Annotated in this window: 92 protein-coding genes and 1 pseudogene (1 of these 93 running past the window's edge); 40 read left to right on the top strand and 53 right to left on the bottom strand. The window is 35.7% G+C overall.

Annotated elements, in window-relative coordinates; genetic code table 11:
• Positions 1–537: 537 nt before the first annotated feature.
• The 3 genes from ACEN25_RS09825 to ACEN25_RS09835 form a co-directional block, all read right to left on the bottom strand.
• The gene (locus tag ACEN25_RS09825; RefSeq protein WP_441802760.1) at positions 538–2,502 is read right to left on the bottom strand and encodes a putative porin; all 1,965 of its coding nucleotides are present in this window, start codon (positions 2,500–2,502) and stop codon (positions 538–540) included.
• A gap of 95 nt (positions 2,503–2,597) precedes the next feature.
• Positions 2,598–3,983, bottom strand: a complete 1,386-nt coding sequence (locus ACEN25_RS09830; RefSeq protein WP_441802761.1) for a RagB/SusD family nutrient uptake outer membrane protein — start codon at positions 3,981–3,983, stop codon at positions 2,598–2,600.
• Between the two features lie 6 nt (positions 3,984–3,989).
• The gene (locus ACEN25_RS09835) at positions 3,990–7,055 is read right to left on the bottom strand and encodes a SusC/RagA family TonB-linked outer membrane protein (protein WP_441802762.1); all 3,066 of its coding nucleotides are present in this window, start codon (positions 7,053–7,055) and stop codon (positions 3,990–3,992) included.
• 258 nt (positions 7,056–7,313) lie between these two features.
• Here ACEN25_RS09835 and ACEN25_RS09840 point away from each other — a divergent pair, with 258 nt between their 5' ends.
• The 3 genes from ACEN25_RS09840 to ACEN25_RS09850 all read left to right on the top strand — a co-directional run bounded on the left by ACEN25_RS09840 (position 7,314) and on the right by ACEN25_RS09850 (position 11,429).
• Positions 7,314–7,907, top strand: coding sequence for a ribonuclease HII (locus ACEN25_RS09840; RefSeq protein ID WP_441802763.1), 594 nt, complete (start codon positions 7,314–7,316; stop codon positions 7,905–7,907).
• 89 nt (positions 7,908–7,996) lie between these two features.
• Complete coding sequence (locus tag ACEN25_RS09845; protein WP_441802764.1) at positions 7,997–10,477, top strand: hypothetical protein; 2,481 nt, start codon at positions 7,997–7,999, stop codon at positions 10,475–10,477.
• A gap of 256 nt (positions 10,478–10,733) precedes the next feature.
• Complete coding sequence (locus ACEN25_RS09850) at positions 10,734–11,429, top strand: TapB family protein (protein ID WP_441802765.1); 696 nt, start codon at positions 10,734–10,736, stop codon at positions 11,427–11,429.
• 7 nt (positions 11,430–11,436) lie between these two features.
• Here the strand turns inward: ACEN25_RS09850 and lipB are convergent, their stop codons facing one another.
• Together lipB and ACEN25_RS09860 are read right to left on the bottom strand one after the other, a co-directional pair.
• Positions 11,437–12,138 (bottom strand): lipoyl(octanoyl) transferase LipB, encoded by a 702-nt coding sequence (gene lipB / locus ACEN25_RS09855; protein ID WP_441802766.1) that lies wholly within the window; start codon positions 12,136–12,138, stop codon positions 11,437–11,439.
• Between the two features lie 31 nt (positions 12,139–12,169).
• Positions 12,170–12,325 (bottom strand): YqaE/Pmp3 family membrane protein, encoded by a 156-nt coding sequence (locus tag ACEN25_RS09860; protein WP_396509445.1) that lies wholly within the window; start codon positions 12,323–12,325, stop codon positions 12,170–12,172.
• 230 nt (positions 12,326–12,555) lie between these two features.
• On the opposite strand from ACEN25_RS09860, the gene lysS reads away from it, so the two are divergent.
• Both lysS and ACEN25_RS09870 read left to right on the top strand, forming a co-directional pair.
• Positions 12,556–14,247: a lysine--tRNA ligase gene (gene lysS / locus ACEN25_RS09865; RefSeq protein WP_441802767.1), complete on the top strand. Its 1,692-nt coding sequence runs from the start codon at positions 12,556–12,558 to the stop codon at positions 14,245–14,247.
• 158 nt (positions 14,248–14,405) lie between these two features.
• Complete coding sequence (locus ACEN25_RS09870) at positions 14,406–14,897, top strand: hypothetical protein (RefSeq protein WP_441802768.1); 492 nt, start codon at positions 14,406–14,408, stop codon at positions 14,895–14,897.
• Between the two features lie 74 nt (positions 14,898–14,971).
• Here the strand turns inward: ACEN25_RS09870 and hemL are convergent, their stop codons facing one another.
• From hemL to ACEN25_RS09885, 3 genes are read right to left on the bottom strand one after another with little or no spacing between them, the layout of a single operon-like run.
• Complete coding sequence (gene hemL / locus ACEN25_RS09875) at positions 14,972–16,261, bottom strand: glutamate-1-semialdehyde 2,1-aminomutase (RefSeq protein ID WP_441802988.1); 1,290 nt, start codon at positions 16,259–16,261, stop codon at positions 14,972–14,974.
• Positions 16,262–16,263: 2 nt separating this feature from the next.
• Positions 16,264–17,100 carry a glucosaminidase domain-containing protein gene (locus tag ACEN25_RS09880; protein WP_441802769.1) on the bottom strand — a complete coding sequence of 279 codons (837 nt, stop codon included), beginning with the start codon at positions 17,098–17,100 and terminating at the stop codon, positions 16,264–16,266.
• Between the two features lies 1 nt (position 17,101).
• Entirely contained in the window at positions 17,102–18,067 is a 966-nt protein-coding gene (locus ACEN25_RS09885; RefSeq protein ID WP_441802770.1) for a 1-aminocyclopropane-1-carboxylate deaminase/D-cysteine desulfhydrase, read from the bottom strand.
• Positions 18,068–18,307: 240 nt separating this feature from the next.
• On the opposite strand from ACEN25_RS09885, the gene ACEN25_RS09890 reads away from it, so the two are divergent.
• Entirely contained in the window at positions 18,308–20,101 is a 1,794-nt protein-coding gene (locus ACEN25_RS09890; RefSeq protein WP_441802771.1) for a hypothetical protein, read from the top strand.
• Here ACEN25_RS09890 and ACEN25_RS09895 read toward each other — a convergent pair.
• The gene (locus tag ACEN25_RS09895; RefSeq protein ID WP_441802772.1) at positions 20,098–20,427 is read right to left on the bottom strand and encodes a hypothetical protein; all 330 of its coding nucleotides are present in this window, start codon (positions 20,425–20,427) and stop codon (positions 20,098–20,100) included. The genes ACEN25_RS09890 and ACEN25_RS09895 overlap by 4 nt on opposite strands.
• Positions 20,428–20,515: 88 nt before the next feature.
• On the opposite strand from ACEN25_RS09895, the gene ACEN25_RS09900 reads away from it, so the two are divergent.
• Positions 20,516–20,677 carry a DUF5522 domain-containing protein gene (locus ACEN25_RS09900; RefSeq protein WP_441802773.1) on the top strand — a complete coding sequence of 54 codons (162 nt, stop codon included), beginning with the start codon at positions 20,516–20,518 and terminating at the stop codon, positions 20,675–20,677.
• Between the two features lie 77 nt (positions 20,678–20,754).
• On the top strand, positions 20,755–21,297 hold the full coding sequence (locus tag ACEN25_RS09905; RefSeq protein ID WP_441802774.1) for a DUF4136 domain-containing protein: 543 nt from the start codon (positions 20,755–20,757) through the stop codon (positions 21,295–21,297).
• A 39-nt stretch (positions 21,298–21,336) separates the two neighbouring features.
• On the opposite strand, the gene ACEN25_RS09910 is transcribed toward ACEN25_RS09905, so the two are convergent.
• Positions 21,337–22,089: an enoyl-CoA hydratase/isomerase family protein gene (locus ACEN25_RS09910; protein WP_441802775.1), complete on the bottom strand. Its 753-nt coding sequence runs from the start codon at positions 22,087–22,089 to the stop codon at positions 21,337–21,339.
• 117 nt (positions 22,090–22,206) lie between these two features.
• On the opposite strand from ACEN25_RS09910, the gene ACEN25_RS09915 reads away from it, so the two are divergent.
• The gene (locus ACEN25_RS09915; RefSeq protein ID WP_441802776.1) at positions 22,207–23,979 is read left to right on the top strand and encodes an aromatic amino acid hydroxylase; all 1,773 of its coding nucleotides are present in this window, start codon (positions 22,207–22,209) and stop codon (positions 23,977–23,979) included.
• A 2-nt stretch (positions 23,980–23,981) separates the two neighbouring features.
• Here ACEN25_RS09915 and ACEN25_RS09920 read toward each other — a convergent pair whose 3' ends face one another.
• From ACEN25_RS09920 to alaS, 10 genes are all read right to left on the bottom strand, one after another.
• Entirely contained in the window at positions 23,982–24,377 is a 396-nt protein-coding gene (locus tag ACEN25_RS09920; RefSeq protein ID WP_028376481.1) for a response regulator, read from the bottom strand.
• Positions 24,364–26,154, bottom strand: a complete 1,791-nt coding sequence (locus ACEN25_RS09925; protein WP_441802777.1) for a sensor histidine kinase — start codon at positions 26,152–26,154, stop codon at positions 24,364–24,366. The genes ACEN25_RS09920 and ACEN25_RS09925 overlap by 14 nt, the downstream gene beginning before the upstream one ends.
• Before the next feature lie 22 nt (positions 26,155–26,176).
• On the bottom strand, positions 26,177–26,791 hold the full coding sequence (locus ACEN25_RS09930; protein WP_441802778.1) for a DUF4230 domain-containing protein: 615 nt from the start codon (positions 26,789–26,791) through the stop codon (positions 26,177–26,179).
• Between the two features lie 96 nt (positions 26,792–26,887).
• Positions 26,888–27,538 (bottom strand): response regulator, encoded by a 651-nt coding sequence (locus ACEN25_RS09935; RefSeq protein ID WP_441802779.1) that lies wholly within the window; start codon positions 27,536–27,538, stop codon positions 26,888–26,890.
• Between the two features lie 152 nt (positions 27,539–27,690).
• Positions 27,691–28,416, bottom strand: a complete 726-nt coding sequence (locus ACEN25_RS09940; RefSeq protein WP_441802780.1) for an NUDIX hydrolase — start codon at positions 28,414–28,416, stop codon at positions 27,691–27,693.
• 112 nt (positions 28,417–28,528) lie between these two features.
• Positions 28,529–30,310 carry a tetratricopeptide repeat-containing sensor histidine kinase gene (locus tag ACEN25_RS09945; RefSeq protein ID WP_441802781.1) on the bottom strand — a complete coding sequence of 594 codons (1,782 nt, stop codon included), beginning with the start codon at positions 30,308–30,310 and terminating at the stop codon, positions 28,529–28,531.
• 524 nt (positions 30,311–30,834) lie between these two features.
• Positions 30,835–31,902, bottom strand: a complete 1,068-nt coding sequence (locus ACEN25_RS09950; protein WP_441802782.1) for a hypothetical protein — start codon at positions 31,900–31,902, stop codon at positions 30,835–30,837.
• A 205-nt stretch (positions 31,903–32,107) separates the two neighbouring features.
• Positions 32,108–32,617 carry a DUF6252 family protein gene (locus ACEN25_RS09955; protein ID WP_441802783.1) on the bottom strand — a complete coding sequence of 170 codons (510 nt, stop codon included), beginning with the start codon at positions 32,615–32,617 and terminating at the stop codon, positions 32,108–32,110.
• 70 nt (positions 32,618–32,687) lie between these two features.
• Positions 32,688–33,635, bottom strand: a complete 948-nt coding sequence (locus tag ACEN25_RS09960) for a GSCFA domain-containing protein (RefSeq protein ID WP_441802784.1) — start codon at positions 33,633–33,635, stop codon at positions 32,688–32,690.
• A gap of 9 nt (positions 33,636–33,644) precedes the next feature.
• Positions 33,645–36,257: an alanine--tRNA ligase gene (alaS, locus tag ACEN25_RS09965; protein ID WP_441802785.1), complete on the bottom strand. Its 2,613-nt coding sequence runs from the start codon at positions 36,255–36,257 to the stop codon at positions 33,645–33,647.
• Positions 36,258–36,388: 131 nt separating this feature from the next.
• Between alaS and ACEN25_RS09970 the strand changes: the two genes are divergently transcribed.
• The 6 genes from ACEN25_RS09970 to ACEN25_RS09995 are packed head-to-tail and all read left to right on the top strand — an operon-like array spanning position 36,389 to position 40,070.
• Positions 36,389–37,366, top strand: a complete 978-nt coding sequence (locus ACEN25_RS09970; protein WP_028376492.1) for a M23 family metallopeptidase — start codon at positions 36,389–36,391, stop codon at positions 37,364–37,366.
• Positions 37,366–37,695, top strand: coding sequence for a MerR family transcriptional regulator (locus tag ACEN25_RS09975; RefSeq protein WP_028376493.1), 330 nt, complete (start codon positions 37,366–37,368; stop codon positions 37,693–37,695). The genes ACEN25_RS09970 and ACEN25_RS09975 overlap by 1 nt, the downstream gene beginning before the upstream one ends.
• 10 nt (positions 37,696–37,705) lie before the next feature.
• Entirely contained in the window at positions 37,706–38,323 is a 618-nt protein-coding gene (locus ACEN25_RS09980; RefSeq protein ID WP_441802786.1) for a LemA family protein, read from the top strand.
• Positions 38,323–38,763, top strand: a complete 441-nt coding sequence (locus tag ACEN25_RS09985; protein ID WP_441802787.1) for a TPM domain-containing protein — start codon at positions 38,323–38,325, stop codon at positions 38,761–38,763. The genes ACEN25_RS09980 and ACEN25_RS09985 overlap by 1 nt, the downstream gene beginning before the upstream one ends.
• Positions 38,751–39,572: a TPM domain-containing protein gene (locus ACEN25_RS09990; protein ID WP_441802989.1), complete on the top strand. Its 822-nt coding sequence runs from the start codon at positions 38,751–38,753 to the stop codon at positions 39,570–39,572. Before ACEN25_RS09985 ends, ACEN25_RS09990 begins: the two co-directional genes overlap by 13 nt.
• Before the next feature lie 45 nt (positions 39,573–39,617).
• Positions 39,618–40,070 carry a DUF5063 domain-containing protein gene (locus ACEN25_RS09995; protein ID WP_441802788.1) on the top strand — a complete coding sequence of 151 codons (453 nt, stop codon included), beginning with the start codon at positions 39,618–39,620 and terminating at the stop codon, positions 40,068–40,070.
• A gap of 103 nt (positions 40,071–40,173) precedes the next feature.
• Here the strand turns inward: ACEN25_RS09995 and yiaA are convergent, their stop codons facing one another.
• Positions 40,174–40,638: an inner membrane protein YiaA gene (yiaA, locus tag ACEN25_RS10000; protein WP_441802789.1), complete on the bottom strand. Its 465-nt coding sequence runs from the start codon at positions 40,636–40,638 to the stop codon at positions 40,174–40,176.
• 151 nt (positions 40,639–40,789) lie between these two features.
• Between yiaA and ACEN25_RS10005 the strand changes: the two genes are divergently transcribed.
• Positions 40,790–42,277, top strand: coding sequence for a hypothetical protein (locus tag ACEN25_RS10005; protein WP_441802790.1), 1,488 nt, complete (start codon positions 40,790–40,792; stop codon positions 42,275–42,277).
• On the opposite strand, the gene ACEN25_RS10010 is transcribed toward ACEN25_RS10005, so the two are convergent.
• The 4 genes and pseudogenes from ACEN25_RS10010 to der all read right to left on the bottom strand — a co-directional run bounded on the left by ACEN25_RS10010 (position 42,225) and on the right by der (position 49,305).
• Positions 42,225–45,026, bottom strand: coding sequence for an outer membrane beta-barrel protein (locus tag ACEN25_RS10010; protein ID WP_441802791.1), 2,802 nt, complete (start codon positions 45,024–45,026; stop codon positions 42,225–42,227). The genes ACEN25_RS10005 and ACEN25_RS10010 overlap by 53 nt on opposite strands.
• A 119-nt stretch (positions 45,027–45,145) precedes the next feature.
• On the bottom strand, positions 45,146–46,618 hold the full coding sequence (locus ACEN25_RS10015; RefSeq protein ID WP_441802990.1) for an outer membrane beta-barrel protein: 1,473 nt from the start codon (positions 46,616–46,618) through the stop codon (positions 45,146–45,148).
• Between the two features lie 933 nt (positions 46,619–47,551).
• Positions 47,552–47,881: pseudogene (locus tag ACEN25_RS10020) on the bottom strand (carboxypeptidase-like regulatory domain-containing protein); the annotation flags it as partial.
• A gap of 119 nt (positions 47,882–48,000) precedes the next feature.
• Positions 48,001–49,305 (bottom strand): ribosome biogenesis GTPase Der, encoded by a 1,305-nt coding sequence (der, locus tag ACEN25_RS10025; protein ID WP_028376503.1) that lies wholly within the window; start codon positions 49,303–49,305, stop codon positions 48,001–48,003.
• Between the two features lie 231 nt (positions 49,306–49,536).
• Between der and ACEN25_RS10030 the strand changes: the two genes are divergently transcribed.
• Both ACEN25_RS10030 and ACEN25_RS10035 read left to right on the top strand, forming a co-directional pair.
• On the top strand, positions 49,537–50,328 hold the full coding sequence (locus tag ACEN25_RS10030; RefSeq protein ID WP_441802792.1) for a DUF547 domain-containing protein: 792 nt from the start codon (positions 49,537–49,539) through the stop codon (positions 50,326–50,328).
• 125 nt (positions 50,329–50,453) lie between these two features.
• Positions 50,454–51,158 (top strand): TIGR04283 family arsenosugar biosynthesis glycosyltransferase, encoded by a 705-nt coding sequence (locus tag ACEN25_RS10035; RefSeq protein ID WP_441802793.1) that lies wholly within the window; start codon positions 50,454–50,456, stop codon positions 51,156–51,158.
• A gap of 73 nt (positions 51,159–51,231) precedes the next feature.
• Here the strand turns inward: ACEN25_RS10035 and ACEN25_RS10040 are convergent, their stop codons facing one another.
• From ACEN25_RS10040 to ACEN25_RS10050, 3 genes are all read right to left on the bottom strand, one after another.
• Positions 51,232–51,753, bottom strand: a complete 522-nt coding sequence (locus ACEN25_RS10040; RefSeq protein WP_441802794.1) for a VOC family protein — start codon at positions 51,751–51,753, stop codon at positions 51,232–51,234.
• Positions 51,754–51,810: 57 nt separating this feature from the next.
• Complete coding sequence (locus ACEN25_RS10045) at positions 51,811–51,969, bottom strand: YqaE/Pmp3 family membrane protein (protein ID WP_081817369.1); 159 nt, start codon at positions 51,967–51,969, stop codon at positions 51,811–51,813.
• Between the two features lie 83 nt (positions 51,970–52,052).
• Positions 52,053–53,072 carry a glycoside hydrolase family 113 gene (locus ACEN25_RS10050; RefSeq protein WP_441802795.1) on the bottom strand — a complete coding sequence of 340 codons (1,020 nt, stop codon included), beginning with the start codon at positions 53,070–53,072 and terminating at the stop codon, positions 52,053–52,055.
• A 132-nt stretch (positions 53,073–53,204) separates the two neighbouring features.
• Here ACEN25_RS10050 and ACEN25_RS10055 point away from each other — a divergent pair, with 132 nt between their 5' ends.
• The 3 genes from ACEN25_RS10055 (at position 53,205) to ACEN25_RS10065 (ending at position 56,397) form a co-directional block, all read left to right on the top strand.
• Complete coding sequence (locus ACEN25_RS10055) at positions 53,205–54,509, top strand: NAD(P)/FAD-dependent oxidoreductase (protein ID WP_441802796.1); 1,305 nt, start codon at positions 53,205–53,207, stop codon at positions 54,507–54,509.
• A gap of 39 nt (positions 54,510–54,548) precedes the next feature.
• On the top strand, positions 54,549–56,138 hold the full coding sequence (locus ACEN25_RS10060) for a 4Fe-4S binding protein (protein ID WP_441802797.1): 1,590 nt from the start codon (positions 54,549–54,551) through the stop codon (positions 56,136–56,138).
• Positions 56,139–56,235: 97 nt separating this feature from the next.
• Complete coding sequence (locus tag ACEN25_RS10065) at positions 56,236–56,397, top strand: PLDc N-terminal domain-containing protein (RefSeq protein WP_441802991.1); 162 nt, start codon at positions 56,236–56,238, stop codon at positions 56,395–56,397.
• Between the two features lie 354 nt (positions 56,398–56,751).
• Here ACEN25_RS10065 and ACEN25_RS10070 read toward each other — a convergent pair whose 3' ends face one another.
• Complete coding sequence (locus tag ACEN25_RS10070; protein ID WP_441802798.1) at positions 56,752–57,750, bottom strand: fasciclin domain-containing protein; 999 nt, start codon at positions 57,748–57,750, stop codon at positions 56,752–56,754.
• 25 nt (positions 57,751–57,775) lie between these two features.
• The gene (locus ACEN25_RS10075; RefSeq protein WP_441802799.1) at positions 57,776–58,657 is read right to left on the bottom strand and encodes a hypothetical protein; all 882 of its coding nucleotides are present in this window, start codon (positions 58,655–58,657) and stop codon (positions 57,776–57,778) included.
• A 152-nt stretch (positions 58,658–58,809) separates the two neighbouring features.
• Here ACEN25_RS10075 and ACEN25_RS10080 point away from each other — a divergent pair, with 152 nt between their 5' ends.
• The 4 genes from ACEN25_RS10080 to ACEN25_RS10095 all read left to right on the top strand — a co-directional run bounded on the left by ACEN25_RS10080 (position 58,810) and on the right by ACEN25_RS10095 (position 63,011).
• Positions 58,810–59,280 (top strand): toxin-antitoxin system YwqK family antitoxin, encoded by a 471-nt coding sequence (locus tag ACEN25_RS10080; RefSeq protein WP_441802800.1) that lies wholly within the window; start codon positions 58,810–58,812, stop codon positions 59,278–59,280.
• A complete protein-coding gene (locus tag ACEN25_RS10085) occupies positions 59,280–59,972 on the top strand; it encodes a glycosyltransferase family 2 protein (RefSeq protein ID WP_441802801.1) in 693 nt (230 codons plus the stop codon). The genes ACEN25_RS10080 and ACEN25_RS10085 overlap by 1 nt, the downstream gene beginning before the upstream one ends.
• Entirely contained in the window at positions 59,972–61,444 is a 1,473-nt protein-coding gene (locus ACEN25_RS10090; protein ID WP_441802802.1) for a cellulose synthase family protein, read from the top strand. Before ACEN25_RS10085 ends, ACEN25_RS10090 begins: the two co-directional genes overlap by 1 nt.
• A gap of 169 nt (positions 61,445–61,613) precedes the next feature.
• Positions 61,614–63,011: a mannosyltransferase gene (locus ACEN25_RS10095; protein ID WP_441802803.1), complete on the top strand. Its 1,398-nt coding sequence runs from the start codon at positions 61,614–61,616 to the stop codon at positions 63,009–63,011.
• Here ACEN25_RS10095 and ACEN25_RS10100 read toward each other — a convergent pair.
• The 7 genes from ACEN25_RS10100 to ACEN25_RS10130 all read right to left on the bottom strand — a co-directional run bounded on the left by ACEN25_RS10100 (position 63,008) and on the right by ACEN25_RS10130 (position 70,493).
• Positions 63,008–64,648 (bottom strand): ArnT family glycosyltransferase, encoded by a 1,641-nt coding sequence (locus tag ACEN25_RS10100; RefSeq protein WP_441802804.1) that lies wholly within the window; start codon positions 64,646–64,648, stop codon positions 63,008–63,010. The two genes, ACEN25_RS10095 and ACEN25_RS10100, sit on opposite strands and share 4 nt — an antisense overlap.
• A complete protein-coding gene (locus ACEN25_RS10105; RefSeq protein ID WP_441802805.1) occupies positions 64,645–65,274 on the bottom strand; it encodes a lipid-A-disaccharide synthase N-terminal domain-containing protein in 630 nt (209 codons plus the stop codon). Before ACEN25_RS10105 ends, ACEN25_RS10100 begins: the two co-directional genes overlap by 4 nt.
• Positions 65,267–65,986: a glycosyltransferase gene (locus ACEN25_RS10110; RefSeq protein ID WP_441802806.1), complete on the bottom strand. Its 720-nt coding sequence runs from the start codon at positions 65,984–65,986 to the stop codon at positions 65,267–65,269. Before ACEN25_RS10110 ends, ACEN25_RS10105 begins: the two co-directional genes overlap by 8 nt.
• A 146-nt stretch (positions 65,987–66,132) precedes the next feature.
• Entirely contained in the window at positions 66,133–67,107 is a 975-nt protein-coding gene (locus tag ACEN25_RS10115) for a deoxyhypusine synthase family protein (protein WP_441802807.1), read from the bottom strand.
• Positions 67,097–68,041 (bottom strand): agmatinase, encoded by a 945-nt coding sequence (gene speB / locus ACEN25_RS10120; RefSeq protein WP_441802808.1) that lies wholly within the window; start codon positions 68,039–68,041, stop codon positions 67,097–67,099. The genes ACEN25_RS10115 and speB overlap by 11 nt, the downstream gene beginning before the upstream one ends.
• On the bottom strand, positions 68,028–69,428 hold the full coding sequence (locus tag ACEN25_RS10125) for an arginine decarboxylase (RefSeq protein ID WP_441802809.1): 1,401 nt from the start codon (positions 69,426–69,428) through the stop codon (positions 68,028–68,030). Before ACEN25_RS10125 ends, speB begins: the two co-directional genes overlap by 14 nt.
• A 168-nt stretch (positions 69,429–69,596) precedes the next feature.
• Complete coding sequence (locus ACEN25_RS10130) at positions 69,597–70,493, bottom strand: pseudouridine synthase (RefSeq protein WP_441802810.1); 897 nt, start codon at positions 70,491–70,493, stop codon at positions 69,597–69,599.
• 373 nt (positions 70,494–70,866) lie between these two features.
• Here ACEN25_RS10130 and ACEN25_RS10135 point away from each other — a divergent pair, with 373 nt between their 5' ends.
• Positions 70,867–71,202, top strand: coding sequence for a hypothetical protein (locus ACEN25_RS10135; protein WP_441802811.1), 336 nt, complete (start codon positions 70,867–70,869; stop codon positions 71,200–71,202).
• Between the two features lie 59 nt (positions 71,203–71,261).
• Here the strand turns inward: ACEN25_RS10135 and ACEN25_RS10140 are convergent, their stop codons facing one another.
• The 3 genes from ACEN25_RS10140 to ACEN25_RS10150 are packed head-to-tail and all read right to left on the bottom strand — an operon-like array spanning position 71,262 to position 74,248.
• The gene (locus ACEN25_RS10140; protein ID WP_441802812.1) at positions 71,262–72,173 is read right to left on the bottom strand and encodes a geranylgeranylglycerol-phosphate geranylgeranyltransferase; all 912 of its coding nucleotides are present in this window, start codon (positions 72,171–72,173) and stop codon (positions 71,262–71,264) included.
• A gap of 24 nt (positions 72,174–72,197) precedes the next feature.
• On the bottom strand, positions 72,198–73,136 hold the full coding sequence (locus tag ACEN25_RS10145) for a mevalonate kinase family protein (protein ID WP_441802813.1): 939 nt from the start codon (positions 73,134–73,136) through the stop codon (positions 72,198–72,200).
• A gap of 29 nt (positions 73,137–73,165) precedes the next feature.
• The gene (locus ACEN25_RS10150; protein WP_441802814.1) at positions 73,166–74,248 is read right to left on the bottom strand and encodes a diphosphomevalonate/mevalonate 3,5-bisphosphate decarboxylase family protein; all 1,083 of its coding nucleotides are present in this window, start codon (positions 74,246–74,248) and stop codon (positions 73,166–73,168) included.
• Positions 74,249–74,353: 105 nt separating this feature from the next.
• Here ACEN25_RS10150 and ACEN25_RS10155 point away from each other — a divergent pair, with 105 nt between their 5' ends.
• Complete coding sequence (locus ACEN25_RS10155; protein WP_441802815.1) at positions 74,354–74,830, top strand: TspO/MBR family protein; 477 nt, start codon at positions 74,354–74,356, stop codon at positions 74,828–74,830.
• On the opposite strand, the gene ACEN25_RS10160 is transcribed toward ACEN25_RS10155, so the two are convergent.
• Positions 74,827–76,083 carry an NAD(P)/FAD-dependent oxidoreductase gene (locus ACEN25_RS10160; RefSeq protein WP_441802816.1) on the bottom strand — a complete coding sequence of 419 codons (1,257 nt, stop codon included), beginning with the start codon at positions 76,081–76,083 and terminating at the stop codon, positions 74,827–74,829. The genes ACEN25_RS10155 and ACEN25_RS10160 overlap by 4 nt on opposite strands.
• Positions 76,084–76,558: 475 nt before the next feature.
• Between ACEN25_RS10160 and ACEN25_RS10165 the strand changes: the two genes are divergently transcribed.
• The 7 genes from ACEN25_RS10165 (at position 76,559) to ACEN25_RS10195 (ending at position 93,609) form a co-directional block, all read left to right on the top strand.
• On the top strand, positions 76,559–79,690 hold the full coding sequence (locus ACEN25_RS10165; protein ID WP_441802817.1) for a SusC/RagA family TonB-linked outer membrane protein: 3,132 nt from the start codon (positions 76,559–76,561) through the stop codon (positions 79,688–79,690).
• A gap of 11 nt (positions 79,691–79,701) precedes the next feature.
• Positions 79,702–81,348, top strand: a complete 1,647-nt coding sequence (locus ACEN25_RS10170; protein ID WP_441802818.1) for a RagB/SusD family nutrient uptake outer membrane protein — start codon at positions 79,702–79,704, stop codon at positions 81,346–81,348.
• A 101-nt stretch (positions 81,349–81,449) separates the two neighbouring features.
• Positions 81,450–84,749 (top strand): VCBS repeat-containing protein, encoded by a 3,300-nt coding sequence (locus tag ACEN25_RS10175; RefSeq protein ID WP_441802819.1) that lies wholly within the window; start codon positions 81,450–81,452, stop codon positions 84,747–84,749.
• The gene (locus ACEN25_RS10180) at positions 84,750–88,100 is read left to right on the top strand and encodes a VCBS repeat-containing protein (RefSeq protein WP_441802820.1); all 3,351 of its coding nucleotides are present in this window, start codon (positions 84,750–84,752) and stop codon (positions 88,098–88,100) included.
• Positions 88,093–91,344, top strand: coding sequence for a VCBS repeat-containing protein (locus tag ACEN25_RS10185; protein ID WP_441802821.1), 3,252 nt, complete (start codon positions 88,093–88,095; stop codon positions 91,342–91,344). The genes ACEN25_RS10180 and ACEN25_RS10185 overlap by 8 nt, the downstream gene beginning before the upstream one ends.
• A gap of 9 nt (positions 91,345–91,353) precedes the next feature.
• Positions 91,354–92,703, top strand: a complete 1,350-nt coding sequence (locus ACEN25_RS10190; RefSeq protein WP_441802822.1) for a vanadium-dependent haloperoxidase — start codon at positions 91,354–91,356, stop codon at positions 92,701–92,703.
• Between the two features lie 3 nt (positions 92,704–92,706).
• Complete coding sequence (locus ACEN25_RS10195) at positions 92,707–93,609, top strand: GyrI-like domain-containing protein (protein WP_441802823.1); 903 nt, start codon at positions 92,707–92,709, stop codon at positions 93,607–93,609.
• A gap of 28 nt (positions 93,610–93,637) precedes the next feature.
• Here the strand turns inward: ACEN25_RS10195 and ACEN25_RS10200 are convergent, their stop codons facing one another.
• The 5 genes from ACEN25_RS10200 to ACEN25_RS10220 form a co-directional block, all read right to left on the bottom strand.
• Positions 93,638–94,258 carry a MarC family protein gene (locus tag ACEN25_RS10200; protein ID WP_441802824.1) on the bottom strand — a complete coding sequence of 207 codons (621 nt, stop codon included), beginning with the start codon at positions 94,256–94,258 and terminating at the stop codon, positions 93,638–93,640.
• A 29-nt stretch (positions 94,259–94,287) separates the two neighbouring features.
• Positions 94,288–94,746, bottom strand: coding sequence for a hypothetical protein (locus tag ACEN25_RS10205; protein ID WP_441802825.1), 459 nt, complete (start codon positions 94,744–94,746; stop codon positions 94,288–94,290).
• An 82-nt stretch (positions 94,747–94,828) separates the two neighbouring features.
• Entirely contained in the window at positions 94,829–97,135 is a 2,307-nt protein-coding gene (locus ACEN25_RS10210) for a glycoside hydrolase family 65 protein (protein WP_441802826.1), read from the bottom strand.
• Positions 97,136–97,139: 4 nt separating this feature from the next.
• Positions 97,140–97,796, bottom strand: a complete 657-nt coding sequence (gene pgmB / locus ACEN25_RS10215; RefSeq protein ID WP_441802827.1) for a beta-phosphoglucomutase — start codon at positions 97,794–97,796, stop codon at positions 97,140–97,142.
• Between the two features lie 5 nt (positions 97,797–97,801).
• The gene (locus tag ACEN25_RS10220) at positions 97,802–98,845 is read right to left on the bottom strand and encodes a LacI family DNA-binding transcriptional regulator (protein WP_441802828.1); all 1,044 of its coding nucleotides are present in this window, start codon (positions 98,843–98,845) and stop codon (positions 97,802–97,804) included.
• Positions 98,846–99,002: 157 nt separating this feature from the next.
• On the opposite strand from ACEN25_RS10220, the gene ACEN25_RS10225 reads away from it, so the two are divergent.
• The 3 genes from ACEN25_RS10225 to ACEN25_RS10235 are packed head-to-tail and all read left to right on the top strand — an operon-like array spanning position 99,003 to position 102,806.
• Entirely contained in the window at positions 99,003–100,544 is a 1,542-nt protein-coding gene (locus ACEN25_RS10225; protein ID WP_441802829.1) for a glycoside hydrolase family 32 protein, read from the top strand.
• 29 nt (positions 100,545–100,573) lie between these two features.
• The gene (locus ACEN25_RS10230; protein WP_441802830.1) at positions 100,574–101,911 is read left to right on the top strand and encodes a sugar porter family MFS transporter; all 1,338 of its coding nucleotides are present in this window, start codon (positions 100,574–100,576) and stop codon (positions 101,909–101,911) included.
• 1 nt (position 101,912) lies between these two features.
• Positions 101,913–102,806, top strand: a complete 894-nt coding sequence (locus ACEN25_RS10235; RefSeq protein ID WP_441802831.1) for a carbohydrate kinase family protein — start codon at positions 101,913–101,915, stop codon at positions 102,804–102,806.
• Here the strand turns inward: ACEN25_RS10235 and ACEN25_RS10240 are convergent, their stop codons facing one another.
• Positions 102,807–104,231 carry a pyridoxal phosphate-dependent decarboxylase family protein gene (locus ACEN25_RS10240; RefSeq protein ID WP_441802992.1) on the bottom strand — a complete coding sequence of 475 codons (1,425 nt, stop codon included), beginning with the start codon at positions 104,229–104,231 and terminating at the stop codon, positions 102,807–102,809. It lies immediately after the preceding gene.
• A gap of 197 nt (positions 104,232–104,428) precedes the next feature.
• Here ACEN25_RS10240 and ACEN25_RS10245 point away from each other — a divergent pair, with 197 nt between their 5' ends.
• Entirely contained in the window at positions 104,429–106,198 is a 1,770-nt protein-coding gene (locus ACEN25_RS10245; RefSeq protein WP_441802832.1) for a TrkH family potassium uptake protein, read from the top strand.
• A gap of 13 nt (positions 106,199–106,211) precedes the next feature.
• Positions 106,212–106,898, top strand: coding sequence for a potassium channel family protein (locus tag ACEN25_RS10250; protein WP_441802833.1), 687 nt, complete (start codon positions 106,212–106,214; stop codon positions 106,896–106,898).
• Positions 106,899–106,980: 82 nt separating this feature from the next.
• Here ACEN25_RS10250 and ACEN25_RS10255 read toward each other — a convergent pair whose 3' ends face one another.
• The 3 genes from ACEN25_RS10255 to ACEN25_RS10265 all read right to left on the bottom strand — a co-directional run bounded on the left by ACEN25_RS10255 (position 106,981) and on the right by ACEN25_RS10265 (position 110,884).
• Positions 106,981–107,715 carry an MIP/aquaporin family protein gene (locus ACEN25_RS10255; protein WP_441802834.1) on the bottom strand — a complete coding sequence of 245 codons (735 nt, stop codon included), beginning with the start codon at positions 107,713–107,715 and terminating at the stop codon, positions 106,981–106,983.
• A 12-nt stretch (positions 107,716–107,727) separates the two neighbouring features.
• The gene (gene glpK / locus ACEN25_RS10260; protein ID WP_441802835.1) at positions 107,728–109,221 is read right to left on the bottom strand and encodes a glycerol kinase GlpK; all 1,494 of its coding nucleotides are present in this window, start codon (positions 109,219–109,221) and stop codon (positions 107,728–107,730) included.
• Between the two features lie 67 nt (positions 109,222–109,288).
• Complete coding sequence (locus tag ACEN25_RS10265) at positions 109,289–110,884, bottom strand: glycerol-3-phosphate dehydrogenase/oxidase (protein ID WP_441802836.1); 1,596 nt, start codon at positions 110,882–110,884, stop codon at positions 109,289–109,291.
• 202 nt (positions 110,885–111,086) lie between these two features.
• Here ACEN25_RS10265 and ACEN25_RS10270 point away from each other — a divergent pair, with 202 nt between their 5' ends.
• Positions 111,087–111,839: a DeoR/GlpR family DNA-binding transcription regulator gene (locus ACEN25_RS10270; RefSeq protein ID WP_028376553.1), complete on the top strand. Its 753-nt coding sequence runs from the start codon at positions 111,087–111,089 to the stop codon at positions 111,837–111,839.
• Here ACEN25_RS10270 and ACEN25_RS10275 read toward each other — a convergent pair.
• The 3 genes in view from ACEN25_RS10275 to ACEN25_RS10285 are tightly spaced (at most 19 nt apart) and all read right to left on the bottom strand, a layout consistent with a single transcriptional unit that may run on beyond the window.
• Positions 111,836–112,885, bottom strand: a complete 1,050-nt coding sequence (locus ACEN25_RS10275; protein ID WP_441802837.1) for a sialidase family protein — start codon at positions 112,883–112,885, stop codon at positions 111,836–111,838. The two genes, ACEN25_RS10270 and ACEN25_RS10275, sit on opposite strands and share 4 nt — an antisense overlap.
• 17 nt (positions 112,886–112,902) lie before the next feature.
• The gene (locus ACEN25_RS10280) at positions 112,903–113,538 is read right to left on the bottom strand and encodes a copper homeostasis protein CutC (protein ID WP_441802838.1); all 636 of its coding nucleotides are present in this window, start codon (positions 113,536–113,538) and stop codon (positions 112,903–112,905) included.
• A 19-nt stretch (positions 113,539–113,557) separates the two neighbouring features.
• Positions 113,558–115,343, bottom strand: the 3' portion of a protein-coding gene (locus tag ACEN25_RS10285; RefSeq protein ID WP_441802839.1) for a beta-N-acetylhexosaminidase. Its footprint extends 92 nt past the window's final position; only the last 1,786 of its 1,878 coding nucleotides appear in the window; the start codon falls outside the window, past its right edge; its stop codon occupies positions 113,558–113,560.

Consider the following 115,343-nt stretch of genomic DNA (forward strand, 5'->3'; position numbering starts at 1 on the left):
AAAAGATTCTTAAGAACTAATCCTACATTTCGTTGCCAAAATTCAGGAGGGCAAAGATACTACCCTTTTTTAATTCAACACGAATTAATCGTATCTTTTTTTAATCGCACTTTCTAAGAACGTAAAACCGATTTTTATACCCGATTTTGGAGGCGCAAATATAGAACGATTATCTAACCCTACAAGCGTTTTTTAAAAGTATTTACAAAGTAATTTTACAGCTCCTTAAAACCAATAACTTACACTCTAAATTAATTTTAAAACATTCTTAATTAAGAGCGTTTAAACTGAACTACCATTCTTAAATAAATATCAAAAAAGATCGATTCCCATAAATAAAAGCCATCTACTCGATCAAATGCACTCTTGGGAGTTTGTTTTATTGTAAAATGACTTTTGAATCTTCAGGAAAAATGAAGGGTTAGGGATAAAGCGGCCTGTTTGAGCTCTAATTTAAAGATCCAAGTCTTTAAATTAAGCGAGTAGCGATAGCCCGGTTGCTGCACAAAGCAGCAAAAACCACTAATAATGTTAATGCTACAGAAAGAAATTCCACACTAAACCGAATCGTAGTGTAAAATCTCTGTAAGGGTAACCCGGAGCACTGAAGTAATTATTATTAGATGCTAATGAATTGATGTGTTCTGCTATAAAGAATATACGGGTCTGACGAACTTTCATATTAAAGAATAAGTCTATCAACGGAAAGCTTCCTAATTCTTGATCATTCTGAACATAGAATTCTGCTAAAACAGGATCATAACCATTCATAGCATATTCAGTAAAATAATTAAGACTCACTCCAGTTTGAACAAATAGGGCTTTTTTAAACCAGTTATCTGTGTAATAAAGTGTGTTACGGGTTGTAATCTCCGGAACATTGAGAAAAGTATTACCTGAACTTACTGTTTGATATGCAACGGTATTATCTAAAGCAAATTTGCCAAGCCTAAATTCTTTACTTGCCTTTAACTTCAAATAAGTAATGTTATCATTTGTCTGAAATGAGTTTATAAGCGAGGTTGCAGGATCTATAGCAAAATATGCGTAATCTTTAATATTAACCAAACTGGCAGAAGCACTAAGCCATTTATTGGATTTTATACTAAAATCTAAAGAGTTCGTCTTTACGGTGTCATAGTTTTCGGCGTTGTACCAATTGTAATTTTCGTAACTACTTTGATATAATAAATGATTATAATTAGCTGCTGCGGCATTTAAATGTATACCTCCTGAAAAAAATGCATCATCATTAATTTGATAACTCGCTTCGGCTTTTAAATCATATCCATCAAATTCACCCGAAATATTTGCTTGCGCTTCTCCTTTTAGCTGAAAACCTCTGTATGCTTTTTTATAACTCGCTCCAGCAGCAATTAAATTGCCATTTAATACATTAGGGATTCTATTATTTTCTTGAATAAGTACCGAGTTATAACCATACTTATAATAGGTGTGATTAACCTGAAAAGTAATACTACCCAAAATATTATTAGTATACTTTACCCAGAGTTGATTATTTAAATCTGTAATATCTACCTTATCTCTAAGATTTGTGGTTACAAATGAATTACCAAACAATAACGAAGGAGCAGTCTGCCTATACTCATAATATTTATCGTCATAGTTAAATATATGCCCCACTTCAATTCTATTGTTAGAAATACTATCGCTTTGCGGAATTAAATCGTATTTATGGTTTATGTAAATACGCTGACCATCTAGAATACTTTCTGCATTTTCAAAGTTTACACTTAATCTAGACCTGTCTTGAAACTGGCTATCATTGCCTGCAAAATTAATTAAAGCCTGATCTGTAAGTCCGCCATTTTCTTGATTAAGTAAATCTTGAGCAACATAGTGAGCCTTTAATTCATACCTGTTATTTTTAGACTTATAGTTTGTTGTAAATCTAAAATTACCGGTGCTTGTTAATATATGCTGGTACTTACCCAAACTACGCAACCCTTTATAAGCAATTGAGAAATTAAATCTACGCGAGGTATTCATCGTAAAGAAAGCATCTAAGTTTTGCCCCTGTTCAAATACACTTTTATAATAGATCTCAGACAAGGGTGTTGGAACCTCATAATACAACATATCCTCTACCTCCATATAATTAAAGTGTCGCGCTCTAGCTCCAAATAATGGCCTTATGCGTTGAGAAGAAAAATCGTATAAAAGGGTGTTATAGGTTTGACCTTCGTTTGAAAAGGGTAATAAATCAAAATTATCTTTTCTTAGATAGTTGTATTTATAGAGTTTTTGAATGGTTAAGGAGGTATCAACGATTGTTGTATCGTTTTCTACCGTAAACATTTTATACAAATCTATTGGCGGCCGCTCTCGATCTTTTTGAGCCTTAGGCCTTATCGAGCCACTTTGTGATTCTCCATCAGACTGTAAACCTCTTGGTTCATCTACCTGAGCAAAAAGTGTACTCCCAAAAACTAAACCTATCAAAAAAAGTAAGCTATTACGCATCAAAAATGTTTGTGTCAAAAATATAGTTTTTAAACGTAAAGCTGTAAGGAAAATTATGGCATAAAAAAACCACCCGAGTAGGGTGGTTTAATTCTTTATAAGCAGAAATTGGATTAGTAACCAAAATTCTGTTCAACGTTTGCATTTACATCTGCCTCATTAGAAGGGATAGGCAATGCGAAATTATAGTCACCATAACTAGGACCGCCATGCAATTGTAATACTCCATCAGGATTAGGAATATCCTGTCCTGTTCTTGCTAAATCATGAAATCTAAAACCTTCAAAAGCTAATTCTTTTCTTCGTTCAAGTAAAATATTTGCTTTATTAGCTACCGTATATGGTGTAGCTGATCTATTAGATGGTATTTGATTTAAAGCTGTTAAAGCCGGTCCGGCACTACCAGTTTCAAGAAGTGCTTCAGCATATAGTAAAACTACTTCTTCATAACGAATAACTGAAACATTATCTTCGTAAGGCGCTATTGAAGGATATTTACCAGTATTACGGAATGTTCCATTAGCTTGTTGGGTAATAACACCTCCTACGCCACGAACATCATTAGCCTCATAAATAGCAGCCAAATTTGGTAAAGCAATTACATCACCATAATTAGTATTTTGATAAATATTTGCAAGACCATTAATTCCTGGATTATCGGTTGCAGTAAATGCAATTTCAAAAACAGAATTTGCTGCTTGATCAGTTGAAAAAGTACTTAAAAAACCAGCACTTGTAGCAACGCTAAATTGTTGGCTATTTACAACTATTTGTGCTGCAGCAAGAGACTTTGGAAAATCTCCAAAATAATTAGCAATACGTGCCTCAAGCGCTTTAACAGCAAAAGTTGATATATACTCTTTTGAATCATTTAACCCTGCATCCATAAGATTATAAGCAGTAGTCAAATCTTGATACGCTAAATCCCTAACCTCTTGAACAGTATTTCTAGGAGGGAAAAGAGCATTATTATCTCTAAAAGCTACCACATAAGGAACTCCTAAAGAAGACAACCCGCCTCCATTTACATTTTGTTGACCGTAATAAGTCAATAAGTCAAAATGTGCTAATGCACGAAGAGCATAAGCCTGACCTTTCAATTGATTTATAAGATCCTGATCACCCTCTATACCTTCTGCTGCAATAATTATGTTAGCCGAAGCAATAACACCATAAGCTTGACTCCAGAAACTACTAGGAAGACCAGATTGTGCTAACAAATCCATTTGGGCTTCTGCTACAAATCTGTTAGAATTAGAATTGGAAGATGCATTATCTGCAAAAACCTCTCCCAATATAATTTTATCTCTTCCATAATATGCTGAAGCAGATAATCGTTCATACGCACCATTAATGATTGCCTGTAAATCATTTACCGTGTTTATACTTGTCTCAATACTCTTTGATTGCTGAAGTGTAGGTTCTAAATCAGCATCAGAACATGAGGCTAACCCAATCAAAAGGGTTAGCATCCCTAAACTATATTTTTTTAAATTCATTTTTTTTTAAAATTTTACGTTAACACCAAATGTATAAGACTCTATTGGAGGAGTAGTAAGTGTAGTGAATCCATTAGCTCTTACTTCTGGATCTAAAGTCAATCCATCATCTTTAACCCAAGTTGCAACATTAGTTCCTCTTATTGTAAAAGTAAGATCATAAAGGCCTGTCTTTTTTAATAAAGAATTAGGAACTGTATAACCTACAGCTATATTCTTTAAACGAACATAATCTCCATCGAAAAGATGTCTTGAGGAAGTTGCATGAAAATTATTATTTGAAGCATAATCTAATTTTGGAACATCAGTAACATCCCCAGGTTGCTGCCATCTTTCTAATAATTCTGCAGCACCATTATATGTATTCAGTGTAAATGAGTTTGTTCTTAAATAAAATTGTGCGTATTGCTCATAAATTTTATGACCTCCAGCAAAATATGCATTTGCTTCAGCAAATAAACCTTTCCAACTTACTCGGGTGCCTAAGCCACCTGAATATGAAGGCAATGCACTACCTTGAAAAGATCTTCCAGCAGCATTATAATTTGAGGTTACCTCTCCGTCTTTACCATCTACATACCACGTTGGAGCTCCCGTTTCTGTATCTACACCGGCCCAGGTTCTCATAAACCATGAACTAACAGTTCTTCCAACTTCTGTACTAGTATATACACTACCTGCATTTGGATCAAGGTCATTACCATCTGCACCAACGGCTAACTTTGTAACCTCGTTTTCAACTGTAGCATAATTAGCATTTACACTCCAGGTAAAATTCTGATTACGAATTACATCAATTGCTAAAGTTGCTTCGATACCTTTATTTGTCATCGACCCAACGTTTCTATTTTGATTTGAAAAACCAGTAGTACGAGACAATGGAACACCTTGCAATAGGTCTGTAGTTTCACGACTGAAATATGCAAAAGATCCAGAGATTCTACTATCAAGAATGCCAAATACTACCCCTGCATCTAAAACGTTACCACTTTCCCAGCTTAAATCGCCATTACCAAACTGTGTTGGAGTAGCTCCACCATTGTTGGAGTAATCTGCACCATACCCTAATAGAGCTTGATAAGTGTTGGCACCAACTTGATTATTACCAGTAACACCATAAGAACCACGTAATCTTAATTCATTAAATATTGATCCTTGCATAAAGTCCTCTTTGTAGATATTCCAAGCTACACCAACTGATCCAAATGTTCCAAATCTTTTTTCACTTGGAAAGAAAGAAGAACCCTCTCTACGGATAGTAGCATCAACTACATAACGCCCATCATAATTATAATTTAAAAGACCCAAGTAAGAGACGTTATACCAATCTGTGAATGATGAAAATGCTTCGAAATTTGCACTTGCTGAAGCTATATTTGTTAAACCATCTGCAGGAAAGTTTTCTCCATAACCATATAAATAGCTATTTTGATTTTTTTGATATTCAAATAACGCTGTAACATCAAAATTATGCTTTGTACCAATTTTAAAGTTGTAATTAAATGATCCTTGATATACATAATTGTATATTTTCTCATCACTTGCTTCAGAAGAACCATTTACCGGAGCAGAATCCCCTTCTAAACGGTTTTGATAATTACGATACTCTGATAATTGATAATCTAGACTTAGTGTATTTGAAAAAGTGAAATTATCAAACCATTCCCAATCTAATTTAGAATTAGCTAATGCTCTGGTTAACATATTACGCGTAATATTATTATCAAGAACATATAATGTGTTAGGTAAGCTTCCAAATGGTAAATCTGTTGATTGACTCCCATCTTCATTAAACGGATTATTTAATGGGTTCATTAAATAACGAGTTATAAATGGATTTGAAAAGAAAGAACCTTGTTCTAAAATAGGGTTCTGCTTAGTATTTGACACATTTACAGAGCTAGAAAAATCGATGTTATCTCTAAGTTTTCTACTAACGCTTAATAAACCACTTACTCTTTCAAAATCACCTCCAATAACGGTTGCCTCGGTTTTATTATAACCCACTGATGCATAAAAAGTACTAATTTCATCTCCACCTGAAGCAGAAAACGAATAATTCTGAATTAAAGCATCCTCATTTTTCACTAAACCAGACCAATTATAGTTTTCTCCATTATAATCTGTGTAACCTGCAGGAAAAAGATTAAATCCAGCACCCGTAGTTATGGCATTATCTAAAGTAAACCCAAAATCCCCCTGAGATCCATTAGCTCCATATGAATTAACCAAAGCTTCTCTTAATAAGGTAACTTTTTGTGCTCCTGTTAAAACATCTCTTTTATTAAAAGCATCATTTTGAAAACCTGCATATGAGTTAAATGTAAAAGTTGTTTTACCTTCAGCTCCATTCTTTGTAGTTACCACAATAACTCCATTAGAACCCCGCGCACCATATTGGGCTGTAGCAGATGCATCTTTAAGGACAGTAATACTTGCGATATCCTGAGCGCTAATTGCTGCTAAGGGATTCAAACTACTTGCATTTCCACTACCAGATGTATTTGAATTATTAACCGGGACACCGTCAATTACATATAATGGCTCATTTGAAGATGCAAAAGAACTAATACCACGAATACGTATATCTTGTGTAGAACCAGGAGTTCCTGAAGATTGAGAAATCTGTAGACCTGCCACTTTACCTTGTAAAGCTTGATCTGCAGATACAAAAGGCACAGATTCTATATCTGCTGAGTTAACCTGCACTGAGGAACCAGTAACTTCATCTACACTTCTTGTAGTATACCCCAATACGATAACCTCCTGCAAAGATTCACCCTCTTCAAGAGTAATATTTAATTTATTTGAGGCTCCTACAACCATATCTTTAGCTGTAAAACCTACATAAGAGAATGTCAATGTCTCTCCTTGACTTGCTGAAATTGAATAATTTCCGTCAAAATCTGTTTGTGTACCTAAATTGGTACCTTTAACAACAACATTTACTCCAGGAAGCGGAACATTGCTTTGATCAGTTACGGTACCCGTAATTGTTTTTTGCTGAGCGAATGTTAGCTGCGTCATAAACAGCAAACAAAGCGCAAAGCACCATGTAATTTTTGATTTCATAAATTTATTTATTTGAATTTGCCTATAGCAAACATCTCAAAACTTTATCACAATTGCAATAGAAAGCGTTAAACTATACTTAAATTAACATAAATAATCTTTAATTTTTAAGTGTATTCGAAACTTTTATTACATTTTTCTCTGTGAAGAAGCATTTTTAATAATAATAACTTAACAAATAACTCAAAGTTGGATATTAGAGACTACTTGTTGTATAAATCTAATTATCAACTAAATATCATTTAATTTTAAAGTATAATGCCATTAAAATTATTTTCACAAACCAACTTAATTGAATGCGGTACAGACGAAGCAGGAAGAGGTTGCTTATCTGGCCCGGTAACCGCAGCTGCAGTAATTTTACCTGCTGATTTCAAAAATAAATTACTTAATGACTCTAAATTACTCACACATTCATCTCGTGAACGATTGAGAAATCTAATTGAAGAACAAGCTTTAGCATATGCTATCGCACACGTTTACCCTAAAGAGATTGATGAGATCAATATTTTAAATGCCAGTATAAAAGCAATGCATCTCGCCATTGCATCGCTTAAAATCGCTCCTCAACATATTATAGTTGATGGAAATAGATTTAAGGAGTATAGAGATTGTTCTCACGAATGTATAATTAAAGGAGATAGTAAGTACTTGTCTATTGCAGCTGCCTCAATCTTGGCAAAAACTGAACGGGATAGATATATGACTAACCTTCATAAATTTTATCCTCATTTTAATTGGGCTAAAAATAAGGGGTACCCTACCAAAGAACATAGAGCGGCTATTAAAGAGTTTGGCGACACAATATATCATCGCAAAAGCTTTAAACTACTTCCTACTGAGATTTTATAAACTAGATTTAAAAAGATTTAAGCTTAAATGCATTGCGAAGACTTCTTATCTTTACGGCTTACCAATTTTGATCTTTACAATTTAATTTTATGAAGAATATTTTTTTGCTATTGGGGCTAATATTTTTATTTTCTAATTGCACACAACAGCCAGAAGCAAATACAAATCTTCTACATTTAATTCCTCATAAATCAGCAGCGATTTTAAGGGTGCCTAATTGGGAATCATTTAAAGACAACTTGAAATCTAATGAACTAGCAAACAAAATAAAACCAACTGGTTTTGCTAAAACTTTAGAAAACTATGCTAGCCTACTATCAAAGTTTAATCCCGAAAATGAGAGCTATATATCTTTTGTAGCCCTGGGTGAAAACGATTATGATATTGCTTTATTTACTGAGATTTCAAAAAACGTTGTTTCAAGAGACTCTACATTTATTAAAAGTCTTAAAAAAACTGATTATGAAGGCACTACTATAAACACATACTTAGTTGATGCGATAGAAGTTTATTATATAATAAGTAACAAGATTCTAATTGCCAGTACTTCAAAACTTATTTTAGAAAATACCATACTGCAGGGAAATACTGGTAGAGATCCCATAGACTCATCACTTCAAAAAATGATTAAGACAAGTGATGCCAGTCACGCAAACCTTTACATAAAAGGTTCATACTATAAACGCCTTTTTAAAGATGTTTTATCACAGTATAAATTTGCTTTAAGAGAAGTTCCCTTTGAGTGGGCGGCAATTGATTTAGAAATTGACAATAAAAAAACTCAATTTACAGGCGTACTAACTTCTGATATTGAGAATGGTCATACACTATCTCTTCTAAATGAATTGAAGACCGGTAATTCTCAGGTTGCCGCAACTACTCCTGTTTCGAGCATTGGTTTTAGCAGTTTATCTATCAAAGACTGGGAACAATACAAAATTAACTTAGCTAAAAAAAGAGCCATTTTACTTAAAGATTTTAAACTCCCATTAGAGGAGTTTTTTCAGTCTGTAAATGAGGTAGGCCTTATTTATACAAACAATGAAACTCTGATTTTTGCAAATAGTGTAGATAACCAGAGTTCTGAAAAAGCATTAGCAGCCTATTCTTCTAAAAGATCTGAATATAGAGAAATTCCTATTTACGAATTAACCGACTCACTTGCGTTTAACAGACCTTTTTCAGAATTACTAAATCCACCTATGGTTCACGTTTATTGCAAACTGGACTCCTACTTTGTATTTTCAAAAACAACAAGTGCCTTAGAAGACCTTATCGCTAATTATCAAAATGGCGCCGTTATTAAAAATTCTGAATCCTATAAACAGTTTCAAAAGAAGCTTAGTGATGAATCTACATTGTTTTATTATGGAAATGTATCTGCACAGAAATCATTTTTAGAAAATAAAGTAGCTAAGTCTGAAGGTGAAATCTTAGCTGAAATTAATTTTGAGAATTTTCCAAATGCAGGAATACAATTTATACAAGCTGATAATTTCACCTATGTGAATGCTGTCATTAGCAAATTTAATATTCAAAATAAAAAATCACAGGTCTCTCAAATTGCAAGTGTAAAACTTGATAATGACCTATTAGATAGCCCTCAACTACTCGAAAATTATAGAACTAAAGGCAAAAACATTCTTGTACAGGATATTTCAAACACCTTATATCATATAGATAGCAGCGGGAAAATAGAATGGAAAACAGAAATAGACGGACCTATATTAGGTAAAATACAGCAGGTAGATCTTTATAAAAATGGAAGATTACAATATGCTTTCACAACTGCAAACAGATTTTATATTTTAGCCAGCGATGGAGAAATTGTAAAACCATTCGGGCAAAAGTTTGAAAACACAATAACAAAACCACTAGCCGTTTTTGATTATGACGGCAGCCGTAATTATAGATTTGTAATTACGCAGGGAGCAACATTACAAATGCTTGATAATACTGCGTCTATTGTAAAAGGTTTTGATTACCATAAAACCTCAAATCTTTTATATGCGCCTCAACACCTTCGGTCAGGAACTAAAGACTACATACTAACCCAGCTAGAGGATGGATCTTTACATATTCTGGATCGCCGCGGTAATAATAGAATAACCATAAATCAAAAATTTAAATTCTCAGGCTATCCTATTTCTATTAAAAATGGAAATTTCATCCTTTATGAAGCTGATGGTACGCAAATTTCAATTTCAGAAAGCGGAAAGATTACAACTAAGAAAAACAAATTAAGGTCTGGCTTCTTATATGATAACTTAGGATCTGTAGAAGCTGCGCTGTTTGAAAATAAACTTTTAATTAATGGTCAGGAGAAAGAACTTGAACTTGGTATTTACAAAGGGCTTAAAGTCATAAGGTTTGAGAAAAAATACTATGTTGTTCTCACAGACTTACAAACAAACAAAGTATATCTTTTTAATACCGAAGGTGTTCTTTTACCTAATTTTCCTGTTTATGGTTCTTCAAACGCTGATGCAGGAAGCCTCAATTCTAGCGCAAAAATGGGTCTTATTACTAAAGGTGAGTCAAACAGCGTTATTATATATCAAATTAACTAAGTTTTTCACAGTTAAGCTATCCTTTGTTAAAGGGGGATTTTCCTATTCAATATTCTAAAATAATATAATATTTTTAACTGTACTTATTTGCCTTCTCTAAGTCTTAGATAAAATATCAGTGTATAATGTACTTGTTTACAATTGACTACCAGCTTCCCTAAATTAAAAATGGTAGTCTAAAATTATAAACGACAATTGTTGATTTACATTAAACTGTCGGAATATATCATCCTAAATAATATTTAAAACTTTTGATATGAAAGCATTCTACATTTTAATCTGTTTAAATGCACTATTTCTTAATGCGTGTATTTCTCAAAATGATTGTTCAAATTTATTTACGTTTAATACTGACAGCTCTTTTGAAATGAGCGCCTACGGAACGACAAATAATTTACTTTCGGTAACTAATTATGAAGTTTCTCATATTAGACAAACATTGAATGGTAAAACAGCTTTTCTATCGGCTGTTAATAGAGATGTATCAAAAAAACGGGATACTTTAGAACAGGAAAATTACGAGATTGAGTGCACTTCAAACTCTGTAGTTCTCAATCACCGCAATGTAGTTCCGGCCTTTTTATACGATGAGTATAGTAATCTTGAGTTTGACATATCAAAAATAGCGCTTGATGTACCTAAAAACTTAGAAATAGGACAATCTCTGGACGATGCTGTTTTAGAAATAGATATTCTTGCAACTCCCATTAAACACAAAATAAAGTATCTCTTGAAAGATCGCTGTGTTACGGCTACTGAAACAATCACTACCCCTGCAGGAACTTTTAATTGTATCATTATTGAATCTAAAACCAGTATGAAGCCTCAAAATGAAAACGCGGGCTTTGTAAAGCATTGGTTTGCAGAAGGTGTTGGTTTTATAAAACAGGTAGATTATAACAAAAAAGGACAGGTCTCAAGTGTTAATATTCTTACTGAACTTCAGCTCTAATTAGCAGTTACTTTAAAATTTCTGCTTCAAATAAATCTGCGAAGTGCTTTAAAATTTTTTGCTTTACCTCATCTTCGTCAACTTTGGATCTGCCTAATTCAACATTTAGAGAGGTTACTGCCTTTTCTTTTATTCCACAGGGAATAATATTATCAAAATAACCCAGATTAGCATTTACATTAAATGCAAAACCGTGCATAGTAACCCATCTGCTGGCTCGCACGCCCATTGCACAAATTTTACGCGCAAATGGGGTTCCTACATCTAACCAAACTCCGGTTTCTCCGGGAGACCGTTCAGATTTAATACCATAGTCGGCAAGTGTCAAAATTATGGTCTCTTCCAGAAATCTTAAATATTTATGAATATCTGTAAAGAAATTTTCCAAATCTAAGATAGGATACCCCACAACTTGTCCGGGACCATGATACGTAATATCTCCTCCCCTATTAATCTTATAAAACGTAGCGTTTTTTGCTTTTAATTGTTCTTCAGAAATCAATAAATTACTAATGTCTCCGCTTTTACCTAAAGTATAAACATGGGGATGCTCAACTAACAATAAATAATTAGGCGTAGTAAGCATTAAATCTTCTCTCCTATTTCTAATTTTAAGATCTAAAATTTCTTTAAATAGGCGTTCCTGATAGTCCCAAACTTCCTTGTAATCGCGACTTCCTAAATCTTCTAGTCGTATTTGCTTATTCATACTGCTAAGATACAATTACTAATAGGCTCACTTAATATTTTCTGTTCACAATAATTAATGCTGCAATAATTCCTGGTATCCAGCCGCAGAGTGTTAGTAAACCTACAATTAATACAGAACCACAACCTTTATCTAGTACCGCGAGCGGTGGTAAAAAAATTGCAACCAGTGCTCTTAAAAAACTCATTTTTTGATTTGATTTATGATGATTGATGATCTATTTGACACAATTTACAAGCTTTCGTTACAGGTGTTGATTTCTCGCAAGCGAGTTGCTATATTTGCGCACTTATAAGCCATCTTTCAAATAATTCTGAAAATGGTAATTTAGAATTGATTTTCAATTTCCGAAGTAATCTTCGGAGCATTTTAATCTCGATATCGAGTAAACTCCACAAGGTGGAATAAAGACAGCATATGCAACTTTCAGAACAGGAAATTATTAGACGCGAAAAGCTAGGTAAATTAAGAGCGTTAGGGATTAACCCGTACCCGGCAGATTTATACCCCGTAGACCATACTTCAAAACAGATTAAATCTGATTTTACCGAAGGCAAACAGGTGATCATTGCCGGTCGTCTAATGGTTCATAATATACAAGGAAAGGCATCTTTTGCGCAATTACAAGATAGCGAAGGTCGCATACAATTGTATTTTAACAGAGATGAAATTTGCCAGGGTGAAGACAAATCACTTTATAACGATGTTTTTAAGAAACTACTTGACTTAGGTGACTTCTTAGGTGTTGAAGGAACGCTGTTTACAACACAGGTGGGTGAGAAAACCGTAATGGTTAAAGATTTTAAACTGTTGAGTAAAGCTTTAAAGCCATTACCTATCCCCAAACAAAAGGACGGTAAAACCTATGATGCGTTTACAGATCCAGAAATGAGATACCGCCAGCGTTATGCTGATCTTGCTGTAAACCCAAAGGTTAAAGAGGTTTTCATTAAACGGACCAAGTTATTTACAGCTATGCGTGATTTCTTTAACGACAAAGGTTACTTTGAAGTTGAGACTCCCGTATTACAATCTATACCTGGTGGTGCAGCAGCGAGACCATTTGTTACGCATCATAATGCCTTAGATATACCTCTATATTTAAGAATTGCTAACGAACTTTATTTAAAACGTCTCATTGTAGGCGGTTTTGATGGGGTTTATGAGTTTTCTAAAAACTTCAGAAATGAAGGTATGGATCGTACTCACAACCCAGAGTTTACCGCTATGGAAATTTATGTAGCCTACAAAGATTACAACTGGATGATGAAGTTTACAGAAAATCTACTAGAACATTGCGCTCTAGCTGTAAATGGTACTACAGAAGCTACCTTCGGAAACCACCATGTAGACTTTAAAGCTCCCTATCAACGCATCACTATGACAGATGCTATAAAACAGTTTACCGGCTTTGATATTACCGGTAAATCTGAAGATGAGCTGCGTAGTGCAGCCCTAGAGATGGGTATTGAGGTAGATAACACAATGGGCAAAGGAAAACTTATAGATGAGATTTTTGGAGAAAAATGCGAGGGCAACTTTATACAGCCTACATTTATCACAGACTATCCTAAAGAAATGAGTCCGCTTTGTAAAGAGCATCGCGAAAACCCAGAGCTTACCGAACGTTTTGAACTTATGGTTTGCGGTAAAGAAATCGCAAATGCGTATTCAGAATTAAATGACCCTATAGATCAACGTGAACGTTTTGAAGAACAATTAAAGCTTGCTGCTAAAGGAGATGACGAGGCTACCGAATTTATTGACAATGACTTTTTAAGAGCATTAGAATATGGTATGCCACCTACTTCTGGTTTAGGTATTGGTATGGATCGATTGATTATGTTTTTAACAAACAATCAATCGATACAAGAAGTTTTATTCTTCCCGCAGATGAAACCTGAACGTAAAAAAGTAGATTTATCTGAAGATGAAAAAGTAATCTTCAACATTCTAAAGAAAGAAAAAAATCTTCCGTTAGAAGAACTAAAAACAGCAAGTGACTTAAGTAATAAGAAATGGGATAAGGGTATAAAAGGTCTTACCAGACAAAAACTTGCAAAAGTTGAAAAAGAAGGAGAAACATTAACCGTTTCTATAATAGATTAATTTTCAGTATTTTATTGTACTATTCTAGAGCCTTTCAGTTAATTCTGAAAGGCTTTATTTATTTAAGAAATTGCTATTCTTACTAAAATACTAAACCTGCATTTAAACCTTTGTGTTTTATTCAAGTCTTAGATACATAACAATAAAACAAAATAAAAATGAAAAAAATAATTGCAATAGTAGCTTTATTCGTTTCAGTAACGGCTTTAGCACAACAGGGAAATCGTCAGGAAAGAAGTAAAAAAATGATGGATGCTACTCCAGAGGAAATGGCAGATATTCAAACTAAACGTATGACCCTGGCATTAGTTCTTGATGAAAAACAACAAAAAGAAATTTACAATCTTGAGTTGGCAAATGCTAAAGAGCGAAAGCAAATGTTCGCAGATCGTGCAGCAAAAATGAAAGATGGTGAAAAACCAACAGAAGCTCAACGTGAGACTATGCGTGCAGAACGTAAAGCAAATTACAGCGCTAGATTAGACAAACAAATTGCACAACAAGAAAAGATGAAAAAAATCTTATCTGAAGAACAATTTGACCAATGGCGCAAAATGAAATCTAAACGTCACGATCGTATGGCTAATAGAGATGGTAAGCGCGGTGATCGCTCTAAAAATAGAAGAGGAACCGAAGGAGAACGTAAATAAAATAAACTCCTAATTAATTAAAAACCCCTGTAACTTTTGAGTTACAGGGGTTTTTGCTTTCTATTCAAATAAACCTAGTTTAACTCTGGAGCAATCTTAGCGACTGCAGCAATAGTCTCGTCTAAATCATCATAACTCAAAGCGTCTGTAATAAACCAGGTTTCATAAGCACTAGGAGCTATATAGATACCTTCATTTAACAAACCGTGAAAGAATTTTTTAAATGTTTCATTTGCACCATTTGATGCAGATTTAAAATCTGTTACCGGCTCTTTAGCAAAATGTACCGAAATCATAGAACCTATTCTGTTAATCGTATGTACAACTTTATTTTCAGAAAGTGCTTTTGCAATTCCTTCATGCAAATACGCAGTTTTTTCAGAAAGACGTTTAAAAACGGCGGGGTCGTTATCTAAAGCCTCAAGCATTGCTAAACCTGCAGCCATCGCTAGAGGGTTTCCGCTTAAAGTACCTGCTTGATAAACCGGTCCCACAGGCGCTAGATAATTCATAATCTCATTACGTGCAGCAAAAGCCCCCACAGGAAGTCCTCCTCCTATAACTTTACCGAAAGTTACAATATCTGCCTGTACCCTTAATAATTCCTGAACACCACCTGCTGCAAGTCTAAAACCAGTCATTACCTCATCAAAAATGAGTAATGCCCCGTATTTATCACACAAATTCCGTAAACCCTGCAAAAAGCCATCTGCCGGCGGTATACATCCCATGTTTCCGGCAACGGGTTCTACTATAATTGTAGCAATCTGATCTTTATTATTTTCAAAAAGTTCACGCACCTGATCTAGATCATTATAACTAGCTAACAAGGTATCTTTAGCCGTACCCTGTGTTACGCCCGGGCTATTAGGAGTTCCAAAAGTCACTGCGCCACTACCCGCCTGAATCAAGAAAGAATCTGAATGGCCGTGGTAGCAACCTGCAAATTTTATAATCTTGTCCCGACCCGTAAAACCTCGTGCAAGTCGTACGGCGCTCATACACGCTTCGGTACCACTATTTACAAAACGTATTTTGTCTATACCGGGAACCATTTTTACAGCGAGTTCTGCAATTTTAGTTTCTATTTCTGTAGGCATCCCAAAAGAAGTACCTTTCTTTGCTTTATCGACCACGGCATCTACAACCGGTTGATACGCATGTCCCAAAATCATAGGACCCCAAGAGTTTATATAATCTATTAAGCGATTGCCATCTTCATCATATAAATAAGCCCCTTTTGCCTCTTTTACAAATATGGGGCCTCCACCTACTGCCTTAAATGCTCGTACCGGTGAATTTACTCCACCCGGTATTACTTTTTGTGCTTCAACAAACAAAGCACTGCTTCTTTTATAATTCATCATTAAAATCCGTTATACTGTGGGATTACATTTAACTGCTGCCCTACGCTTATCGTATTATCACGTAAGCCATTATTTTTTTTCAATTCGTCAACTGTCAGGTTATACATACGCGAGATGCTGTATAGGGTCTCCCCTTTTACAACCTTGTGTAAGACAACTCTATCTGAAGGCTCAGGCTTAAAATCTTTAACCTTAGTCCCTAAAATTTCAGCATCATAATTATACATCGCATAGCGTTCTATAATAGCAATTAATTTTTGAGGATATTTAGGATCTGTTGCATAACCTGCTTTACGTAATCCCTTAGCCCAGCCTTTATAATCGTCAGGATCCAGATCAAATAAATCTGCATATCTAGATCTTCCTGTTAAGAATAATGAATGATCTCTAAATGAAAATTTAGGATCACGATATTTTCTAAAACATTCTCCCGCCTCGTCATCGTCGTGATAAACAACCTCACCGGTCCAGTTATGACATTTAATACCAAAGTGATTATTTGCTTTTTTAGTAAGATTACCATTTCCGGCTCCAGATTCTAGAACAGCCTGTGCCATAGTAATACTTGCAGGTATTTTATATAAACGCATTTCTTCTTTTGCAATAGGTGCAAAATGATTTATATAATCTTCAACACTGGCAAAAGAGGCATATTCATATGCTTTTTTAGTTTCTCTAGATGTTTCTCCGGGAGTATCATCAACCGGTTTTGCTTTTGGGTTCTCATACGATCTTGAAGGTCTAACAGACAGTTTTTTCTTAGCCGCCCGTTTACTACCACCGCATCCCACGAGCAAAAGGCTCAAAATCAAAACAACTGTAATTTTTCTTATCATATTAAACTTTAATGGTTGATTTTCCAGATTTTTTAAGTCGGTAATTAATACCGGAAATTCCTTGTAAACCTCCTGTATGAACCGCTAAAATACGGGTATTTTCAGAGAAAAATGCATTTGAAATAAGATCTATCAAACCATACATCATTTTCCCGGTATAAATGGGTTCTAATTGAATGTTGTGCGTTTTTTTAAACGAATTAATGAAAGCTATAAGCTCTGAATTTACCTTTCCATAACCTTCAAAATGATAGTTGTTATATAAATCCCAGTTTTTCTTAGACGTAAGTTTTTCAATTTCTGAATTTAAAAAATCTCCTTTAAGTGCAGGAAATCCTATTACTTTTTGATGTGATAGACTGCCTTCTATTAAACCTGCAATCGTTCCGCCTGTTCCTACAGGACACATGATGTAATCGTATTCTGCAGTGTTTTCATTCAAAATCTCTGAACAACCCTTTACAGCCAGATGATTTGTTCCACCTTCAGGGATCTCATAAAAATCTCCAAATTTCTGTTTTAGGCTTTCGCGAAAAGATGCCGTGTCCTTCTCCCGGTACGCAGCTCGGGTTATAAAATAAAACTTCATCCCACACTCGTGGGCAAACTTTAAAGTAGCATTGTGCTGAAGGGTTTTGTTTAAATCAATACCTAGCTCTTCCCCACGAATTATACCTATAGTATTGAAACCACAAATTTGACCGGCCTTAGCAGTGGCCGCAATATGATTTGAAAAGGCTCCCCCGTAGGTTAAGAGCGTGTCTTTCCGTTGCTCTTGAGCTTCAATTAAATTGTATTTAAGCTTTCTAAATTTATTTCCTGGAACTTCTTTATGCAGGAGGTCTTCTCGCAAAATAGAAACGACAACATTAGAAGACTTAAATATGTCATCATCTATATTTTGAATAGGCACTTGTTTTTCTGAAGAAAAGAGTAACTCAGGATTTGCCATAATACGTTTTATCATACAAAAATAATGACATTTTTATTCCTAAGAAGTACTATGCCACAAAAGCTTTAATGTACAAACACCTTAATTTAAATGCACTTAATCGGAAATAACACACGTAAACGACACAGAATATTCATTTTAATTATGTTTAAATCGTTAAAGTACAGGTAAAAAGCAACTATATGTCGATAAAAAACATATTTTTGCACTCTCCACAAGATGAACATAACATTTAATAGCCCCTAATAATTTTATATGCGAATAAAATTACTTCCCCTAAAGTTTTTCATATTTAGTATTGCGTTATTCTTTTCATTTGTTTCACACGCACAGGTAGGTATTGGTACTACTACACCTGCAAATGGATCGCTACTTGACATAGAAGCATCAGATAAAGGTCTTTTAATTCCGCGAGTAAGTCTTACAGGGATAACAGATAACACTACGATTACACCGTCTGCTACTAAAGGCTTGTTAGTTTTTAATCAAGCCGTAACAACTGGAGCAAATGCTGTTACTGAAGGTTTTTATTATTGGGATGGCACAAAATGGGTTGCCCTTACCACTCCCGCTGCAACAGGCGATAATATTTATACTGTGGATGGCACTTTAGCAGGAGATCGAGTTGTTTCTCAAGAAGATAAGAAAATTGAATTTACATCTGTAGGTGCACAAGATGCTTTTACACTGAGACGCTCTGCAAATGCGAATGCATCTGGATTAGCGTTTAGAAATTCGGGAAGTTCATACGATGCCTCAGTTTATATGGAGTCTGGAACGAACACTGGCCTTGCAGTAGCAACAGGAGGAAATAATCCCGATATTACTACTTTAGGTTTAACCGCTGTGTTCAATAATGATCAAACCACCTCGTTTAGTAAGAGTTTGAGTATATATGAAGGTGTTGCAAATCTCAATGATGTTACCGCATCACTTTACTCTACTGCTGATGATGGAGTGTTAGATTTGTTTGAAAATAATACCTACAACCATCGTATAGCTGCAAATGGACCGACCATATTTAATGAAAAAGGCTTAAACTTAAACTTTAGAGTAGAAACTGATGCTGATGAAAACACACTTTTTATACAGGGTAGTACAAATCGAATTGGTATAAAAACGGCAACTCCACAGGGTAGTCTTCACGTTTATGAGGATACCGGTACGACACTTGCGGGCAATGCAGGGACAATTGTACTTGAGCATGGTAACGCCGGAGGACAATCATCAATCTTGTTTAAGAGTTCTGTAAATGCAGTAAGTGACTACGGTTATATTAAATATTCTGATGATGGTAGTGGTAACGGATCTACCACAGAAAATAGTCTATTAGAAATTGGAGTGCAAAATGATGGTATAGGTGCTAACCAGGATGATATTAATATCACTCCTACAGGCAATTTAGGGATAAGTAATACTGCTCCAAAAGAAAAACTACACATTGGGGGAGCAAATTCTACTATACGTGTTGATGGCTTAAACCGTCCTAACAATGCTAACAATGTACAAAATGACCCCATGCCGGTTTATGTAGATGATAATGGTACAATGGTTTTACAGCCCTCATTAGTGCAAACATTTATGCCTGTAAATCGAGTGAACTTTCTAACTGGCACTAATAATTCAGTAACTTCTGATAGTGGAACTGGCGCTTCAAAAGATCGCCTACTTCTTACTGAAACAATAACACTTTCCCAAAAGTCACTTGTACAATTAATATACTTTTATAGTGTATCAATAACAAGAAGAGATGGAAATGCTATTGTTGATGGAGCCCCTAGATTATACCGTGGATGGATAACAGTGAATGATGGAGCTGAACACTTTGCATATGATACAGGGACATATACTAATGCAAACGGTGGAAATGGAGGCCCTACAGTCTACGCAGCTGGTTACTATTATTTAAATGGAACATCTTATGTTGAATTGCCGGCAGGTACCCATACCTTTAAATTATATGGGAGAGGTTTTGGAGCTGAATATGATTATAAAATGATTTTTGGAGAATCTGATTATGATCGCTTCCAAGTAATAGTTCACCGTTAATTCAAGTACTTCAAAAAACCCCAAAATTGTCGGTTTTTTAAATATTCAAAATCTCGCTCCTTAGCATATGCTTCTTTTTCAAAACTTATAGCATGATACGCTGCGCGTCTAGATTTCAAATGTATTAGATGTATTAGATACTCAGTAAAATACCAAAGGTAAAATGGAATTATTAGTAATTCTATTTGTTGTCTAAGATGTATGCGCTCGTGATTAATGAATACAGCATCTTCTTTTAAACCTACACGTTTAACAAAAATAAATGGCCAAAAAGCACAGCCTATAAACTTCTTAAACAAGATAGGTGCGTGAATTAAAATAGCCATTTAAAGAGTATCATTGTACTTATAAAATTCGAAATTAGATTTAAGTCTTTATTTACACAAGTCTTATTGATCTTTTATACCTTTAATTGTGAGTCAATTTAAAAAACATATACCGTTAGAAGAAGGAGATTATTATTTAACACCAGAAGGCTATAGATGTTTTACAGAGCAATATCACTTAAAAAGAGGATATTGTTGTAAAAGTGGTTGCAGACATTGCCCTTATGATTATGATAAATCACGAGACTAATTATCTGATCTTGGTATAATTATTGATACTTATAAAATAGAATTTGCTCATTTTCAATAACCCATAAAACATTTTATATGAAAAAATTAAAACCCTTTATTCTGCTTGCTGTAGTAGTACTGCTTTCGGCGTGTAGCACTGTGCAAGTATCATCAGATTATGATCAGAGCGCAAATTTTAATGAATACAAAACCTTTGCTTTTTTTAAACCCGGTATAGATAAGGCTGAAATTTCTGATCTTGACAAAAAAAGAATATTGCGTGCAATTGAAGATAATATGCTTGCTAAAGGCTTTGTAAAATCTGACAATCCTGCAATGCTGGTAAGTATCTTTACTACAGCGCAACAACGTGTTGATGTATATAACAATTTTGGTTGGGGCTGGGGAGCCTGGGGTCCCTGGGGACCTTTTGGCGGCGGCTTCGGCAATACCGTTTCAAGAACTACCGAAGGCACATTGTATATCGATCTGATTGATGCTACTAAGAAAGAATTGGTATGGCAAGGTCAGGGAACCGGTTATCTAGCTAGAGATGTTGAAAGAAAACAAGAACGTATCAACGAAATTGTAGGAGAAATAATGCAGGAATATCCTCCTAAAAAAATGGCCTCTAATTAAAAGATCTTTTTATTTAAAAGCCCTCTATGAGGGCTTTTTTTATGCGTACGATTTCAATTTTTCTTTCGTAAACTCAGATAGAACTAGATTACCACTTATTGAAGCACGTTCTTCAAGAAGACCTGGCCAGTGTTCTGTACCCTTCCAAAAAATACGCTTTGCCTGCTTAGTAGCCTCCGGATTGTAGGATGCAATATTATTTGCCAAATCTTTTATAGCTAAATCCAGCTCCTCTACAGAATTATAAACTTCAGCATATAAACCTTGAGCTTGTGCCCAGGATGCGTCATAAAATGCTTTGGCATTAAAAGTCATCTGCGAACTTGCAGACACACCAATTTTACGAGTTACCGCTGGTTCTATTACAAAAGGTCCAATCCCTATAGTTAATTCGCTAAGTTTAATCGAAGCATATTTTGAAGCTAAACAATAATCTGCTGCCGCCGCGATACCTACTCCACCCCCTACAGCTTTTCCTTGCACCCTTGCTATTATAGGTAGCGGGCAGGAGCGCATTGCCAATATAACTCTAGCAAATCCCGTAAAAAATGTTTTCCCTTCCTCTTGATTTTGTATAGCAATAAGTTCTTTAAAACTGGCTCCGGCACAAAACGTACGATCGCCACCACTTTTTAGAATAAGAACTTTTAAATTTTCCATCTTTCCGGCTTCAAAAATTTTATTTTCGAGTTCGCTTAAAATACTGCTGGGTAACGCATTATGATCTGGAGTAGAAAAGGTAAGTATGCCTACGGCATTCTCAATATCAAGGCTTACAAAAGAACTTTGCATAAATATTATTTAGTAAATGAATATTATAATTAAATATTCCTCAAATTTAAACTTCTAAATTAAGAATGTCTGAAATTTGATTATATCAACTTAAGACAATCTTTGTAAATTTGATTTATGAATTCAGAATTAGATAAAAATATAGAAACTAATCCACTTATAGAGCGACTTCCCGCTCATTTAAAGCAATTCATAAAACCACAGCATTATGATTCTTACACTCCCATAAATCAGGCGGTATGGCGTTATGTGATGCGTAAAAATTTTGACTACCTCGCTACTGTAGCTCATAAATCATATGTAGATGGATTAAATAAAACAGGTATTTCTATAGATCACATACCTAATATGTATGGGATGAATCGCATTTTAAAAGAAATAGGATGGGCTGCAGTTGCTGTTGACGGTTTTATACCTCCCGCAGCGTTCATGGAGTTTCAGGCATACAAAGTTTTGGTTATAGCTTCAGACATACGACAACTAGAACATATAGAATATACCCCAGCACCAGATATCATACACGAGGGTGCAGGTCACGCTCCTATTATCGCTAATCCTGAATATGCAGAATACCTTAGACGTTTTGGAGAAATAGGATGTAAAGCTATTTCTTCAGCTAAAGATTATGAGCTTTATGAGGCTGTACGGAAACTTTCAATCTTAAAAGAAGCCGAAGATTCTTCTGAAAGCGAAATCGAGGAAACAGAAAAAGAGGTAGCTCATTTACAAAATAATATGGGTGAACCTAGCGAAATGGCTCTCATACGTAATTTGCACTGGTGGACGGTTGAATATGGTCTAATAGGCACACCCGAAAATCCTAAGATCTATGGTGCCGGTCTTTTATCTTCAATAGGCGAAAGCGCCTGGTGTATGACCGATGCCGTTAAAAAGATACCCTATAGTCCTGATGCTGCCTTTCAGGAATTTGACATTACAAAACCACAACCTCAGCTTTACGTAACTCCTAATTTTGCCTATTTAAGTGAAGTTTTAGAAGAGTTTGCAAATACTATGGCACTTAGAACCGGCGGTCCCGAAGGAATAAATAAGCTTATTCAAAGCAAAAATCTAGGAACTGTAGAACTAAGTACGGGACTTCAAATTTCTGGTGTCTTTCGAGATATTATCACACATAAAAATAAAGTCGCTTATATTCAAACTGAAGGAGAAACTGCGCTATCGTATCATGAAAAAGAACTTATAGGTCACGGGACGCTTAATCATCCTCAGGGTTATGGTACCGCTTTAGGTAAACTGGAAGGAATAAATTTGGCAATTGAAGATATGAGTCCTAAAGACCTTCAGGCATACAACATTTTTGAAGGTGAAAAAATTGATCTAAAGTTTGAAGGAGATATATTAGTAAGTGGTGAAATCATTACAGGCACCCGCAACTTAAAAGGAAAGATTATACTCATTAGTTTTAAAGATTGTACCGTTTCTCAAGGCAACCGTATTTTATTTAAACCTGAATGGGGTATTTACCATCTTGGGGTAGGAAAACGTATAGTTTCTGCTTTTTCTGGTCCTGCAGATTTCAATTCATTTAATTTGATTAATCATCAGGTTAGCAGCAGCACGGTTAAACCAACACACAGTGAAAAGCGCAAAGAACTTGAAAGTCTTTATCTGGCTGTTAGAAATTACAGAGAAGGTAAGAATACTCAATTTTCTCCGGAAGCTGTGTTTGATATTTTAATAAAATATCACCCTACAGACTGGTTGCTTTCAGTAGAATTGTATGAGATAGCTGTTGCCGATAATATGGAGAAACTCAAATTAGAAATTCTAAATCATTTAGACCAACTACAATCTCAAAAACCGAAATTAAAACACCTTATCAAAGACGGTCTGGACTTAGTAAATAACTCGCAGGTTTTAAATTAAATCTAAGACAATGAACTTTTAATATCTTCTAATTGCTCTACAGTTATAGGCTTGATAACGTAATTAGACACGCTATTAAATTTTTTGGCTCTCTTTAAATCTCTGGGATCTATTGAAGATGTAAGAATATATATGGTAATTTCTTTTGGCGGATTAACTTTAGTAAATTCTTCTAGAAACTCCCAACCGTCCATCACAGGCATGTTAAGGTCAAGAAGTATTAACTGCGGAACATCTTCACCTTTTTGTATAATTGCGATTAACGAATCTAAGGCTTCCTGACCATTAGAAAAGACCAGAAAGTTCTCGCAAAATTCTGTAAGCTTCATCATTTTTTTAATCCCAAAAACAAATATAGGATCATCATCTACGATACAAGCCAGTTTAATTTTTTTCATTTAATTTTATTATAAATGTTGTCCCTTTTCCTACTTTGCTCTGTACGTTTATTGAACCTCCCATAACTTCTACTTGAGATTTAGTCATATAAAGACCTAATCCTCGTGCATCAGAATGTTCGTGAAATGTTTTGTACAGGCCAAAAATTCGATCTCCGTAGCGCTCTAAATTAATTCCCAGACCATTATCTGAAGCAGTGATAATCACATACCCATTAATACGCTCTGCAGATAGCTGCAACCAGGATTTTCGTTTGGGATCTCTATACTTAATTGAGTTTGTAATTATATTAAGTATAATACTCTCTAAGTATGCCGGTACAGCATATATTTTGAATCCTTCGTCAACACGATTTAAAATCTGAAAGTTAACTTCTACCATAAGTCCCCTAACAGAACGGATTCCATTTTCTATATATTTATATAGATCTAATTCTTCTTTATCCTGATAATTAATGTCTACAGATACCACTTCATTTAAGTGCGATATGGTTTCTGTTAACATAGACGAAGCCTGAGCAAGCATTTCAAATTGCATTTCCCGCTCTTCTTCATCTTTTTCATTTTTTAGAAACTCTATCAGCATACCTATGTTACTAGAATGCGATCTTAAATTATGCGATACTATATGTGCAAAATTTATTAAGCGTGTATTTTGATTGGTTGTAACCTCAACAAAGCGATTTATTTCATCATTTTGTTTCTTAAGTTCTGTAACATCTTGTATCTGAGCAATAATTTTTTTTGGTTTACCTTTAGAATCATAATTTAAAGAAAAATAGGCTTTAGCTAGAATAGTATTTCCATTTTTATGTAAGAAATTCTGCTCGTTTTCAATTTTACGAGAATTTTGATGAAACAGATTTTTTATTAAAAGATAGTTTTTCTGAAACTCATCAGGTCTATATAAGTCTGTGATTTTTTTCTTTAAAAATTGATTCTTGTTGTACCCAAAAATCTTTTCGCAAGCTTCGTTAACTTCTAAAATTTTAAAACTTTCGACATCTATTATAAGAAAAGCAATAGGTGTATTTTCAAATGCAAGTCTAAATTGCTCTTCACTTGTACGTAATTGATCATTTTTTACAACCCTATCTGTAATATCCTGAAACGTACCTAAAAGACGTACACATTTCCCATCTTCAAATTCTGCCTTACCTCTAGCATTTACATAGACCTCTTTACCTGTATATGTTATTAGTGTAAAATCTTCGTCCCAAGACTCCCCAAATTCAATAGCACGATTAACTACCTGGGTAAGACGTGCTCTATCTTCACCTTCTTTATAGAAATTAATACCGATATCTAAATCTAGTTTGAAGTCTTCTGGAATTTCATGAATCTTACGGGTAACTTCAGACCAATATATAGCTTTTGTTATAAGATTTAACTCCCAAAATCCTATATAGGCAACCTTGTTTGTTTGCTTTAATAATTCTTCTTTTCTGTATTCTTCAGGTCGAGTACTTAAAATGCGTTGCGCTAACACTAAGACTTCACCCTCGGTTTCAAATTTGCCAAACTTATATTTATAGCGCACTTGCTTTACAGGCACATCAACTATAAAATGAGTGCTGCCATTAATAAGCGCCTCTTGTATAGCCTTTGCAAATTTTTCTAAAAGGTTTGGTTGAGTATTGCATGGATTTTCTAATTCTCGACTAACCTCCTTTTTCCACTCGTAAGAAGCTGATAATAATATACCTTCTCTATCAAAAACAGCTAATGCGCCCGGCAATACATTAATAGTTTTAAGTGCAGGGGAAGTGTATTTCATTTTATTATTGTTTGTATTCAAATCAATCTAATATATTTTTCAACTCCTGAGCGTTTGAAATCTCGGTTTTATTATATTTTAAAGTCCAGCCTAAAGTATTAACTGCTACATATATATTAGAAAGTTCTGCTATTAGTCGATTTTCTGCATTCTCTCGTAAATCTGAAGCTTCAATCTTCTTTTTCAAACTTACCATAACACGTTTTTTAATAGTATTGTAATCTGAAGCTCCAAACTGATTGAGGTAATCCTGAGTAACATCATAATACTCAATGTCAGGGTTAATATTAATTTCAGCCTTTGGGATATGTGTAATCGTGATTGTTTTATTAGCAATATCTACATCTGTTTCTAAAGCTCTTAAATCATATGCAATAGTAACCTTTGCATTCACCACTACTAAAGCTTTTTTATTAGCAGTTAGTATATCTAGATACATTTTTTTTGAATCTTTATACGTAAAGACCTGAGCGAATGATCCTTCTGTAACTATGAGTTTGCCTACATTTTTAATTTCTTTCTCAATTAATTGGGTAGCTTGTGACAATTCAGCACGTTGATCGCTTTTATCCTTAAAATAGAGATAGGTAAAAATCCCTAAAATAATAATGGAAATGAGAATAAGTATTCTGCGCATACAGCCAATGCTAGTGGAGATAAATTATTTTTTAAATGTACCCACAAAAAAAAAGATAAAAAAACTTGAAACCGTTTTTAAAGAAAATTAACGTTGTTATATGATATTATTATTTTTAGCCTTTTGAACTGCCTCAAGTTTACTGTGTACCTGAAGTTTTTTATAAATATTCTCAATATGCTTTCTAACGGTACTTGGAGATAAAAACAAATTTTCGGCAATAGCGGTATAATTCAACCCTTTGCTGAGTTGTTCCAGGACTTCTATTTCCCGGTCTGACAACGAGATATCCTCTCTGTCTTCAAAACTTTTAAGAGATTCAGGATTGCGAAGTAATTTTAAAGTGCGCATCGCAATTGAAGGGCTCATTGCTGCACCACCCGCAAGTGTTTCAAGAATACCCTTATGCAGGTTATCGGGACTGGTTTCTTTTAAAAGATAACCGTCTGCACCAGCTTTAATTGCATTAAAAATATGCTCGTCGTTATCAAAAACGGTGAGCATAATAATTTTTATTTGAGGGTATTTCTGTTTTACTAAGATTGTTGCTTCGATACCATTAAGAATAGGCATCTCAATATCCATCAAAATAAGATGAATGCCATTATTTGCTTCCAGATTATGAAGAAGGTCTTTCCCATTTTCTGCAATAAATTTTAATTTAAATTCTTTAAAAAAAGACAGTTTTTCAGCAACTGCTTTTGCTAAAAAAAATTTATCGTCAACGATTGCAATTTTTACATCCATAAACTAATGGGAAATAAAAAAACTGGTGAAGAACCTTAATACTTCCCCAGGTCATAGCACTTTTAAAAGCATACTTTAACTTGCTAAATCTTCCTAAATTTAATGGTAAGATTTATCTTTTAAAATAGGGTATTCCCCCTATTCCGCATTCACTAAATCTCAAAATTATAACCACTTTCTAAAAGCTCCTGATATTTTTCTGAATCAAAACGGTATAAGTACGCACCACGCTTTGAACTCGTTTTATCTTTTTCGTCAAGCTTCACCAAAACTTTAAGCGATAATACTTTTTTTCTAAAATTACGGGGATCTAATTCCCGCTGATAAATCGCCTCATATAACTTTTGCATCTGCGGAATCGTAAATTTTTCAGGAAGTAACTCAAATCCTATAGGCTGATAACGTGACTTACGGCGTAACATATCTAAAGCATCTGCTACCATTTGATCGTGATCTAAAGCTAAAGGCGGAAGGTCTTTTAATGTGTACCAGAAAGCACCGTGCTCTTCTACTAACTGTTTATCGTAATCATCTATACGTATGAGCGCATAATGCGCAACAGACAAACAGCGATAACCGGGATCACGATCTGCTTTTCCGTAGGTTTTAGATTGTTCTAAAAATAACTGATTAAGACCTGTGATCTCTTTTAAAACGCGTCTTGCTGCCTCATCTACATCTTCTCCCAGCTTAACAAAACTCCCTATCAATGACCATATACCCGAGTTAGGCTCAACTCTTCTCTTAAAAACAAGCAATTTAAGATCGCCATCATCAAAGCCAAATATTATGCAATCTGTCGCTACATAAATTTTGTCATTTTGAGCATAAAAATCTTTGTGTCCTAAATGCATGTCACTAGCAGAACTTGGGGTCATATGTTTAATTTTAAGTGTTTAAAATACGTTTTTTTTTATATAACACCTAATTTGTATCAAATGAGTATAACTAACTTTTAGTTTGACATTTAAATTCTCACTCTGTTGCTATTCAGTAAAATTTAGTTGAAAGTCTTACTAAAGTACCCTGATTAATCTTGCTTGTAATAACTATGTCTGCGCCTATATCTAAGGCTCTTTTTTTCATATTAAGAAGCCCATTACCCGGCTCATAATTTTTTAAATCAAAACCACTCCCATCATCATAAATTTTAATTTCTAAGTGGTTATTGTTTTTATCAACTTCAATATTAATGGTAGCAGCATCTGCATATTTTAGAGAATTGTTTACAGCCTCCTGAATGATGCGATAAATATTTATGCCTTCTATAGAAGTAAAACTATAATCGCCGGGTAAGTCTGTCGAATTCTCAAATTTAAATAAGATGGTATCACGACTTGCCTGTGCCCGTTCTATAAAATTTGCAATACGTATTTGTAGCTCCTCTAATGAAATAGTTTCTTTATTCATTGCCCAGATCGTATCCCGAAGTTCGTTGATTGTTATTGATGCAAATTCACTTATCTGTGTAAGTTTTTCGGTTATTTTTTGATCTTTACTTTTTAAAGCATACTTCAAATTATCTATACTTAAAATGATAAATGTAATTTGAGATCCTATGTTGTCGTGTAAATCCCGGGAAATACGTAAACGCTGTTCTTCTAAACGATTTTGCGTTTCAATTTTAGCTAATGCAATCTCGAGTTCTTTTTCTTTTTGAAGCTGACTATTTTTAAGTTTATGCCGGTTATAAATTAAATAACTTAAAAGTCCCAAAATCAAAATTAACCCCAGACTCCCATATAAATAGCTGTTTTTTTGACGTACTTCTAAATCCTTTTCAGCCAGTTGGGCACGTTGCTGCAAGATTTGATTTTCTTTCTGTTCGGTTTCATATTCTAATTCAAGTGCTGCTATCGCTTTACTTGTTTCTAAACCATTAATGCTGTCTTTAAATGCTGAGAACTTTTCAAAATAAAATAAGGCAGAGTCAGTTTGCTTTAAGTTTTTAAATGCTTTAGAAAGTTGCTCGTACGTATATTGCATTAAAAACCTATAGTCCTCTTTACGTGCTATTGGTAAGGATTGCTTAAAGAAAGGTATGGCCTGTTGTGGTTTATTTTCTGCCATAAAAACCTCACCTATCTGGGTGTAATTCTCTGCTATACCCTTATGATCTCCTATCTCTTCCCGTATAGCCATTGCTTTATAAAAATACTCTCTAGATAAATCGTATTTACCTTGTTGCCCATAAACTCCGGCAAGATTGCTGTAACTATACGGGAAACCATCTTTATAATCACGTTCTTTAACGATAGCTAATCCTTTTTTATAGAAATAAAGGGCACTATCTAATTGACCCTGCATTTCTTTAAGTACCCCGTAATTATTATATGTTCGATCTAAAACCTCTTTATAATTGCCTATTTCGGCCATTTTTATGCCCTTATTCATATAGTATTGAGCCTTAATCATATCATCACGCTTCATTCCGTAGCCCATCTCCCCATACAGATTTGCTGCTTGAGGTTTAAGATTATTTTCTTCAAAAATACGAATGGCTTTAAGGTTGTAAGCGACACGTTTAGCACCGTTAGATTCATAACCATATAGGGTAGCCATGTTTTTATAGGCTTCTCCCATTCCTTTTTTGTAATTAATTTTCTGAGCAGCATTTAAATTTTGCTCAAAAATAATCAGCAAAGTATCGGTATTTAAAGAACTGTTTTGAACAAGAATGGCATTGATTGAATCAATAACTTTAATGTCTTGTGCCGAAAAACGAAAGGTTAGAATGAAAATGCAGAATGCAAGAAGGTATTTTTTTCTCATAAAAACAGATTACAAATGATTTAAAATCTAAATATATAGAAATCGTAAATTCATTGATATACAATTAAATATAAGTAAATTTTAAAGCGAAATTTCGTTTTGAAGAATTAGCGATTCTTTTAAATTATAGCGAAGAAAGTCGTAATTGGTTAACCCCTCTTTTCGAATCTCTCGTTGTGATTTGTTCAGCTCAAGTCTTGCATTCAGCAATTTCATTTTACTGCAGTATACTGCCGTTCTTTTTTGTTTAGAAAATTGAAAATACAGCAGCACTAATGCTATAGCCATTACATAAATAATATAAAAAACCACTTTCATATAAGCGCTTTTAGTTACGGTGTTATTGTAAAAATGAGTATTCTACCTAAACACTAAATTGCCCGAATTTTAAATTAAAGGGCTCTAAAATAAATAAATTTAAAATTGAGGATTTCTTAAATGAATTGAGAGCTCTTCGTTAATTGAAATAAAAAAACTGCCCAACTTTAGATCAGGCAGTTATTGTAAGTAAGTATTTAGAATGGTTAATCAAAAAATTCTTTCAACTCCTCATTTAAAAAAGCACTGGCAGATTTGTAAAGTCCGTCAGCCAGTTTAACCCCATCGGTTTCGGCAAATTTTGCATTAGTACTTATGGTGCTGTAGGTGTTTTTTACAACAAATAAATCTCCAATATTAGTATAGGTGATCGAAGCACCCTTATCGTAGGCACTTGACTTGGTATCATCTATAACTCCTGAAATGTAAACCGGTTTCTTTAAATAACCTTTAGACTGAATTTTTTTCAATCCTGCCCCCTGGTAGAATTCTATAGTATTGGGTATGGTATACACTTCTTCCTGTCCTTTCATACGCAGTCCTTTTGTTTTGGGAGCCTGTACTGTATGCGTTCCCAGCATAAGATTTGTTTTAACCTGTGCATTTGCGCCAGATAAACTCTTAAGCCAGTTAGAACCGGCTTCACTAAAATTAAGTGCCAATTTTACTTCAATTACTAAGGCATCGTCAAGATCTTTTGAGAGTTGGTTAGGTCCTGAAACAGCTTTACCCACCATTTTTAAGTTACCCATAATTCCTGCTTTATTACTCGATTTACCTTCGGCTTCACGCTTACTTACCATAAAACTTGCTCCACTTGGTAAAATCTCAAGATAACCAGGGTTGGCACTTTCCCGAATGTTAGGACCTTGCATACGCTCGGCATTTTTATAATAATCTGTTTTTGCTGCAGTTTCCACATCTATTAATGTGTAACCCTTAGCTTTAAGATCTGCTACAAATTCGGTGTACAGTTTATCAACCTGAGCCTGTAATAATTGAGCATCAATACCTTTAAGTCCTAACGCGGCTTGTGCAGTTGCCTCACCTCTTCCAATACCTCTAAATTCCTTTTCCTTTTTATAATCAACATCTTCACGGTAGACTTCTACCATTACCTGAAAATCAGATATGTAAACATTTTTAGACATTTTATCACTAGGCTTCTGTCCCCAATGATCAAGTTTTACATTCAATTCACTTACTTGTTGGGCAGTTAAACTGTTATAACATACTAGCAGACAGAATACTGCTAAAAAATAATTTGTTTTCATAATTAAAAGATTAAAGTTTTTACATCTCAAAAGTGACTGATTTTCAAGCAGTAATCAATACGGCATTTGCCCTATATTTCTTAACCTCTAGTTTAAAATTGACTGTTATTTCTTTAGAATCCCTAAATAATAAAGCCGAAAGAAGAATTTCTTCAACTTCCGGCTTCGCGTAAAAACCTCAACTTTCGAGATTTTTTTATTCTTATTATTTTCTGATAATCATGTTGAATTCCCCATCACTAACCTCTATTTTTTTAGAAGTATCACTAAGAAGATATCCGGTAAATTTGAAAGTTCCCTTTACACGTTCACCTTCCTCATATTCTGAAATTTTAATTTCCCCGCTAGTTGTCACGCCACCAGCTGTAGAATAAATCTGCACACTATTAAAGTCTGATTTATTTGAAAGAAAAGAATACGTACCCGAACTCATCGCATTGAGATTGTAACTACCTACACCTTCAAAACCTATAATTGTAATTTGAATATTTTCAGAATCTATTGAACCTCCAGAAATTGTAATAACCTCAAAACCCGCAGAAGTATTTACTTCTGCAAGTGTCGCCTCAGGAAATGAGGTATATGATTTACCTGCTACAGTTGCGGTGAGTTTACCATCTACAGCATTGCTACCACCACCATCGTCATCATTGGAACATGAAATTAGAAGTAGACTTAAAATAAACGCTAAAAAGAATTTTACAGTTGATCTCATGATTTGTTTTTTAGATATAAGACAAATGTCTCGTAAACTAAAACACAAAACCATTAGGCATTTGCCCTATTTAAAACTGAATATGAGGTATTTGAATTTTAAGAGCAGTTATTTTATCGTCAAGTTTTCTAAGGAATTTCTTATGTTGTGCCGAAGAAGGATTGAATGGACGATGTCTCAAGCCTCGCTGGATTTCTTCAACCTGAAGCATTTTTTTTTGTGTTTCCGAAGCAAAATAAACAAAAGAAAAGCGCTCCCAGATATAATCTACAGCGAGTTCATTAGGATGTATTAAATCACGATCATAAAATCTGTAATCACGCAATTCGTCCATCATTATCTCGTAAGACGGAAAATATTGAACCTTGCTATTACTAGTAATTACAGCATGTACTGCCGTGATTAAATGAGCTTTACTTCGCTGATTTTCTACAAAACCATCTTTAAGATGGCGTACAGGCGATATTGTAAATATGACCGAAGCTTCTGGATTTATTGCCTCTACAGCTTTTACAATACGGTTTAATGCATGCTCGACCTCGACAACACTAGCTAACTCTTTTGTGAATTTATTTTGGGGGATTTTATGGCAATTTGCCACAATCTTATTGTGTGAAATATGTCTATAACCCCAGGCAGTTCCTAAAGTTATAATTACGTGAGAAGCTTTTTTTATTTTATGCTGAAAGTCTTCTAATGCCGTATTTAGATTGAGTACGACAGTAGAATCTGTTGAAGCATTTAGATTAGAATGTGCATCTAAAGAGACATAATAATCCTCTACTAATTCTACATCTAAGACGGTAAATTGCTCTTGAGAAACAGCGCGTTCAAAAAGACGTGCGATTGCTTCGGGGTGAAACAAAATACCAAAGGGGTTAGTAAGCGACTTAAATTTAAAGTCGGTTAACTTAGCTCCTATATGTTCAACAAAACAACTCCCTACTAAAAGCAAATCTGAGTCATAGTCTATAGGACGATCAGATTGCTTTAGCGGTATAGTTGTTTGTAATTTCAATACGTTGTTTTAAATGATGTATGATTTTACAGCACTCAAAGCAGCATCAATACCTTCGGGATTTTTACCTCCGGCTGTTGCAAAAAATGGCTGGCCGCCGCCTCCTCCTTGTATGTGCTTACCTAATTCACGTACAATAGTACCTGCGTTTAAATTTTTTGCTTTGGCTAATTCTTTATCAATATAACAACTTAGTAAAGCCTTACCTCCCTGTCGAGAAGCTAGCAGGAGAAAGAGATTATCTATCTCACCACCTAACTGAAATGAAAGGTCTTTAATTCCGTTTGCGTCAAGATCTACCTCTCGTGCCAGAAAATTAATTCCGTTTAATGCTTCTAATTCTGTTTTAAGCTCGCCTTTAAGACCCTTAGCCTTTTCAGCTAATAAAGATTCGAGTTGCTTTTTAAGTTCGTTATTTTCTTCTTGTAAACTTTCAATAGCTTTTGCAGGTTCTTTAGTATTGTTCAAGAGATCTCTTACCGCCTCAAGTTGCTCATCTTGCTCTTCAAAATACTGCATTACCGCATCACCGGTAATGGCCTCTATACGGCGTATCCCAGATGCTACAGCACCTTCTGACTTCACTTTAAAATACCAGATGTCTGCGGTATTTGCAACGTGCGTTCCTCCGCACAACTCCATAGACTTACCAAAACGAATAGCACGTACAGCATCCCCGTATTTCTCACCAAAAAGTGCAATTGCACCTTCTGCAATTGCCTGATCGTAAGGGATAGCGCGTTGCTCTTCTAAAGCTAATTGTTCTTGAATACGCGCATTTACAAATTGCTCTACCTGTTTCAATTCGTCTGCAGTTACTTTAGCGAAATGCGAAAAGTCAAAACGCAAATACCCACTGTGTACCATAGATCCCTTTTGCTCCACATGAGTACCTAAAATAGATCGCAATGCCTGATGCAATAAATGGGTCGCCGTATGGTTAGCAGCAGATCTGCTGCGCTGTTTCTCATCAACAACAGCCGTAAAGGTATTCTCAAGATCTTTAGGAAGGTTCTTAGCAATGTGTATAATGAGGTTGTTTTCTTTCTTTGTATCGGTAATATAAACTACATCACCGTTAGGAGCTTCTAAATATCCTTTATCACCTACTTGCCCACCACCTTCAGGATAGAAAGGGGTTAGATTAAAAACAAGTTGGTATTGATCACCTTCTTTGACGGTATTTATTTTACGGTAGCGGGTAATTTTTACCGGAGTTTTTAGCGTGTCATAACCCACAAACTCTTCTTCTGCATCATCGCTTATGACAGTCCAATCGCCAGCTTCAATTTTTCCGGCAGCACGAGAGCGGTCTTTTTGTTTTTGCAATTCCGCTTGAAAGCCTTTCTCATCTAGACTGAAACCTTTCTCACTTAAAATAAGTGCTGTTAAGTCTATAGGAAAACCATAGGTATCATATAATTCAAAAGCTTTTGCTCCAGATACTTCCTTACCTGTAGTCTCTGCCAGTATCGAATCTAATAAAATTAACCCCTGATCTAAAGTGCGTAAGAAACTTTGTTCTTCTTCCTTAATAACATTGTAAATTAAATTCTGTTGCTTTTTAAGCTCGGGAAAAGCTTTGCCCATCTCATCAGAAAGAACATTTACCAGTTTGTAAATAAAGGGTTCTTTAGTATCTAAAAAGGTAAAACCATAACGTATTGCACGACGCAGTATACGGCGTATTACATAACCGGCACCAGTATTACTTGGCAGTTGCCCATCTGCGATAGAAAAAGCCACAGCGCGTACGTGATCTGCAATTACTCGTATTGCAATATCAGTTTCTTCTGTAACTGCATACTTAGAATTAGTAATAGTTTCTATCTCTCGAATTAAGGGTGTAAAAACATCGGTATCGTAGTTTGATTTTTTGTCTTGCAACGCCATGCACAAGCGCTCAAATCCCATCCCGGTGTCAATATGTCTTGCTGGAAGATTTTCTAAACTTCCGTTAGCTTTACGATTGTATTGTATAAAAACTAAATTCCATACTTCAACAACTTGTGGGTGATCTGCATTTACAAGTGAAGCTCCAGGTACTTTTGCCTTTTCCTCCTCGGTACGTAAATCAACATGAATTTCTGAACACGGCCCACAAGGTCCCTGATCGCCCATTTCCCAAAAGTTGTCCTTTTTGTTTCCATTAAGGATACGGTCTTTGGCAACGTGCTTACTCCACAAATCATAAGCCTCAGTATCACGCTCCAGATTTTCACTGCTGTCACCTTCAAAAATGGTAACATACAATTTGTCTTTATCTATCTTATAAACTTCAGTAAGAAGCTCCCAGGCCCAGTTTATAGCTTCGGGTTTAAAATAATCTCCAAAACTCCAGTTGCCCAGCATTTCAAACATCGTATGGTGATAGGTATCTTTACCTACCTCTTCCAGATCGTTATGTTTTCCGCTTACGCGCAGACATTTTTGCGTATCTGTCACCCGCGTATTTTTTGGGGTACTGTTACCAAGAAAAAATTCCTTAAATTGGTTCATTCCTGCGTTTGTAAACATCAACGTAGGATCATTTTTAATAACCATTGGCGCAGAGGCTACAATGGAATGATTTTTGGATTTAAAAAATTCTAGAAATTTATCGCGGATTTCTTGAGATTTCATGTGCAGATTTTAATAGCGTTTAGTTAAACTAAAAGTGACACTAAACTATTTTTTATATTTGTTCGTTTTCCCCTTGATAAAAGCGGATTTTGAGCCGAAAATTTTAACGCAAAAATAGAATAAATTAGCTAATGTCTAAGGTTAAATATTATTACGACAGAGATACCCTTTCTTACAAAAAGATTGAAAAGAAAAAAGGCCGCAAACTAGGTTATGTTCTACTATCTATTGGCGCTTCTTTCTTAGCCGGTTTTATCTTACTTCTTATTTACCTCAATATTCCAGATCTCGAAACACCCCACGAAAAAGCATTACAACGCGAATTGCAAAATATGAAAATGCAATATGGCGTACTCAATAAAAAATTAGATCAGGTTCAAACGGTTTTAGGTGAGATAGAAGAACGAGATAACAATATTTATCGCCTATATTTTGAGGCAAACCCTATACCCGATGAGCAACGTAAAGCCGGTTTTGGTGGGGTAAACAGATACAAAGATTTAGAAGGTTATGATAATTCTAAAAAAATCATAGAGACCAGTAAGCGTCTTGATATTTTAACTAAACAACTCGTAGTACAAAGCAAATCTCTAGATGAAATTGCTGTTTTAGCGGAAGAAAAAGAAAAACTTCTCGCTGCGATACCAGCAATACAACCAGTTGCTAATAAAGATTTAACACGCATTGCCTCGGGTTATGGTTTAAGATCTGACCCATTTACTAAAGAACGTAAGATGCATTGGGGTATGGACTTTACTGCTCCGCGTGGTACGCCTATTTATGCTACAGGAGATGGTGTGATAGATCGTGCAGATAATAATGCTACTGGTTATGGTAATCATATACGTATTAACCACGGTTATGGTTATGAAAGTTTATATGCCCACCTTTACAAATACAATGTAAAACCAGGACAAAAGGTTAAGCGTGGAGATTTAATAGGTTTTGTAGGAAGCACAGGACGTTCTGAGGGACCTCACGTGCACTATGAGATTTTTAAAGACGGTGAACGTATAAACCCAATTAATTTTTACTACGGAAACCTTTCGCCAGAAGAGTTTGATGTAATTTTACAAAAAGCACAACTCGAAAACCAATCCTTGGATTAATGCATATTCAACTGCCCGAAAAACTATATTACAGCATAGGCGAAGTAGCTGATGCCTTTGATGTAAACACATCACTTATACGCTTTTGGGAAAAAGAATTTGATGTCTTAAAACCAAAAAAGAATGCCAAGGGCAACCGTAAATTCACTCCAACAGATATAAAAAATCTGGAGCTAATTTATCACCTGGTAAAAGAGCGAGGCTTCACCTTAGAAGGGGCTAAAACACATTTAAAAGAAAATAAACAACAAACATTAAACAAATTTGATCTTATTAGAAAGCTAGAAAACATAAAAGCTCAGCTTCAAGAATTAAAAGATCAACTCTAATCAATCTAACATGAAAAAAGGAATTATCGCAATTGTCGTAGTAGTACTACTTGGAATCATTGCTTACTCATTTTTTAAAGGTTTTTACAATACCGCTATAACATTAAAAGAAGATGCCGTTGCACAATGGGGTAATGTTGAGAGCTCGTACCAGCGTAGATCTGATCTTATTCCTAATATTGTGAACACAGCAAAAGGTTATGCAGAATTTGAGCAAAAAACCCTAACCGATGTTATCGAGGCACGCTCAAAAGCTACAGGTGTTACTATAGATCCTACAAATATTTCTCCAGAGCAACTGGCGCAATTTCAACAGGCACAAAGTGGTGTTAGCTCAGCATTATCTAGGCTTTTAGTTACGGTAGAACGCTACCCAGATTTAAAAGCAAATGAAAACTTTAAAGAACTTATTAACGAGCTAGAGCGTACAGAAAATCGTATAAATGTAGAGCGTAACCGTTATAATGAGGCAATTGCTCCATATAACAAACACATTAAAACATTCCCAAATAATGTGATAAATAATTTCATTGGTAACTTTGAAGAGATGGGTTATTTTAAAGCAGATGAAGGTGCACAAAATGCTCCTGAAGTAAATTTTGACTTCAACGATAAAGAAGCAGCATAATGGCATCTTTAGTTGAAGAATTTTTAACTGCGGAAGAAGAACAGGAAATCGTTGAAGCGATACGACAAGCAGAGCTGAAGACTTCTGGCGAGATACGCGTTCACTTAGAACGTACCTGTGCGCATGAAGCTTTAGATAGAGCTAAGGTACTTTTTCATCAATTAAAGATGGATAATACTAAAGCCGAAAATGGCGTTCTTATTTATGTTGCAGTTGATGCAAAGAAATTTGCTATTTGTGGGGACCGTGGCATCAACAAAGTAGTTCCTGCAGATTTTTGGCAAAGTACAAAAGATCTTATGCAAGCTGAATTTAAAAATGCTCACTTTAAAACCGGCCTTGTAAAAGGCATAGAATCTGCCGGAGAGCAACTCGCGCATTTCTTCCCCTGGGATGATGATGACGTTAATGAACTCTCTGACGAAATATCGACCTCTTGATTTATTTACCTCGATTATATACCATTCGCCATTTATTAATTCTGGCATTGCTTTTTTGTCTTTCGGCAAAAGGCTTTGCTCAATATGATATCCCTGAAAAACCTTCAAAGCAGACCAGTGTTTACGATTATGCAAACCTGCTCAACGCTGGTCAAAAAGCTGCTCTAGAAAATAAGCTTGTCAAATACAGTGATACCACCTCAACACAAATTGTTGTCGTTGTAATCCCTAGTACAAAAGGGGAAGACATTAGTATGCTGGGAGCAAAATGGGGTCAAAAATGGGGAATAGGCCAGGCAGATAAAGACAATGGTATTCTTATTACCTTAGCTACTCAAGATCGTAAAGTAGACATCAATACCGGGTATGGTATAGAAACTATTATTACAGATAGAATGGCAGAACAAGTCGTAAACCGGGTAATGATTCCGCAGTTTAGAAATGGAGATTTTTATGCAGGTTTAGACCAGGCTGCAGATGCTATTTTTCAAATGCTACAGGGCGAATATGAAGGTACACGACAGCAGGATAATTCTAAACCGGTGAGCTTACTGCCCATAATTATAATCTTCCTCGTAATTGTCTTTATTTTGAGCCGTTCACGCGGCGGCGGCGGTAAAAATGGCGGTAGTCGCAGTGGTGCCGGCAGTTTGCTCGATGTAATTATACTTAGCAGTATGGGTCGTGGTGGCCTGGGTGGCGGTGGCTTTGGTGGAGGTTCATCTGGAGGTGGCTTTGGCGGTGGCGGTTTTGGAGGCGGCTTCGGCGGTGGTGGCTTTGGAGGCGGTGGCGCTTCTGGAGGCTGGTAGATACTTTATCTAACTCGCAAGACTCAACATTTAAAAACGCATTTCTTGAATTCTTTTATAGACCTTATTCATCAAGTCACACAGTTCGGAACTAAAACTGTGATCCTAGATAACAAACACAAAACACTTAAAAAAGCACTTGCAGACGTTTATGCGCTTTATATAAATCTCGAATCAAGTTTTGATCAACAGGTGTACAACGATGTAAAACGTTTAAACTATGGTATTGTTTACGCTCAGGTAAAATTGAATTTCCCAGATTTAGGATTCTATTCAAATTTAGATGGAATATTAGATCATAATAATAAGCTTCAAATCGAAAAAGGTGATGCCTTAGACGACCTTACAGACCTTATCTTAGATTTAAGCGAAGTGGCCTGGCGTTTAGAGAATACTAGTTTAAATGACGGTCTCTGGTATTTTAATACATTGATGCGTGTTCACTCAGAACAACATCTATTAAATCTTCTTCAGTATTTAAAAGCCTTAGAAGCTTAAAACTATTTTAAATACAAAACGACTCTTAGGTATAGAGTCGTTTTGATCTAACTATCAAAACCTGTTGTGTAACCAAAACAGGTCTTGATGTATGTTTTTATATCTATTTTACTTTTTGATACAGTTTTAAATCACGTGTATTTTTCTGAACGGTTACAGCAGCAAACATACTTAAGGTAAAAGCCATACCATAAAACCCTTTTTCACTAAGCGTAAGATCTGCATTCCACAGCCCTACTATTAATAATAAGATTGAAGCAATTGTCGTAAACCAGCTTATACTATAATAAATATCCGTCACTTCTATTCCCTCCTGTCTGTCCCGCACACTCTTCTGTACAGATATTACCGAGAATAACCCAAATAGTAAAATCGTAAAATAGTACCCTTTCTCGTTGAGTAACATAGAGGCATTCCATAAACCGATGCAGAACGCAGTCATACCTATAAACAGAGCTGACCAGGCAGCAGATACAAATGCAGATGTAGGTTTACTGTTTAATACGCTGTGCTGCTTAATATTTTCAGAATTCAACGTGTTTTTCTCATTTTCAAATGTAGATTCCATACTAGTTGTTTTGATAATTAGATGACAAAGATGCCATGACAAAAAATAAATTGAAACTTCATTTTTTTTAAATACTTACTATTTAATTTATATTAATCTATATTTATCCCATAGTTTTATTGACTTTATCTTATCAATAACTTACGATTAAATGTCTGCTCTATTTCAATTAATAAATACTTTTACTGCTGAAGAGCAACATCAGGTTATACAGTTTTTGAAAAATAAAAACAGGCGAGGCGACACAAAAAACATTGAACTGTTTAAAAAAGTCTGTAAAGGTGAAACTCTAAATCTTCACGAGTCACTCTATAAAAAACCCAACCGAAATGCATACCACGCATTAAATAAACGCTTACTCGATAGCCTTCTAGATTTTATAGCTTCTAAAAGTTTTTCTGAAGAATCTGGCGAAGAGATGTTGACATTAAAACTCATTTTAGCAAGTAGGATTCTCTTTGAACAAAAGCTTAATAAACTAGGCTGGAAAACCATTTGCAAAGCAGAAGCACTTGCCGTTAATTATGAATTATATACCGCATTACATGAGATTTATGATACGCAGCTGCAATATGTACATCTAATTGAGCATATTAATTTTGAAGATGTTTTAGTTAAAAGCAGTAAAAATTTAGAACATCTTAATTCTGCTTTTAAATTACAACAAGCCTATGCATCATTAAAAAACCAATTGCAAAACACTACACCAAACGCATTAAACATTTTAGAAGATACCTTTAAGCGCTTTGACATTATGCCTAATGAGGAATTCACCTATAAATCTTTGTTTCAGTTTATGGATTTATTGAGTGACACGGCAGAATTAGAGAGCGATTATTACCACATAGCCCCATTAATGGAAGAGGCTTTTATGTTTATAAAACAAAAAAACACTTCAGAAAAACACAGCTATTATCATTTGCAGATTTTATATCTAATGGCTTCAAATGCATTTAGAAATAAAAAATTCAAAAAATCAATTGCTTATCTTGAGGAGTTAAATACACAACTCACAGATAAGTATCGCAATCAATTTTACATTTCGGCTCTAGTGCTTAGATCGCTCGCATTAAACTATCTGGGACATTTTAATCAGGCTATTTTACTTTGTGAAAACGTAAAAGATAAGTCTCCCAGAGTGCAATTGCTTTTAATGACACTGTATTTTCATCAAAACAGGTTTAAAGACGCTTATACAACTTATAAAAAGCTGAATCATAGTGATCAGTTTTATGAGAAACAGCTGGGTCTTCTTTGGGTTGTTAAGAAAGAAATCATTGCGCTGCTTTTATTAATTGAGTTAGATAAACTTGATCTTGTACTACAGAAACAAAAATCTTTACATAAACGATTCTTTAGCAAACTCCTTGCTTTAGGAGAAGAACGAGCGATGCACTTTATTAAACTTGCAGGTAAGTACTATGATAATCCGCAGATTGTAACAACTGTATCTTTTTTAGAACAGGTTGAAGGGTCTTTTAAATGGGTAGGTAATGACCGTGAAGATCTATTTGCCATGAGCTTTTATGCCTGGCTTAAGTCTAAAATGTACAAACGCAATCTTTACGTGGTTACTCTTGAACTCGTTAATCAAACCAATTATTCTCTCTTACCTCACCTTTCTTACCCAGTGTATTAAACTTATAGCTATAACTCAACATAAAATACTGCTGTAAAACGGTGCTTTGTACATCTTCTACATACGACTCTGTAGCATTACGACGCGAGTTAGTATTCTGGTCAAGCAGGTCATATACTTTAAAGGTAATTAACGATTTATCTTTCATAAAAGAATATGCAAGAGAAGTATTCCAAAAAATAGCGTCTTGCTGAAAATCTGCACCTACATTAGGGTTATAAACATATCTGATGTCGTTTTCCCAGGTGAGCCATTTTGGAAAATAGGTAGTGGTACGTATGCGCATGTTATGTTGTGTAAAATTTCGGCCTTCGAAGAAATCTCTATTAAACGAAGTTTCAGTAAAACTAACTCTGTACTCCGGTCGAATCTCAAAGAGATCTTTCCACGTAAATCGAAGTCCTAAAGCTGGTGTATAACTCTTAGTCAAACTTGCATATTGATCTGCATTAAAGAAATTTACAAACCTATTTAAATTTCCGTAGGTGCTTAATTCTACTTTAAGTGTGCGTAAACTATCTAACTTAAAATCTTTATTATAGCTTAAACTCGCGTATGCATTATAGGTACCATCTACATTTGTAAAGGTGGTATTTCTTACAAAATTGTCATCTACCTGCGTTTGATTAACAACTTGATTATTAGTGACATTTACACTAAAATAACTATAGTAACCGGTTCGCGAAGCCCAGTCATAGTTATTTAAGCCTAAGTTAAATGAATGCCTGTTTGTGGGATCAAGGTTAGGATTACCCTGTACTGTATTCAATGGATCTGAAACATCTACATATGGCGACAATTGTCGCACGTCTGGAGCATCGTTATTAAGACGATAACTCGTCCATAAACTCATTTTTTTATTAAACCTATATCTCAAATTCGCATTTGCCTCAACCGCATCAAAATCATTCTCAAAATCAATATCCCGCACCCGGTCACCATTCTCATCTGTAAGACGATCTTCACCGGTAAGCTTTCGCATAACATAGCCTGCACTTAACCCTGCATTTAATTTCTCTCCATTATAATTAAATCCTAGCTCTGGTCGTTGATAGGTATTCTCACTTTTAAAATCGGTACTTTGAGGTAATATGATTTCGTTATACAATTGGTCTGTTGCGTCAAAACCATAAACGAGCTGCGTATTTGTTCTGCGTTCTGCATTATACTCGTATTTAGTCTCTACAAAAAGCTTTTTAGCAATAATAGGTAAGCGCCACGATACACTTGAATTAAATTTTTTAACCAGATCGTTTCCGTCTGTAAATTGATTTCGATCTATTTCTTGCGGGTCATTCCCAAAGACATCTGTTTGAGAATTTAAAAAATCATCCCGCTCATTATCATTACTACTCACATTTGCATTGGCTCTAATAAAACCACCTCCATTACCATATTTTTTAGTTGTGGTTAATCGTGTTTCAAATTCGCGATTGGTTCTAACACCACGGTTGTTGTATTCACTAACATTTACCTGCTCACCATCTGCATTTGTAGTAGATGATCTCCCAAAGTTGTTATTTCTTCCTTCAACATATCTCAATTTTGGTAAGATCTCAATCATAAGCGTAGAATCTATTTTAGCCTGAAAACGCATATTTGCGCTATGATTGTCTGTGCTGGTATTTGAAGAAGAAAAGGACTTTGAAAAAAAACGATTCTGAGGTAGAATATTTTCGCGTGAGCGGTTTGTTTCTTCAAAGCTATCTGCTGCCGAATAGAAGTAATCTGCAGAGGTTTCTATCTTTTCTCCAAAGTCATTAGCGAGATTTGCTCCCGCTGTACGAGAATTAGTCACTCCCTGACCTCCTCCAAAGCTTCGACCATTAATATTAAATGACCCATTGTCGTTAAAAGCAATATAGTTAGCCCCTCCAAACATTTTCTCGATTTCTCCAAAACTAAATCCGGGGGAATTAATATTGTTTCCTCCTCCCAGAACGCTTACGCGTAAGTCATTGTCAAAATAATTAACCAGACCGGCATATTCAAAACGGTCATCTGTACCCGCACCTGCCGCAACTCGCCCAAAAATTCCCTTGTTTTTATCTTCGTCTATTGTGATATTTATCGTTTTATTGTCTGCATCTCCCTCTTCTCCCGCAAATTCTTCAGACTCAGTTTTTGTATCTACAACCTGTATTTTATTAATAATTTCTTTAGTAAGGTTACGTGTTGCTATGGTAGGATCGTCGCCAAAAAATGGCTTTCCATTTACTAAAATTTGGTTTACAGGCTTCCCATTTATACGTATTTGCCCGCTTTCATCAACTTCTGCTCCCGGTAATTCCTTTAATAAATCTTCAAGCGTAGCATCTGGTTTAGTCTTAAAGGAGGCTGCATTAAATTCTAACGTATCTTTCTTAATAATCACAGGTGGAGTTCTCGACTTAACAATAACATCTCCTAAAGATTCTACCTGAAAATCTAAGAAAACCGTTCCTAAATCCAGATTGCTACTTTTAGAAATGTCTATTTCCCGTTCATAGGACTCATAACCTACAAAAGTTACAAAGAGATTAGCCTTTTCTAGTTGTGTACGTCCTTTTAGCTCAAAACCACCATTGCGATCACTTATAGTATAAGTAATAACTGTGCTGTCTTTAATAGTTTCTAATACGACAGTTGCCGCTTCTAAAGGGGTTTTCTGCTCACCGTCTTTAAGATTTCCGGTTATTTTAAAATCTTGAGCAAATGTACAAATGGAGATAAAGCTTATTACTAAGCTCAGTAGATAGCGATTATTCATAAATGATTTTGATTGATGTACGAATTACAGCAATTAATTTATAACTATAAGATTAGTTATAGTATTTAAGATAATTTTAACATGTCGATCAGACTATTAATTAGAACTAAACCAAGGTTTTATCTTCTTCTACGGGACCCACCGGGTAAGCCGCCGCTTTTACCTCCAAAGTTACTTAGCTTATAAGTTATGCTCAACATCGCATATTGCGTTAAGATTAGACTGTTTGTATCCTGCACATAATCATCTCCCGTGATTCTCTGTGTATCTACAACCTGATCTAAAAGATCATATACTTTAAGCTTTAGTGTTGCTTTCTCATCTAAGAATTGATATCCAAGACTAGTATTCCATAATATAGATGAGTTCTGAAAACCAGGCGAAACATTGCCATTATAGTTGTAGGTGATGTCATTACCAAATATGATATTTTTTGGCCAAAAGCTTGTTGCCTCAAATCCCACTCTATGGTTTATGAACTCTTGATCACGATTAGCATTTATTGAATATTTTGTATCGTTATAAGTTAAACTATAGCTAGGATTAATATTAAAAAGCTCCTGAATCGCATACGTAAAACTAATACCGGGACTTATACGCAGTCTTTTTGAATCGAATAACGTACCGTTAGTAAAACCTACGTTCTTATCGTGATTACCCGTAAGGCTCAATCTATATCTAAATTCACGCGCTTCTTTACGCGTACTTTTAGTATAAAAAACCCTTGCCGAAGCAGACATCGCTCCGTTTACATTTGCATAGGTAGTAATACGTCTCAAATCTTCTCCTATAGTACTCACAGACACAACTTGATTTTCAGTAAAATCTAGAGAGAACGAACTAAAAATTCCACTTCCTCCACCAGAACCAAAATTGAAACTTCTAAAACCACCTCCTATATTGTGGCTGTAAACAGGTCGCAATGCCGGGTTACCTATTACAATATTTAATGGGTTTGTACGGTCTGGAACCGGTTGTAATTGTCGTATAGACGGTGTATTTGCATTTGTGCGGTAATCTATATATATACTTTTAGAACGTTGTAATTCATACCGAATACCTGTACGTATATACAGATTATTGTAGGTATTATCAAAACTTACAGGACTAAGCAGGTTGTCATTTTTTAAAATGGTATTTAAGAGACCTACATCTGCATTTATGCGCCATCCCTCGTGATCGTAATTTAGTCCTATACTGGGTGTATTTCTATAGGTTTTTACTTCAAAATTACTACTAAGTGTATCATTACGTACGGTATAATCGCCGGTAGTATCAGCCTCAAAAACATATCTCGAGTTTGTAGACGTTGATGATGATAAATTATAATTCAAATCCAGATAAAAGTCTGTTGCCAAAACTAATCGTTGCTCAATACCTAGCCCATATTGATATTCTTTTTCCTCTTCAGCAATAAACTGATCTTGTGTTTCTGTACGGGCATTTGCACCAAAAAAGTTACTTTCAGAAAAATATAAATTATCATTTTCCTGATTGTTATATTCCTGCGAAAGGTCTAATCGCAAATAGGCGCCTCTACTCCCAAAACGTTTTATAAAATCAAGATTGTTACGCACTCTTAAATTAAACACATCTTCCTGGTCTGAAGTTTCTGTGTCGTTTACTAAATCGCGGTTTCCATCAAGTGAGTTTGCATTTGATGTGCGCATAGATTTTAAGGTATTTGTATTAAAACGTGGTGAAAATGAAAGTCTGGTTAGCGTATCAAACTCTACTTCTACACGTGCATTTGCCCGATGCCTGTCATTAAATGCGTTACTATTGCTTTCAGAATTTGAGAAATAAGTCGTGTCAGGTAATATATTTTCTCGCTCTCTGCGGCTTCGGGTATCTGTATTTGTTCGGTCAAAAAAGTAATCGCCGTTAAACTCGTATTTATCAGACCACTCGTTACTGTAATTTATCCCTGCAGTTTCAGACTTTGTAATACCTCCGCTTCTATTTCCTGCTTCGACTGCCCGTGCGCCGCTGCGTCCCATCATCCCATACACATCATCAAAGTCAAACCCAGAGCTATTAATATTATTTGATCCTGCGAGAACCGTTAAACGCTCATTATCTTTAAAAATATTACCTATCCCACTCATCTCATAGCGATCATTTGTGCCTGCTCCCGCAGTTGCTCTGGCAAAATACCCCTTATTCTTATCTTCTTTGATGGTTATATTAATGGTCTTATTATCAGGATCACCCGCCTTACCGGTAAATTCTTCAGACTTCGTTTTTGTATCAACCACCTGTAATTTTTGAATGATTTCCTTCGGAAGATTTTTAGTTGCAATTTTAGGATCATCTCCAAAAAATTCTTTTCCGTTTACGAGAATACGCGAAACCGGCTTTCCATTTATCGTAATGGCTCCATCAGAATCTACTTCGGCGCCCGGAAGTTTTTTGAGTAATTCTTCAAGATTAGCATCTGGTCTGGTCTCAAAAGAGGCTGCATTAAATTCTAGCGTGTCTTTTTTTATAGTTACAGGAGCACGATTAGCAACCACGAGAACCTCATCAAGTAAGTTATCCTGAACTTCTAATTTTAAAACCTCAAGACTTAAAGTAGGCTGTATGGTTAATTTCTTGCGGTATGGTTTAAAGCCGGCGTAAGAAATAAAAAGGTTCACCTGCTTTTCTTTTGTAGTCCCTTCCAGTTTAAAGACCCCATCTTTATCTGTTATTGCATAGGTGACTAGACTACTATCACTTACTTTCTCTAGATATACTGTAGCAGATTCTAATGCAATACCTTGAGCATCTACTGTTTTCCCATCTATTAAAAAATCTTGAGCAGGAAGTGTTAATGTTAAAAAACAGAAAGTGAGAAGTAGTATTTGCTTCATAAGTCAATATATGTACTATTTACATTTATCGTTGGACTTATATAATGCGAGAAGGTTTAAAACAAAAAGCCACTTTTATTAAAAAGTGGCTTTTAAATCTATATTACTAATCTGTAGTTTTATTTTTTACGGAAATATACCGCTATAGGAACACCTTTAAAATCGAAGTGCTCACGCAACTTATTTTCTATAAAACGTTTATAGGGTTCTTTTACATATTGAGGTAAGTTACAAAAGAATGCAAACTGCGGATGCGGTGTAGGCAACTGCATACAATATTTAATCTTGATGTATTTACCCTTATTAGCCGGTGGAGGGTATGCTTCAATTAAGGGGAGCATCGTATCGTTAAGCTCACTGGTTTTAATACGTTTGCTTCGGTTCTCATAAACCTGTACAGCCGTCTCGATCGCTTTATAAACACGTTGTTTTGTAAGTGCAGAAATAAATACAATAGGCACATCAGTAAAAGGTTCCATCTGCTCCATAATAGCTTTCTCAAACTCACGGGTAGATTTATGATCTTTTTCAACTAAATCCCATTTGTTAACAAGAATCACAATACCTTTTCTATTGCGTTCTGCAAGCCAGAATATATTCTGAACCTGCCCGTCAAATCCTCTTGTTGCATCTAAAACAACCAGACATACATCACAATGTTCTATGGCACGTACAGAACGCATCACCGAGTAAAACTCAAGATCTTCTTTTACTTTAGCCTTACGACGTATTCCCGCTGTATCTACAAGATTAAATTCAAACCCAAAACGGTTATAACGCGTATCTATAGAATCGCGAGTAGTACCCGCAATATCTGTAACAATATATCTGTTCTCTCCTATAAGTGCATTAATAAAAGAAGATTTTCCCGCATTAGGTCTTCCTACAACTGCAAATCGAGGTAAAATTGTTTCTTCAACAGGCTCTTCTTCTGGTAACGCTTCTACAAGAGCATCTAATAAATCTCCTGTACCACTACCACTTATACTGGCGATGGTAAAATAATTGCCCAGACCCAGACTGTAAAATTCTACTGCGTTTTCTTCACGCATTGCATTATCTACCTTATTCACTACAAGAAACACAGGTTTATTCACCCGTCTTAAGAGCGTTGCCACGTCTTCATCCATCCCGGTAACACCTGCCTCAACGTCAACAATAAAAAGTATTGCATCTGCCTCATCAATTGCAAGTTCTACCTGCTTGTCTATCTCTGCCTCAAATACATCATCACTCCCTTTTACATAACCCCCGGTATCAATTACAGAAAACTCACGTCCGTTCCAATCTGTCTTACCATAGTGGCGATCTCGGGTTACACCGCTTACGGCGTCAACAATTGCCTCACGACGTTGAATTAATCGATTAAAAAAAGTGGACTTCCCCACATTAGGTCTCCCTACAATAGCTACAATACTCATAATGCTGTCTTAGTGCTTTTAGCGCTGCAAAATTACGACAATTAAATACATCTGTAATACTGCAAAGAATATTACGTAAAAAACATTAAATCAATGATATACCTAAGAACAAGCGCGTTTACAATTAAAGTTTACCTAAATAGTGTTAATAATGATGTTAATATGCAACTTCAAAAATCTACATGCTGTTACCTTGCGTATGTATTACCAAATAACACAGATATGTATTTACTTATGAAACGATTAATAATATGCCTTATAGTAGCTTTTAGCTTACAAAGTTGCAATTTACTTTCTGCAGCCGGGCTAAGCAGCGCTGGCCAACCTACAAAAGAAGTGCCTGCAGATTTGACTTCAACAACAGCAAATTCTGCTGTTAATGTAGATCATAGTGATTGGAATGCATTACTTAAAAAACACGTAAACGCCGCCGGTCTTGTAAACTATGAAGGATTTAAAAAAGACAAATCTAAACTTGACGCATATATTCAAAAATTAGCGGATTACAATCCAGGAAATGACTGGTCTGTACAAGAATTATTAGCGTATTATATAAACTTATACAACGCCAATACTGTAAGTCTTATTGTTGAAAATTACCCTACTAAAAGTATTAAAGATATTGATGGCGCCTGGACAAAAGCAATTGTACCTGTGGGTGATCGCAAACTTTCATTAGGTGGAATTGAAAATGGTATCCTTAGAAAAATGAACGATCCTCGTATTCATTTTGCAATTAATTGCGCTTCTATTTCTTGTCCTAAACTTTTAGATGAAGCTTATACTGCCGGAAAAATTAATGAACAATTAGATAAGGTTACTAAAGAGTTTATTAATTCTGATAAGAATGAAATTTCTGCTAAAACTGCAAAAGTTTCTTCTTTATTTGACTGGTATAAGAAAGATTTTATCACCTCAAAAACTCCTACAGTTATTGATTATATAAATCAATACAGTAACACTAAAATTAATGCAGGTACTACTGTAACGTATAAAGACTATAACTGGAATTTAAACAAGCAGTAAAAAGCTTATGATGTCCTGTAACGAAAAATCCTGCAAATTGTAGGATTTTTCATTTCATATAAGTACACATTTATAGTAGCTTTGAGACTAACTACTTCTCCTAATTTTCTACAGACTAAATTTTTATGTTAAGCATAGTTATTCCGGTTCTTAATGAATCTCATAATTTACCTATAGTATTAAATCACCTGGTGGTTTACGCTGCTGAACCTCAAAATTTAGAGGTTTTAATTGTAGATGGAGGAAGCTGTGATGATACACTTAAAGTGGCTCAGGAATTTAAAAACACAGGGGGTATAAAAACTAAAATTATAAATTCGAGTCGCGGGCGTGCTAAGCAAATGAATGCGGGTGCACAACAAGCGACCGGTAATATTTTATACTTTTTACATGCAGACTCCTTTCCGCCTAAAAATTATGACCACTATATTTTAGAAGAAGTAGCTAAAGGAAACCCTGCCGGCTGTTTTAAAATGCAATTTAACAGCAATCACTGGTGGCTAAAATTGGCAAGTTATTTTACAAAATTTAGATGGCGCGCATGTAGAGGTGGCGATCAAAGTCAGTTTATTACGCGTGGTCTTTTTGAAGAAATAGGAGGTTTTGATGAAAGCTACATTATTTATGAAGACAATATTTTAATAAACGAATTATACACCCGAGATAAATTTGTAGTTATTCAAGAACCGCTGGTTTCATCTGCGCGTCTTTATGAAAAATACGGTGTATGGTTTGTTCAATACCACTTTCTAATCATTTATATAAAAAAATGGTTGGGCGCTAATGCTGAAGAACTTCACGCATACTATCGCAAGAAATTAAAGAAATAGACCTGATTTATTTAAACATAAAAAACCCCGTAAATAAAATTTATGGGGTTTTTTGATTCTTTAATTTTTTAGTTTACTCGTCGTAGTCTCCTATCAATTCTATAAAAACACCGTCAGGATCTTTTACTAATAATAGATATCGGTCTTCTGCTAATTTAATCGGAGTTTCCCCTTCAGTTTTAATCTCTTCGTTATTAATAGCTTCCATTATAGCATTTAAGGAATGTACATTCAAGGTTAAATACTGAAGTCCCAATTGCCTTTCAATAAAGGTATTTACAGGTTCTGCTTTATTTTTTGTATTAAAAGACACGATTTTCAAATTTGGTGATTCAGGAGAATCAGAAAATTTTAGAACATCTACGTGAAAAGGAACGTTATCTGAAAGACCTAATCGTTTTGCAAACGCACTGTCAATTTCAATCACTCCGGCATCTTGTAAACCTAAAATATCTTTATAAAAATGAAGTGATTTCTCACTGTCGCTAGATATTACTGCAGCTGTTAGCGCATTTGCTTTAAAATTTGATTCTTGTGCGTAACTCATAAGATTAAATAAAGAAAGTATGGATATTAAATAGGACTTATAGTTCATAAAAAAAGGTTTTTATAAATGTACTTATAAAAACCTTCAATTAATTTATATCAACAATTATCCTCTGCTGTTCACGTAAAATGCGTGAATGACACCAGGCAACCAGCCTAATAAAGTTAGGATTACATTAATGATAAAATCTTTTCCTATACCCTTATTCATGGCTACAGCCAGTGGTGGAAGTATAATAGTAATTAAAATAGTAAGTATTGACATTGTGGTTTGTTTATTGATTAGACAAACAAGGTATTAAGAATACATTTTTAACCCACTTAAACAAATCTTAATTGGCAAGAGTTTTACATTCTAGAGTACCATTTTTTAAGCACTTCTGCTGCTGGTTTTCCCTGAGGTGTAAATCGGTTATTTTCTTCGAGTGCAGCCCGCTCGTGGTTATGAAACCATTTCCAGACAAAGCCGCCGGCAAACCAGGGTTCATCCCAGAATTCTTCAAATACAGCTTCGTATAAATTTGATTGCGCTTCGGCATTCATTTTACCTTCGTGGCGATCACTCGCCCACGGCTCTTTTCCCGCATAATCTGCACTTCGGTAACCAAATTCTGTAAACAAAATGGGTTTATTATGCTTTTTAGAAAGCGTTAGAAGTAATTGCTTATGATTTTTCCAACCTGCTTTAGCGTCACTAATTGCGGGTGTTTCTAATTCTGAAACCGGAAAGTAAGCATCTGCCCCTATATAATCGAGTTGACTCCAGAATGTAACTTTATCAACCTTATCCCAATTTTCGGCATAGGTGATTTTACCGGTATAAACTCCGCGTACTTTTTTAATGAGCTGTTCCCAAAACGCTTTACGCGCATTTGTAAAATTATACAACTCGGTACCTATACAAAAAATCTCAACATTTGTCTCTTCGGCAAGTGCCGCATATAATAAAATATAGGTTTCATAACTCTGCTCAAAAATACCCCATTCTTCTTCAGTATTCATTTGCATATCACCCGTAAAAACACCTTTCCAAATCCAGATATGCGGCTTAAGCATGACCTTAATTTTATTAGCATGAAGTGCTTCTATATATTGTCTGGCTCCCTGATAACGCTCACCATACCATTGCCTTTCGGTATTAAATATAAGTTCGGGGTTGTTTTGATCTCTTACAAATGCAAATGGCATAATGGCCGCATGACTTGCCTTTATCTTCAAGACGGGTTCAATATGAGATTGAACTAGAGTATCTCTAGACGACACAAAACTTACTCCATTAATCTTATCCTGAATAACCGGCGTAGCAGAACAACCTATTAATACAAATAAAATAATGTTAGTTATAATTAAGGAAAACGACTTTTTCATAGATATCAAAAATACTTGAAATTTAGACAAGTTCTATTTTAAAATACATCTTTAAAATAGCTGTATTGCCCGCTGTTTAAAGCGAGCGATGTCTTATCTTTAAATACAAACACATACGATATACCGCTGTTTATGGAGCATATAGTTATTGTAGGTAATGGCATTGCCGGGGTTACAGCTGCCAGACATCTGCGAAAAAATTCTGATAAAAAAATAACAATTATCTCTGCAGAAAGTGATCATTTTTTTTCACGTACTGCTCTTATGTATGTCTATATGGGTCATATGCGCTTTAAAGATTTAAAACCCTATGAAGATAAATTTTGGGTTAAAAATCGTATCCATTTGAAAAACGCCTATGTTGAAAAAGTTGATGCCACTAATCAAACCTTAATTTTAGCCGGTGGCGAAAAATTAACCTACGACAAACTTATCTTAGCCACAGGTTCTATCCCTGCTAAATATGGCTGGGAAGGTCAGGATCTTAACGGTGTGCAAGGACTTGTTTCAAAGCAGGATCTCGAGCAGCTCGAAAAAACAGCCCCAAATAATCAAATTTGCCCTAAAGCCGTAATTGTAGGTGGTGGTCTTATAGGAGTAGAAATGGCAGAAATGTTACATACTCGCAAAATTGATGTTACGATCTTAGTTCGTGAACACGCATTCTGGTCTGGAGTTTTACCAGATGGAGAAGCTAATATGATTTCAAGACACATAATCTCTCACGGAATAACCCTAAGACACGAAGAAGAACTCGATAAAATACTTGATGATGGCAAGGGTAATGTACGTGGCGTACTCACAAAAAAAGGTGAGGAAATACCCTGTAATCTTGTAGGTATAACTACCGGAGTTAAACCTAAAATCGATTTTCTTAGCGATTCTGGTATTGAAACAGATAAAGGTATTCTGGTAAACCGTTTCTTAGAAACAAATATTAAAAATGTATACGCCATAGGTGATTGCGCCCAGCAACGGGAAGCCATAGGCTTGCGTAAACCTATTGAAGCGGTATGGTATACCGGCAGAATGATGGGTGAGACTGTTGCTCAAACTATCTGCGGAACTCCTTTTGAATACAAACCCGGAAACTGGTTTAACAGCGCTAAATTTTTTGATATTGAATACCAGACCTATGGTTGGGTTTTTAGTACTAAAAATAAAAAAGAATACGAGGAACATTTTCATTGGAAACACGACAATGATAAAATATGCATTACTATAGCATACCATAAAGAAAACAAAGAATTCTTAGGTATTAATTCCTTTGGTATTCGAATGAAACACGAGGTTTTTGACTGCTGGTTGAATGAACAACGCAGTATAGATTATGTAATTGAAAACCTGCCGTTAGCAAACTTTGATCCTGAGTTTTACAAAAAACACGAGAAGACAATTAAAGAAACCTATACTTTGAGTTCTAAAGCTGAAGTGTAACTTATCATTAAAAACTACCCTACCAATACCTATAAAAATATGAGTACCGTACAACGCGACATGTCACTTACCGGGCAACCCCCGGTTTCTATAAATACCATTCAAAAGTTAGGAACTGCACTAGGAGTCGCCGGACTTTTAATTTTACTTCTGGCTATATTTAATGTAAATCTTCCTAATAAAGCTCTTTGGCTTAGTCTTTCTTTAGGAGGTCTTTTTATTGGTATAGTTCTTTTCGCTTACGGTGAATATGCAGACAAACAGGAAGGCATAAAAAATGATGCGGTTTGGTTTAAATCTATATCCAGTCGCGGTCTTCTGGCCTGGATTGCCGGCCTCGCTCTTACCGGTTTTTATATTATCTTATATTTTAAAGCAGATTTGTTAGGCCTTAGTGCCGACGGTGCAAATACGGGTTTAATAGCCCTTTTTGACCCTTTAAGCAATTTACTGAATGGCGGCCCTGCGAGCCAATGGTTTGTTTATGGCACTTTATATACTATTGCAATACTGGCTTTTGGTATAAAATTTATCTGGAAATACCGCCACAATAAATATGAACGTTTGCGCACGCTTAGCGTAATGTTTTTTCAAACGGCATTTGCATTTTTAATTCCGGAGTTTATGGCACGTTTAAACTCTGAAGAATTTAGCCTGCCTTACTACGATTTAAAAAATATATGGCCACTTAACTATTACAATTTTGAACAATACCGAATAGATGATTTTATCTCTGCAGGTGATATAGGCCTGGCGTTATTAATTTTTGGTATCGCATCAATTTTTATCATCACCCCTATTCTAACCTATAAATATGGGAAACGCTGGTACTGCTCGTGGGTATGTGGTTGTGGAGGACTTGCCGAAACTGCCGGTGATTCGTTTAGACAATTAAGTGATAAAAGTGAATCTGCCTGGAAAATAGAGCGTTGGGTAGTACACAGTGTGCTGGTTTTTGTAGTGGTGATGACAACTGCGGTAATTGCAACCTATTTAGGTTACGACCCTGATAAATATTGGCTTACTAAAGATGTATTTCTAATAGGTGTAGCTGTTTTCCTCACAGCATTATTTGGTCTCATTTGGCTATTTAAGAAAGAAGAATTAAAACAGGATGCACGTTATGGTGCAATAGGGTATTTAGTAATTGTACTTTCATTAATAGGTATGCACTATGCTACCGGGAACACCTTATTTTTTATTCCTGCGGAAACGTTACGTACTTCTTACGGCTTTTTAATAGGTTCAATTTTTAGCGGAGTAATAGGAACCGGCTTCTACCCTATATTTGGGAACCGGGTTTGGTGTCGCTTTGGTTGCCCTATGGCTGCTATTTTAGGATTGCAACAACGTCTTTTTTCTAAATTTAGAATTACCACAAATGGTGGTCAATGTATTTCTTGTGGCAACTGTTCTACCTATTGCGAGATGGGTATTGATGTACGTGCTTATGCTCAGAAAGGAGAAAATATTGTACGCGCAAGTTGTGTGGGATGTGGCATCTGTTCTGCTGTTTGCCCTCGTGGGGTTTTAAAATTAGAGAATGCTGCTACAGATAATCGAATTAACAGCCGCGAAGTATTATTAGGAAACGATGTTAACTTGATGGATTACCTTAATCAAAACTAATTTAGAATCAATTTTGTATTTTTAAAATTCACTAAATGAATATGTTATGTTATTAGAAATGGTAGGTCCCTGGCAAATTTTACTTATACTTATTTTTATGGGTCTGGGCGTCATTCTGCCTATTGTAGCATTAGTGGATATCGTTAAGAACGATTTTAAAGGTAATAATAAAATTGTGTGGGTATTAATTGTGATATTCTTCAACCTCTTGGGTTCGATTCTTTATTTTACACCAGGTAAAAAACAACGTGTTCTATAAGATATGTATTGAACCAAAAAAAGGCAAGGATCTCCACCCTTGCCTTACTAACAAATCATCTAACAAACAAACTACCTTCTTAAAACCATCAATTAAGATGTCCTTATATTCTTATGTTTTAGATAACTATAGCTACATTCTCGTTTGTATATATGTTACCTTTTGGCTATATTCTATAAGAATAGTTGCTTTAAAGTCTCTTCAATTTATTTACGAAAAATCATTGTGTACGGTTTTCAGTTTTAGTAAATAAAAATTAATCTAAACAAACTAGTTTTAGAATTTCAGTAAAAAATAAAGGCGGAAATATCAATTTCCGCCTTTATTAAAAATCAACAAACAAACAATCTATTTTTATAAAACTGGTAATAAAACCTGATCAATTACGTGTACAATACCGTTAGTCGTTTGCACATCTGGAATAACCATATTCGCAGGAGTTGCATTACCAGAACCACTTACTGTAAGTGTCCCGTTATTAAAAGCTCCTAGTGTAATAGTATCAGAACCTAAAGCATCGTAAGAACCTGCACTTAATTCTGAAGTAAACTTATCTGCAGAAACATCAGCAAACACGTGGTTTAATAAAACAGCAGTTACTAAATCTTTATCTAATTGTCTAACATCTGAAGGCTGTGTAAAACTTAAGCCTAAAGCAGCACCTAAATTTATAAATGCTTGATCGTTAGGTGCAAAAACAGTGAAGTTAGCATCAGGATTACTTAAAGCCGTAGCAAGTTCTGCGTACAATACAGCCTCAACTAAATAACTTAACTCAGGTGTTTTAAAAACCTGAGCGCTTTGTAAAGCGACAGCAGATTCTACTACATTACCACCAGTAGCAATCATTACTTTATCAATAACATGTACAGTACCATTTTGAGCACGCACATCTGTAGCTAGAATTTTAGATCCGTTGATGTACAAATCTCCATCACGTTGTACAAATCTTCTTGTAAGTGTTAATGCAGATGCTGAAGTACCACCTCCTTGAATAGCACCACCTAAAAGATTTCCGTTAGATACGTGATACAAAAGTGTATTTGTTAAAAAAGGAGTAGTTAACGCCCCTAATGTTGCTTCATTTAATCCTAAACGCGCAAATGCATCATTTGTAGGAGCAAAAACAGTATAATCTCCAGAAGGATCTCCGGGATTAGCGTTACTTAAAACACCTACCAGATTTGCATTAATTGCAGCAGATTCTAGTGTACTAAAGGCCGGGTTTGCAACTGCAATACCAGCTATAGAAGTTAATTGATCTTCGTAAGCAGATTCGCTTTCGCAAGATGTGGTAAGTACAACGCTTAAAAGTGCAATTGCAATACCAGTATATTTATATAAGTTTTTCATGATATTTTTTGTAAATAATTAATGATTAAAATGAGTAAGTAAGTCCCCAGTTATAACCGTCTGAGTCTCCCAGGTTACGACCATTTAAGTAAGTGCTATACCCACCAGACACACCTATTCCTCTGTAAAGTGGCACATAAGCAGTAAAACCTAAACGCGTGTAGTTAACGCGGGTTGCAGGAAAAAAACCTGTAAAGCCTTCGCCAAAAATATCTACCCCATCTTTATCAGATAATTGGTTTGCTACATAAGCATCTAAATAAAATAACTCCTGTGCATACCCTAATTTGAATTCGCTTAATAAAGCATTAGGAACGTCGTTACTACGCAAGCTGTATCCCATTTGACCGGTTGCAAAAAAGCCTGAATCATTTTTGTAAGATGCAATTGCAAGACCGGTGATATCTGTAGAACGGTTACCTATAGCTATAATAGATTGAAAACCCGGATCTGCACTATAGTCACCCACAGGAAGTTCTACACCAGCTGCTGCGATTAAATCAATAGATCCTTTAGGAGTCTTTAGAGAAGTAAATCTATATTTACCATATACACTTAAATCCTGAAAACCTTTAACCTCGTTAGAAAGACCGTTGTTAGCTAATGTCTCAGCTGTTGCTTCTCCTTCAGATCTAATGTATGGTAAATTAATAATTACATCAAGATCGTCTGAAATCCCGTATTCACCGTAAATTGAATAACTTGTTGTTTGTACTTCATTAAATACCGGTACACCTTTAACCTTTTGAGGTATAAAAAATACTTCGTCGTATTCTTCAGAAGAAAAAGATAGTGTTAAGCTACCTTCACCTTTAGCTTTCATAAAGCCGCTAACCGGGCTTTGAGCTATCATTAGAACAGGAAGCATCAAAAGCGTTCCCGTAATTAAGCGTAAGTTTAAATTCATGATTCTTTGTTTTATAGTTTACAAGAAGAGATACGCATAAGTTTTGAGAATGGTTTTCTTAATGTTATGTTAAAAACCTAAAGACCAGTTTTCTCGTATACATCAGGACTTAATTAAGCAACTGTTTTCATCTGTCCCTTAAAATCAAAATCATGTTTTTTTATAAATATTTTTTCATTTTATTTTTAATTACTGGTAATCAATCAGAAAAAAGATATTATAAAGAGTATTTTGAAAATGGTAATCTTAAATCTGAAGGATGGATGCTTAATTCACAAAAAACTGATTACTGGTATTACTATTTTGAAAATGGAAATGTGAAAGGAAAAGGATCTTACGAGACTAATAAAAAAGATGGGTACTGGTTTTATTATACTATAAATAATAAACTAGAAAGTCAAGGTCATTATAAAAATGGAAAACGTGTGGACTGGTGGGTGGTTCAAAAAGAAAACGATGTGGTAGAAAAAGTAAAATTTGTTAACGACGTTAAAGAAGGGTACAGTCTATTATATAAGAATGGTCGTCTATTTAAAGCGCAACGCTATAATAATGATGTGTTAACTGGCGCCTGGACCAGCATCTCCAAATTCAAAAAAGATAATCCTAACGCCCGTTTCTAATGCATCAAATCATTAAGGTAATCATCCCTGCATACAACGAAGAGCAGTCAATAGGTCTTGTTGTAAGAGATATTCCTCATTTTGTAAATGAGATTATTGTGGTGAGTAACAACTCTACAGACGCTACGGCGGCAAAATCTGTTGAAGCAGGAGCTACCTCACTTACAGAACCCACACCCGGATATGGCAATGCCTGTTTAAAAGGAATGAGTTACATCGCTGCACAAGAAGAAAAGCCAGACATTGTAGTGTTTTTAGATGGCGATTACAGCGATTATCCACAACAACTAACACAACTGGTTAAACCTATACTAGAAGACAATATAGACTTTGTGATAGGTGCACGGGTTAAATCATTACGCGAACCGGGAAGTATGACGTTTCCGCAGCGTTTTGGAAATAAATTGGCTACAACCTTAATGCGGTGGTTTTTTGGATCACGATTTACAGATCTTGGTCCTTTTAGAGCGATTAAATATGAGAAACTATTAGCCCTCAATATGCAGGATAAAACGTACGGATGGACTGTAGAGATGCAGTTAAAAGCGCTAAGACAACAACTCACGTACACAGAAGTACCTATGAAGTACCGAAATCGTATCGGCGTTTCAAAAGTTTCAGGTACCGTCAAAGGTGCTATATTTGCGGGAATTAAAATTCTCGGTTGGATTTTTAAGTACAGTTTCAAGTAATGCAGACAATTATAATCATACTTTATACCCTATCTCTAACTGTGATTTTTCTCTACAGTTTAGCTCAATTAAATCTGCTATTCAATTACTTTAAAGCGAAGAAAAAAATAGATAATTCTCCAGTGTTTGATTTATCTAATCCTATAGAAACCCCATTTGTCACCATACAATTACCACTTTATAACGAACTGTATGTTGTAGAGCGGCTACTGGTGAATATCGCAAAAATTGATTATCCTAAAGACAAGCTAGAAATACAGGTTCTCGATGACTCTACCGATGAAAGCCTTGCTGCAACTCGAATTTTAATTGATGATTTAAAAGCAAAGGGTTTACCTATACATCACATTACCCGCACTAACCGTACAGGTTTTAAAGCTGGCGCTTTAAAAGAAGGTTTAGCTATTGCTAAAGGTGATTATATCGCAATTTTTGATTCAGATTTTGTACCTAACCCAGACTGGTTACAAAAAACGGTTCCTTATTTTAAAGATTCAAAAATAGGTGTAGTGCAAACCCGCTGGGCCCATCTCAATCGCGACTATTCAATACTTACAAAAATACAGGCCTTTGCACTCGATTTTCACTTTGTGTTAGAGCAAGTAGGTAGAAATTTTGGGCATCACTTTATAAATTTTAACGGTACAGCAGGTATTTGGCGTAAAGAATGTATACTTGATGCCGGTAACTGGCAGGGCGATACGCTAACCGAAGATCTTGATCTAAGTTACCGTGCCCAGCTCAATAAATGGGATTTTAAATATCTAGAAGAAGTAGAAACTCCTGCAGAACTTCCTATCGCGATTAGCGCAGCCAGGTCGCAACAATTTCGCTGGAATAAAGGAGCGGCAGAAAACTTTCAAAAGCTCTACGGCCGCTTATTAAAAGACCCTACAGTGTCTTTCAAAACCAAATTTCATAGCTTTTTTCACTTATTAAACAGTAGTATGTTTTTACTCGTATTACTTGTTGCTATTTTAAGTGTCCCCGTATTATATATTAAAAATAGTAATCCCGCATTTAGTTCTATTTTTAGAATCACTGCATTTTTTGCGGTAAGCACCATAATTTTTTTCATCTGCTATTGGGTTACTTACAAACGCATACACGGCGGCGGATTCAAGAATTTCGTTAAGTATATCGCGATGTTTATTGCGTTTTTTTCTATAGCCATGGGTTTTAGTGTTCACAATTCACTGGCTGTTTTAGAAGGTCATTTTGGTAAAAAATCAGAATTTATACGCACTCCAAAATTTAATATTAACGCACTTAGCGACAGCTGGAAATCCAACATCTACCTAAAGAAAAGCTTTTCGGTAAATACGGTTTTAGAGAGTCTATTATTTCTATACTTCGGCTTTGCAATCGCCAGCGCATTCTACATGGGAGATTATGGGCTTATTACCTTTCACATTATGTTGTTTTGCGGTTTTGGCTTTGTAGCATTTAAATCTATTTTTTCTAGAATTTAGTTAGGGCACTTGCTGCCTTGTAAAAAAGACGGCATCATCGCGCTTTCCGCTATATCTTTGCGACCTAAAGAGTCACAAAGGATGCCGCTTCAATCGCTAGTGCAAAAAAAAAAATAAAAGCGCGCCTCAGGTAATAATCTTAAGTTTAAGTTTTGATTTTAAACTAATTATGCTTCAAATCCTCAAAGATTATAAGATTTCAGTTTTGATAATGATCAGTCTATTAGCACTATACTGGGCATTTGCATACGATCTTGAGCGCCATGATTTTACAAAACTTATAAGTCTTTACGCAGCTCTTTTCTTTTTAAGTTTTAAACTTATTCCGTTCTTAAAATTTAATTTTAAAACACTTCTTCTACTCGGGATATTGGTACGGCTTATTTTTATAGTTGCCTTGCCTAATCTATCTCAGGATTATTTTAGATTTTTATGGGATGGTAGATTAACTGCTCAGGGCTTAAACCCTTATCTCTTTACACCAGATCAATGGATGCAGTCCGGAACACTCCCTATTGAACAGGCCAATGAACTCCTAAAAGGAATGGGAAGTCTAAGTGCCCGGCACTATTCAAACTACCCACCGGTAAATCAATTCTTTTTTTGGCTTTCAGGAATACTTAGTGGAAATTCTATTTTTGGAGGAGTAGTAGTTTTAAGACTATGTATTATAACTGCAGATTTAGGAATTCTCCTTATAGGTCGTAAACTTTTAGAAAGTTTAAACCTCCCACAACATCAGATTTTTTGGTATTTCTTAAATCCGTTTATTGTTATTGAACTCACCGGAAACCTTCATTTTGAAGGCGTCATGCTTTTCTTTTTTTTAGCAGCTCTATACCTATTACATCGTGAAAAATGGGTGTGGTCTGCTGTTGTTCTGGGGCTTTCAATTTCTGTAAAGTTGGTTCCTTTACTACTGCTTCCGTTATTTTACCAGCTAGTCATAAGTCAAACACCCGGCTTGACTCAAATACCCGCAAATCTGAATCATCTTATTAGAAAACCGTTTCCGTCAATAAGTAGACTTTCAGCATTTTATGCACTTGCTATTCTTGTTTTTGTAGGTTCTTTTGTTCCTTTTATCACTCCAGATTTAATCAATCACTGTACAAGTACCATCGCACTTTGGTTTGAGAAATTTGAGTTCAATGCAAGTGTGTATTACATCATACGATATATAGGCTTTCAGACAAAAGGATTTAATATTATAGCAACAGCGGGACAAGAACTCCCTAAGTATGTGATAGCTGGTTTACTGCTGCTTACTTTTATTAGAAAAAACAACACAACGATACGGCTATTGCCAGCCCTACTTTTTGGGATTAGCATTTACTTTTTACTATCTACCACTATACATCCGTGGTATATAGCAACACCTTTATTGATTTCTGTTTTTACAAAATACAAATACGCTATCGTCTGGAGTGGTCTTGTAATGCTAAGCTATTCGGCATATCATATAGATTCTGTGTCAGAAAATCTATGGCTTATTGCATTAGAATATAGTATCCTAAGTGGGTATTTTGTTTGGGAGTTGTTTTTTAAAAAATCTAGTAATATTTAAAACTTAGCTGAAACTAAATAAACACAACCTATTCTGCGTGTTTTGTAATTACGATCTTTTTTTGAAGTAATATTTCCATCAAAACACTGGTCTAAAGTCAAATTAAAACCCTTCAATTCACCTTTTACAAGCTGCTCCTGCCCTTTTTCTATAATTACGTAGAATGCAGATGCATCAGGCAAGACAAGGCTTCCTGAGGTCTTAATTACAGGTAACCGCTGTCCTAAATCCCAAATGAGTTCTGGAGACCCATTTTCAAATAAAAATACCGGTTTGCCATCAGCTTTAAGGGCTTCTATTTTTGGCGCAAGCATTGCATAATCTTCATTAGTATACGTAGCCTTTACTAACGGAAAACCAAAAGTAAGAAGTGCACAGGAAAAGATTACTACTCCGTAAAATGCATTTTCAATATTTTTAGATCGTAAACTGCGGAAGATGAAGAACGCGGTAATTAGTATTGAAATTTGAAGGAAGGCAAACCAGATCCACATAGAACCCGTGAAAGTATCTGCAAAAAAATACAGGACTATAGGACCGGCAAGTATGGCCACAAATGCTACAACTCCAAAATTAAAATATACCGGATAGGTCTCTCGATTATCGCGTAACTCCCTAAATTTTCTAACCAGATATTCTATATAATAACTGGTATTTAATGCAAGTGGAATTAAAACAGGTAGTAAATATCTCGATTTCTTTTCTGGTATTACCGAAAGTAAAATCACCGCTGCAAGTGTCCAAATTAACGTGAAGCGATACGTTTTTAAATCTGACACCCGCGTTTTTAAATACGGATAAAGTAAACTGATAAATGCAGGGATTGTCCAAATTCCGCTTTGCGTAAAAAAACTCCAATAGTAAAAAAACGAACGTGTATTGTGATTTGCCCAGGCAGCAGCTTCCTTATCTGCTATAATAGCTGCTGTATCTGCATCTCCAAAATAAATAGTAAGTGCCCACCACGAACTCAATGTCAGGGCAACACCTACTAACAAACTAAAAGGCACAATTCGATTTTTATAAGACCTAATTTTATAAACCCAGATGTATGCAATTAAAAAGGGTAATAACAATGCAAAGTGACTTACAGGCCCTTTACTCATAAAAGATAAGCCAATAAATAATCCTGCCAGAACAGCATTTTTATATAGCCGCTGCGTATCTGCAAAAAACTGAAAAAGGAAATAAATACCTGCCAGCATAAAGGAATGTGCAAAAATATCCCAGGTGCCGTTGCGCCCTGCAAATAACACATAAAATGAAGTTGCTAAAATTAAAGATGCGTAGAATGCTTGTTTAGGTACTAGCTTTAAGCGCTTCTTAGAAAATACGTAACTAAAAAGTACCATTAAGGTTGTGATAATTGCAGAGGGCAGTCGCAATGCCCATAATTTTGTTATCCCAAAAATTGCCGCAGAAAATGCACTTAGCCACGTAGGCAAAGGTGGTTTTTCATAACGAGCTTCACCATTCATCGTTGTAAATACCCAATTATTGTAATGCAACATTTCACGGGCCGTATTAAAATTACGGGCTTCCATAATATTAGCATACAACACATCGAGATGCGGGTAAAACAAAAACAGACAGACTGCTATTAATATAAAGGGGTAATATCGTTGATGAATTTTCATTCTTTATCAATTCCTATTGCGAGACGCATATTTCTGAAATATATAAAAACGCCCATCACATGCCCCACCAGTAAAACCGGATCTCTTCTAAACCAGGCATAGATTAAAATAAGTATTCCACCTATGAGACTAAGTAGCCAGAAACCTAAAGGTAAGGTTGATTTTTTCTTTCGTTCAGAATAAATCCATTGGTAGATAAATCGCAGTGTAAAAATGAGTTGTGCGACACTCCCTAGTAATAATAACCACAAAGGTATATCATCATTTTTAAAGAGTTTATCTAAATCGTAATGCCCGTTATTATACCCGTAAATCACAATTATAAGAGGAAAAACGAGTAAGAAAAACCGTATAGCTTTTGGTGACTTTAGCCACTGTCCTTGCAGTTGTAGATTCCGTATATAAATAAAATAAGTAAGTGTCTGGCCTAGCATTATTGCAAAATCATCACGCAAATAACCATAAACAAAAAGTAAAAAAGAAGCACCCAGACTCAACCACCAGAATGTAGATGGTGTTAATACACGCTTTTGTTTTTCAGATAAAAACCATTGAATAACCAATCTACCCGAAAACATAAGTTGTGCAAAAAAACCAATGCTATAAATCCAGTAGGGACTACTCATATGATTTTTTAGCTACTGTATAATTGATATACTTTTTCTTCATCCATAAATAAGCAAAACAATCCATTAATGGTCCTAAAAGTCTATTCCAAACTCCAAAATTTGCGGTACCGGCAACTCGTGGAAAATGTCGTATAGGTACCTGTATCGTTTTACCGTTTTGAAGCATTATCATAGCAGGTAGAAATCGATGAAGTCCTCTAAACATAGGAATGCGCTGTGCGTATTCAGTTTTAATTATTTTTAATGGGCAACCAGTATCGTCCATCCCATCGTGTGTAAATGCTCTACGTATTTTATTTGCAATTGTACTCGAGATATTCTTAACAAAAGAATCTTTGCGATCTGCACGATGCCCGGTCACTAGATCGTATTCACCTATAAAAGGGATTAACGTATTAAAATCTTCTGGCGTCGTCTGTAAATCGCTATCAATATATCCTACAAGTGGTGTGGTAGTATAATCAAACCCCGCTTTAATAGCTGCACTCAAACCACAATTTTGAGCAAATGAAATATATTTAAAACTTTTACTTCTATTACAAATTTGCTCTATAAGTTGCTGGCTATTATCTTTAGAACCATCATTAACAAAAAGTACCTGGGTAGGTACTGCTGCAATTTTAAAATAATCCTTAAATACCTGTTCTACACGAAGTAAGTTATCTTCTTCATTATAAACAGGAACCACTACGGTTAATGTATAAGACATACTAATAAATGAGTTTGCGAAAATAAGCAATACTTCTAAAGCAAATCTAAAGAATACTGATTTTTGTTAAAAACCAAAATTTTTAAAACTAAAAAACCTCATAAATACTAGACTTATGAGGTTTCAAATATTTTTAAACGCTAAGCTTACATATCTAGCAAGTATGCAAAAATAAGCGGAGCCACAATTGTCGCATCGCTTTCAATTATAAACTTTGGTGTATTAATATCAAGTTTACCCCACGTAATTTTCTCATTAGGTACAGCTCCTGAGTACGATCCGTAACTGGTCGTAGAATCTGAAATCTGACAGAAGTAACTCCAGAACGGGGTATCCTCACGCTCCATATCCTGATATAACATAGGAACCACACAGATTGGGAAATCCCCGGCTATACCACCACCTATTTGAAAGAAACCTATACCCTTCTCGCTGTTGTTTGTGTACCAGTCTGCAAGGAAAGTCATATACTCGATTCCAGACTTCATAGTTGAAGCTTTAAGCTCTCCTTTAAGAACGTAAGATGCAAATATGTTACCCATCGTACTATCTTCCCAACCCGGGCAGATAATAGGAAGATTCTTTTCTGCAGCTGCGTACATCCAGGAATCTTTAAGATCTATCTCATAGTACTCTTCAAGCACACCACTCAAAAGCATTTTATACATATACTCATGCGGCAAATAGCGCTCACCTGCATCATCTGCATCTTTCCAAATTTTATGAATGTGCTTTTGTAATCTTCTAAAAGCTTCTTCTTCGGGAATACACGTATCTGTAACACGGTTTAGGCCTTTTTCTAATAAATCCCACTCGTCCTGAGCGGTCAAATCGCGGTAATTAGGAACACGCTTATAATGAGAATGAGCAACCAGGTTCATAATATCCTCTTCAAGGTTTGCACCTGTACACGATATAATCTGAACTTTATCCTGGCGAATCATCTCGGCAAATATTTTACCAATTTCTGCAGTACTCATTGCTCCCGCAAGAGAAACGAGCATTTTTGCACCATTGTTTAATTGCTCTTCATATGCTTTAGCAGCATCTACTACAGAAGCAGAATTAAAATGCAAGTAATATTTTTCTATAAATTGAGAGATTGCTCCCTTAGTCTTCATCGTCATTTAAATCAAATTTATTTACATTACCCTTACTAGGTTTAGCAACATAACTATTATCATAATTCTCCTCTACATCCTGTCCTTCAAATTTGTAGCTTAGCATTTTGTAATACAATTTTGCTGCTAAAAAGTCTGAAGAATTATCATTAGGATTTGGGCAAAGTTCCATAAGATCAAACCCAACCACGTTTTTCTCAGCAAAAACACGCTTCAAGAAATCCATTGTTTCGTACCAAAATAAACCTCCCGGTTCTGGTGTGCCTGTAGAAGGCATAATTGAAGGATCTAAACCATCTAGATCAAAAGTGATAAAAACATTTTCTGTACACAGGTCTATAACATTATCAACCCAGTACTCATCCTGCACCATCTCGTGAGCGAAGAAGGTTTTATCCTCATCCATTACGGTTTTCTCCAGAACGTCCATACTACGTATTCCTACTTGAATAAGGTTTGTAGTCTGGCTTGCTTCATACATAGCACAAGCATGATTACAGGTACTACCCATATACTCTTGTCTCAGATCTGCGTGCGCATCTATTTGAATAACGGTAAGGTTATCAAAAAGCTCATTAAAAGCGCGTATAGCCCCTATTGAAACAGAATGTTCTCCACCAAAAAGGGTTACAAATTTGTTGCGCTTTATAAAATCTTTAGTCACTTTATGCACTTGAGCCACAAGTGCTTCTGGAGAACTGTTCTCTGTAATTGCCGGAGCTAAATAAATACCTTGCTGATACACCTCTGTATCGGTTTCAATATCGTAAGTCTCCATATTTTCAGAGGCTTCTAAAAAGGCTTGAGGCCCTTTATCTGCTCCTTTGCCCCAGGTACTCGTACCATCATAAGGTACGGGAATGAGTACTATTTTTGAAGTTTCAAGTTTGGCAAATTCATCAGGGATGCCGGCATAATTTTTAGTTGTATTCATAACCTAAAATCTTGAGCAATTGTTCTGCTTTTTGTTGTTCGTTAAATATACGGGTTGTTAAGTTACCATTTTCATCTCGATCAATAAGAATATGTTTTGGCTGCGGAATTAAACAATGCTGCAGACCGCCGTATCCTCCTATTGATTCCTGGTAGGCTCCTGTATTAAAAAAGCCTATATATAATGGTTTATCTTTCTTGTACTTAGGTAAGTAAATAGCATTGCTATGCTGCTCACTATTATAATAATCGTCACTATCGCATGTAAGCCCTCCTAACAAAACGCGCTCATATTCTTCTTCCCATCTATTTAATGGCAGCAAAATAAAACGCTTGCTAATTGCCCAAGTGTCTGGCAGTGTGGTGATAAAAGATGAGTTTATCATATTCCACTTTTCTCTGTCGTTCTGTTGTTTTTGGTATAAAACCTCATAGATAGCACCACCGCTTTCGCCTACTGTAAAGCTTCCGAATTCTGTAAAAATATTAGGCACTACAACATCTGCTTCTTCACATGTAATTTTTATCTGGTTAATGATCTCATCTACCATATAAGCATAGTCGTAATCAAATGCCAATGAGTTTTTAATAGGAAAACCTCCACCTATATTTAAACTGTCTAAACTTGGACATATTTTTTTAAGGCGGGTATATACTTTTAAACACTTATTCAACTCATTCCAGTAATATGCTGTATCGCGTATTCCGGTATTGATAAAAAAGTGAAGCATCTTTAACTCAACCTGATCGTTATTTTTGATCTGATCTTCGTAAAACGGAACAATGTTTTTATAACCAATTCCTAAACGAGAGGTATAAAACTCAAATTTAGGCTCTTCTTCTGAAGCAATACGAATCCCTATTTTAAAATCTCCCTTGATGCCTTCAGAAAGCAGGTTTATTTCTTCATAGTTATCTATAATAGGAACACAGTTTTTATGACCGTTATTCATCAGATTTGTTATGTTATCTATGTATTGATCTCTTTTAAAACCATTACATATAACATACGTATCGTCTGTAATCTTACCGTTTTCCTTAAGCTTATTTACTATATCAATATCGAAAGCTGATGAAGTTTCTATATGAATATCATTTTTTAAAGCCTCATCTAAAATATGTTTAAAGTGAGAACTTTTTGTACAATAGCAGTAATTGTAATTACCCTTATAATTATGCTTTTGTATAGCATCTTTAAACCAGGTTTTTGCTCTATTGATATTATCAGATATTTTTGGCAGATAACTAAATTTTAATGGAGCGCCATATTGCTCTACTAAAGCCATCAAATCTATATCGTGAAATTGCAGGTGATTTTCTTCAAGCTTGAAATCTTCCTGAGGAAAATAAAAGGATTGATCTATAAGATCTATATATTTCGTATTCATCAAATAATTTAAAGTGTGAAATGTAAAAAAAGAATTTGAGATAAGACACTTAGAAATCTTAAGGTATTGCAAAAGACTTAATATTTACCTCAATTTTATTTTTATCTATTCAACAATTTTAGATTTAAAATTAAATAAACAAGCACTAATCTAGTATAATAAAGATACTTAAAGCATCATTAGATTATTTATTTCCTGTTGGCTCAAGTGTTTATATTTTCCGCGCGGAAGATCTTTTTTAGTAAGTGATGCTATCGTCACACAATCTACACGAACCACTTGATACTCTAACTGCTCAAAAATAGTGCGTATTACGCTATTGCCTACGTTACGTAATTTTAACCCTACTTCTTTTTTAGGAGAGCCGGTTACATAACTTATATCTTCAACAAATATTTTTTTCCCTTCTACCACAAGACCTTTGGCAATTTTCTCCAAATCTTCTGCTTTTAGGTTTTTATCTAATTCTATATGAAATAATCGAGGCAGACCTGCTTTAGAATTAGTCAACTTCTGCATTAATTTCTCATCATTAGTAAAAAGAATAAGACCGGTTGCATTACGACCTAATCTGCCTACAGGCTGTATTCTAGATTTAGTAGCAGGCGCAACAAGATCCATAACAGTCATCCCTTTTTCATTACTAGTTGTTACCGAAAATCCTTTAGGCTTGTTAAGTAAAACATACGCTTTAGGCTCAGGATTAATACGCGTACCATCAAAACGCACATCATCATCAAGCTTCACTTTGTATCCCATTTCATTAATGATCTCGCCGTTTACAGAAACCTGACCTGTTGCGATATACATATCTGCCTCACGTCTCGAGCAAACACCACTATTAGAAATATACTTGTTAAGACGTATACCGTCTTTAGCTTTATTTTTTGAAGAAGTAGCTTTAGTAGCTTCTGATGCTTTACCTTTTGCTGCAGTTCCCTTTGCAGAATCTGTAGTTTTTCTTTTTATAGGAGCATTGCCTCTGGCATTGCTTTTACTGCGTATATTATTAGAACCGCGACCAGACGCTTTCCCGTCTCTACTGCTTTCCTGATGTCTGCTCATAATTTTAAATTTTGGCAAAGATACATATTTAAATAGCGAAAACAGAGGATATAAAAAGGCTCCAAATTCTGTTTTTATTACATTGTATTGCGAAGTGAATTAACCTTTACTTCATACACGTTCAATCATTTACTATTAATATAATAACAGTAAACAAAAACTTGAATCTATTTGGTATTAAAAAAGCTGCAAACTGAAATTATCCTTACAAATTTCAAACTTCAATTTCATTTTTGACAATTGTATCTCTAATGTTAACAGCACTCTTTTTAACCTAATCGGAATATTTTAATGGGTATTTGATAACGTCACTTTTGCAGGCTCTCTGAGCAGATGACGCTACATTTGACCTATCAATCTAAAACAAAAAGTCATGAGAAAATTACCGTTAATTTTACTTTTATCAATCTTTAGTTGGGTAAATGCATCTGCAGCTACAGATCCAAAACCAGAAACAGCCAGCACAGTATTAAGAAATCAAATTATTGAGCTATTAGGCACTCCAGAGTTTACACTTAGCGACGAACTTTTAGAGAGCACTATTCAATTTATGGTAACTGCCCAAAAAACTATTGTCGTACTTAACGTTACTACAGAAAGCGATCAGTTAGAGAATTATATTAAAAACAGACTCAACTACAAGAAAGCCGAAATAGAAGTAACAGGAAATCGTATGTACTACCTGCCTTTTAAAATTAAAAAAGGCTAAACTTTTTATTATTTATTTGATTAGCTAACAAAACCACTGCAATGCAGTGGTTTTCCCGTTTAAATAATTCGGTTTATAACCAGATCAGTATCTATGAGAAGTATGCTAAATACACCAGATACGATAATAAATTTTAAAATATTGTGAAGCAAAACGTAGTGCATTTTAGCGCGAGACCACCAGAGCCAATAAGAGAATATAAGCAATAGCGTTATACTTGCATAAAAGTAATAGCGCATAAGACCCACATCAAAATAATTTACTAATAAAAAGGTAGGCAGAATCGTAAGAATGATAAGAAAAGTTATGACTGCCTTTGTTGTTCGCTCCCCGTAAACAATAGGTATATTCCTATGTCCCAATGCAATATCACCTTTTATATTTTCAAGATCTTTTATAAGCTCACGCATAATAATGATAAGACCTAAAAAAGTAGCGTGTACAAAAATGACTTTTTCAAAATTACTATAGTAAATAAACACCGCGAAAAAAGGAATTAAAGCAAGAGATGCAGAGGTTAGGTTGCCTAGAAAGAGTATTTTTTTAAGCTTGTGAGAATAAAACCAGATTCCAAAAATATACCCTGAAAAAAACAGCACCGCAAAAAAGGAAACTGAACTCGCAACGACTATCGCTAGAAAGTTTAATATAAAATATAGCGTGAGTATTTTATTCTGACTCACCATATGATCTAAACGCGTCTTTTGCGGACGATTAATTAAATCTTTTTCGCTATCGTAAAAACTATTAATTATATAGCCTCCTGCAATAACTAATGCCGAAGCTGATACAATTGCAAATAAATTGAGATCGAGCAGAACTTCCCGAAGCGGAATATCTGGTGATAAAATAAATATAGATGCTAAATATTGTGCTAATACAATTATGAGAATATTATAACCCCGTACAACCGAAAACAAACTAAAAAACTTAAGAAGTAAAAGTTTGTTTCTTCTGCTTATACGAGACATAACCTATATTTAAGTAGAAGTATTCTAGAAGTTGTAAACTACCTCTAGCTTGTGACCTTCTAAGGCCTTTCGGGCTTTATCTATATCTTCGGTAAAACCTAAAATATAACCACCACCACCAGAACCGCAAAGCTTAAGGTAAAAATCGTTAGACTCAATACCTTGCTTCCACAACTCGTGAAAACTTGCAGGAATCATAGGTTTAAAGTTTCCTAAGACTGTTTTTGATAGTTGCTTTACATTACTCAATAAAGACTTTACATCGCCTTTAAGAAAATCATCTACACAAGCATCTGTATGTTTTACAAACTGCGTTTTTAGCATTTTTCTAAAACCTTCTTGCTTCATATTTTCCATAAAAATATGTACCATAGGAGCTGTCTCACCTACTATACCACTATCTAAAAGAAAAACGGCGCCTTTACCATCTAAAGTTTGTGAAGGTATGCCTGCAGGCTCAATATCGTCTTTACTGTTAATTAAAATAGGAAGACTTAAATAACTATTTAATGGATCTAAACCTGATGATTTTCCGTGGAAAAAAGATTCCATTTGACCGAAAATTGATTTTAATTTCAGCAATTTATCTCGGGTAAGATTTTCTAGGATTGTAATTTTATCTAAGGCATATTTATCGTAAATAGAGGCTACTAAAGCACCACTACTTCCTACTCCGTAACCTTGTGGAATAGTACTGTCAAAATACATTCCTTCAGCTACATCAGCTTTTAATTCAACTATATTAAATTGAACCAATTCTGGTTGTTCTGTCTGTAGTGTTTCTAAATAATCAGCAAAACGACCTAAACTTGCATTTGATTTAATAGCCTCTTCGCCTGGGTTTTCATCTACTTTAAGAGCTCCATTATAGAAGTTATAAGGTATAGACAAGCCTTTAGAATTTTTGATAATTCCGTACTCACCAAACAGAAGAATTTTTGAATAAAATAAAGGTCCTTTCATAGAATTATCCTAATTAATCAACCGCAAAGTTACAACTTTATTGCTCCTATTCCCACACTATCAAAAATATACCGTTTATCCTGGCAATACACACTAAGTGTAGATTTAATAAATTTTTGAACTTCCTCTCTATACATCTTCGGAAATAAAACGTGAACATTAGCTCCTGCATCTAATGTAAAACATACCGGAATAGACGTTTCACGACGATACTCCCAAATTTTCTCAATAATTTTTAAAGTATTAGGTTTCATCAATATAAAATAGGGCGTACTCGTCAACATCATTGCATGTAAAGTAAGCGCTTCACTTTCTACCAGATGTATAAACGCATCTAAATCACCGTTTTTTAATATAGTTATGAGTTTTGAAATATTCTCATTGGCTTGATCAAACCTACTTGAAGCAAACGGGTGATTGTGCATTAAGTTATGCCCCACAGTGCTACTTACCTGCTTTTCTCCCTGATCAACTAATAAAATAGCATCTTGATAATCTTCAAAATTCTCATGTACCTCATACGGATATGAAATACCAAAAAGATCACTACTTCCTTTTATCTGGTGATGTTCTCCCCAAACGACCAGCGGCCCTTCTAGAGAACGACAGCCACTACCCGACCCTAATCTGGCGATAAAAGATGCTTTTTGAATAAAATACGTATCATTTATGGAAGGTTGCATTTCACGCTCCATTTCCATTAGACATAAGGCAATCGCACTTAAACCGCTGGCAGATGAAGCAATACCTGAACTATGCGGAAAACTATTTGATGTATCTATTACAAACGCATAATCTCTAATAAACGGCAAATAAGCAACAACTCGACTAAAAAACTGATGTATTTTAGCTTCAAAACCAGGCTTGTGTTTGCCATCTAACAAGACTTTCACTTCAAAATCTTCTTCAAAATTTTCCCGCTCCTCAAAATGCAGGGTAGTCGTTGTTTTACACGTATTTAGTGTAAAACTTACAGAAGGATTTTTTGGAATTTGTACGCTTTGTTTTCCCCAGTATTTCACAAGAGCTATATTACTGGGAGATGCATAACTCACAGATTTACTCGTAAGCGCCTGTGTGTATTCTGAAGGTAAGAATTTTGAAATAGTCATAGCACAAATATAAAACCTATAAAAACTTCTCAAAGGGTTCAACTGCTTTTTTAAACAAAACGCACTAAGAAATAATTTTATAAATTAGTCTCAAGAAACATACCTATGAATTCAAAGAAAATAAAACGTATACTAATAGCAGTTTTTATTTGCCTTGCAGTAGGATTTATAGGTGCTGTAGCAACACAAAGTAGTGTAACAACGTGGTACCCTACATTAACAAAACCATTCTTTACTCCACCAAACTGGCTATTTGCCCCGGTTTGGACAACTCTCTATATTCTTATGGGTATCGCAGCAGGTCTAGTCTGGGATGGTGGTTTTTATCATAAATGGGTAAAAACAGCTCTTTATCATTTTGGGTTTCAACTTCTGTTAAATGCGTTTTGGTCAATTATCTTTTTTGGGCTTCACCTTATACTGCCAGCTCTACTTGTTATTACCGCCCTGCTCATACTACTTCTATTTACCTATAAGTGGTTTAGGGTTGTAAATATTAAAGCAGCCTTTTTACTCATACCTTATATAATATGGGTATGTTACGCCACTGCTTTAAATTTTGAAATATGGAGATTAAATTAGAGTTGTTTTGATAAAGCCTGAGCAGCAATATAACCACCCGTCCAGGCACTTTGAAAATTAAACCCTCCGGTTATGGCATCTATATCCAGAACTTCACCTACAAAATACAACTTCTCAAATTGCTTACTTTGATAAGTTTTAAAATCTATCTCTTTTAGATTGACACCTCCTGCAGTAACAAACTCCTCTTTAAAAGTACTTTTCCCATTTACCTGGAAAATACCTTCAAGCAATTGATGTTCTAAATTCTGAAAATCATTTTTAGTAGCATCGGCCCATTTTTTATCGGGCTGTATTGCTGAAGCTTCAACTAGACTTTGCCATAATCTCTTTGGCAGATCAAATGGAGACCATTTTGCGATAGTCTGTTTTGCTAACTTAATTTTAAAATCTGCCAACTGTTCTTTCAGTTCTTCAGATTCTAATTTTGGAAGCCAATTAACACGTATAAAGAAATTATATTCAAGTTCATTTAAAACACGCGCTCCCCAGGCTGAAAGTTTTAAGATTCCCGGGCCGCTCATACCCCAATGCGTTATCAGAATAGGACCTTCGCTATAAGACAAATCTGTCTCAGAAGCATTTGATAATTTTATAGGCTTCTTAGCTCTATCTAATAAACGTACTCGCGCTAAGGCAGATAAGCCCGCTAATGTTTCAATACGTGAATCTTTAATATTGAATGTAAAAAGTGAAGGTACAGCAGACACAACCTTAACTCCTTTCTTCTCAATAACATTCAACATTTTAGGATTGCTTCCGGTAGCTAATACAACAGATTTAGATCTGAAGTTTTCAGTTTTACCTTGTACGCGCCATAAACCTTCTATCTGCTCTAGATCTACGATGGGACATTTAGTTTTAATAGTTATACCGTATATTTCGGCCTCCTTTAAAAAACAATCTATTATAGTCTGCGAGTTATTACTGGTGGGGAAAATTCTTCCGTCATCTTCAATCTTAAGTGATACGCCTCGTTCTTCAAACCAGGCCATCGTGTCTCCCGTTAAAAAAGTATGAAAAGGCCCTAATAATTCGCGCTTTCCTCTGGGATAGTTATCTGTTAAACGCCTGGGTTCAAATATAGAGTGCGTAACATTACATCTCCCACCTCCCGAAATTTTAACTTTTTCAAGTACCTGAGCACCTCGTTCTACAATTAAAATAGATAGTTTAGGATTTAATTTAGCAAGATTTATAGCTGTAAAAAAACCAGCAGCACCTCCGCCAATTATTATAGAATCATAGGTCATAACTGCAAAGATAAATGTGTAATTAATAAGGTGATTATATAATCGCAAAAATCTTAGTATACATTTTCAATTACTTAATCGATTTAGGAACCTCAATCTGACTATTTTAAGATTGAAAACGCGTCAAAAATGTATAATGTGACGCATTTTAACCTAATTATTCAACCCTAACCCCTAATATTATCATTTAATTCTATAGAAGTTTAAAAATTTATGTAACAAATAAATTTTAAGTGCACAATATAAGTAATAAGGTGTTTATTTATCTGCGTTGCATAATTGATAATTTTAAATCAAAATTTCATCAAATTATTAATCAATCAGCAATAAATTACGAATAAGCGTAAAAAATACGTGCTTTTTAACTACATCGATTTCGTAACTTAAACGTTGTAGTAGCCGCTATTATTCATTTTTTTGTATAAATTTAACAACCAGAATCTATTAAAAACTAAAACAATTTAAAATTAATTTTATGAAGCAATTTATACTTAGAAGTATGCTGTTTTGCGCTTCGCTATTACTGGCAGGTATAGCACAAGCACAAACGGTATCGGGAACAGTATCTGAGCCAAATGGCCCGCTACCCGGCGCAAACGTTCTCGTTAAAGGAACAACAAATGGTACAACTACCGACTTTGACGGTAATTACACCCTTAATAATGTAGCAGCAGGGAGCACTCTTGTTTTTAGTTATGTAGGATTTGCTGCAAAAGAAGTTGCCGTGAATGGAAAATCTACAGTAAACGTTACATTAGAGGAAGATGCTGCTGCATTGGAAGAAGTTGTGGTTATAGGTTACGGTACAACTACTGTAAAAGATGCAACAGGTTCTGTTTCTTCGGTAACTTCAGAAGATTTTCAGCAAGGGGTAATTCAATCTCCTGAACAACTCATACAAGGTAAGACCGCAGGGGTTCAAATTTCAGAATCCTCAGGTGAGCCAGGTGCGGGAATATCTGTACGTATTAGAGGAACAAATTCTATTCGTTCTGGTAATAACCCATTATTTGTTATTGATGGGGTGCCCCTAACGACAGGAGGAGCTCCTGCAGGGACAGCAGGTTCTATAGGTGCTACAGCAGCAAGAAACCCATTAAGCTTTCTAAACCCTAATGATATAGAAAGTATTTCTATATTAAAAGACGCATCAGCAACAGCTATTTATGGTTCTCGTGGTGCAAATGGTGTAATAATTATCCAAACTAAAGGAGGTCGTGGTGCGAGCAAAGGTAGATTTGAATTTAATACTTCAACAAGTTTCTCTACACCATCTACACGTTATGACTTATTAGAGCGAGAGGGTTTTCTAGATGCTATCGCTAGTGTAGGTGGAAATAGAAGCCTTGCTGATTTTGGAGCAAATTCTGATTTTCAAGACGTGTATACACGTAGTACATTCTCTACTAAAAACGACTTAAGCTATGCTAAGAGCTATGGTTCTGGTAATGTGAGAGCTTCTATTAGCTATGGAGATACAAAGGGTATTGTAGAAAATACCTCTCAAGAGCGTATTACAGGAAGATTAAATATTACGCAACGCTTTTTTGATGATAAATTAACAGTAAGTGGTCAAGCAACATTATCTCGCGTAAATGATGAGTTTACACTTATATCTGGTAGTGCAGGTTCAACAGGAGATTTAATTGGGGCGTCAATTACCGCTAACCCTACTTTTCCTGTAAATCCTACATTTGACCCAGGCTCAAACATTTTAAATCCAGCTAACTTATTAGCCAATTTTGAAGGATTATCAGAAACCGATAGATTTTTAGCGAATATTTCTGCAGACTACCAGATAGTTGAAGGTTTAAATGCCAAGGTTACTTATGGTTATGATGGAGTTCAAGCTGAGACTACTTCTATAGTTGCTCCTTCTATATTAGGATTTAATGGTTCAAGTAATATTGGACGTGGATATTATTCTGCTAGCAATCAGGATAACCAGTTACTTGAGGCGACTTTAAGTTTTAAGAAAGAGTTTGGCAATATAACCTTAGATTTAGTTGGTGGGTATTCTTATCAGGAATTTGCACGAGATGGTTTTGGGTCTGAGGGAGCAGGTTTTGCAACTAATAATATGGGACAGATAGCAAATCAGGTCAAATCAACGTATAATACCATTACTGGTCTTGTTGGTGAGAAAAATGTGATTTTCGGGTATGGCAATGATGGTTCGTATTTGAATAGAATCACGTTTCCCGGTTTTGATAATGAAGGCACTTTACCTGCATTTGATAAAATTATCCCTGCATTTGTACTTAATAATAATTATGACAACACAGATGAATTACAGTCTTATTTTGCAAGAGCTAATATTACATTATTTGATAAATTCCTATTAACCGGAACATTTAGAGCAGATGGTTCTTCAACTTTTGGTCAAAATGAACGTTATGGTTATTTTCCTTCTGGAGCATTTGCTTGGCAGTTACATAAGGAAGATTTTATTCCAGAAACGTTTTCTACTTTAAAATTACGTTTAGCTGCAGGTACAGTAGGTAGCCAGGAAGGCTTAGGCTATGGTCTATTTATTCAAAGAGAAACTCTTGGAGGTAGTGGAATAAGCAACGATCTGAATGTTTTACCAAGACCGGGTACTTCAATCGTAGGTGGATTCCCAAACCCAGATTTAAAATGGGAGTCTACAACAGATTTAAACGTGGGTCTTGACTTCGGTTTTAATAATGACCGTTTAAATGGTACTATCAACGTATACCGTAAAGAAACAAAAGATTTATTGTTAACTACAGAATTAGCTGCACCAGGATCTGGTACAATTTTTAGAAACTTACCTGACGGCTCTATCGTTAACTCAGGAGTTGAATTTGCTATTGATTATGGATTTATCGAAACTGATGATTGGGATTTCTCAGGTAACTTCAACATTTCCTATAATAGTAACGAGGTAAAGGATGTTCCTGTACCTATTAATGCAGGACCAATTAATGGTAACGGTTTGACAAACGCTTTTGCACAAAGGCTTCAAGCAGGACAACCTTTATTTTCTTACTATATGGCAGAATTTACTGGTTTTGATGCAGATGGCAATCCTACTTATTTTGACTTTGATGGTAACGGTGTAGGCGATCCTGATTCTGATAAATTTTTCTTAGGAAAAGATGCTGTACCCGATGTTAACGCAGGTTTATCTTTAAATGCGCGTTATAAAAACTTTGATGTATCTACCTATTTAACTGGCCAATTTGGTTTCTACGTTTACAATGCTACAGCAAATGCTTTCTTTACAAAAAGTGCATTGTTAATTCAAAAGAACGTTACTCAAGATGTTCCCGGAACCACAGAAAATCCTGGGTCTACAGTTGCTGTTTCTTCAAGGTTCTTAGAGAAAGGAGATTTTGTAAGACTACAAACCGTTTCATTTGGATATAATATTCCTGTAAGAGAAGATGGTATATTTAATTCTTTACGCTTTTCATTAACTGGACAAAATCTACTTTTATTGAGTGGCTATAGTGGATTAGATCCCGAGATTTCAGTGAGCACAGGTAACTTAAATGCTTCTGCAATACCAACTGCGGGAATTGATTATGCCGCGTATCCAAGACCACTGACTGTTACTTTTGGTGTAAATGCAACATTTTAAAAAAAAGTATTATGAAAAAAAATAAAAATACAATTCAACGATTTTCAAAAGTATGGTTATCTGCTTTTGCTTTCGCTACTATACTATCTTCGTGTACAGATCTGGAGATAGAGCAAACAGATTCAAATTTCCGAGACGCTAATGACTCATCATTTCAAGGTGTTACAGATCCACAATCTTTTGTAGATGATATTTACAATCAATTAAGAGGTCAAATTGGAGATCAGGCTAATTTATATGCCCTTAGTGAAGTTACAACTGATGCTGCCCTCGTTCCAACAAGAGGTTCTGACTGGGGTGATAACGGGATTTGGAGACAATTACACCAACATGACTGGAGGCCAAGTCATCAATTTATCGAAAATGTTTGGAATCAATGGAACAACACGCATTTTAGAGCGGCTCAGGTGCTTTCTGACCTCACACAAGCCGACGCTACTCTTAAAGCTAATGCCTCATTTTTAAGAGCATTGGGGATGTTTGTAATTTTAGATAATTATGGCCAAATACCAGTAAGAGATGTGACTGCTACGCCTTTCGTAGATCCTGAAGTAATAAGTGGTCAGGAAGCAGTAGATCAAATTGTTTCTGATCTTAATGATGCTATTGCTGGCTTACCTACAGTAGGTCCAGGTAGTGGCGTTGGAGATACTAATTCTCCTTTAATTAAAGCTACTAAAGCTTCTGCCAGATATCTGCTTGCTAAAGTTCTATTAAATAAACATATCTATCTAAAGACTGAACCTGCAACAGCAGACATGAATCAAGTAATAACATTAGTAGATGCTATTGCAGCAGACGGTTATGCTCTTGAAGATGATTATTTTGATATATTTAAAAATACATTAGATAAAGAAACAATCTGGTTTATCCCTACAGCGGTAGGTAACAGAATCTGGAATGGCTTACATTACAATCAATCTCCAGAGATTGTTGGAGGAGGCTGGAATGGTTTTGCTACTTTAGCTGAATATTATGATTTATTTGAAGGGGATGCTAATTCAAATGCACCAGGTTCGGGTCAGGAAGAAAGAAGAGGTGTAGTCCCTAACGGTGGTTTACCGGTATCTCAAGTTGATGGTGGAGTCGATGTAAATGATAATAATATAGCAGATGGTTCTAGCGTAGGTTTTGGTTTCCTAATTGGTCAACAGTTTTCTGACACTGGTGCACCCCTAAATGCTAGATCTGGAAAACCATTAACATTTAAAAGAAATTTTGTAGATGGAAATGGTAACCCTAGCCTTATAAATAATGATGAAACTACCGGTATCCGAGTAATTAAATATAACCCAAGATTTGGAGGTCAGACTGAACACGAAATATTCTTCCGCTTTTCAGATGCATATCTTATGAAAGCCGAAGCCATGTTTAGAGCGGGACAGGACCCTACAGCAATGATGAATGTTTTGAGAGGTTTACGTGAAGCTACGCCATTTAGTAGCGCTGTAACAGAACAAGATATTATTGATGAGAGAGGCCGTGAGTTATACACAGAATTCTGGAGACGTAATGATTTAATTCGTTTTGGTCAATATACTAAAGACTGGGAGTTAAAAACACCTTCTGAAGTTGGTAATGATAATAGAAATTTATTTCCTATTCCTGCTAATCAATTAATACTTAACCCTAATTTAGTTCAAAACCCGGGTTACTAAATCTTATTTATTTTATTTTTAGCCTGAACAAAAGAGAGGATCACAAAATGATCCTCTCTTTTAAATTAGTAATTTACCCAAAACTGTAGGACTCTTTTACTATGCCACGATTACGTATTTATTTTATAATCGTACTCTTCACTTTGGTTTGCTCGTGCAAACAAAACAATGAGATCTACAAACTATCACAAGTAACAAATTCTGGTGTTTTATTTACAAACGAAATTAAAAGCACTCCAGAACTTAATATTTTAAATTACCTATACTTTTATAATGGAGCCGGAACTGCCATAGCAGACTTCAATAATGACGGTTTATTAGATATTTACTTTACAGGAAATCAAGTTGCAGATAAGCTGTATCTCAATACAGGAAATCTCACTTTTAAAGACATTTCTACAGAAGCCGGAATAAATCTGGAGAACACCTGGAATACAGGTGTAACCACTGTAGACATTAATCACGATGGCCTTTTAGATATTTACGTTTCTACTGTTAGTGGCCACCTCAATTTAAAAGGGCACAACAAACTTTTTATAAACCAGGGTTCACAAGAGGGCATTCCCACATTTTTAGAAAAATCTGCTGAATATGGTTTAGATTACTCAGGACTTTCTACGCAAGCCTCGTTCTTTGATTATGATTTAGACGGAGATCTCGATCTTTACCTACTCAATCATTCGGTTCACCCAAACTCGAGTTACGGTCGCGCAGCTCTACGCAATACTCAAGATAGCATTAATGGCGATCGTTTTTATATAAACAACAAGGGCAGTTACCTCAACTATACAGAACAGGCCGGTATTTTATCAAGCAAAATAGGATATGGATTGGGCGTGTCTGTAAGCGATTTAAATAACGACGGATATCCTGATTTGTACATCGCGAATGATTTTTTTGAGAATGATTATCTCTATATGAATCAAAAAGATGGAACTTTTAAAGAGTTAAATACCACTACAAAAATTCTTGGACATACTTCTCATTTTTCAATGGGTTCTGATATGGCAGACATCAACAACGACGGTCTTTCAGATATTCTAAGTTTAGATATGCTTCCCGAAAAACTTGAAGTTTTAAAAGCTTCTAGTACTGAATACGCCTACCCTATTTATCAGAATCAACTTAGAAACGGGTACGATTATGAGTTTATGCAAAATGCATTACAACTAAACCTGGGTAACAATCGTTTTTCAGAAATTGCTTTTCAAAGCGGTATCGCTGCTACAGAATGGTCCTGGAGTCCGTTAATTGCAGACTTTGATAATGACGGATATAAAGACATTTACATCGCTAACGGAATTTTAGGCGCCACTAATGATATGGATTTTGTGAATTTTATTTCAAATGAAGCCATTCAAAGACGTCTGGGGAAAAATATGACCGAAAGAGAAATGGAATTCATCAAAAAAATTCCTAAAACTCATGTTACAAACTATGCTTATAAAAATACGGGAGGTTCTTCTTTTAAAGATGTAACTAAACAATGGACTTCATCAAAACCATCTTTTAGCAACGGTGCCTCGTATGCAGATTTAGACAATGATGGCGATCTCGATATCGTAGTCAATAACATCAATGAAGCAGCGTATATTTTAGAAAACAACACCGCTCAATCTAAAGAAAACCAAAAAGGAATCAGCATTAGATTTAAAGGCAGCAAAGAGAACACATTTGGGATAGGTGCTAAAATAACCACCTTCGTAAATGGCACGATGCAGGTCTTTGAGAATTATACAACACGTGGTTTTATGTCTGCAGTACCTCCATCAGTTTTTGTAGGTCTGGGGAATTCAAAAAGTATAGACTCGCTTCAGATAATTTGGCCTTCAGGAAAAGTTCAAAAACTAAAGAATATTCAGATTAAGGAAACCATACTATTAAAAGAGGAAGATGCCATTATTAAACCTACTTCAACAGCTCCTTTTCAATCTGAAATTCAACTAGTAAATGTGGCATCAAAAATAGATTTTGTTCATAAAGACGGTAGTTCTATAGAGTTTAGCCGAGACGCATTAGTACCGTATGCCAATACGAATACCGGCCCACAGCTAAAAGCCGCAGATTTAAATAGCGATGGTTTTGAAGATCTCATTATTTTAGGCGCTAAAGGACAGGAAACACAATTATATTTTCAGAATAAAAAGGGTGACTTTGTCAATAAACAGCTACCCGAAGCCGCAAAAGACGCAATTAATGAAGATACGGCAGTGGCCCTATTTGATGTGAATAATGATGGCTTAACAGATATACTCATCGCCAGTGGCGGAAACGAATTTACCACAGGAAAACCACTAACTCCCAGACTCTACTTAAATTCTGCTAATGGATATATTTTAAGTGAAAATGAATTTGATGGTCTATATATTAATGCTTCTAAAATAAGTCCTGTAGATTTTGACAATGATGGTGATCTCGATTTTGCGATTACCAGCGATTTAGTTCCGCACGAGTTTGGCGCAACACCCAGCAGTTACCTTTTTATGAATGACGGTAAAGGTCATTTTAAAAATGCCACTGATAGTTTAGCGTCTGAGTTTTCAAATATCGGGAACGTAAAAGACCTTATTTGGGCAGATATTGACGGTAATGGTTACAACGATGCTTTAGTTTGTGGCCATTGGATGCCTATTCAGATTTTTTTAAATGATGGAAAAAAATTATCCCTTCAGAAAAATTCAAGTCTTGATAAAACTAATGGTTTGTGGAATGCGCTAATTGCTGAAGATTTTGATAATGACGGTGACCTTGATTTTATTGCGGGTAATTGGGGACTTAACACCAGACTTACTGCTTCTTTAGAAAAACCGCTCAGTTTATACCGATATGATTTTGATGCAAATGGTAAGATAGACCCGGTAACAACCTATTTTTATAAAGATACTGAAACGATATTGGCGACTAAAGATGAGATCGTAAAACAAATACCACCACTCAACAAGAAATTTCTTAGCTATCATGCCTTTGCACAAGCGCATATTGAAGATCTATTTTCAAAAGAAAAATTAAAAAAAGCTGATAAAAAGAAGGTATTTACGCTAGAAACCACCTATTTTGAGAATACAGGAAATAGCACGTTTAAAGTTCATAAACTGCCTTTTATGACTCAAATCTCAAGCACGAAAGCGATATTTACAGATGACTTTAATAGCGATGGTTTTAAAGATATTTTATTGCTGGGAAACGACAGCGAGATAAGTACACAACTAGGAAGACAAGATGCTTCCCACGGAATTTTTTTACTCAATAACGGTCAGGGTTCTTTTAATTATACCACGCAACATAATGTTGATATTAAAGGTGCCTCCCGCAGTATCACGCCTATTAAAATAAAGGACAGTTTGTTTTATATTATAGGCAGAAATAATGAAAGTCCACTATTTTTAAGAAAAGAAAACTAAATGAGATTTTATAAAACCCTCTATATACTAAGTTTTAGTTTGCTGATAACCTCTTGCAAAAAAAACAAATCTGAGAACGAAGAATCACTTCCTGAAACGCCTAAATTGTTTAGTCTTTTAGATCCTTCTGAAACGGGTTTAGATTTTACTAACACCATAACAAACAGCAAAGACTTCAACATCTTTAAATACCGCAATTTCTATAATGGTGGTGGTGTTGCCATAGGTGACATCAATAATGATGGACTTGCAGATATCTATATGAGTGCAAATATGGGCGAGAACAAATTATTCTTAAATAAAGGTGATTTTAAATTTGAAGACATAACCGAAAAAGCCGGTGTGGCTGGTAACAAACCGTGGTCTACCGGTGTGGTAATGGCAGATGTTAACGGCGATGGCTTACTCGATATTTATGTTAGCAACGCGGGTAATATGAAGGGTGATAATCACGATAATGAACTGTATATAAATAATGGTGATTTAACGTTTACAGAAAAAGCAACCCAGTACAATCTTGCAAAATCTGGCTTTTCTACACAGGCAAGTTTTTTTGATTACGATAAAGATGGCGATCTGGATGTGTATATTTTAAACAACAGCAATGTTCCGGTAATTGGTTTAGGCTTTGCAGAGCAAAGAAATACTCGTGCTGAAGACTGGGAGAACGTGCCCGATGTCTTTAGAGGGGTAGGTGATTTATTAATGCGTAATGATGGTGATACCTTTACAAATGTTAGTGAAGAGGCCGGTATTTACGGGAGTCTTATAGGTTTTGGTCTGGGAGTTATGATAACCGACATCAATAATGATTTGTGGCCAGATATTTATATTTCTAATGATTTTTACGAGCGTGATTATTTATACATAAACCAAAAAGATGGCACTTTTAAAGAAGAAATAAAAAACTGGACGTCTCACCTGTCACTTTCTGCAATGGGTGTTGATATGGCAGATATAAATAATGATGGCCTTCAGGATATTTTTATTACAGACATGCTTCCCGAACCTGAAGAACGCGTCAAATCTGTTATGGAATTTGACAGTTACAACGTTTACAAACTAAAGCAGGGCAAAGACTTTTATCAGCAATTTATACAAAATACACTTCAGGTTAATAACGGAAACGGATCATTCTCAGAAATCGCCTATTACAGTGGTGTTGATGCTACAGACTGGAGCTGGGCAGGATTATTAGTTGATTTAGATAATGATGGCTACAGAGATATTTATGTGACAAATGGCATCAACCACGACTTAACAGACCTTGATTTTGTTGACTTTTTTGCTGACGAAATTATTCAGGATATGGCGCTAACGGGTAAACGACAGGCAATAGATTCTATAATTAATAAAATGCCTAAAAAACCCCTTTCTAATTACGCCTACCGAAACAAGAAAGATTTAACCTTCGAAAATGCTGCTAAAGAATGGGGATTAGACACCTTAAGCATGTCTAATGGTAGCGCATACGCAGATTTAGATAATGACGGCGATCTGGATCTTGTAGTAAATAATGTAAATATGAAGTCTTTTGTTTTTCGAAATAATGCAGAAAAGGAGACAAAAAATCACTTCCTAAAAGTCAAATTTAAGGGTGGCGCTAAAAATCCGTTTGCGGTAGGGGTTTCAGTAAAACTGTATATTAAAGATCAAATCATTCTTCAGGAATTATATCCTGTACGCGGTTTTCAATCTTCGATGGAATACCCTATGACTATAGGCCTTGGTGATGCGACAGTCGTAGATTCTATGCGTGTATTATGGCCTAACGATAAAACCCAACTTTTTACAGCATTAAAAGCAGATCAAACCTTAGAACTTGATCAGGCTGAAGCTTCAGAGACATTTATTCCGCAGAAAATAAAGAAAACGAAAACTCTACTTACAGAACTTACCACGAGTAGTTTAAACAGTTCGCCAGAAAACGCTTATAATGATTTTGATTATGAGGGTATGATTTCTAAAAAACTGTCTGAAGAAGGTCCTGCGCTTGCCGTAGGTGACGTCAATGGTGACGGTAACGACGATGTTTACATTGGCGGCCCTAAAGGGGAGGCAGGAACACTATATCTGCATCAGGGTAAAGGAAAATTAGTCGCAAAAAATCAGCCGGTTTTTGATTTAGATGCTTTTTATGAGGATACTGCTGCAAGTTTTTTTGATGCAGATGGCGATGGCGATCAGGATTTATTAATAGCTTCAGGAGGTAATGAAGTGGGCAGAAAAGAAGTCTTTAAACCCAGACTTTACCTCAATGATGGGAAGGGGAATTTTACTAAATCTCCAGAAGAATTACCTTCAGCATTTCAAAATATGAGTGTTGTGGCTCCAGAGGATTTTGATGGCGACGGCGACATAGATGTATTTATAGGATCTCGCAGTGTCGTAGGTGTTTATGGTATAGATCCTACTCATTTGTTTTTAGAAAACACTGGTAACGGTAAGTTTGTAAATGCTACAGAACGCCTTGCATACGACACTAAAGACGCAGGTATGATAACTGCAGCGATCTGGCTTGATGTAGATGGTGACTCTAAAAAAGACCTGATAACGGTTTCAGAATGGGGAAGCCCTATTATTTTTAAAAATTTAGGAAAACGCCTTTCAAAAGCTAAAAATGAACTGAGTAATCAAATGGGCTGGTGGAATACTATTGCAGCAGCAGATATTGATAACGATGGAGATACCGATTTGATTTTAGGTAATGAAGGTCAAAATTTACATTATCTGCCTACCGTAGAAAATCCGTTAGTGATGTACATTAATGATTTTGATAATAATGGTACCATAGAGCAAATCACAACGATTCGGAAAAATGGAAAAGATTATCCTATACATCAGAAAAAAGAAATTACAGCACAAATGAGTTCGCTTAAGAAGCAAAACCTTAAAGCTTCAGATTATGCAAAACGGTCTATAGACGGTATCTTTTCCGCGGAAAGTCTTCAGAATGCGATAAAAAAGACGGTTTCTCATTCACAATCTATGATAGCTGTAAATGACGGCAAAGGTAATTTTACCCTCAAGCCACTACCCTATCAGGTACAATTATCCTGCGTTTGTGATATCATCACTGCAGATCTTAATAAAGATGGCCTGGCAGATTTAATTATGGCGGGTAACAATTTTGAATTTAAACCACAATATTCTCAGTTAGATGCTAATTACGGAAGTGTATTACTCAATGCCGGAAACACTAATTATAACTGGCAAAAATACAATGACAGTGGTTTCTTTATAAAAGGAGAAGTGAAACACCTTGCTAAATTTAAAGACAAAACAGGAAGCACCTATATTGTTGCGGCTATTAATAATGATAAACCAAAGATTTTTGAGTTAGATGAATAAATATATTCAGACACTTTTACTTATTTCTGTTTTAATCTCGTGTTCAAAAGACCCGGAATTATTCACCAATCCCGATGTTGAAAAAGCAGGAATTACCTTCAAAAATACATTAACTGCAACCGAGGATATGAATATTCTCGACTACCTCTATTTCTATAATGGTGGCGGTATCGCAGTGGGCGATATTAATAATGACGGCTTACAGGATATTTATTTCTCGGGGAATCAGGTAAAAAATGAGCTGTACTTAAATAAAGGGAATTTACAGTTTGAAAATATCACCGAAACGGCAGGTGTAGCCGGCAAAAGCGACTGGAATACGGCTTCAGTGATGGGAGATGTAAACGGTGATGGCTTTCTCGATATTTATGTTTGTGCAGTTGTAGGACTTAATGGCCTAAACGGTCATAACGAACTTTTCATCAATAACGGCGATAATACGTTTACAGAAATGGCTGAGGAATATGGTCTTGATGTAGATACATTTTCTTCATCGGCTGCATTTTTAGATTATGACTTAGATGGTGATTTAGATATCTATATACTAAATCACGCTGTGCATACACAAAATTCTTTTGGCAAAGCCGAATTACGTTATGAACGCAATGCACAAACCGGTGATAAATTAATGCGAAATGACGGCGATCACTTTACAGATGTGAGTGAAGAAGCGGGAATTTACGGAGGTATAAATAGCTACGGACTTGGTATTGCAATTTCAGATTTTAACCTTGATGGTTATCCTGATATTTATATAGGAAACGATTTTCACGAGGATGATTATTACTACCTCAATAATGGAGACGGCACATTTACCGAAGATTTAAAAAATCACTTTGGGCATACCAGTAGATTTTCTATGGGAAGTGATGTAGCAGATTTAAATCACGATGGATGGCCAGATCTTATATCGTTAGATATGCTGCCTGAAGATGAGAACGTTTTAAAATCTTCTGAAGGTGATGATAACATTCAAACCCAGCGCTTACGTACAGATAAATATGGTTACCACTACCAGTTTACACGCAATATGCTTTACATAAACCGAGAAGGCGGTGCGTATCAAGAAACAGGGTTATTAAGTGGTATTGCTGCTACAGACTGGAGCTGGAGTGCCCTTTTTGGCGATTATAACCAAGATATGCAACAAGATTTATTCATCTCTAACGGCATACCTAAACGCCCTAATGATCTCGATTATATAAAATTTGTATCAAGTGATCAGATTCAAAATAAAATTACCAATACCGGGCTCATAGATCAAAAAGCACTTAAAAAAATGCCAAGCGGTAAAACACACAATTATGTGTTTGAAGGTTCGTCAGATTTATATTTTAAAGACCGTTCTTCTAGCTGGATTGCAAATGATACGCTTGCCTCAGGAGCAACCGCCTATGGTGATTTAGATAATGATGGCGACCTTGACCTCATTACAAACAATATCAATGCGTCTCCCACGCTGTATATAAATCAGACTAACGCTAAAGCAAACTATTTAAAAATTAAGCTTCAGAGTCCTACTCAAAACAACTTTGCAATTGGCGCAAAAGTCTATGCGTATGCTGGCGGCATAAAACAATATAAAGAATTGTACACTGTAAGAGGTTTTCAGGCATCTTCAGAACCGTTATCTCATTTTGGTTTAAATGATATTAAAAAGGTTGATTCTGTACGGGTAATCTGGCCAGACCGCACAAGTCAAGTTCTCACTAATGTTGATGCAAATCAAACTTTAATTATAAAACCGAAAAATGCACTTGCGTTTAATTACAGTTCACTAATTAAAAAAAGAACCCCTCTATTTAAAGCAGTAACCGACAGTATAGGCCTCGATTTTATACATCAAGAAGACGCGTATTCAGATTTTGATCGTGAGAAATTAATACCTTATCAACTGGGAGATCGAGGCCCTGCAGTGGCGGTAGGGGATCTTAATGGTGATGGTAAAGATGACATTTTCTTTGGCGGTTCTAAATTCATCCCTTCACAAGTATACCTTCAGCAAGATTCTACCTTTGTAAATACACGATATCCTGCAATTCGAAAAGATTCTATTCTCGAAGAAGTTGTTGCCGTTATTGCAGACTTTAATAAAGACGGTAAAAACGATTTGTTCACCGGTACGGGCGGTGGTGATTTTTCTAATAAGGCAAAACCACTACTCGATGCTTTATATTTAAATAACGCTACTGGTTTTGAAAAAGCTTCTTTACCTCAGCTTTTTGAAAACACATCGATTCTTGCTGTACATGATTATGATCAAGATGGTGATCTAGATGTTTTTGTGGGTTCACAAGGCATTACCGGTAGTTTTGGCAAATTACCTTCTTCATACTTACTTGAAAATGACAAGGGAGTTTTCCGCGTAGCGCAAGAATTTAAAGAACTGGGGATGGTAACTGCAGCTATCTGGGATGATTTTGACGGTGATAATAAACAAGACCTAATTGTAACCGGTGAATGGATGGCTCCTGTTTTTCTGAAAAATAAAAACAACAAATTTAGCCCTGTTAATAACACTAAAGAAGACTTAGAAGGTCTTTGGCAAAGCCTTATCGCTTTTGATATAGACCACGATGGTGATATGGATTATGTACTGGGTAACTGGGGAGAAAACAGCAAATTTAAAGCCTCATCAGAATTTCCTATGATTATGTACTACAATGATTTTGATAAAAATGGACAAACAGAAACGATTGTAGTTACTGAAAAAAACAAAAACTATTATCCCTTATTAGGTTTAGATGCACTCGCTTCTCAGGTGGTTAGTCTGCGTAAAAAATACAGTTCGTATAAAAGTTTTGCCGGCCAGACTATTGAGCAGATTCTTAGTGAAGAACAACTCAATACCAGTAAAAAGTTAAAAGTAAGTACTTTAAAATCGGGGTATTTACGCAACGATTCAGGCTCATTTACATTTATTCCTTTTAATAGAGATTTTCAGGTTGCTCCTGTAATGACTTTTTGTAAATTCGATTTTGATAATGATGGTAAAGATGAGCTACTTGCTGCCGGAAATTATTTTGGAGTACAACCCTTTCACGGTAGATTAGACAGCTTTACCGGTGCATTAATTAAGGATAATAACACCATCTATTCTGGTGAAAAACTGGGGTTAGATTTTGCTCAAAAATCAATTAGACAGCTCAATGTAATCTCATTTAATACTAAAAAGTTTCTTATTGCTACTCCTAATAATGGCAAAACACAACTGTATCAATTAAGCCAAACAACCAAAAATTAGCTTTTGACTATGTTTAAAAAATCTATACTTCTATTTTTTTCGGTGATAGTATTATTATCCTGTACAAGTGAAGAGAAACATATCGTTATCACTCCAGACGATTACAACAATGCTGTTGATAAAGTAACGGAAGTTATTATTCACGATATTTTCTCACCTCCCGTTGCTAGTCGTATATATGCCTATTCTAATATTGCAGCCTACGAGATTCTTGCTCAGAATAATGCAGAATATACCTCACTTGCAGGTAAACTTAACAATTTACCTGAGACGCCTAAACCAGATTCTACAGCTGTTGTAAATTATGACCTGGCAGCACTTATCGCTCAAATGGAAATCGCTAAAACCCTTATTTTTTCTGAAGAACGCATTACAGATATAAGAGATAGCCTATATACCAAATGGGAAGATCAAAATCCTACGGAGCTTGCTGCTTCTAAAGCTTATGCCCTTAAGGTTACAGATCATATTAAAGCCTGGATGGATGGAGATAATTATAAGCAAACCCGTACTATGCCTAAATTTTCGGTAAATCCTGATAACCCATCCCGCTGGCAACCTACTCCTCCTGCATACATGGATGGTATAGAACCTCACTGGATGAAAATTAGAACCTTTGTTATTGATTCTGCATCTCAATTTAAACCCATTCCCCCACCAGAATTTTCTATGGAAAAAGATTCTGAGTTCTACAAACAACTCATTGAAGTTTATGATGTGCGTAATGCAATGACTGAAGAAGGTGATGCGTCAGAAAAAATGGCCATTGCTCAATTTTGGGATTGTAACCCATACGTTTCTACCCACAAAGGACATCTGATGTTTGCAACTAAAAAAATTACTCCCGGCGGTCATTGGATAGGGATTGTAAAAATTGCAACTAAAAAAATGGATGCCGATTTGATGGAAACCGTTTACGCTTATACAAAGACTTCTATTGCACTCTTTGATGGCTTTATAAGCTGTTGGGACGAGAAATACAGAAGTAACCTTATACGTCCTGAAACATTAATTAATCAATACATTGATGATGGGTGGGCTCCGGTATTGCAAACACCCCCTTTTCCTGAGTACAGTAGTGGTCACTCTGTTGTATCTGGTGCCGCCGCAGAAGTTCTAACCGAAATTTATGGTGACGATTTTAACTTTGACGATGATACAGAAACCCCTTACGGTTTACCGGTGCGCAGTTTTAAATCATTTAGATCTGCATCTAGCGAAGCTGCTTTAAGCAGACTTTATGGAGGTATTCATTATAGAGCAGCTATTGAAGAAGGTCTTAAACAAGGCCGCGAAATAGGTCGCTTTATCGTTCAGAAATTAAATCTTAAAGCAGATACCGCACAAGCCGCAAACTAGGGTATGAAAAAATTAATTTTTGTAATTACTACGTTATTGTTAGTTGCTCTAGGTTGGTATTTATTTCTAAAACCCAGCGATTTTACGATTAGCTTTAAAGTAGAAACCACTCCCGGTACTGTGATACAATCTGTAAAAGCGTGGGATCTAAGTTTAGATAACAGCAAGATAATAGCTCAATACAATTTTGATGCTCTGGTGCAGCAGCGAAGTATTAACGGTTCAACTATAAATTACACCTATCGGTTTTATGCCGTTAATGATTCTACAACTAAGGTTAGTGTGGGTATAAAAGATCTTGACAATAGCATCTATAACAAACTCACAATCCCTTTTGCAAATACAGATTTTGAAAAGAAAAGTGCTGAAGAAATAAATGCATTTTATACGATTTTAAAGCAGCACCTTAGTGAACTAAAAATTAAAATTACAGGTATTGAAAATACACCATCTACTTATTGTGCATACATTCCGTTAAAAGGTTTACAAATAGAAAAAGCAAAAGGAATGATGCAAAACTATGGATATATAGGAGATATACTTGCTGCTGGTAATGTAACTTTTAATGGTCCGCCATTTGTAGAAATTACAAATTGGGATATTAAAACAGACAGCATATCATATAATTTCAGTTTTCCTATAATTAAATCTGACAGCCTCCCGCAAGCGAAAGATATTCGATATAAACAATTGCAAAAAACCGAAGCTATTCACGCTGTGTATAATGGTAATTACATAACTTCAGATAGAGCCTGGTACGCACTTATGGCCTATGCTAAACGAAATAATATTGCAATAGAGCAAAAACCCTTAGAAGTTTTCTTTAATAACCCAAATATGGGCGGCAATGAATTAGATTGGAAAGCAGACATTTATATGCCTTTAAAAAAAGACACGCTCAACTAGATAATCTTGTGGGTAATCATTAGCAACTTCAATTTAAAAAGTCAAACGTTAGTTTTAGACCTTGAATAACCATTGTAGTGCCTATAATGGCAATTATTAACCCCATTATTTTACCTATTACTGAAATAACATTATCCCCTATTTTTGCAGCAATAAAATCGCTTAAGCTAAAGGTTATGTAGGTTAGAACACACATAAGTCCAAAAATTAAAATCACCAACCCAATATTTAAATAGGTAGCATTTGATGTAAAATTCATCGCCGTTACGATAGTACCGGGCCCGGCAAGAATAGGTATTGCCAAAGGTGATACCGCAATATTCTCATCAAAATTAGTTTCTTTTAAATGCTTAACTCCAGACTTTCTTGACTGAAGCATATCAAACCCTACATAAAAAATAAGTATCCCTCCGGTAATCTTAAATGCAGGAATGGTGATACCAAAGAGTTGAAAAATAAATTTACCCAGAACCACAAACACTGCTATAATTATAAATGCAACTAAAATTGCTTTCTTATTAACCTTTTGTTTTTCAGCTTTGCTGGCACCCTCGGTTAACGATAAAAATATAGGAATATTAGACAGCGGATTCATAATGGCAAAAAAGCCTGTAAATACCGAAATGCAATACGTTAATAGGTCACTCATAATGCTATTTTTAAGAATAGGTAAACCTATTATTTAATTTCTAAATTTAACTGTTTTCCTTCGGCCTGGGCTTTTTTATCTTTTTGCACACCTAAAGCAATACCTATGGCCATACCTATAGGCAAGCCTATTTCTAAGAGTCCCATATTTCCTAAAGCCGCTCCAAAAGCAACACCTAGGGGAATCCCAAAAACCGACATTCCCAGAGCAAGCCAGAGATTTCTGTAATGATTATTAGGAACTATACCGGTTTCTTTATCTACTAATTTTAATATATGCCTTTGAGAGGTTCTCAATAAACTATACAATTGCTTATCTGAATAATCTTTCCCATTAATATGATCTACTTCTTTATTTATAGATTGAATAACAAACTCCGGCAACTTTCTTTCATTTAAAACATCTAACAACTCTTTAAATTGAATGATTTGCTTTTTGTGTTTGCCTTCTTCAGAATTGGGTCTTGTATTTAGGGAGTTTATTTTCATCTGTAGAATTTAATTTAAATCTAACAAAAAACCCTGTAAATTGAATATTTACAGGGTTTTTCTAATTTATTAATCTTGATTTTTAAACTTCAGTAGGCTGTCCTGAGCTTACTTTAACCTCTTTACCGTTAAGTAATATCGTTAAGTCTGAACCTTTATCTAAACTGAAAACATGCTTTCCTTTAGACACAGCTACTTTTAAAATCTGCCCTCTAAAATTCAATTTAAATGAAAAACCATCCCACGCATTTGGCATTTTAGGATCAAAGGATAGCATATCATTTTTAATTCGCATACCTCCAAAACCTTCAACAACACTCATCCACGTGCCTGCCATACTGGTAATATGAAGACCTTCGTGCACTTCTTTGTTATAATCATCAAGATCAAGACGTGAGGTTCTCAAATAAAACTCATAAGCCTGATCCATCTGATCTAATTTTGCAGCTTGTATTGCGTGAACACAGGGGCTCAAAGAAGATTCATGAACGGTAAATGGCTCGTAAAAATCAAAGTGTTTTTTAAGTTCCTCTTGCGTAAAGTGATCTTCAAAAACATAAAAACCTTGTAATGTATCTGCCTGTTTGATGTAAGGAGATCTCAAAATACGATCCCAACTCCATTTTTGATTTATAGGTCGTTCAGATTTTGAAAGATCTGCTACGGTAACTAACTCTTTATCTAAGAAACCATCTTGTTGTAAGTAGATTCCGTTTTCTTCTGAAAAGGGCAAATACATTTTTTCTGAAACGTCTGTCCAGGTATTTAATTCGTCATTAGAAACGTTTGTCTTTTCAGCAATTCTTTTATAATCTGAACTGTACTCTTTAGATACTTTTTTAACCTGCTCTGCGGCATATCTTAAACACCACTTCGCTAAATAATTTGTATAAAAGTTGTTGTTTACATTATTTTCATATTCGTTAGGACCGGTAACACCCAAAATCACAAACTGCTCTTTTTTAGCAGACCAGGTTGCGCGTTGCTTCCAGAAACGAGCTACAGCGATAATCACCTCTAAGCCTTTTTCTGGAATGTAACTATAATCTCCTGTATAGCGTACATAATTGCTTATCGCAAAAATCATAGCACCATTACGGTGTATCTCTTCAAAAGTGATTTCCCACTCATTATGACACTCTTCCCCATTCATAGTCACCATAGGGTACAGCGCCGCACCATCTTTAAATCCTAGTTTCTGGGCGTTTTCTATCGCTTTTTCAAGATGCTGGTAACGGTAGGTCAACAGGTTACGCGCTACCTGCTGGTCTTTTGTTGCCATATAAAACGGAAGGCAATATGCTTCTGTATCCCAATAGGTAGAACCCCCATATTTCTCACCGGTAAAGCCTTTAGGCCCTATATTAAGACGTGCATCTTTACCTAAATAGGTTTGATTTAATTGAAATATATTGAATCGTATTCCCTGCTGTGCTTTTACATCACCGTCTATCACAATATCTGCCATAGACCAGATTTCTGCCCAGTCTTCCTTTTGCTTAGTAAGTAAGTTTTTAAAACCTTTGTCTAAAGCAATATCTAATACCGCTGTTGCAGCACTCTTAAGTGAATCTTTATCGTGATTTAAAGAAGTGATATATCCTGCATATTTCTGAATTGCAAAAGTCTCGCCTTCGCGAATATCAGTCTCGTAAACGTGACCTATATACGTTTCGGTCTTGTTAGTTTTAAGAGTTAATGAAATCTCTTTGCCGTCTACGGTAAAGGTGTTTGACATTGCGGTACACACGTGAAAAAGCGTTTTCATAGTGTGTGCGGTAATAAAAGCCTTATTCCCTTGTTCTTCTACACTTAGCGTGTTCCAAAATTTATCATCCCAGTTGGTGTCTTCATTAGTAATGCCGCTATCTAAATACGGTTCATAACTAATGCTCACATCTTTATTTAACGGCGTTACTTCATAATTTATAGCTCCCAGTTCATCATGCTCCAGACTTAAAAAGCGTTTAGAATTCACTTTTAAACGAGTCCCATTTTGAAGTTCTGCTTCAAAACTTCTGCCTAACCAACCTTCTTTCATATTAAGCTCCCGTCTAAAGTCTTTTACACTTTTTACGATGTTTAGATCTAAAGATTCCCCATCAACAAGAACTTTTATTCCTATCCAACTGGGTGCGTTAAGTACTTTAGCAAAATATTCAGGATAACCATTTTTCCACCAGCCTACTCGTGTTTTATCGGGGTAATAAACACCACCTATATAACTTCCCTGAAAAGTTTTTCCACTATATTCTTCTTCAAAATTAGCACGTTGCCCCATGGCACCGTTGCCAATACTAAATAAGCTTTCTGATGATTTTACATGCTCTTTTTCAAATCCTTCTTCTAAAATTGCCCACGGTGCGGGTATGATATAATCTTGATTCATGGTATTAAGCGTTGATTAGTTGGTCTAAAAATTGGGTATTGATTTCGGTAAAATCTTTAAATATATAGTCTGCTTCGTGTAGTGTTTCTGCATCACCTATTCCTACACTCACCATATTTACTTTATTTGCAGCCTGTATGCCAGCAATAGAATCTTCAAAAACAATGGTGTCTTTAAAATCTACTTCAAGTTCTTCTGCTCCTATTGTAAAAACCTCAGGATCTGGTTTGGCTTTTTCTACGTGATTGCCATCTACAATAAAATCAAACATATCATAAAGCCCTACACGTTTTAATATAGGTTGTGCATTTTTGCTTGCAGATCCTAATGCCATTGGTATATTTCTTTCTTTTAAATAGTTGAGAACATCAAGAACACCCGGCAAAATATCTGCTTTGGTCATTTTTTCTATATAACCTAAGTATTCTGCATTCTTAGAAGTTAGCCACACGTCTTTTTCTTCCTGAGTAGCTTTTCTCTTTCCTATTTCAAGTAATATTTCTAAAGAGCGTACACGGCTTACACCTTTAAAACGCTCATTTTGTTCTTCAGTAAATTCAAAACCCAGATCATTTGCAAGTGACTTCCATGCTAAATAATGAAAGCCTGCGGTATCTACAATTACACCATCAAGATCGAATATAAATCCTTTTTTACTCATTCTAATTATCGGTTTAATTTGCGTGTAGATTCTCGTTCAACAAGACTTGTATCTATATAAGCGGTATCATAAACTTCGGCGCCGGTTTCCTCACGCTCTAGCTTTTCGATAAGTATAGCTGCTGCTTTGCGCCCCATTTCTTCTCCGTGTTGACTCACCGCTGTTAAACTTGGAATCATGTTTTCAGAAAGTTGACCATCTGTAAAACAAACTATAGATACATCTTCAGGTATTTTCTTTCCTAGTTTAGTTAACACGCGTGTTGCATGAACAGCGAAGAATTCATTAACCGTGAAAATACCATCAAGTTCATTATTAGTAACAAAATCTTCAATGCGTCTCTTTGATTCTTCAGTAAGGTCATCAATATTATCTAACTTCAGTATTAAATCATTATTGGCTTCAATACCAAAATCATCAAGAGCATCCAGATATCCTTCGGTACGTAAACGTCCTACACTTATATAATCTTCAGAAGTTATAATCCCTATTTTGCGACAACCGGTACGCACCATATGGGTGACTCCCTTTTTTGCTCCTGCTTTATCATCAATAAGTACACGGTCACAAGAAATACCCTCTACAACGCGATCAAACATGACAACAGGCATACCCTGCTCAATTACTTCATTTAAATGATGGTAATCTTCTTTAAGCATGGTTTCTTTAGATATAGAAAGTATAAAACCATCTGTGCTTCCATTTGCCAGAAGCTCCATATTTTCAACTTCCTTATCAAAACCATTGTTAGATAAACATATTATCACATTATAATTACGATCACGCGCCTCTTGCTCTATACCACTAATCACGGTTGTAAAGAAGTGGTGTACAATTTGTGGTATAATAACGCCTATTGTATTGGTTCTTCTATTTTTTAGGCTTAACGCTATATTGTTAGGCTTATAATTATATAACTTAGCGTAAGCTTTAATTTTCTCACGGGTTTCTTCACTTATTTCGGGACTATCTCTCAACGCTTTAGAAACCGTAGAAATAGATACTCCAAGTTCTTTAGCTATCAGTTTGAGGGTCAGTTTTCTTTTCATAATTCAAATCCTAATATAATTTATATTCGATTTTATCTATTTATTGTACTAAATTTAAGAATTGGTAAAAATAGCTAACTAAATCGATTAAGTTATCTTAAATTTTATTAATTTTCCTTCATTTTCATATTGAATGAAACCAATAAAACAACTCAAATTGAAAGGTATAGCCCTCAAATTAGCACTGATTTTAATCCTTGTCTCCTGCAAAGAAGAAAAGAATTCAATTACAGAGCCTAAAGATACTACAGACATGACATATTACGAAAATTTTCGCCCACAATATCATTATTCTCCCGAAGCAAACTGGATGAATGATCCTAACGGACTTGTTTACCACAATGGAACGTATCATTTGTATTTTCAATATCACCCGGAGTCTACTGTGTGGGGGCCTATGCATTGGGGGCACGCTACCAGTAAAAATTTAAAAGATTGGCAAAATGAACCTGTAGCACTGGCACCAGATTCGCTAGGTTATATATTTTCGGGGAGTGCGGTTATAGATTCTTTAAACACATCTGGCCTGGGTACTGCAGAAAACCCACCTCTTGTAGCGATGTTTACTTATCATGAACCTAAAGGCGCCGAAGCTAAAACGACAGACTTTCAATATCAGGGCATCGCATACAGTCTCGATAACGGGCAAACTTTCACAAAATATGAAGGAAACCCGGTGGTGCCTAACACCGAGAATTTGGTAGACTTTAGAGACCCAAAAGTGTTCTGGGATAAACAAACTCAAAAATGGATTTTAATTCTTGTTGCCGGAGATTATGCCATGTTCTATAATTCAGACAATTTAATAGACTGGACCTATCTGAGTGAATTTGGCAGAGATAGAGGCGCGCACGGTGGAGTTTGGGAATGCCCCGATCTTTTTCCTTTAACGATTGCAGAAACCGGTGAAACTAAATGGGTTTTATTTATAAGTATTAATCCCGGAGCACCTAACGGAGGTTCAGGAACTCAATACTTCGTAGGTGAGTTTGATGGTAGAACATTTACTTCAGAACAAAAAGATGAAAAATGGATTGATCTGGGACGGGATAATTATGCGGGCATTACTTACAACAACCTACCGGAAGATCAGCGTATTTTTATTGGGTGGATGAGCAATTGGGAATACGGCCAGGAAACGCCAACAGAAGCCTGGAGAAGCGCAATGACGCTTCCGCGGAAACTAGAATTACACAAAACAAATGAGTACTACTTATCTAACAATCCACTTTCAGATTTTACCGAAGGTCTTGAAGTTTTGACTCCCAAAACTAAATTAGAATCAAAAGTTCTCACCTTTACAGACAGTTCTCTTCATCAATCTAAAATCTATTTTGAAATGCCAAAACCGGTAGTCGATTTTGAACTGCAATTAAGCAATACAAAAGGAGAACATTTAACGGTTAGTTTTGATGCAACTTCTCAAGAATACACCTTAGACCGAAGCAAAAGTGGCCAGATTTCATTTTCAGAAAAATTTGCTTTACCCCTTATGAAAGCTCCTGCGGTTTTTAATAATGATACAACCGCTGAATTTGCAATATATATGGATGCTTCTTCTATAGAGTTTTTTGGAGATGGTGGTATGAATGCTCTTACAGCTCAATTTTTTCCAAATGCCCCATACACGCAGTTTAAATTAAAAACTAAAGCAGCAGTTTCAAATCTTAGCATTACCCCTATACCGAGTATTTGGTAAAAATTAGTTACTAAACAAAGAACACTTAAATGAAAGCAGTACAAAAATGGTCTATTACGGTAGCTTTAGCAGGATTTCTATTTGGTTTTGATACCGTAGTTATTTCTGGGGCTAATTTACCCGTTAGACAGTTATGGGATCTTTCCCCTCTTTTTCACGGTTTATTTATCATGTCTATGGCCTTATGGGGTACGGTTTTAGGCTCACTTACCGGTGGTATTCCCTGTGATCGTTTTGGCAGAAAAAAGACTTTATTCTGGATAGGTGTCTTATATCTAGTATCTGCTGTAGGTTCTGCATTATCTCCAGACCCTTATTTATTTTCATTTTTTAGATTTATTGGTGGTGTAGGTGTTGGTGCCTCATCTGTGGCGGCTCCTACCTATATTTCTGAAATTTCAACCGCGTCAAACCGCGGTAAACTGGTTGCTTTGTATCAATTTAATATTGTTTTTGGTATACTTATCGCATTCTTTTCAAACTATCTTTTAGAAGGTTTTCAGGGTGCAAATGATTGGCGCTGGATGCTGGGTGTAGAAGGAATACCTGCAATACTTTACATCTTACTGGTGTTAGGAGTTCCTGAAAGTCCGCGATGGCTGTTACACAAACGAAAAGATGAAAAAGGAGCTTTTGAAATTCTCAATCGCGTATATCCTATCGCTGAAGTGCAGCAAAAAATAGATACTATAAAAACAGAACTTGCCAAGACTTCAGACGATGTTACCCTGTTTACTAAACGCTATAAAAAACCTCTCATACTCGCTTTTTTGATTGCATTTTTTAATCAGGTTTCCGGTATTAATTTCATACTATATTATGCCCCAGAAATATTAGTAAAAGCAGGTTTAGCTACGGAAGATTCCTTATTTAATTCTATATCTATAGGTGTAATTAACCTTATATTTACCTTTGTGGGCGTAGGCTTAATAGACCGCCTGGGCAGACGCACCCTTATGTTTATAGGCTCTATTGGTTACATCATAAGTTTAGCTACTGTTGCTTGGTGTTTTTACACAGGAGCAAGCTCCTCTATCCTTTTAGCCTTTATACTAATGTTTATCGCCTCCCATGCTATAGGACAGGGAGCCGTAATCTGGGTGTTTATATCTGAAATTTTCCCAAACAAAGTACGTGCTTATGGTCAATCCTGGGGTACCGGTACGCACTGGGTTTTTGCCGCTTTAATAACCTTGCTTACTCCTGTTTTTCTAGATAGTGAAGATGGAATTTTCAAAGACAACCCCTGGCCTATATTTGCATTTTTTGCAGCTATGATGGTTTTGCAATTGTTATTTACCAAGTTTATGATGCCAGAAACCAAAGGCATTTCGTTAGAAGAATTAGAAGATAAATTATTAGGTTAGGATGAAAGAGTCAATTACAGCAATAAGTTTTGGAGAAATTTTATGGGATGTTTTTCCTGACGGAAAGGCGTTAGGAGGCGCACCGCTAAACCTATGTCTTAGATTGCAAAGTCTGGGCGTCTCTATGCAAATGATTAGCAGGTTAGGCACAGATGGTCTTGCAGAAGAAACACGTTCTGCTATTGATCAATTTGAACTCAATCAGGATTTAATACAAGAAGATGATGATCTTGAAACCGGGCAGGTACTGGTAACCTTAGATGATACGGGAAGTGCTTCTTACAAGATTAAAAGCCCTGTTGCCTGGGATACAATAAAACTTACTGAAGCTAATCAGGAAGCCGTAGCACATGCAGATTTATTTATTTTTGGCTCTCTGGCTGCGCGCAATGAAGTTTCAAGAACTACTCTTAAAGAGTTATTACCGCAAAGTAAATTTGCCATTTTTGATGTAAACCTGAGGAAACCGCATTATAAATTAGATCATATTGTGCAGTTTATGAAGCAGGCACAAATGGTTAAAATGAATGATGAAGAACTAACCGAAATAGTAGCGCACCTTGAAATCAAAAGTGTGGTTATGGAAGATCAACTGGCTGCCATAAGTAAACTTACTAATACCCAACTTATTTGTGTAACCTGTGGCGAAGCAGGAGCTGTACTTTATAAAAATGGCCATATGTATTCACACAGTGGCTATAGCACAACAGTTGTTGATACCGTAGGTGCAGGAGATTCTTTCTTAGCCGGGTTAATAAGTCAACTTTTTAAAGAAGAAAATACTCCAGAAAATGCACTTGCATTTGCGTGCGCTCTGGGCGCAATGGTTGCCGGTAAAAAAGGAGCTAATTCTAAAATTTCTAAAGCTGAAATTCTGGAAAAAATGGCGGAATAATTATTCTGCCATTTGTTCACATAGCGCTATAGTTTCTTCAACATGCGCCAACGTGGTTCTGGGGTTTATTAAACACATTCTTAAAACGGTTTGACCATTTAATATCGTAGTAACTAACATAGCCTCCCGAGAATCAACTACTTTTTCTGAAATTTTAGAGTTTAAATTATCAAGTTCAGCTTCAGTTAAATTGCGGTCTATAGGATTGTATCTAAAATTGATAATCGCCAGTGTGGCAGGAGATACCACTTCCCACTTTTTACTTTTCCGAAGAATACTTTCAACTTTTTCGCACAAATCAAAATTGTATTGTACCGCTTCCCGAAACGCTTTAAGGCCAAAAGTTTTAATACTCATATAGAACTTAAGTGCTCTAAATCGTCTGGTAAGTTGTATCCCGTGATCGTAGAAATTTATTTCAGAACTGTTTCCTTCTACATCCTTTAAATATTCGGGCTTTTCAGTAAAAGTACCGCTCAGCCATTTATGATTGCGCACCAGTAAACATCCCATTTCGTACGGCTGGTAAAACCACTTATGCGGATCAACAGTAAGCGAATCTGCCTTTTCTATACCTTTTAAAAGTTGCTTACCGTTTTTTGCTAAAATTGCTGCTCCGCCATAGGCGCCGTCAACGTGAAACCATAGGTCTTCGGTTTTTGCAATCGCTCCTAACTCGGGGAGTTGATCTACTGTACCGGTATTTGTTGTACCTGCAGATGCTAATAAACAAAAAGGTTGTAACCCCGCAAGACGATCTTTATTAATCGCATTTTTCAGCTTATTTAAGCTAAACTTAAACTCACCGTCTGTAGGGATAAGGCGTATCTGATCTTTTCTAAAACCTATAACCCGAATGGCTTTTATATTTGAAGAATGAGCCTGATCTGAAAGGTAAATAACCGCTTTAGAAAAATCGTCTCCACATTTAATATTACGAGCAGTCACCAGCGCAGTTAAATTTGCCATAGAACCCCCACTGGTAAATATACCGCCACCTCTTTTCTGCGGAAAACCATACAAATCAAGAAGCCAGTTTACAGTTAAAATCTCTAGTTCTGCAGCAGCGGGAGAAGCGATCCACCCACCAGAAAAAATATTAAATCCTGTCGCCAGTGCATCTGCAATAGCACTTACATAGTTACTGGGCCCGGGAACAAAAGAAAAGAATTTAGGATGGCTTAACAAATTAGTAAACGGCATCACCTTCTCCATCACCGTATCTAAAACAGTATCTACCGGGGTGGCATGCTCAGGAATTGATTCTCCCAATAAAGAATCCATCTCTTTACGTGTAGCAAGCGATACCGGTTTTTTATCTTCCTGCCCTAAATGATGTGCAATTATAGAATCAATAACTTTATAACCATACTGGCGCATTTCTGCTTCAGACAATTCTAATCGTGCTTCTGGTTTTGCTTTCATCATTTATATTTTTTGCAAAACTAGGTGTTTAAAAAACTACTAGAAAAATATCCTTCACAAGAAGTCTTAAAATATTGCTTTTACCCCGATATCGTAATAGTTAATAAATCCTTTCTTTTATCAAATAATTAAAGATCTAAAAAAACAACGGTACTTTAGATTACCCTAACTTTGCGCTATAATTAAATCAATTGGGTTTGAAAGATAGCATATCCAAAGTTCTGACATTAACTACATTATTTCGTTCTGCTTTTGTTCTAAGCCTCATCGGGGTTTTTGCATTTATAATTGATTTTGGATACGAGCAGTCTTCTCAGATTCAAAATTTCTTAAATGCCTATTACCTTGTCATTCTCTTTGTAGGTATTGCCGTGACTTTAGTGCGCTATTTTACCTTTTCTAAAAAACTAAGCACTCAGGTTATCGTATTTGATGCCCTGTCAATTCTATTTACAATTTATGTAATAGGAATTCATTTTTTTTCGCAAGAAGCACACAGACACCTCAGCTTTTTGTACAACGACAATTGGATTAAAGCTGCCATTTTACTCACTTTTATAAGAGAATTTGCAGAGCAGCGCCTCAATTACAGGCGTAATTACCTTAACCCTGCACAATTATTTATTGTAAGTTTTATTGGTATTATTTTATTTGGAACACTACTGCTCAAGTTACCCAACGCAACTTACGATGGAATTTCATTTTTAGACGCCCTATTCACCTCAACCAGTGCAGTCTGCGTTACCGGCCTAATCGTTGTAGACACCGGCAGTTATTTCACTCCCTTTGGCCAACATATCATTGTTTTTCTCATTCAATTAGGAGGTCTGGGGATACTTACATTTGCAAGTTATTTTAGCTATTTTTTTAAAGGGGTTACCTCTTTTGAAAATCAGGTTGTTTTAAGTGATATGACTAATTCTCAGAAAATAGGCGAAGTATTTTCTACCTTAAAACGCATCTTACTTATTACATTTTCTATAGAAGCTATTGGTGCATTAATCATTTTTTCAAGTTTAGATGTTAAACACATACCCGAGTTTTTTGACCGGGTATTTTTTGCAGTTTTCCACGCGGTTTCCGCTTTTTGTAATGCCGGTTTTTCTACACTTTCTAATGGCATTTATGATTTAGATTACCGCTATAATTATGTAATGCAGCTTACCTTAATTGGCCTCTTTGTTTTTGGAGGACTAGGTTTTCCTATCGTAATCAATGTGATTAAATATTTAAAGTACAAAATTATAAGTCCGCTTTTTCTGGGTCGCACAAAAACAACGATTTACAAACCCTGGGTTTTAAGTCTCAATAGTCGTATTACCTTAATCACCACAGGAAGTTTAACGGCAATAGGTACGGTTATATTCTTCTTCAATGAGTATAATAACACCTTAGTAGAGCATAGAGGATTAGGGAAATTTGTCACTGCTTTTTTTGGCGCGACTACCCCGCGTACAGCGGGGTTCAACACCTTAGACATGAACCAGCTTCACTTTTCGACACTCATGATGATTTTCTTTCTCATGTGGGTAGGAGCCTCTCCCGCATCTACTGGTGGTGGTATAAAAACAAGTACGTTTGCCATTGCAACTCTAAACTTTTTTAGTTTAGCAAAAGGAAAAACACGTATAGAAGTGTACCGTAGAGAAATAGCAGATATTTCGGTGCGTAGGGCTTTTGCTATTATTTCGCTTTCACTGGTGGTAATAGGCTTTGCAGTGATCTCAATTGCTGCATTTGACCCCGAGAAAACCTTACTCAGCATCGCTTTTGAATGTTTTTCTGCTTACAGTACTGTGGGCTTAAGTTTAGGGATCACTGCTACCCTAACCGCTGCAAGTAAGGGAGTTTTAATTATCGTAATGTTTATAGGTAGAGTAAGTATGCTTACGATTATGATTGCCCTTTTTAGAAAGATAAAATACAAAGACTATCGCTATCCTACGGAAGAGATTTTGATGAATTAAACAGGTTTAGATTATGAAATATATCATTTTAGGGTTGGGAAATTTTGGAGCTTCTTTAGCCGAAAAATTAACAGCTTCAGGAAACGAGGTTATAGGTATCGACATTAAAATGAATCGTGTTGACGCTTTAAAGGAGAAAATAACACATACTATTTGTCTTGATGCCACAGATGAATCTACTGTAACCGGCTTACCTCTTAAAGATACTGATATTGTTATTGTTGCTGTAGGCGAAAATCAAGGTGTGAATGTAATGATCACCGCATTATTTAAAAACCTGGGCGTAAAAAGATTAATAAGCAGAGCAGTGAACTCCCTTCACGAGAATGTTTTAAATGCAATAGGGGTTGATGAGATTGTACATCCTGAGCAGGAAAGCGCAGAACGCTGGGCAAAAAAACTATGTATGCGGGGTGTTGTTGATTCGTTTGAACTCAATGAATATTTTAGTATTGTAGAGATTAAACTGCCTTCTCGTTATGAAAATAAAACCATCGAAGATGTAAAATTTAGAGAGCGTTATAATCTACTGGTATTAACAACAATAAAAAATGCACACGTTCCTACTAATATAGGCAAACGCAAAACCATTATAGATGTTCAGAGTGTTGCTACACCTCATTTGCTTCTTGAAAAAGATGATATACTTGTGCTATACGGTTCAAATAAAGACATCAAAAAATTTATAAGCTCAAAATAATGCCTAAAACATAAAACAAAATGTTTCCGAAGAAGATTAAAAAAATCACCTCCGGAAACATCATTATGCATAAGGCTTTAAGTTATTTATTCAATGTCATAAAAAGCAACGCCGCAAATACTGCTCCTATAATGGGCCCAACAACCGGAATCCACGAATAGCTCCAATTACTATCTATTTTTCCTTTTATAGGTAATAATGCATGAACAATACGCGGACCTAAATCACGTGCAGGATTAATAGCATAGCCGGTGGTACCTCCTAAAGAAAGGCCTATTCCCCAAACAACAAATGCAACTGGGATAGCGCCTATAGAACCTAAACCTACTTTAGTTCCTGCGCCATCATTAATCTCGGCTTCAGAGAAATAAAACACACAGACTAACAAAACAAAAGTTCCAATAATCTCACTTATTATATTTCTAAATTTATTAGGTATTGCAGGAGCAGTACAAAAAACTGCACGCTTTAAACCACCATCTTCAGTGGCATCAAAATGATCTTTATACATCACATAAACGAGAGACGACCCTAGCATTGCACCTATAAACTCTGCTGCGATGTATGTAGGCACATCTGCCCACGGAAACAAGCCTGCCACAGCTAGACCTACAGTCACTGCGGGATTTAAATGAGCACCACTGTAGGGCCCGGCAACTACTACGCCTACAAAAACTGCAAGTCCCCAGGCTGTAGTGATTCCCATCCAGCCGCTACCGTGACCTATGGTTTTATTTAAAATATCATTAGCAACTATCCCACCTCCTAAAAGAATGAGTAGTCCTGTACCTAGAATTTCTGCTATAAAAGGAGTCATAAATGTAAGATGTTATAGGGTTGTCCAATATTCTAAAGCCTTAATTGCACGATACCAACCTTTGATACCTTCTTCAATTTTTGCTTTGTCTTTTTTAGGTTCAAAACGTTTATCCTCTTCCCACATCTCTTGTATTTGCTCTTTACTATCCCAGTATCCTACGGCAAGACCGGCAAGATAAGCTGCTCCTAAGGCCGTGGTCTCAGTAATTTTAGGTCGTATTGTAATGGAGTCTAAAACATCTGCCTGAAATTGCATGAGTGTATTATTTATAGAGGCACCACCATCTACACGTAACTCTTTAATTTCGATCCCAGAATCTGCGTGCATAGCTTTAAGAATATCCATTGTTTGATACGCAATTGCTTCAATTGAAGCTCTAGCTATATGTGCATCTGTTGTACCTCTTGTGATCCCAAATATGGTTCCTTTCCCTTTTTGATTCCAGTAGGGTGCACCCATCCCTGCAAAAGCAGGAATAAAGTAAACGCCTTCTGTAGATTCTACAGAACCGGCTAATTGCTCAACATCCTCAGATCTTTTAATTATCCCCAGACCATCTCGTAACCACTGCACAACAGCTCCTCCTATAAAAATGCTTCCTTCTAAAGCATATTCTGTTTTACCTCCTATGCGCCAGGCTACAGTAGTCAACAGGTTATTTTTAGAAAGTATGGGTTTATCACCTATATTCATCAACATAAAACAACCGGTGCCATAAGTACTTTTTACCATTCCCTTTTTAGTACACATTTGACCGAATAGCGCTGCCATTTGATCACCTGCAATACCTGCAATAGGAATTTTTGAAGCAAAAACTGTTGTTTTAGTATGACCATAGACCTCGCTACTGTCTTTAACCTCCGGAAGCATACTTTTAGGGATATCAAAAAGCTCTAGAAGTTCATCATCCCATTGCATCGTATTAATATTAAAAAGTAGCGTTCTACAGGCATTAGTAGCATCGGTAACGTGAAGCTCGCCTTTTGTAAATTTCCAGATAATCCAGGTATCTATCGTACCTAATACGAGATCTCCAGCTTCAGCTTTCTCGCGTGCTCCTTCTACGTTATCAAGTATCCATTTAACTTTTGTACCAGAAAAATAGGAGTCTATAACGAGACCGGTTTTCTCCTGAATCATTTCAGTCTTACCGTCTTTCTTTAAGCTATCGCAATAGTCTGCAGTACGCTTATCTTGCCAAACAATGGCATTGTATACGGGTTCCCCGGTTTTACGATCCCATACCACAACGGTTTCCCGTTGATTTGTTATACCTATTCCTGCTATATTTTTTCCATTCAACCCTTTAGAAACAGTAGCTTCTGCAGCAACCCCTGCTTGAGTAGACCAGATTTCCTGAGGATCGTGTTCTACCCATCCCGGCTTTGGAAAATATTGGGTAAACTCTTTTTGAGCTACTGAAACAATTTTCCCTTGTTTATCGAAAACGATTGCGCGAGAACTCGTAGTTCCCTGATCCAGGGCTAAAATATACTGGTCCATACTTAATTAATTTATTGGTTATAAAAAGCACCTCAATTTAATAAATTAAGGTGCCGGGTTGATTTTATTATTGTGAAACTGCACTATTACTTATACAATAATGGTTTGCCAGTTTCGTAAATGTTTCTATTTGATCTTGTTTCCAGGCCTCGTCTTTATGTAATTCTTCAGCAATTAAAGTCGCAACCTCTACAGTCATTTCTTTTGCAGCCTCTGCGTCGAGAAACAAAGCTCTTACGCGTCTTGCAAGCACATCTTCTACAGTACGTGCCATTTCATTACGCACCGCCCACACTACCTCAGCTTTACAAAATGGCAATCTAGAATGTAGCTTTTGACCCAGGCTTGCATCTGCTGCAATTAAAGCTGCAATACCTTTTTGATCTGTACCATAAATGTATAAATGATTCTCGCGATCTTGAGTAGGCATTGCACCGTGAATCGAGAGATTTGAAGTCTGGCAGGCTTTCTTCGGAAGTTTCTTAAGTGCAATGGCCTTATTAATGGTGTCCTGAGCCATACGTCTATAGGTTGTCCACTTTCCACCGGTGATCGTTAGTAAACCTGATTCTGACACAATAATCTTGTGACTTCTTGATATTTCTTTAGTCTTTTCTGAATTGTCTTTAGGAGCAGCAAGCGGACGTAGACCTGCAAAAATACTACGCACATCAGAACGCTTAACAGGCTTATCGAGGTAATTATTAAATGTTTTCAGTATAAATTCTATCTCCTGCTCTTGCGCCTGAGGCTCTAAGCTGTGATCATCAAGATTTGTATCTGTAGTACCCACAAGTACTTTATCGTGCCACGGCACTGCAAATAAAACCCTTCCATCATCTGTTTTAGGAATCATTATTGCATCGTCTCCCGGTAGAAATGATTTGTCAAAAACTAAATGTACACCCTGACTTGGCACTATAGATTTTCGGGCATCACTTTTCTGCATTTTTAAAATTTCATCAGAAAAAACGCCTGTAGCGTTAATAACCAAGTCACTTGAAAAAGAATAGTGCTTATTAGTTTCAACATCTTGCGCTTCAACCCCAATTATTTTCCCTGAAGGATTCTGTATTAAATCGGTTACTTTAAAATGATTTAAAAGTGTTGCTCCTTTCTCAATTGCCGTTTGAGCCAGATTTATGGCCAGGCGTGAATCATCAAACTGACCATCTTTGTAAACCACACCTCCGTACAATCCCTTCTGGCGTAAGGTTGAAAGACGTTCTACCGTTTTTGTTTTATTAATATGTGTAGATTTTCCCAGACTTAATTTACCCGCTAGAAAATCATAAGCTTTTAAACCTATAGTATAATAAATACCCTCCCACCAGCGGTAATTAGGTATAACAAAACTTTGGTTTTTTACTAAATGCGGTGCATTTTGCTCCAGCAATCCACGCTCATGCAATGCTTCTTTAACAAGGTCTATATTACCTTGTGCGAGATACCGCACTCCACCGTGTACTAACTTCGTACTTCGGCTTGAAGTACCCTTTGCATAATCTACCTGCTCAAGCAATAGGGTTTTGTATCCGCGGGTTACACTATCTAAAGCCACACCTAAACCTGTTGCGCCACCACCTACGATGATTACATCCCACTTATTAGTTAGTGATAAATCATTAATTATGCGATTGCGGCTAAATATATTCTCCTCCATTTGTGTTTTACTAGTGTTGATCTTAACAAAGATAAATATATTGAAATAAAACGAATGTGAACGAAAGTTAAAGTTTCGATTTAAACATAAAAAATACTAAAAACGAATATAAACGAAACTAAAAGAAATTGTTTCACTGTGTTTGTAATCGTGTATCTTTACCATATTCTTTCTTGAAAAGCATTACAAACATTTATTATATATGGAAAGGCATCAATTAATTCTAGAACAATTAAAAAGAGAAAAACATCTTAAGGTAGCTACGCTTTGCGAACGCCTTGACGTTTCTGCCGTAACCATTCGAAAAGATTTGAAACTTCTTGAAGATAAAGGTCTGCTTTTTAGAACCCATGGCGGCGCTTCTTTAGAAAATCCGTATATGAACGAGCGCGATGTTACTGAAAAGGCTACAATTTCTGCTACCGAAAAATCTATGATTGCTGAAGCAGCAGCGGCGCGTATACAAGAAAATGACTCTATTATAATTGCCAGCGGAACCACAGTACAACAACTAGGAAAAGCAATAGTTCCTAAAGGAAAACTCAACGTAATTACCTCATCGCTACTTGTAGCAATTGAGTTATTGAAGCATAAAGATATTGACATTATTCAACTGGGCGGAAACATCAGACACCGGTCTGCATCCGTAACCGGGCATTATGCAGAGCATATTTTAAATCACATATCATCAAATCAATTTTTTATGGGTGTTGATGGGATTGATCTGGATTATGGGTGTACTACGACAAATATTGAAGAAGCTATTCTCAATCAGAAAATGATGGATGCCGCTCAAAAAACAATTATTCTAGCCGACTCTTCTAAATTTGGGAAACGCAGTCTTGCAAAAATTTGTAATCTAGATGATATTAGCGAAATTATTACAGATAAAGATCTTTCTCCTGCTATTGCAGACCGCATACAAGAAATGGGGATTAAACTAACCCTGGTTTAATTATTCAACCTTAGCATCATATATTTTATCTTACTGCGATTATGGGTATAAGTAAGGTGTATAAAACCTTTTGAATCCTGAATGATTGCAGGATAACTAAATTCGCCTTTTTCTTCATCTTCTAGCTTTAAAATATCTTCCCAAATAGTTCCATCTGGACTATAGGCAAGGTTTAGTTTATTACGTCCATCAGACCAGTCTGTACCAGCTTCTGCAGGATTATAAGCTAATAAAAAACCACCACCATCTAAAGTCACAGCATCAATACCGCTATTTGGGTTTAAAACTGTACCGGATTTTGCGACAGACCAGGTTTTGCCTGCATCTGTACTTATACTTTCTAAAATATAATTTTGATCACTTCGCAACAGCGCTTTTAGAGTTCCGTTTTTTAGCTGAACTAGTGTAGGCTGAATTACTTTAACCGAATCTGTAGATGGAATTGCAACCCTTTGCCAGGTTTTACCTTGATCGCTAGATAATTCTACGTGAGATTTCCAGGTGTTTCCATCTTCACTTTCTATACTCGACGGACTCACAATAACACCTGAATCTAATTGAATAGGTTTGTTTTTTATAGGTCCTAAAATCCCCTCAGGTAAACGTATTGCGTCAGACCATGTTTTGCCATCATCTGTAGAACGTTTCAGCATTCCCCACCAGGTTGATGGTGATGGCCCTTCTTTATAAAATAACAGCAATTCTTGTTGTTGATTTTTAAATAAAACAGGATTCCAGGTGGGATTACTTATCGTATCAATTGGTGTTTTTCCTTCTGCTATTTTTGATGGAGTTGACCATCCTGAATCTGATTTAATGCTTTGATAAATACTTACATTAGGGTGACGCTCATACTCGCCACCAAACCAGGCAGCGATTATAGTCCCCGCTTCGGTTTCAACTAATGTTGACGCATGACATTGCGGAAAATCTGATTTATTATAGATAAACGCGTTTTCTAAAACTTCAACCTCAGGTAATTTTTTTTCAGCACAGCTTGAAAAGAGAACACTTGCAACCAGAAGAAATTTGAATTTTAAAAACATATAAAAGCTATAGTATATTAGTTGAGTTCACCTACAATTAACTTTCCGTGATAAGCTTTTGCACCTAAAAGCTGGTCTAATTCAGTTAAATTAAATTGAGAAATTTTACCGGCAGGCATTACCGTAATTTTAGAATCTGCTAGGGCTACCATAACTTTTAAATTTTCTGCTCCATCAAAAGCATTAGATTTCCCGCCAGAAGTTAAAACCGTGTCGATGCCTTCTATATGGAGTAACTCTTTTAATGATTCTATAGGATTTATTGTCTCATCAATAGCTTTGTGTATAACTATTTTTAAGGGCTGTGCAATTTCAGTGAGTTCTTTAATTGCATTTATATTGAGCGTAGCATTAACATTTAGCACACCAAAAACCACTCCTTCTACTTTTAAGGCTTTACAATGTTGGATACAGGTTTTCATATGTTCCAGTTCATCTTCATTGTAAAAGAAATCTCCATTGCGTGGTCGTATCATTACCCGAACCGGAATACCTACCGCTGCCACAACTGCTTTGATCAAATCTGTTGAAGGCGTCAACCCTCCAAAAGCGAGATACGCGCACAACTCTAACCGATCTGCTCCTTTAGCTTCAGCCTTTACAGCTTGTTCTAAAGTTTCTACACAGGCTTCTTTTATATACTTAACAGACATAGGGGTTTTCTTTTAATTCTTAGCTTTTAGGAGTTTCCAGCGTTTCAGAAGTGATAACACCCTGTAATTTTCCATCCTTGAAAAGACCAGTTTTAACAGTTGTTCCGGGTTTTAATTTTAAGGGAATACTATATAATTTACTTTTAGCAGTAGGGTTGCTTCCGTCAACTGTAAAGTAGATAACTCCATCCCATTGTTTATGAAGACTCACACTAAAGTTCTTATGCTTTTTGTCGTATTTAGCGTTTATTTCAATGTTATAAATAGTTTTTGCATAATTAATACCCTGATATTCATAACGCAGTAATTGCTCAGGTAACCGCTTTTTAAAACTCTCCCAGTCCTTGTGCTCCTCCCCACTCCATACCACTTCAGAAAGTGCGCTAATTCTAGGAAAAACCATGTACTCGCGACTGGCATCTGTAGGCAAATACTCTGTCCATAAATTAGCCTGCGCCCCCATAATATATTGACCTTCTTCAGCAGTTAAAACTTCTGGCGTAGGTTTATAAGAATATACTTTTTCTAGCGGAAGATAACCTCCTATATTTAAGGGTTCTTGCTGAAGGTCGCCCTGCGCATGATCAAAATACAAATGTGATCCCGGGCTCATCACTACATGATGCCCGCTTTTTGCAGCAGCGATACCTCCCTCTTCACCACGCCACGACATAACCGCAGCATTAGGAGCAAGACCTCCTTCAAGAATCTCATCCCAGCCAATAATTTGCCTTCCTTTTGAATTTAAAAATTGCTCTACCCGCGTGATAAAATAACTCTGTAACTCGTGCGCATCTTTTAGACCTAACGAGTCTATCTGAGACTGCACACGTGGTGATTGCTCCCATTGATCTTTTGGGGCCTCGTCACCCCCTATATGAATATATTCTGAAGGGAAAATATCTATCACCTCGGTCAATACATCTTCCATAAAACTAAAGGTGCTGTTTTCGACATTTAAAATATCAGGAAAAACACCCCAGGTTGTTGATGGCCTAACCCTATTTCCGGTTACACCCAACTCAGGATATGCTGCCACTGCAGCTGTAGAGTGCCCGGGCATCTCAATTTCCGGAACAACTGTTATGTATAAATTTTTAGCGTATGCCACGATTTCTTTAGCCTCTTCCTGAGTGTAAAAACCGCCATAGCGCTTCCCATCATATTTACCGGTGCCGTAATGACCAACAAGGGTAGAATCACGAAATGCACCTACTTCTGTTAATAATGGATATTTCTTTATTTCTAAACGCCAACCCTGATCCTCGGTTAAATGCCAATGAAAAGTATTTAACTTGTGCATTGCCATATTATCAAGATATTCTTTAATAAATGCAATGGAACTCACGTGGCGCCCGGTATCTAAATGTAAACCCCGCCAGGCATATTTTGGAACATCGGTGATACTCACTGCAGGAACAGTCCAATCAAAAGCACGTATAATTTCTTTTTTTACGATCTCGGGAGGTAAGAGTTGTATTAGCGACTGTACCCCATAAAACAAACCTGCAGGCTGTTTTGCATTGAGCGTGATTTGTTTTGTATTAACTTCAAGTTTGTACCCTTCTTTCCCTAAATCACTCAGCGAATCTAGTTGAAAGGCAACTGCATATAATGTACGCTCATCAAAATCTGAAAGTGGCTGAATAGGAATCATCATCCCGCTTACCATTCGCAGTTTTGTCTGTAAACCTTCAGCTACTTTATAAACTTCGGCATTTGTGGTATCTACATAAAAAATAGTTTTTTCATCAAATTTAAAATTACCTTCCTTGACTTCATATTGGGTAGGAATGGGAATTATA

Source organism: Leeuwenhoekiella sp. W20_SRS_FM14, assembly GCF_052119605.1.
GTDB lineage: Bacteria > Bacteroidota > Bacteroidia > Flavobacteriales > Flavobacteriaceae > Leeuwenhoekiella.

Excerpts from the sequence above, each read along its gene's own strand:
- ACEN25_RS09925 (WP_441802777.1), bottom strand. The coding sequence starts at position 26,154 with ATGAAATACACTTCCCCTGCACTTAAAACTATTAATGTATTGCCGGGC.
- ACEN25_RS10275 (WP_441802837.1), bottom strand. The coding sequence starts at position 112,885 with ATGTTTTTAAAATTCAAATTTCTTCTGGTTGCAAGTGTTCTCTTTTCA.
- ACEN25_RS10270 (WP_028376553.1), top strand. The coding sequence starts at position 111,087 with ATGGAAAGGCATCAATTAATTCTAGAACAATTAAAAAGAGAAAAACAT.
- ACEN25_RS09970 (WP_028376492.1), top strand. The coding sequence starts at position 36,389 with ATGTCTAAGGTTAAATATTATTACGACAGAGATACCCTTTCTTACAAA.
- ACEN25_RS10075 (WP_441802799.1), bottom strand. The coding sequence starts at position 58,657 with ATGAATTTAAACTTACGCTTAATTACGGGAACGCTTTTGATGCTTCCT.
- ACEN25_RS10250 (WP_441802833.1), top strand. The coding sequence starts at position 106,212 with ATGAAATATATCATTTTAGGGTTGGGAAATTTTGGAGCTTCTTTAGCC.
- lysS (WP_441802767.1), top strand. The coding sequence starts at position 12,556 with ATGCAACTTTCAGAACAGGAAATTATTAGACGCGAAAAGCTAGGTAAA.
- ACEN25_RS10220 (WP_441802828.1), bottom strand. The coding sequence starts at position 98,845 with ATGAAAAGAAAACTGACCCTCAAACTGATAGCTAAAGAACTTGGAGTA.
- ACEN25_RS10210 (WP_441802826.1), bottom strand. The coding sequence starts at position 97,135 with ATGAATCAAGATTATATCATACCCGCACCGTGGGCAATTTTAGAAGAA.
- ACEN25_RS09880 (WP_441802769.1), bottom strand. The coding sequence starts at position 17,100 with ATGATAAGAAAAATTACAGTTGTTTTGATTTTGAGCCTTTTGCTCGTG.
- ACEN25_RS09985 (WP_441802787.1), top strand. The coding sequence starts at position 38,323 with ATGGCATCTTTAGTTGAAGAATTTTTAACTGCGGAAGAAGAACAGGAA.
- ACEN25_RS10045 (WP_081817369.1), bottom strand. The coding sequence starts at position 51,969 with ATGTCAATACTTACTATTTTAATTACTATTATACTTCCACCACTGGCT.
- ACEN25_RS10255 (WP_441802834.1), bottom strand. The coding sequence starts at position 107,715 with ATGACTCCTTTTATAGCAGAAATTCTAGGTACAGGACTACTCATTCTT.
- ACEN25_RS10160 (WP_441802816.1), bottom strand. The coding sequence starts at position 76,083 with ATGACCTATGATTCTATAATAATTGGCGGAGGTGCTGCTGGTTTTTTT.
- ACEN25_RS09905 (WP_441802774.1), top strand. The coding sequence starts at position 20,755 with ATGAAAAAATTAAAACCCTTTATTCTGCTTGCTGTAGTAGTACTGCTT.
- ACEN25_RS10150 (WP_441802814.1), bottom strand. The coding sequence starts at position 74,248 with ATGACTATTTCAAAATTCTTACCTTCAGAATACACACAGGCGCTTACG.
- ACEN25_RS10100 (WP_441802804.1), bottom strand. The coding sequence starts at position 64,648 with ATGAAAATTCATCAACGATATTACCCCTTTATATTAATAGCAGTCTGT.
- ACEN25_RS10105 (WP_441802805.1), bottom strand. The coding sequence starts at position 65,274 with ATGAGTAGTCCCTACTGGATTTATAGCATTGGTTTTTTTGCACAACTT.
- ACEN25_RS09940 (WP_441802780.1), bottom strand. The coding sequence starts at position 28,416 with ATGACCCCAAGTTCTGCTAGTGACATGCATTTAGGACACAAAGATTTT.
- ACEN25_RS09915 (WP_441802776.1), top strand. The coding sequence starts at position 22,207 with ATGAATTCAGAATTAGATAAAAATATAGAAACTAATCCACTTATAGAG.
- ACEN25_RS09975 (WP_028376493.1), top strand. The coding sequence starts at position 37,366 with ATGCATATTCAACTGCCCGAAAAACTATATTACAGCATAGGCGAAGTA.
- ACEN25_RS10170 (WP_441802818.1), top strand. The coding sequence starts at position 79,702 with ATGAAAAAAAATAAAAATACAATTCAACGATTTTCAAAAGTATGGTTA.
- ACEN25_RS09830 (WP_441802761.1), bottom strand. The coding sequence starts at position 3,983 with ATGAATTTAAAAAAATATAGTTTAGGGATGCTAACCCTTTTGATTGGG.
- ACEN25_RS09980 (WP_441802786.1), top strand. The coding sequence starts at position 37,706 with ATGAAAAAAGGAATTATCGCAATTGTCGTAGTAGTACTACTTGGAATC.
- ACEN25_RS09835 (WP_441802762.1), bottom strand. The coding sequence starts at position 7,055 with ATGAAATCAAAAATTACATGGTGCTTTGCGCTTTGTTTGCTGTTTATG.
- yiaA (WP_441802789.1), bottom strand. The coding sequence starts at position 40,638 with ATGGAATCTACATTTGAAAATGAGAAAAACACGTTGAATTCTGAAAAT.
- ACEN25_RS10180 (WP_441802820.1), top strand. The coding sequence starts at position 84,750 with ATGAGATTTTATAAAACCCTCTATATACTAAGTTTTAGTTTGCTGATA.
- ACEN25_RS09950 (WP_441802782.1), bottom strand. The coding sequence starts at position 31,902 with ATGAAAACAAATTATTTTTTAGCAGTATTCTGTCTGCTAGTATGTTAT.
- ACEN25_RS09945 (WP_441802781.1), bottom strand. The coding sequence starts at position 30,310 with ATGAGAAAAAAATACCTTCTTGCATTCTGCATTTTCATTCTAACCTTT.
- pgmB (WP_441802827.1), bottom strand. The coding sequence starts at position 97,796 with ATGAGTAAAAAAGGATTTATATTCGATCTTGATGGTGTAATTGTAGAT.
- ACEN25_RS09920 (WP_028376481.1), bottom strand. The coding sequence starts at position 24,377 with ATGAAAAAAATTAAACTGGCTTGTATCGTAGATGATGATCCTATATTT.
- ACEN25_RS10280 (WP_441802838.1), bottom strand. The coding sequence starts at position 113,538 with ATGTCTGTTAAGTATATAAAAGAAGCCTGTGTAGAAACTTTAGAACAA.
- ACEN25_RS09890 (WP_441802771.1), top strand. The coding sequence starts at position 18,308 with ATGCGAATAAAATTACTTCCCCTAAAGTTTTTCATATTTAGTATTGCG.
- ACEN25_RS09935 (WP_441802779.1), bottom strand. The coding sequence starts at position 27,538 with ATGGATGTAAAAATTGCAATCGTTGACGATAAATTTTTTTTAGCAAAA.
- ACEN25_RS09870 (WP_441802768.1), top strand. The coding sequence starts at position 14,406 with ATGAAAAAAATAATTGCAATAGTAGCTTTATTCGTTTCAGTAACGGCT.
- ACEN25_RS10200 (WP_441802824.1), bottom strand. The coding sequence starts at position 94,258 with ATGAGTGACCTATTAACGTATTGCATTTCGGTATTTACAGGCTTTTTT.
- ACEN25_RS10040 (WP_441802794.1), bottom strand. The coding sequence starts at position 51,753 with ATGAACTATAAGTCCTATTTAATATCCATACTTTCTTTATTTAATCTT.
- ACEN25_RS10155 (WP_441802815.1), top strand. The coding sequence starts at position 74,354 with ATGAATTCAAAGAAAATAAAACGTATACTAATAGCAGTTTTTATTTGC.
- ACEN25_RS10005 (WP_441802790.1), top strand. The coding sequence starts at position 40,790 with ATGTCTGCTCTATTTCAATTAATAAATACTTTTACTGCTGAAGAGCAA.
- ACEN25_RS10165 (WP_441802817.1), top strand. The coding sequence starts at position 76,559 with ATGAAGCAATTTATACTTAGAAGTATGCTGTTTTGCGCTTCGCTATTA.
- ACEN25_RS10070 (WP_441802798.1), bottom strand. The coding sequence starts at position 57,750 with ATGAAAAACTTATATAAATATACTGGTATTGCAATTGCACTTTTAAGC.
- ACEN25_RS10110 (WP_441802806.1), bottom strand. The coding sequence starts at position 65,986 with ATGTCTTATACATTAACCGTAGTGGTTCCTGTTTATAATGAAGAAGAT.
- ACEN25_RS10205 (WP_441802825.1), bottom strand. The coding sequence starts at position 94,746 with ATGAAAATAAACTCCCTAAATACAAGACCCAATTCTGAAGAAGGCAAA.
- lipB (WP_441802766.1), bottom strand. The coding sequence starts at position 12,138 with ATGAATAAGCAAATACGACTAGAAGATTTAGGAAGTCGCGATTACAAG.
- ACEN25_RS10035 (WP_441802793.1), top strand. The coding sequence starts at position 50,454 with ATGTTAAGCATAGTTATTCCGGTTCTTAATGAATCTCATAATTTACCT.
- ACEN25_RS09955 (WP_441802783.1), bottom strand. The coding sequence starts at position 32,617 with ATGAGATCAACTGTAAAATTCTTTTTAGCGTTTATTTTAAGTCTACTT.
- ACEN25_RS10235 (WP_441802831.1), top strand. The coding sequence starts at position 101,913 with ATGAAAGAGTCAATTACAGCAATAAGTTTTGGAGAAATTTTATGGGAT.
- ACEN25_RS09850 (WP_441802765.1), top strand. The coding sequence starts at position 10,734 with ATGAAAGCATTCTACATTTTAATCTGTTTAAATGCACTATTTCTTAAT.
- ACEN25_RS10065 (WP_441802991.1), top strand. The coding sequence starts at position 56,236 with ATGGGTCTGGGCGTCATTCTGCCTATTGTAGCATTAGTGGATATCGTT.
- ACEN25_RS10195 (WP_441802823.1), top strand. The coding sequence starts at position 92,707 with ATGAAAAAATTAATTTTTGTAATTACTACGTTATTGTTAGTTGCTCTA.
- ACEN25_RS10265 (WP_441802836.1), bottom strand. The coding sequence starts at position 110,884 with ATGGAGGAGAATATATTTAGCCGCAATCGCATAATTAATGATTTATCA.
- ACEN25_RS10145 (WP_441802813.1), bottom strand. The coding sequence starts at position 73,136 with ATGAAAGGACCTTTATTTTATTCAAAAATTCTTCTGTTTGGTGAGTAC.
- ACEN25_RS09930 (WP_441802778.1), bottom strand. The coding sequence starts at position 26,791 with ATGCGCAGAATACTTATTCTCATTTCCATTATTATTTTAGGGATTTTT.
- ACEN25_RS10055 (WP_441802796.1), top strand. The coding sequence starts at position 53,205 with ATGGAGCATATAGTTATTGTAGGTAATGGCATTGCCGGGGTTACAGCT.
- ACEN25_RS10190 (WP_441802822.1), top strand. The coding sequence starts at position 91,354 with ATGTTTAAAAAATCTATACTTCTATTTTTTTCGGTGATAGTATTATTA.
- hemL (WP_441802988.1), bottom strand. The coding sequence starts at position 16,261 with ATGAATTATAAAAGAAGCAGTGCTTTGTTTGTTGAAGCACAAAAAGTA.
- ACEN25_RS09910 (WP_441802775.1), bottom strand. The coding sequence starts at position 22,089 with ATGCAAAGTTCTTTTGTAAGCCTTGATATTGAGAATGCCGTAGGCATA.
- ACEN25_RS10175 (WP_441802819.1), top strand. The coding sequence starts at position 81,450 with ATGCCACGATTACGTATTTATTTTATAATCGTACTCTTCACTTTGGTT.
- ACEN25_RS10240 (WP_441802992.1), bottom strand. The coding sequence starts at position 104,231 with ATGAAAGCAAAACCAGAAGCACGATTAGAATTGTCTGAAGCAGAAATG.
- ACEN25_RS10115 (WP_441802807.1), bottom strand. The coding sequence starts at position 67,107 with ATGAAGACTAAGGGAGCAATCTCTCAATTTATAGAAAAATATTACTTG.
- ACEN25_RS10060 (WP_441802797.1), top strand. The coding sequence starts at position 54,549 with ATGAGTACCGTACAACGCGACATGTCACTTACCGGGCAACCCCCGGTT.
- ACEN25_RS10085 (WP_441802801.1), top strand. The coding sequence starts at position 59,280 with ATGCATCAAATCATTAAGGTAATCATCCCTGCATACAACGAAGAGCAG.
- ACEN25_RS10230 (WP_441802830.1), top strand. The coding sequence starts at position 100,574 with ATGAAAGCAGTACAAAAATGGTCTATTACGGTAGCTTTAGCAGGATTT.
- ACEN25_RS10010 (WP_441802791.1), bottom strand. The coding sequence starts at position 45,026 with ATGAATAATCGCTATCTACTGAGCTTAGTAATAAGCTTTATCTCCATT.
- ACEN25_RS10140 (WP_441802812.1), bottom strand. The coding sequence starts at position 72,173 with ATGTCTCGTATAAGCAGAAGAAACAAACTTTTACTTCTTAAGTTTTTT.
- ACEN25_RS09845 (WP_441802764.1), top strand. The coding sequence starts at position 7,997 with ATGAAGAATATTTTTTTGCTATTGGGGCTAATATTTTTATTTTCTAAT.
- ACEN25_RS10050 (WP_441802795.1), bottom strand. The coding sequence starts at position 53,072 with ATGAAAAAGTCGTTTTCCTTAATTATAACTAACATTATTTTATTTGTA.
- ACEN25_RS10130 (WP_441802810.1), bottom strand. The coding sequence starts at position 70,493 with ATGAGCAGACATCAGGAAAGCAGTAGAGACGGGAAAGCGTCTGGTCGC.
- ACEN25_RS10095 (WP_441802803.1), top strand. The coding sequence starts at position 61,614 with ATGCTTCAAATCCTCAAAGATTATAAGATTTCAGTTTTGATAATGATC.
- alaS (WP_441802785.1), bottom strand. The coding sequence starts at position 36,257 with ATGAAATCTCAAGAAATCCGCGATAAATTTCTAGAATTTTTTAAATCC.
- ACEN25_RS10125 (WP_441802809.1), bottom strand. The coding sequence starts at position 69,428 with ATGAATACGAAATATATAGATCTTATAGATCAATCCTTTTATTTTCCT.
- ACEN25_RS09895 (WP_441802772.1), bottom strand. The coding sequence starts at position 20,427 with ATGGCTATTTTAATTCACGCACCTATCTTGTTTAAGAAGTTTATAGGC.
- ACEN25_RS10135 (WP_441802811.1), top strand. The coding sequence starts at position 70,867 with ATGAGAAAATTACCGTTAATTTTACTTTTATCAATCTTTAGTTGGGTA.
- speB (WP_441802808.1), bottom strand. The coding sequence starts at position 68,041 with ATGAATACAACTAAAAATTATGCCGGCATCCCTGATGAATTTGCCAAA.
- ACEN25_RS10080 (WP_441802800.1), top strand. The coding sequence starts at position 58,810 with ATGTTTTTTTATAAATATTTTTTCATTTTATTTTTAATTACTGGTAAT.
- ACEN25_RS10030 (WP_441802792.1), top strand. The coding sequence starts at position 49,537 with ATGAAACGATTAATAATATGCCTTATAGTAGCTTTTAGCTTACAAAGT.
- ACEN25_RS09840 (WP_441802763.1), top strand. The coding sequence starts at position 7,314 with ATGCCATTAAAATTATTTTCACAAACCAACTTAATTGAATGCGGTACA.
- ACEN25_RS10090 (WP_441802802.1), top strand. The coding sequence starts at position 59,972 with ATGCAGACAATTATAATCATACTTTATACCCTATCTCTAACTGTGATT.
- ACEN25_RS09885 (WP_441802770.1), bottom strand. The coding sequence starts at position 18,067 with ATGATAAAACGTATTATGGCAAATCCTGAGTTACTCTTTTCTTCAGAA.
- ACEN25_RS10185 (WP_441802821.1), top strand. The coding sequence starts at position 88,093 with ATGAATAAATATATTCAGACACTTTTACTTATTTCTGTTTTAATCTCG.
- glpK (WP_441802835.1), bottom strand. The coding sequence starts at position 109,221 with ATGGACCAGTATATTTTAGCCCTGGATCAGGGAACTACGAGTTCTCGC.
- ACEN25_RS09860 (WP_396509445.1), bottom strand. The coding sequence starts at position 12,325 with ATGAGTTTTTTAAGAGCACTGGTTGCAATTTTTTTACCACCGCTCGCG.